The following is a 96,203-nucleotide window of genomic DNA, read 5'->3' on the forward strand; positions in this document are numbered from 1 at the left end:
AGGCGAGGAGGTCGCGTCGACCTTAATCAAGACGCTTCGGTGCGAGTGGATCCACGGCTTCATCGCCGACTTCTTCAACACTATCGACCCTTTGCCGTCATCCAGTTGGGAGCGTCGCATGACGCTCCGTGACCCAATCACGACGCTCACTCCGGTCAGTGGTAACGTCCGGATTTGGCGCGCGATTCCGACCTCAGCGAACGAAGTTATGACACGCCATTCCAGTGTATGCTTGCTTCGCCAAATTGGGTGTGCGCTGCAATAGCAGCCCGAGACAGTCGCGCTTGCCGAAGGGGCTGTCGGCTTTGACGGGATTGGCGTAAGCTACAGTTAAGGGGGTGCACACATGCACCGCATCATCGCCATAGTGATCTTGGTTCTCGCGGCCGTGTTCAGCTCCGCACGGGCGGAGGTGCTGATCGGCGTCTCGGCTGCGATGACGGGACGGCTCGCCTGGATCGGCGAGCAGGGACAGCGCGGCGCGGAGATGGCAGTGGCCGACGTCAACACGGCGGGCGGCGTGCTCGGCCAGAAGGTGAGGCTCATCTCGGTCGACGACTTCTGCGATCCCGAGCAAGCTGTGGCGGCCGCCAAGAAGCTGGTGGCTGACGGGGTCGTGCTCGTCGTCGGGCATTATTGCTCCGGGGCCTCGATCCCCGCATCAAAAGTGTACGAGGAGGCGGGCGTCGTTGAGATATCCCCAGGCTCGACCAATCCGCAGCTGACCGAACAGGGCCGTGCCAATGTCTTTCGCACCATTGGCCGCGACGACGCGCAAGGTTTCATCGCCGGCAACTACCTTGCCGATCGCTGGGGCAACAAGAAGATTGCGATCCTCCACGACAATTCGACCTATGGGAAGGGTCTCGCCGACGAGACCAGGAAGCAGCTGAACAAGCGGGGCGTGACTGAGGCCGTTTACGACGCATACATTCCCGGGAAGGACGACTATTCGGCCGAGGTCGCTACGTTGCAGACCGCCGGCGTCTCCGCCTTATATGTGGGTGGGTATCATGCCGAGGTTGCGCTGATTGCTCGCGCTGCACACGACAGTGGCTACACGGTTCAGCTCATATCCGGAGATGCTTTGGCGACCGAGGAATTTGCCCTGATCGCCGGCCCCGCGGCGGAGGGGACCCTCTTCACGTTCCCGGCGGACCCGAGGCGAAGCCCCGAAGCGGCCGCGGTCGTTGAGCAGTTCCGTGCGGAGAATTTCGAACCCGCGGGCTACACGCTGTTGAGCTACTGCGCGGTCCAGGTTTGGGCCCAGGCAGTCTCGAAGGCAGGTTCGCTGGAGCCGAAGGCCATCATTGCGGCACTGCACGAACAGGAATTCGACACGGTCATCGGCCGGGTCGATTTCGACGACAAGGGCGACCTCACGAAGCAGAGTTGGGTTTGGTACGTCTGGCGCGGCGGAGAGTACGTGCCGGTTGAATAGGGTTCGCTGATCGCCGGCGTGCCGGCTGAGATGTCTAGTCTGATGCAGACCAGTGTGGCCGGACTGTTCCGACTCGCCGAGCTTGAACGCCTCGGCATACGCGGCCGGCTGTTGCTCGCCTTTTTCGGGATCAGCGCCCTTGCGGTGCTGGCAACCGCTGCGGCGCTTTATGCCTTCCTCCAGGTTGGCGACGTCGTGGACCGAATTACCACGGATCGAGTGCCGTCGGCGCTTGCCTCCCTCCAGCTGTCGCGCCAGGCCGAACGGGTCGCTGCTGCCGCGCCATCGGTGCTGGCAGCGACAAGCAGGGCTCAGCACAGCGAGGTCTCGGCTGCCGTCGCGCTCGAGATGTCCCGCCTCGAGGCCCTGCGCACGGACCTCCGGGATGCCACGTTGGGCACAGTGCCTTTGGCCGAGATCGAGGAAGCCGCGATTGTTCTGAGGCGCAACCTGAAGGAGCTCGACTCTCTTGTTGTCGCCCGGCTCGACGTGGTCGCCCGCAAGGAGGAGCTCCTGAACCGCCTCGCCGCGACGACGACCGGAAGCCAGCGCCTTGTGGCCACCGGCATCCTAGTAATGGATTCCAGGCTCCCGCAATGGCGGGCGGTCGCGGCCGACACGTCGCTGTCGCCCGATCGACGCGCAGCGGCGATGGCCGACCTGGTCCAGGCGATTGCGGCCTACATCCCCCAGCAGAAGGCGCAGCTGGAGATCTCGGCAGTCAACGACGCGCTGGTGAAGGTCGCGAACGCGCCGACGCCGGGCGACCTGGCGTTGATCCTTTTTCCGCTACGCCGTTCGCTCACTGCTCTTGAAAAGGTTTCCACGGAGATCGACGAAAAGCTGCGGACCCGCTTTCGGCAGCGTGTCGATGAGTTCAAGGGCTTGACCGACGGCGAGGACAGCATCCCCAAGGCGCGGGAGGACGAGTTTGCTGTCCTGGCACAGGGCGAAAGGCTTCTGGCCGAGAACAATCGACTGTCGCGCAATCTCACCGCTGGCGTCGATCGCCTGGTCGCCACGGCAGACCAGGAGATCGCTGCGTCCGGTCGCGAAGCCGCGCTCGTCCAGCGCTACGGCACCGCGGTTGTGCTCGGCTCCGCCTTCCTCAGCCTCCTGAGTTCGGTTCTGGTTGTCTGGCTCTATGTCGACCGCAGCCTCCTCGCCCGACTGGGGGCCGTGAGCCAGGGCATGCTCGCGATTGCGGGGGGCAACCTTCGTGCGCCGCTGCCAGCCGCGGGCAGCGATGAAATCGGGCGCATGGCCGAAGCGCTGAGACTTTTCCGGGATACTGCTGTCGAGGTCGAGGAAAAGAACCTGCGCGACGTTGCGGAAGCTCGTCAGCGGCTCATCGATGCCATCGAAAGCATCTCCGAAGGATTCGCTCTGTACGACGGGGAGGACCGGCTCGTCCTCAGCAACAGCCGCTACCGCGAATTGCTCTACACCGGTCTGGAGACCGAACTGACGCCCGGCACGACATTCGAGCAAATCATTCGCCGATCCGCTGAGCGCGGCTACATCAGGGACGCCGAGGGGCGGGTCGAGGAGTGGGTCGCCGAGCGCCTCTCGCGGCACCGCAACCCTGGCGAACCTTGGGTGCAGCGGCGAGGCGACGGGCGATGGGTCATGATCAGCGAGCGGCGGATCAGCGCCGGCGGCACGGTCGCCGTCTATTCGGACATCACTGAGCTGAAGCAAAGGGAGGAGAACCTCGCCGAGAAATCCGTGGTTCTGGAGGCGCTTTCCAGCAAGCTGGCGAAGTATCTGGCGCCCCAAGTGTATCGCTCGATATTCACCGGCCGCCAGGAGGTCAGGATCGCCAGCCAGCGGAAGAAACTGACAATATGCTTCTCCGATATCGCGGGCTTTACCGAGACCACTGACAAAATGGAATCCGAGGATCTCACCCAACTCCTCAATCACTATTTGACGGAAATGTCGAAAATTGCTTCGGATCACGGCGCGACGATCGACAAATATGTCGGCGACGCGATCCTGATGTTTTTCGGCGATCCCGAGACTCGCGGCGTCAAGGAGGACGCGCTGGCTTGCGCGCAGATGGCACTTGCAATGCAAAAGCGGATTAGCGAGCTTGCCGAAGTCTGGCGGGACATGGGGATCGAAACACCGCTGCGCTGTCGCATCGGCATCCATACCGACTACTGCACCGTCGGTAACTTCGGCAGCGAGGACCGGATGGACTACACGATAATCGGCGGCGCCGTGAATCTCGCCTCGCGCCTGGAGCAGGAGGCGCCGCCGGGGGCAATCCTCATTTCCTACGAGACGTTTGCGCAAGTGAAGGACGCAATCGACTGTGAAGAACTGGGGCAAGTCCAGGTCAAGGGGATCGCCTATCCCGTCGCCACCTACCGCGTCATCGATCTGAAGGCCAATTTGGCGGCCGCTCGTCGTGCTGTTCGAACCGAGCTGCCGCACTTCAGGTTGGAACTTGAACCTGAGCTGATGTCCCCTGACGAGCGTGGCGATGCCGCCAATGCACTTCGAGACGCGCTGGATCGGCTTCGTCACAAGCCTGGGTAGTAGGGCTTGGTCCACAACGACCCCTCCCAATGGACACAAGGAGTGGGATGTGGGACGCCGCTCATTGGCGCTGTCGATGCGAAGGCCGCAGAACGGTCGCGGTCAGTCTTCGAACTCGGGCGGAACGTCCGCATCGGAGCCGAGACTTAACATTCACGGCATCACTGGCATGGGTCCGGATATGGCGCAACGTGCTCGTTCTCGCAGATGAGACGAACGGCAACTTCCCGCCCATCTCGGCCATGACGGCGGCCTGGGACGTGGCCGGTCTCGAAGCAGGTCAGGTACCGAGTTCTTCGACTTCCTCGACGAGTTGCGGACGCATGTGCAGATAACGCGTCGCCTTGCGTTTGGCGATGATATCGGCCCAGACGTGTTCCACTTGTGAGGCGGCCAACCCCGCCGCCTGCCCCACCACCTCAGCCGCCACGCCGTTGTTGAGACCGTAAAGGCAAAGATCCATACGGTCATAGGGAAGCGAGAAGTAGAACTCCTCCTGGGTCTGCGCCAGCGAGTAGGTATCGGTGGTCGGAGGCCGGTTGCGGATTTCTTCCGGAATACCGAGATGGGCCGCAAGCGCATAGACCTGTGTTTTATAGAGGTGGGCAATCGGCTTGACGTCCGCGGCGCCGTCACCGTTCTTCACGAAGAACCCCTGATCATATTCCAGCCGGTTCGGGGTTCCAAGAACGGCGAAGTTCAGACGATCGGCATGGTAGTATTCGATCTGCTTGCGGGTGCGCTGCTTCATATTGGTAGCGGCGACGACGCCGAGATAGACAGGCAACGGCATTCTCAGTTTCGTCTGCTTGCCTTCGGGATCCTGCACCACCAGGGACGAGATATTATAGCCTTGGCCCTCGAGCGCGTTCGCGATCACGATCTTCGAAGCCCAGCCTTCGCCGTATTCCGGGACCAATTCGCGGATGAAGGCGTCGCGACGCCTGTAGCAGCCCATTGCGTGCAGGGTCGCCCCGATATCCTCCGTCACAGCCTCGACACCGAAAGTTTCGGCGACGAGACGGCCGAGCCGCAGACTTTCGGGATCGGAATCGCTTTCCGGCATGAACAGGCAAAGCACATTCTTGGGGCCGACGGCTCGTGCCGCCAACGCGACCGACACGCTCGAATCGATCCCGCCCGAAAGACCGAGCACAAGGCCCCGCTTGCGAAGCCCGCGCAACTGCTGGCGCAAGGCCGTTACGATACGGTCCGTTTCGGTGATCAGGTCGATTGCCAGAGCCTGCGCCAGAAAGGTCCGCGCATCCTCGGTCGGGCGAACATTCATTGCGCGGCCTCCATGGTTTCTGCCGCAAGCCGACGGCTGACCTTGCCGGTATCGGTCTTCGGCAGCTCGCGGCGGAACTCGACGACCTTGGGGACCATGAAGTCCTCAAGGTGGCGTGCACAGTGACGTATGATATCCTTTTCGCTAAGCGCCGGGTCGGACCGTACTATAACTGCGCCGATCGCATGCCCGAGCACGGGATCCGGCACACCGACAACCACCGCTTCCGCGATGCCCGGATGAGCGTGAAGCACGGCTTCCACTTCCTTGGGCGCCACCTTCTCTCCCCGCGACTTTATGATGTCGTCCTTGCGGCCGACGAAATAAAGAAAGCCTTCCTCATCGGCCCTGAAAAGATCGCCGGTGTAGAGAACCTTCTCCCAAGGGTTCGGACCCGGGCGCAGGGCTCGTGCCGTCGCAGCTTCGTTTCGCCAATAACCCTGCATGACGTGCGGCCCGCGAATGACCAGCTCACCCGCTACGCCCGGCGGCACCCGTTGCCCCTCGTCGTCGACGACAAAGGCTTCGGTGTTCGGAATGGCTATTCCGACCGAGCCCGGCCGGCGGTCGAGCTCCTCGGGCGGCAGATAGGTGCAGCGCTTGCATTCCGTCAGGCCATACATCGAATAGAGCCTGACACCGGGGAAAAGGAACCGAAGGCGTTCTATGTGAGGCGGCGGCAAGGCAGCCGCCGTGTTGGAAATATAGCGAAGGCTGGGCAGGAAGCCCGGCGCCAGGTCCCTCATCTGCAGGATCATCGCTGCCATCGTGGGCACGAGCGGAAGCCCGGTGACGCCTTCCTGGCGGATGCGTTCAAAGACCGCCTGGGGAAAAGCGAAGGACTTCTCGAGCACGAGCGTGGCGCCGAGCCTGACGGCCATCAGCAATTGATAGAGGCCGTAGTCGAAAGCGAGGGGCAGGACATTCAAGATGATGTCGTCGGGCGAGTTGCGCAGGTAGTTGGTGATGGAGTCGGCCGCCGCCTCGCAATTGCGGTGCGTCATCATCACACCCTTGGGCCGGCCGGTCGAGCCCGACGTGTAGATCAACATCGCAAGATCGACGTCAACGCCGCGATGGTCAATCTCCCTGACTTGGACCGTCAAGCACTCCGCCAGGGATGTGGCCCCTGCCGGGCATTGGCTATCGGCAGCAACGGTGGAAGCCACGAAGATGCCGGTCTTGCCGGAGGACGTCTTGCCGGAGGATCCGGACGCCTCGGCAACCACGGGCATCAGTCTTGCTTGCGTGAGGATCGCGGCGGCATCGCAATCGGAGATGATGTAGGCCAGCTTTTCGGCCTTGGTGGATGCGTTGATCGGACTGAAAGTCGCGCCTGCTTTAAGAACTGCGAAAATCGAAACCGCAGCCTCCCAGCAATTGTCCATGAAGATCAGCACCCGGTCGTCGCGCCTGACGCCATTCAAAAAAAGGGCGGCGGCCAAGCGGCTCGAGAGATCGTCCAGCTCTTTGTAGCACAGCCTTTTGTGCTCGGTGATCAATGCCGTTTTGGCTGGATGGGCAGCGGCCTTCGCCGTCAGAAAATGTTCGATCCGCACGGACGCTCCTCACCGATGGCGCCTATGCTGCCAGCGCTTCTGCTTTTGCCTTGACGAAGGCTGAGATACGGTCAATCGAATCCAGATTGGCCGGTACGATGTCGGCATCGACCATGGCTATGCCAAAATCATCCTCTATGAATGCCACTAGCTCCAACACGGCCGTCGAGTCGATGATGCCGTTCTCGATCAGTGATGCGGTGTCTGCAAGCTCGTAGGACGTGTCGCCGAACAGGAAGTTGTCGACGATAAAGGTTTTGACCTTGTCCTTGATTGCTACCATGATTTTTCATTCCCTCGATTTCTCAGGCCGCTCGTGCTTCACCGACCTTTTCGCCGGTGAAAATCTTCTGCCACAGTTGCGCCGACAAAATGCCGACGAAAGCCGCATTGTCGCGGAATCCGGACGCTGGCTGCAAGCGGCATTTCTCGTGCAGGTTCGCCACCGCCTTGGCGTTGAATAGTCCTCCGGAGGCGATACTCGCCTCGCTCAGCGAGTCGCGTACGTAGTCCAGTTCTCCGGCTCCCACGAAGGAGCGGGCTTCCGGCGCCCGGTAAGGCTGTTTGGTGCGCTCGCGGATGGCCGTCGGAAGCAGGTGTCTGGCAGCTTTGCGCAATATGTGTTTTTCCACCAGTCCCTTCAGCTTCATCTCCGGCGGAAGTCTTGCCGCAAACTCCACCAAGCGATGGTCAAGGAAGGGGAACCGCCCTTCGATACCGTGCGCCATGGCCATGCGATCGCCCTGGCTGGAGAGGATGTAGCCCGGCAGGAGGAAGCGGGTTTCTAGATATTGCGCCTGATGCAGCGGATGCCACCGGGAAAACGCCTCAGGCAACCGGCTGGCCAGGTCCTCGGCTGCGTCATACCCCTTCAATGTCGCGCGCAGGTCACCGGAAAAGAACATCTTCGCCGCTGATGTGGTCTTGAAACGCGGCCGATGCGAGAATAGCGGATCGTCCAGGGCAGCGCTGCCGGTTCCGAAGAACGCAGCCAGGTACTCCACGGACTGCTGTTGCAGGCCCGGCAGATAGGGATAAAGCTTGCGGAACAGTTGTGGCCTTATGCGCGATGCCGGCTGTCGCGCGCAGAAACGGCGAACCCGCGCTTCCTTGAAGACATCATAGCCGGCAAAGACCTCGTCGGCGCCTTCGCCTGTCAGCACTACTTTCAAACCGGCCTGGCGAACGAGGCCGGACAGTTGATAGAGGGGGGCTGGGGCCGTGCGGATGATCGGCCGCTCGGTAAAGCGGATGACTTCGGGAAACACACCGGCGATATCGCCGGCACGACACGCAATGGTTCGATGGCGCGTGCCAAGTGCTGACGCCATTTCGGTCTGGAAGGCGCTTTCGTCATGCTCGGCGCTGTCGAACGTCACGGAAAATGTCTGCAGCTTATGAGGAGTCATGCCGGCCGCGAGTGCCGAAACGAGGGATGAATCGAGCCCGCCCGAAAGGTAAGAACCGACCGGCACGTCGGCGCGCATGCGAAGCCTCACCGCGTCGGTCAACAGGGCCTGCAGTTCCTCGGCCGCGTCGTCCTCATTGGTGATCTTCGATGGCCTATCCGGATACGGGTAGTCTAGGTGCCAATATGGTTTGACCGTGACTTGCCCCTGTGTCGCGATCATCACGCTTGCCGGCTCCAGCTCGTGGATGTTGCGGAAAGCCGTGCGGGGAGCGATCGGCGCCCACAGCGTAAAGATCTGGTCGAGTGCAATTGGATCGATTTCGGCCGAGACGCCGGGTACCGTCAGCAGGGCCTTTATCTCCGACGCAAAGTAGAGCACCCCGTCCTTGCTGGTGTAGAACAGCGGCCGAACACCCATGCGGTCTCTTGCAAGCACCATCCGCCGCCGCCGGTTATCCCAAATCGCGAAGGCGAAATCACCGTTCAGGAGCGACAGGCAGTCTTCGCCCATCTCTTCATACAGCTGCAGGAGAACTTCGGTATCGCTCGACGTGCGGAAGCGTCGGCCCTTGGCCAGCAGCCCTTCGCGCAATTCCACGTAGTTGAATATCTCGCCGTTGAACGCAATCGTCAAATTGCCGGTTTCGTCGGACATCGGCTGCTGGCCATCACCAATTCCAATCACCGACAGCCGCGCATGCCCAAGTCCAGCCTCGGGCGCTACGAATTTCCCTTGTTCATCCGGCCCGCGATGGGCGATCGCAGACGTCATGCGCGCAAGCAAAGCTTCCGCATCCCGGACTGAACCGAAATAGCCCCCGAATCCGCACATCCACACAGCTCATACTGAACAGCAAGCCACGAAACATAGCGGTCATAAGCGCCTCAAAGGTTAATCGGATACGTTTCAGCGAGCATGTGGTTAACAGGATGTTAGGACAAAATGATGCTTTTGCGGACCGACTTGCGCCCCACTTCAGATGTCAGCTTGAAGGCATCACGGCGAGCGGTGCAAATCACTGCTTCGAGTACGGCCGGTACCAGTCGACAAACTTCTTCAGCCCGTCCTCTATCGAAACGCTAGGCCTGAAGCCGAAATCCCGCTCCAGCGCGGTCATGTCGGCGTAAGTCTTCTCGACGTCGCTCGCCTGCATCGGCTCGTTGTGGCGGATTGCCTTGACCTTGAGCAGCCTTTCCAGAATGTCGATGAAGTCGCCCAGACGCACCGGCCGGTTGTTGCCGACATTGTAGAGCCTGTTCGGCGGAACGTCAGCCGCCGGCGGCTTGTCGAGCACGGCGACAACCGCCTTCACAACATCGTCTATGTAGGTGAAATCGCGCCACATTTCGCCATTGTTGAAGACCCGGATCGGCTTGCCCTTGAGCATCGCCTGGGTGAACATCCAATAGGCCATGTCGGGACGGCCCCAGGGACCGTAGACCGTGAAAAACCGCAGGCCGGTCTGCGGTATGCCGAACAGATGGGCGTAGGTGTGGCTCATCAACTCATCGGTTTTCTTGGTGGCGGCGTAAAGCGAAACGGGCTTGTCGACCTGATCGGCTTCGCTGAACGGCACGCTGCGGTTGCCGCCATACACCGAGCTCGACGAGGCATAGACCAGATGCTCGAATGCCGGTTCGGCGCGACAGAATTCGAGCACTTCGAGGTGGCCCATGACATTGGAGCGGATATAGAGCCGCGGATTGTCGAGTGAGTGGCGCACGCCCGCCTGCGCGGCAAGGTGCACGATCCTAACGATGCCTTGCCCGGCCAAAGCGGCTGCAAGCGCGCCCTGTTCGGCAATATCGATCTGGTGGAACGAAAAATCCTTATGGGGCAGAAGGCCGGCAAGCCGCCCCTTTTTGAGCGCCAGGTCGTAATAGTCGTTCATGTTGTCGACGCCGACGACCGCTTCTCCCCGGTCGAGCAGATGGTGGCAAACGTGGCTGCCAATGAACCCCGCGGCTCCGGTGACAAGTATAGGCAACAAGCTTCTCCACGCGCATAGCCGGGCCGGCATCTGGAGCGGCAGATCCGGCCCATTTTGTCGTGCTATAGTCGAAAGCCGAGGTGGAGACCACCATTAAGCTGATGCGTCAGCTTGCCTCGCGCATGGCTTCGGCCGCCTGCAGGTCAACCGACACCAGTTGGCTGACGCCTTGCTCGGCCATGGTCACCCCAAACAGCCGGTCCATGCGCGCCATGGTGATCGGGTTGTGTGTGATGATGACGAAGCGCGTTTCGGTGGTTGCGGCCATTTCGTCCATCAGATTGCAGAAACGCTCGACATTGTGGTCATCGAGCGGCGCGTCGACTTCGTCGAGCACGCAGATCGGCGCCGGGTTGGTCAGGAACACGGCGAAGATCAGCGACATCGCCGTCAACGCCTGCTCGCCGCCGGACAGCAGCGTCATCGTCTGCGGCTTCTTGCCGGGCGGACGCGCCAGGATCTCGAGCCCCGCTTCGAGCGGATCGTCGGACTCGATCAGTTGCAGCTCGGCGGTGCCGCCGCCGAACAGATGCGAAAACAGCCGTTGAAAATGGCCGTTGACCACCTCGAAGGCGGCGAGCAGCCGCTCGCGGCCTTCGCGGTTCAGGCTATGGATCGCCTGCCGCAGCTTGCGGATCGCCTCGATGATGTCGTCGCGCTCGGAGACGATGGTCTCCAGCCGGTCCGACAGTTCCTTCTGCTCCTCCTCGGCGCGCAGATTGACGGCACCGAGCCGTTCGCGTTCGACCTTCAGCCGGTCGAGCTGACGCTCGATCTCGGCCATTTCGGGCATCGGGCTGTCGGGTTCGAGGCCGGTGTGGCGGATCACCAGATGCGGCGGCGTGTTCAGCGTTTCCTGGATGCGCGCCTCGACTTCCAGCCGACGCTCGTCGGCGGCGGTCAGCCGCTCTTCGGCGCGAACGCGGGATTCGCGCGCCTCGGCCAGCGACTGGATGGCAGCAGTCGCAGCCTTGTCCAGCTCGGACTGGCGGTTCTCCGCTTCCTGCAAGCGGTCGCCCGCTGCCTTGCGCAGGCTTTCGGCCTCGGCGAGTTGCGACAGCAGGGCGCGCCGCTTGGCGTCGATCTCGTCGGGGGCGTCGGCCAGTTGCTCGCGCTCGGCCTCGGCCTCTGCCTTGCGTTCGCCGAGCGCCGCGATCTGTGTCGAGGCGTTTTCGGCGCGCTCCACCCAGTTGCGCCGTTCCGCGCCGATGGCATCGAGCCGACGCGCACGTGCCTCGGCCTCCCGCCTCAGGCCCTCGTGAACGGCACGCGCATCGGCAAGGGCGGCGCGGTCGCGGGCGACATTGGCCGCCGACTGCTCGAGCTGCAACTGCAGGTCGCCGAGATCGGGCGCGTCTTGCAGCAGCATTTCCGCCTCGACGAATGCCGCCGCCGTTTCCTCATGGCTGTCGACAATGCGTGCGCGCGCCTCGTCAAGTGCGGCACGCCGGCTCGACAGCTCGCCGCCGGCTTTTTCGGCCTCGGCCAGCGTATTGCGGGCAGCGTCGAGCCCGTGCTGGGCGTCGCGCCCGGCCTGTCGGGCGTTGCGTTCGGCCTCGCTCGCCTGGGCAAGCGCCTGTTCGGCCTGGGCAAGGGCTTGTTCAGCTTCGCGCAGGGCGCGCGTGGCATGGACTGCTTCGGCATCGAGCTCGGCCAGCCGGTTTTTCTGCGCCAGCCGCTGCGCGGCGGCGGTCGGGGCATCGGCGCTGGCGGTGAAGCCGTCCCAACGCCAGAGCGCGCCTTCGCGGCTGACCAGCCGTTGACCGGGAGCAAGCAGCGTCTGCAGCCGTCTTCCGTCGGCGGCTTCGACAATGCCGATCTGGGCCAGCCTGCGGGCCAGCTGTGCCGGCGCACGCACAACGCTGGCGAAGCTCCTTATGCCTTCGGGCAATGCGGCGTCGGCAGGCTGGATTTCGCTCTGGCCCCAATGCACCGGCGCACTGCGGTCGAGCGGCACGTCGAGATCTTCGCCAAGCGCGGCACCCAGCGCCGTCTCGTAGCCACGCTCGACGCTGATCTGCTCCAGCACCGAGGGAAATAGATCGCCGCTGGCGGCGTTGAGGATCTTGGCCAGCGTGCGGGCCTCGGTTTCGATCCGCGCCAGCTCGGCCTTTGTGTCCTGAACCGGTGGGCGGGCAGCACTTTCGTCTGCACGCGCCTCGGCGACCGCCTGTTCGGCGGCAATGGCGGCTGCCTCGGCCTTTTCGAGCAGCGCCAGCGCCTGATCGACCAGTAGCCGCTTCTCGGCGGGATCGGGCAGGCCGGCGACCCTGGAGACGATCTCCGACAGTTCGCGGTCGACATCGGCAAGCTGGCGGGCAAAGCGGTCGCGGCGCTCAGCGGTGTCGCGCAGCGTCCGTTCGATCTGGTTGCGCGAGGCGGCAGCCTCCGCCCGTTCGGCGGTCAGCGCGGCGAGCCTGGCCTCGCTCGAGGCAAGCGTCGATGCCGTCTGCTCGAAAGCCGCGCGGGTGCTGGCCTCGCGCTCGGCGGCGCCGGCGTTTTCGGCATTGAGCGCGGCTTCTTCGGCGGCGAGGCGTTCGAGGATATCCGCATTATCGCGGACCATGCGCTCCTCGCGGGCAAGGTCGCCATCGAGCTGTTGCAGTCGGCGGTCGAGCTCTGCCTGGCGGGCGCGGATGCGGCCCGCCTCTTCCTCGATCTGCGCCTTGGCGATCGACAGACGCTGGAAGGCGGCGGCGGCAGCGGCTTCCGCATCGCGCAAGTCCGGCAGCCGGTGGGCGTTGATACCTTGTTCCCTGGCGGCAGCCATCTGGGCGGCGGCACGGTCGCCGACCAGCGCGGTGGCAATCGCCAGCGCCGAACGCGCTTCGCCTTCCTGCGTCTTGGCCAGCGTCCAGCGCAGATGCAGCAGCGTCGCTTCGGCCTTGCGGATGTCGGCCGACAGGTTCTTGAAGCGCGAGGCCTGGCGGGCCTGGCGTTTCAGGCTTTCGATCTGGCTTTCCAGCTCGCCGACGACGTCGTCCAGCCTTTCGAGGTTCTGTTCCGCCGCCTTCAGCCGCAGCTCGGCTTCGTGGCGGCGCGTATGCAGGCCGGAAATTCCGGCCGCCTCTTCCAGCAGCGCGCGGCGCGCCTGCGGCTTTGCCTGGATCAGCTCGCCTATGCGGCCCTGGCCGACCATCGAGGGCGAGCGGGCGCCGGTCGACTGGTCGGCGAACAGCAGCTGAACGTCCTTGGCGCGAGCCTCCTTGCCGTTGATGCGGTAGAGCGAGCCGGCCTCGCGCTCGATGCGGCGCGAGACCTGCAACTCATCGGCGTCGTTGAAGGCGGACGGCGCGGTGCGGTCGCTATTGTCGAGGAACAGCGTGACTTCGGCGGTGTTGCGGGCCGGACGCGTTCCCGAGCCGGAAAAGATGACGTCGTCCATGCCGGACGCACGCATGTTCTTGTAGGAGCTTTCGCCCATAACCCAGCGCAGCGCCTCGACCAGGTTCGACTTGCCGCAGCCGTTCGGCCCGACTATGCCGGTCAGGCCGCGTTCGATGACGAACTCGCCGGGTTCGACGAAGGATTTGAAGCCGAGCAGGCGAAGGCGCGAGAACTTCATTCGCGCCGGCCCATAGCCAAGTTTCGCAACGCTGTTCCGCGGTTTTGCAAGGAGACCCCGCGGCAAGACAAAGAAGTGCGCACGCCGAAGCGACGCCGCTTCGGCGCTGCCGAAACGTCAGAGCAGAGGGTCGATGATGGCCGACATTTCCGCAATCGACATCGCCCCTTTGTAGGTCTTTCCGTTGATGAAAAAGGTCGGTGTGGAATCGACCTTGAATTCGTCGGCGCCGCGCTTCTGGACGGATCTCACATCGTCCAGAAGTTTCTGGTCCGTCAAGCAGGCCTCGAAGGACTCCTGTGTAAAACCGGCAAGCTTGGCGATTTGCAGCAGCGCGTCCTTGGTATTGTTCACACCAACCCAGTTCGCCTGCTGCTTGAACAGCACATCGACCATCGGGAAATAGTTGTCCTTGGAGCATCGCGCCAGCATGAAACCGGCCTCCGCGCTGGGATCGAACGGAAACTCGCGCAGTATGTAACGGGCCTTGCCGGTGTCGATATATTTCGTCTTCAGCTCCGGAAAAGTGGTCTCGGCGAAATGCGCGCAATGCGGGCAGGTCATCGATGCATATTCGACTATGGTGACCTTTGCATCGTCCTTGCCGAGTTGCATGTCGGGCAATGCGCCGGGCTTCAGCAGTGCTGCCATATCGACCGTGCCCTGAGCCTCCGGCGCCGCCGCGGCGGCCGGAGCGGCCGGAGCGGCCGGCTTCGCAGGTTCCGGAGCCGCAGGCTTCACATCCTGCGCCTCGGCTTTCTCGCCCGAGTCGCTGCAGGCGGCAAGCAGCGCCACCGCTGGTATTGCGACCAGCGAAGTCAAAAGGTTTCTGCGGGACAAGGAACGGATCATACGAATCACCTGGCAATAGTTGGATTTTGCAATGCAAAGTCTACAAAAAGCGAGAGTTGGCGCGAATTAAGGCATTACCGCCCCTATTCCAATCGCCAAATCCGGGCATACCATCACGATAGCGCGAGATCACGGTTTCTTTTGACCGAGAATGGTGGCGCCAAGCCGCTCTAGCGAGGCGCGCAGCCCGCCGTCCTCGATCAAACCAACTGTGCCCGACAGCTTCGCTTTCTCGGCCGCAGTCAATGGCCGCAAACTGGGTTTCGGCTTGTCCTTGCCCGCCATTACCGGCTTCTGCACGATCCTGATCCGGCCGATCGCATTGAAACCGAGGAAGGCATTGACCCGGTTGATGATCTCGCCGGTCTCGTGCTGCAGATGCAGCGCCGCCACACCCTCGCAGGCAATCACCAGCACCGCCGGTTCGAAAGGATCGTCCTCGTGCATGCGGCGCGGCCACTGGATCTTTTCCGGGCGCGAGCGGCCGGCAAGCCGCGGCCCGGCAATTTCTTCCCATGACTGGACCAGTCCGATCGACATACCGGCCCGTTTGCGCAGCACTGGGTCGAGGATCTCGGTTGCGAGATCGCTCACCGGAACGGGATTGCCGAAGGGCCTTTTCCCTGCCATGTGCGTTCTCCAGCTTCAGCACTAATGGATTAGGGCCGACCCTCGATCAATGGCACTGCACGACCAGACCCGCAAGGCCGTATCCGGAGACAATGTCGAGATCGCCTCCCGGCTGCTTGCCTGGTACGACGCGCATCACCGCGACTTGCCCTGGCGCGTTTCACCGCGCGCGCTGGCGGGCGGGGCGCGGCCCGATCCCTATCTGGTCTGGCTTTCCGAGGTGATGCTGCAGCAAACCACGGTCGAGGCGGTAAAATCCTATTTTCGGGCGTTCGTGCAGAAATGGCCAACGGTCCAGGCGCTGGCGGCGGCACCGACCGAAGACGTCATGAAGGCCTGGGCCGGGCTCGGCTATTATTCCCGCGCCCGTAACCTCAAAGCCTGTGCCGATCTCGTCGCGCGGCAAGGCGGCCGCTTTCCGGACAGCGAGTCCGCCTTGAAGGAACTGCCCGGCATCGGCGCCTATACGGCGGCGGCGATCGCAGCGATCGCCTTCGACCGACCAGTCGCGGTCGTCGACGGCAATGTCGAACGGGTCGTCTCACGGCTGTTTTCGATCGCCACGCCGCTGGGCGAGGCCAAGGGCGAGATACGCGGCCAGGTCGAGCACATGGTTCCCCCGACAAGGCCCGGCGACTTCGCGCAGGCGATGATGGACCTGGGCGCGACGATCTGCACGCCGCGACGGCCCCGCTGCATGCTCTGCCCCGTTCGCGAGAATTGCAGCGCCACGATCTCGGGCGACCCCGAACGCTTTCCGGTCCGCCTGCCCAAGGCCGAAAGACCCTTACGCCGCGGTGCCGCCTTCGTTGCCGTCAGGTGCGACGGCGCCATCCTTCTGCGCAAGCGCGCGGACAAAGGCCTGCTCGGCGGCATGACTGAGGTGCCGACGACCGGCTGGACGGCGCGCATAGACGGCGCCACCACGGAAGCGGCAGCCCCCTTCGCCGGCAACTGGCGGCAGGCCGGACGCATCGGCCATGTCTTCACCCATTTTGCGCTTGAACTCGACGTGTTCAAGGCGGACACCGACAGTGCCGCCCCGGTCGGGCATTTCTGGTCGCTGGCCCATGAAATTTCCGGGGAAGCGCTGCCGAGCGTCATGAAAAAGGTAATCGAAGCGGCGATACCGGGCGCGACGAAAAAGCAGCGGCCGCGTTGAAAGAGAGAAGAATGACTGAAATCCGCCACATCGTTTTCGACATCGGCAAAGTGCTGATCCACTATGATCCGAACCTGCCCTTCAGCCGCTTGATCCCCGATCCCGACGAACGGAAATGGTTCTTCGACAATGTCTGCACGCATGATTGGAACATCGAGCAGGACCGCGGCCGCAGCTGGGAAGAGGCCGAAGCGCTGGCGATCGCGCAATATCCCGAGCACGCCGAAAACATCCGCAATTTCCGCCGGCACTGGCACGAGATGGTGCCTCACGCCTATGAGGACAGCGTCGCCATCATGATCGGCCTGATCGACAGCGGCCATGACGTGACGATGCTCACCAATTTCGCTGCAGATACGCTCGCCGAGGCCCGCGAGCGCTTCGATTTCCTCAATCGGCCGCGCGGCGTCACCGTTTCCGGCGACATCCGCCAGATCAAGCCGGATCGCGCCATCTATGACCACCACGTCGCCGCGTTCAGCCTCGAACCGTCAGCGACGCTGTTCATCGACGACAGCCCGAAGAACGTCGATGGCGCCAAGGCGGCGGGCTGGCAGTCGGTGCTGTTCACCGATGCAAGGACGCTCAGGGCGGACCTTGAGCGTCTTGGGATCAAAGTGTGATTTGAATCGGCTCCAGGAGTTGGTTGAGCCTTCGCATTAACCGATCTGTCGCAACTCGGAAGCCGTCAGGCGCCCGCCCGCTCCATGCCTAGCCGAGCAATGCGGCGAAGCTCGTCGATCGGGGTCAGGCCGCCGCTGCGCTCATAATGCCAGAAGGTCCATCCGTTGCAGGCGTCCAGCCCCTGCACCTCGGCGCCGATCTTGTGGATCGACCCGGCACTGTCGCCGATGGCCAGCGTGCCGTCGGCGCGCACTTTTGCCGCCCAGCGCTTCTTGGCGTCGTAGAGCGTGGCGCCTGGCGCCACCAAGCCATTGTCGAGAAGCGTGACGAATGCGACGCGCGGCTCAGCCCGCTTGCCGGTCAGTACCGTCAAGTTGGCGCCTTCCAGCGGCCGGACCGCATCGATACGTTCCATGGCGGCATCGATATAGGTTTGTTCGCGCTCGATGCCGACGAAGTGGCGGCCAAGCCGCTTGGCCACAGCCCCGGTGGTGCCTGAACCGAAGAACGGGTCGAGCACGATGTCGCCCGGCCTGGTCGATGCCGTCATGATGCGGGCAAGCAACGCTTCCGGCTTCTGCGTCGGATGCAATTTGTCACCATTGTCGTTCTTCAGGCGCTCGCCGCCGGTGCAGATCGGAAACAGCCAGTCCGAGCGCATCTGGACGTCGTCGTTCGATGCCTTCAGCGCCTCGTAGTTGAAAGTGTAGCCCTTGCCCTTCTGGTCGCGCGATGCCCAGATCATCGTCTCATGCGCGTTCTGGAAACGGCGGCCACGGAAATTGGGCATTGGATTGGTCTTGCGCCAGACGACGTCGTTGAGGATCCAGAAGCCCAGGTCCTGCATCTTTGCCCCGACCCTGAAAATATTGTGGTAGGAGCCGATAACCCAGATCGTGCCGTTGGGCTTCAACACACGGCGCGCCGCCAGCAGCCAGGCGCGGGTGAAGGCGTCGTAGGCCTCAAAACTGTCGAACTGGTCCCAATGGTCGTCGACGGCATCGACCTTGGATTGGTCGGGCCGGTGCAGATCGCCATCGAGCTGCAAATTATAGGGCGGATCGGCGAAGATCACGTCGATCGACTTTTCCGGCAGCCGTTCGAGCGCGGCGACGCAGTCGCCCTTCAGGATCGTATCCAGCCACTCGGATTGCTGGGGAGCATCGGAAAGCTCGTCGAGAAGACGCACGGCAGACATTGTGACACCCAAGGCACGCGTTACTGTTTACTGTCCGTTATGGTTACCGATCAGCGTAAATATTCAGTGAAGCAGCCCGCCGAATTTGCGAAGCACGGCCTGTTGGTGTATGCCGCGCCGCCTGAGCCGTTTGGACCAAAGGGCCTCGGCATTCCCCTCATCCCGCTTTCCGGATCACCATGCCTCAGCCAGACCTTGTCATCTTCGATTGCGACGGCGTGCTCGTCGATTCCGAAATCATCGCCGCGCGGATCGATGCCGAGCTGTTGACCTCGGCCGGCTACGAGATATCGGCCGAGGAGATTTCCGAGGTCTATGCCGGGTTGACTTTCAAGGACATCATGATGCGGGTCGAGGAAAAGTCCCGGATCCCGTTCCAGGCCTCGCTGATCGACAAGGAGGAACAGCTGGTCGATCGTAGGCTGCGCAGCGACGTGCGTGCCATCGACGGGGCGCACGAGGCTGTCGCCGCGGTAGCAGTGCCGCGCTGCGTCTGTTCGAATTCGCGCTCGGAGCGGATCGAATTCATGCTGGAGAAGGTGCAGCTTTTGCCGTTCTTTGCCGGCCGTATCTTTTCCTCGCTGGAAACTCCGACCGGGAAAACCAAGCCGGCGCCGGACGTGTTTCGGTTCGCCGCGGAAAAGCTCAAGGCCGATCCTGCGAACACATTTGTCATCGAGGATTCGGTGCATGGCGTCACCGGCGCCAAGACGGCGGGAATGCGCGTCATCGGCTTCACCGGCGCGGCGCACAGCTATCCCGGCCACGCCGATGCGCTGACCGAGGCCGGCGCGGAAACGGTCATCCGCCGCTGGGCGGAGCTGAAAAGCGTGATCGCCGCGCTGTCGGAATGGTCGGCGGACGCCTGAGAGGCCGCCTCCAACCGCCGTGGCACGAATGCAGCGGCTTAGTTGGTCGCGGCGGCTTTCTTCTTCCTCGGCTTGTCTGTCGCTACTTTCGGAGCGCCCTCGTCATACCCGGCATATGCCTGGTAGTCCTTCGCCGTCGGCTCCGGAACGACGACGCTGGAATCGGTGAAGACGAACTGCGTGGCACTCGAAGGATCGGTAACCTGGACCTGATAGGAGTGAAGCTGCGAATAGAGAACTTCGGTGCCGTGCATCACCGCGATGCGGATCGGCATGGTGATGGTCCCGGGGGTGAACATCGGGCCAGGCACGACCTTGCCGGCGACGGCTATCTTCATCGACAAGGAGCCGTTGGCGCGGCTGCAGTCGCGGGTCACATCGGTGATCGAAGCCTGATAGATGATCTTGGCGGAATCGTCCGGCTGATCGACGCCTGCCGCGTCCACTGCCGGCTGGGCGGCTTCCTCGGCGGCAACATCGGGTTTTTTCTTCGGCTTCGGACCGCTCTTGGCGTAGGTATTGAAGAAGGCGGTGCCGTCACGCAACGTCACTTTCGGGCAATAGGCCTGCAACTGGCTGGAAAGCACCTTTGGATCGGGTGGCGGTGGCGGCGTCGCATCCTTTTTGCCGAAGCCGAGAATTCCATTGTCGCTCGATTGGCAACCTGCGGCGGCAAGCATAAAGCCGGTGAGCGCCACACCCGCGACAAAACGACCATTGAATGAATGAAACGCCATGAACTGCACTTCCCTCTCGCAAAGCCGGTAACGTATATCAACCGCGCGGCAAAAATGCGACTGATCCAGCGCAGAAATCCACCACCTCGCGGCGGGCGAAAATTCCCGGCAGCAATGGAAACGTGACGATGCAATATGTGAGTACCCGCGGGGAAGCGCCCGCGCTTGGATTTTCCGACGCGGTGCTGGCCGGACTGGCGCGCGACGGCGGGCTCTACCTGCCGAGCGCCTGGCCGCATTTTTCCGCAGCCGAGATCCGCGCCATGCGCGGCCTTGCCTATCCCGATCTTGCCATCCGCGTGCTGTCGCCGTTCCTCGGCGGCGAGATCGCGGCGCCGGTGTTCGAACGGCTGGTGCGCGAAGCCTATGCAACCTTCCGCCATGAGGCCGTCTGCCCGCTGGTGCAGACCGGGCCGAACAGCTTCGTGCTCGAGCTCTTCCACGGCCCGACGCTCGCTTTCAAGGACGTGGCGATGCAGCTTCTTGCACGGCTGATGGACCATGTGCTGGCCGAGCGTGACCAGCGCGCCACCATTGTCGGCGCCACCTCCGGCGACACCGGAGGGGCCGCCATCGATGCCTTTGCCGGGCGCAACCGCACCGACATCTTCGTGCTTTTCCCGCACGGCCGCGTCTCGCCGGTACAGCAGCGGCAGATGACGACCTCGACCGCCGCAAACGTCCATGCGTTGGCGATCGAAGGCAATTTCGACGACTGCCAGAGCCTGGTAAAGGACATGTTCAACGACCACGGTTTTCGTGACCGGGTATCGCTGTCCGGCGTCAACTCGATCAACTGGGCCCGCATCATGGCCCAGATCGTCTATTATTTCTCCTCCGCGCTGTCGCTCGGCGCGCCCGACAGGCCGGTTTCCTTCACCGTGCCGACCGGCAATTTCGGCGACATCTTCGCCGGCTATGCCGCCAAGAAGATGGGGCTGCCGATCGAACGGCTGATCATCGCCACCAACGACAACGATATTCTGGCGCGCACGCTGGCGACCGGCGAATACCGCATGAAGGGGGTCTTTTCGACCACGTCCCCCTCGATGGACATCCAGGTGTCTTCGAACTTCGAACGCTTGCTGTTCGAAGCGTCCGGCCGCGATGCCTCGACCGTGCGGCGCTACATGAACGGGCTCAAGCAGTCCGGCGCCTTCACCATCGAGGCCGGCGAAATCGCCAAGATCCGCTCCGAATTCGACGCCGGCCGCGCCACCATGGACGAGGTCGCCGCCACCATCCGCACCACACTTGCGGCGAGCGGCTATCTGCTCGACCCGCATACCGCCGCGGCCGTGCATGTGGCCGCCGGCAAGGGTGCGGGTGAGGTGCCGATGGTGGTGCTGGGCACTGCGCACCCGGCAAAGTTTCCCGCCGCCGTCGAAGCCGCCAGCGGCGTGTCGCCTGCCCTGCCTGCATGGCTAGGCGGGTTGATGAGCGCCGAGGAAAAATACACGGTACTTCCATCCGACCTGAAAATGGTGGAAGATTATCTCGGCCGCCACACGCGGGCCGCGCGTTAGGGAGTAATTGCCATATGGGTGTTGAGGTAAGCCGTCTGTCGAACGGCCTGACAGTCGCCACCGAAACCCTTCCAAGCCTCGAATCTGTTGCCCTTGGCGCCTGGGTTAAGTCGGGCGCACGCAACGAGCGTGACGAAGAGCACGGAATGGCGCACTTGCTCGAGCACATGGCTTTCAAGGGCACCAGTCGGCGAAGCGCCTTCGAGATCGCCTCGGAGATCGAGGACGTCGGCGGCGAGATCAATGCCGCCACCAGCGTCGAGACGACCTCCTATTATGCAAGGGTTCTGAGCGACGACGTGCCGCTGGCCGTCGATATCCTTTCCGACATCCTGCAGGAATCCGAATTCGATCCGCAGGAGTTGGAACGAGAGCAGCATGTGATTCTGCAGGAGATCGGCGCCGCGCACGATGCGCCCGACGACGTCGTTTTCGATCACTTTACCGAGACCGCCTTCCGCCACCAGACTATCGGCCGCTCGATTCTTGGCACGCCGGAGACCGTCAAATCCTTCACTTCGAAGCAGTTGCACGACTTCATCGAACGACAGTACGGCGCCGAGAACATGGTGATCGTGGCGGCCGGCGATATCAAGCACGACGATTTCGTGCGGGAGGTCGAAAAGCGTCTCGGCAGCTTCCGCGGCAAGGCCGACGGCACCATCCCGCAATATGCGCAGTACGTCGGCGGCGATTTTCGCGAGGACCGCGACCTGATGGACGCCCAGATCGTGCTGGGTTTCGAGGGCCGCGCCTATCACGTCCGCGATTTCTATGCCTCCCAGGTCCTGTCGATGATCCTGGGCGGCGGCATGTCGTCGCGACTTTTCCAGGAAGTCCGCGAAAAACGCGGCCTGTGCTATTCGGTCTATGCCTTCCATTGGGGTTTTTCCGACACGGGCGTCTTCGGGGTCCATGCGGCGACCGGACAAAGCGATATTGCCGAGCTGGTGCCTGTGATCATCGACGAGCTGCAAAAGGCCGGTGAAAACATCCTGCAGGAGGAGCTCGACCGGGCGCGTGCGCAGTACCGCGCCGGGCTGATCATGTCGGCCGAGAGCCCGGCCAGCCGCGCCTCGCAGATCGCCAGGCAGTTGCTTCTGTTCGGCAGGCCGATCGCCAAGGAAGAGTTGATGGAGCGGCTGTCGGCGCTGACGGTCGAGCGGCTGACGGACCTGTCGTCGCGGCTTTTTTCGACCAAGCCGACGCTTACAGCCGTCGGGCCGGTGGGTACGCTCGCGCCCTATGAGGCGATCCTCGATTCGCTTTCGGGCACGCAGACCACTGCCCGCAAGCTCGCCGTCTAAGCCTACTCGAGCGTCGTGTTCGCGCTCCCTTTCTTTCGCCGCGACCTGCCGGCACTGAAGGGCGAGCTTGTCACGCTGCGCGTACCGCTGACCAACGACTATCGCGAGTGGTCGGTGCTGCGCAGTGAAAGCCGCGCCTTCCTTGAGCCGTGGGAGCCGCGATGGACCCCTGACGAACTCGACCGCACGGCGTGGCGGCATCGTATCGGGCGCTACCGCGAGGACTACGCGCAGGGGACGGCGATCGCCTTCTTCATCTTCGAGAAAAGCAGCGGCAAGCTGGCCGGCGGTATCACCCTCGGCAATATCCGCCACGGGGTCGCCCAAAGCGGCCATATCGGCTACTGGATCGGCGAGCGCTTCAGCGGACGCGGCCTGATGACCGATGCCGTCAAAGTGGTGACGCGTTTCGCCTTCGAAACGCTGCGATTGCACCGGATCGAAGCTGCCTGTATCCCCGATAACGCCCGGTCGATCCGCGTGCTTGAAAAAGCCGGATTCCGGCGCGAAGGACTGCTACGATCCTATCTCAGGATCAACGGCATCTGGCAGGACCATTACCTATACGCCCGAATCGCGGACGATCCGCCGGGCGTTGGAACAAAGGGCTGATTTTGACGAATTTTCTGCGCAAGGGGTCGCTGCTTGCCTTTATGCTAGCGGCAATCGTCACGCTCTGCGCGGGATCCTCGGCGTTTGCCGTAGAACCGATCAAGATCGCCCGCGACGACGTTGCGCTCGATCTTTCGGGGGCCGTCTTGATCTACCGGAACCAGGGCGAGAATTTTCAGGTGTCGACCGCGCCAGGCCCGGACGGCATCGTGCGGCGCATCGAGGTCGAGGCAAATGATGCGCGCTCGAGCGGTGACTGGGCGGTGTTCGCGCTGGCCAATACCACCGACCAGCAGCTCGACAGGCTGATTGTCGCACCGCATTTCCGGCTGGTGAATTCCGGCCTGTTCTGGCCGGATCTCGGCTCGACCCGTATCGCCGCGATCACGCCCAGCGAAGGCTTTGCGCTCGACCGCCAGACCAGCCCCGACGCCGACGTCTTCCGGGTGACGTTGAACCCGGGAACGGTGATTACCTTCATCGCCGAGCTCGCCTCGCCCAAGCTGCCGCAGGTCTATCTGTGGGACCCTGAATCCTACAAGGACTCGGTCAATTCCTACACGCTGTTTCGTGGCATCGTCATCGGCATTGCCGGCCTGCTGGCGCTGTTCCTGACCATCCTTTTCGTCGTCAAGGGGACCTCGATGTTCCCGGCAACGGCGGCCCTAGCGTGGGCGGTGCTTGCCTATATCTGCGTCGATTTCGGCTTTCTCAACAAGATCATAGAGATCTCACCGGGCAATGAGCAGATGTGGCGCGCCGGAACGGAGGTGGCGCTCGCGGCGACCTTCGTGGTGTTCCTGTTTGCCTATCTCAACCTCAACCGGTGGCACGGCCATTTCAGCTACGGCGCGCTGGTCTGGATTCTCGGGCTGGTGCTGATCGCCGGTGTCGCCATCATCGATCCGGCGGTTGCCGCCGGCATTGCCAGGCTGTCCTTCGCCGCCACCGCGCTGACCGGGCTCGGCCTGATCATCTTCCTCGGTATCCGTGGTTACGACCGCGCCATCATGCTGGTGCCCAGTTGGGTGATGGTTCTGCTGTGGCTATGCGGATCGTGGATGGCGATCACCGGCATGCTGGACAACGATATCGCTCAGCCGGCGCTGGGCGGCGGGCTGATCCTCATCATCCTGCTGATCGGCTTCACGGTGATGCAGCACGCTTTTGCCGGCGGCGCCCTGCATCAGGGCCTGTTCTCCGATCTCGAGCGCCAGGCGCTGGCGGTTGCCGGATCGGGCGATACCGTGTGGGACTGGGACGTGCTGCGCGACCGCGTCGTCACTCGTCCCGACGTCAGCATTCAGCTCGGCCTTGCCCCCAACAGTCTCGGCGGGCCCGCCCGCAACTGGCTGCCGGTGCTGCATGCCGACGACCGCGACACGTTTCGCACGACGCTCGACGTGGTGCTCGAGCACCGGCGCGGCCGGGTGTCGCAAAACTTCCGCCTGCGCGGCGCCGACGGGCACTATCACTGGTTTTCGCTGCGCGCCCGGCCGGTGATCGGCTCGGACGGCGAGGTCATCCGCTGCGTCGGCACCATGGTCGACGTGACGGAGCAGAAGAAGTCCGAGGAACGGCTGCTGCATGACGCCGTGCACGACAATCTGACCGGCCTGCCCAACCGCGAGCTGTTCATGAACCGGCTGGAGGCGATCATTTCGATCGCCCGCACCGAAGAGAAGGTGCGCCCGACCGTCTTCGTCATCGACATCGACCGCTTCAAGCAGGTCAATGACGGGCTCGGCATCTCGGCCGGCGATACCATCCTTTTGACCATCGCGCGGCGGCTGCACCGACTGCTCAAGCCGAAGGATTCGCTGTCGCGCTTTGCCGGCGACCAGTTCGCGCTGATGCTTTTGTCGGAGCAAGATCCGGCTCGCATCGCGGGCATTGCCGATGCCATCAAGCACGCCATCAACAACCCGATCACCTTCGCCAAGCGCGAGATCGTGCTGACCGCCTCGATCGGGCTGATCACCTGGACCGCCACGCAGACCTCAGCCGAGGACATGGTCAAGGATGCCGAGCTTGCCATGCATCAGGCCAAGCGCTTCGGCGGCGACCGGATCGAGCCATTCCGTCCCGCCTTCCGCACCGTCGGCACCGACCGGCTGCAGTTCGAGTCCGATCTGCGCCGCGCCATCGAACGACGCGAATTCACGCTTGCCTACCAGCCGATCGTGCGGCTGGAGGACGGCAGCGTCGCAGGCTTCGAAGCGCTGCTGCGCTGGGACCATCCGCGTCGCGGCATGATCCCGCCGGCGGATTTCATTCCGGTCGCCGAAAACTGCGGCCTGATCGTGCAGCTTGGGCTGTTCGCCATGCAACAGGCTGCCGAAGACCTGGCGGGATGGCAAAAGCAGATCGGCGATGCGCCGCTGTCGGTCTCGGTCAATCTGTCCAGCCGTCAGCTCATCCGCCGCGACCTGGTCAGCGACGTCCGCTCGGTGATCGCGCGAGCCAACCTGAAACCGCGCTGCTTCCGGCTCGAACTCACCGAATCGCTGGTGATGGACAATCCCGAGCAGACCGCCCATGTGCTGACCAAGCTGAAGCAGCTTGGCATCGGCCTGTCGCTGGATGATTTCGGCACCGGCTATTCATCGCTGGCCTATCTGACGCGCTTTCCGTTCGACACCATCAAAATCGACAAGAGCTTCGTCGACGACGCGACGCCGAAACGTGCGGTGCTGCTCAAATCCATGGTCAATATGGCGCATGAACTCGGCCTGTCGGTTGTCGCCGAAGGCATTTCGGACGAGAGCGATGCGCTGGAGTTGCGGCAGATGGGCTGCGAGTACGTGCAGAGCTTCATGTTCGGCGCGCCGATGCCGGGCGACCAGGTGCTGAAGACGCTGAAGGAACAGTATCCGTTGACCCAAGCGTGACAAGTTTCAGGACGTAATGAGGTTCAGGCGTGACCGGCAGCCAGGCTGAGATGCGCGAGATCAATGCCGATCGAGGCGAGGATCCGGTCATATTTGCGATCGATGTCGGCGTCGAACAGAAGCTCGGCACTTGCCGGGCAAGTCAGCCAGCCATTCTCGACGATCTCGTTTTCAAGCTGGCCCGCACCCCAGCCGGCATAGCCGAGCGCCATCAGAGCCTGCCGGGGTCCGCGGCCGGAGGAGATGGCGCGCAATATGTCGACGGTCGCGGTCAGACAGACATCGTCGGACACGGCGAGCGAGGATTCCACCCGGTAGTCGCCCGAATGCAGAACGAAGCCGCGGCTACGATCCACCGGTCCGCCATTGCGCACGACGAAGTCGCGCGCCGGCGGCGGCAGGCGAATTGCCTCCAGCTCGTTCATGATGCCGAGTTGCACGAGCAGGTCCGGAAACAGCATCTGCTGCGTCTGGTTGATGATCAGCCCCATCGCGCCTTCGTCGCTGTGCGCGCAAATGTAGATGACGGAGCGCGTGAAGCGGTCGTCCTTCATGCCGGGCATGGCAATCAGGAACTGGTCGTCGAGAACGCCGGGTCCTGCGGCCGTCCTTTTATGGCGCAACAAATCCATGGCCACAGCGTAACGCGTTTCCGGGGCGTCGAAAAGATGGGCGGCGCCCGATTTGATCAGGCTCGTAAATCGAAGGTCACGCAAATATGATGCCGGCGGCGTCATGAAATCATTGTGCGGCCATCAACAGACGATCAAATCATTGCCATGCAAATCTTGAAAATCCTGCTGCTTGGCGTGGCCATTGGATCGGCGACCGGCCTCCCCGCCTCAGCCTCCTCATCGGCCTGGTACAATAGCGAAGGCGGCAGGGTGCGGCTGGTGACGAGCGGCAAGGCCGATGAGGCCGGGCGTCTCCAGGGCGTCCTCGACATTGCGCTGAAGCCCGGCTGGAAGACCTATTGGCGCGATCCGGGCGATGCGGGCGTGCCGCCACAGATCGACGTCTCGGCCAGCACCAACATTGCCGACGCGACGCTTTCGTTTCCGCCGCCGCAGCGCCATGACGACGGCTATGGCAAATGGGCCGGCTACGACCACCCGGTTTCGTTGCCGGTGACGTTTACGCTTGCCGCGCCCGGCCAGCCGGCCGTCATCGATGCGGACATTTTCCTCGGCATCTGCGAAACCATCTGCATCCCGGTGCAGACAAGGCTGACCGTCGATCCCGGCGCCGATCCGGACAACGCCGAGGACGCGGCACTGGTCAAGGCAGGCCTTGCCACCCTGCCCGCCACGGCAACGCCCGATTTCGGCATAAACGTACTGCCGGGCGACCACGAAACGCTGATTGTCGAAGCGAGCTTTCCGGGCAGCCCCGAGGGCGCCGACTTCTTCGTTGCCGGCGAACGCGACTACATGTTCGGTGCCCCGGCACGCACCGAAAAGGATGGCAAGCTCATCTTTACTGTGCCGATCCTCGACAGGCCGTCGACAACGCCAACCGATGGCGGCCTGCACTACACGCTGACAAGTGCCGCAGGCGCGGTCGAAGGCCTGTTGCCATTCCCGTGATGCCAACGTCTGGACGGTTGCCGGGCGCGCCTTAATTCGCTATCGCAAGGACACTCCCTTCCATTTCCAAGCGAGGACCATCATGACGATCTCCGTTGGCGACAAACTGCCCGATGCGACCTTCAAGACAATGACCGCCGACGGTGCAAAGCCGATAACGACGGGCGAGCTATTCTCAGGAAAGAAGGTCGTGCTGTTTGGCGTTCCAGGCGCCTTCACGCCGACCTGCAGCAACAATCATCTGCCCGGCTACCTGGACAATTACGACGCCATCCTGGCGCGCGGCGTCGACACTATCGCCGTTGTCTCGGTCAACGATGTTCACGTTATGGGGGCCTGGGCCCGCTTCAGCGGCGGTGAAGGCAAAATCCTTTATCTTGCCGATGGCAATGGCGATTTCGCCAAATCCGTCGGCCTCGACGCCGACCTCTCCAGCGGCGGCATGGGGCTACGCTCGAAGCGTTTTTCGATGATCGTCGATGACGGCAAGGTCACCGCACTCAATGTCGAGACAAAGCCCGGCGTCGACGAATCCGGTGCGGCTCACATTCTCGGACAGCTTTCCGTCCTGGCGACAGCCTAGGCCAGGCACGGCAAAGGGCGCCTTCGAGCGCTCAACGTCCAAAGGACGCTGACTTTTGCATCGGCGCATGATCCTTCCGAAAGCCGACCCGGTTTTTCGGGACCATGCGTCGGCCCTTCGGGACTGCTTGCTTCTGGGGACCTCGATTATGTCTGACATCGTCTGGCGCAGCGTCGCGATCGGCATCGGCGCAACCGCGCTTATGGATGTCTGGGCGATTTTCCTGAACAAGGCGTTTGCTCAGCCGCGGCCGAACTGGGGGCTGGTCGGCCGCTGGGTCTGGCATCTCAGGGAAGGCAAGGTCTTCCATGACGACATTGGCGAGGCCTCTCCCTACCCGCATGAATCAGTACTTGGCTGGGCCTTTCATTATGCTGTCGGCATCGTCTACGGCGTCATACTGGTCGTGCTGGCCGGAACGGCCTGGCTCACCGCGCCGACCTTCCTGCCGGCTTTTATGCTCGGCATCGTCACCGTCGGCGCCGGGTGGTTTCTGCTGGCGCCCGGCATGGGCGCCGGCTGGGCCGCTTCGAAGCGGCCCAATCCGATGCAGGTCCGCGCCCTCAATCTTGTGTCGCATACGGTGTTTGCCATCGGACTGTTCGGCACCGCTCTTCTGATCCGCTGACACGCCAGTTCAACCGGATCAATAACTCTGGGTCGAGCGCCGAACCTTCTTGGCCGCCGATTGCCTGGAGTGGGTGCCTTCCTCCGGCGGCACGGACGCGAGCACGGGCTTCGCCGACTTCGTCTTGAATGGCGCCATGCCGAGCCGCGCCAATTCGTCGGCGCGCTCGTTCTCGGGATGGCCGGCGTGGCCCTTGACCCAATGCCAGGTGACCTGGTGGCGGTTGCGCGCAGCGTCGAGCTGCTGCCACAGCTCGGCATTCTTCACCGGCTGCCTGGCGGCCGTCTTCCAGCCGTTGCGCTTCCAGCCGTCGATCCAGCCGAAAATGCCGTCCTTGACGTAGTTGCTGTCGGTATAAAGGTCGACGACGCAAGGCTCCTTGAGCGCATTGAGCGCCGAGATGGCCGCCAACAATTCCATGCGGTTGTTGGTGGTCAGAGCCTCGCCACCATGGAGCTCCTTGATTGCGCCGTTGAAGCGCAGGATTGCGCCCCAGCCGCCAGGCCCGGGATTGCCCGAACAGGCACCATCGGTGAAGATTTCAACGCGCTTGGTCATGTCAGTCCATATTCGGAAGGAGAGTTGATCGCCCGGTGGAAGCGCATCCGGCGGATATACTCGGTCGGGTCGCGTTTCATCACCAGGCCGCCGTCCGGGACCGTCAGCCAGTCGTAGAGCCGGGTCAGCATGAAGCGCAGCGCCGAACCGCGCGCCAGCATCGGCAGCGCAGCTTTCTCGTCACTGCTCAACGGCCGCACGCTTTGGTAGCCGGCAAGCAGCGCCGTGCCCTTGGTCAGATTGAAGGAAAAATCCTTCTCGAAGCACCAGGCGTTCAGGCACGTGGCAACGTCATAGGCATAGAGGTCGTTGCAGGCGAAATAGAAGTCGATCAGCCCGGACAGTTTCTCGCCGAGGAAAAACACATTGTCCGGGAAAAGATCAGCATGGATGATGCCTTGCGGCAGATCGTTCGGCCAGTTCCGCTCGAAATCGGCGAAATCGGCATCGACCTCGGCCGCCAGTCCCGGCTCGACCTCGTCGGCGCGGGCGCGGGCGGCATTCCACAGCTTGCGCCAGCCATCGATGGCAAGGGCGTTGGGGCGGGTCATCGGAAAATCCGCGCCGGCGAGATGCAGTGCCGCCAGCGCCTTGCCGACCTCGCCGCAATGTGCAGCCGTCGGCCGCCGCAGCGACAGGCCTTCGAGAAAGGTGATGATGACCGCCGGCCGGCCGGCAAGTGTTCCGATCACGCCGCCATCATGTGCGGTGACCGGGAGCGGACACGAAATGCCCTTTCTGGCGAGGTGGGCCATGAGGCCGAGAAAGAACGGCAGGTCAGCCTTGTCGACGCGCTTCTCGTAAAGCGTCAGGATGTAGGAGCCGCTGCTGGTGTGCAGCAGAAAATTCGAGTTTTCGGTGCCTTCGGCGATGCCCTTGTAGGACAAGAGGTCGCCGACCGGATAGTTCCTGAGGAATGCGCCGAGCTCGCCCTCGTTGACGTCGGTGTAAACCGCCATCGTTGCTACGCGGCCCCGTTGACGAAGGCCATGTCGGCAGCCGTCAGTTCGACATCGCGCAACACCCGCATCACCGGAAAGTCCTCCGTCTCCGTCGCCGTCACGGCCAGCTCGATGGTCACGTCGAAGCGCTGCCTGAACGCATCGACGATCTCGTCGACGATGATCTCCGGCGCCGAGGCGCCCGCCGACAGGCCGAGCGTCGAAATGCCGGCAATCTCATTCCACGGAATTTCGGAGGCGCGCTGCACGAGAAGCGACATCGAGGCGCCGGCGCGCTCGGCCACTTCGACCAGGCGCCGCGAGTTGGACGAGTTAGGTGCGCCGACAACCAGGAAGAGATCGGCGCCGGCCGCTGTTTCCTTGACCGCTTCCTGGCGATTGGTGGTGGCATAACAGATCGATTCCGCCGCCGGCGCGTGCAGCTCGGGAAAACGCTGCTGCAGGGCGCGGATGATACCGGCGGTATCCTCGACCGACAGCGTCGTCTGGGTGACGAAGCCGAGCGCTTGTGGGTCTGCGGGCACGAAGCTTGCGGCGTCGGCCTCGGTCTCGATCAGAGTTGCCGCGCCGTCCGGCAACTGGCCCATTGTGCCGATCACCTCCGGATGCCCGGCATGGCCGATCAAGAGCACGTGGCGGCCAAGCCGCTGATGGCGCATCGCCTGCTTGTGGACTTTCGAGACCAGCGGGCAAGTCGCGTCGAGATAGAACAGGTTGCGGGACTGGGCGTCGGCCGGCACCGATTTCGGCACGCCATGCGCCGAAAAGACGACCGGGCTCTGGCGATGCTCGGGCGGGATCTCGGAGAGCTCCTCGATGAACACCGCGCCGAGGCTTTGCAGCCCTTCGACGACGTAGCGGTTGTGCACGATCTCGTGGCGGACATAGACCGGCGCGCCGTATTTCTTCAGCGCCAGCACGACGATCTGGATGGCACGGTCAACGCCCGCACAGAAACCGCGGGGCTGGCAGAGCCGGATGGTCAGCGGCGGCTTTGTGTGAAGCATGATTGCATCTTACGCTGATTGTGGGCCGGTTGATCGGACTATGACTTCTGAGCTCAAGGCGCGAAATGAGGTGCGCGGCCCTGCCCTGTCAAGGGTAGTGGCGGCGATCATTGGTCTTTCGCCGGGCGGCGGAGCCAGGAGATCAGGACGCCGGCAAGGGCGGCGGCAAGGCCGTACCAGGTTATCGCATATTGCAGATGGCTGTTCGGCAGGTCGATGACGGTGACACCGCCAACCGGCAGCCCGCCGGGGTTGGGCGTGGCGTTCGCATCGATGAAGATCGGCACCAGCGCCGCACCTGTCGGCAGGCCGGCGCTCGAGGCCATCGCGTCACGGTCCTTCCAGTAGAAGATGTTCTTCTGCGGGTCATTGTCGGGAAGCATCATCGAGGGCTTGGCCGGCAGCGGGTTGCGGGCGAGCCCCGTCACCGTCACTTTGCCCATTACCTGCCCCTGCGGCCGCTTGGCTGGATCCTTGAAATCGTAGGGCACGAAGCCGCGGTTGATCAGCACGAAACGGCCATCGTCGAGCTGCAGCGGCGTGAAAACGTCGAAACCGGACTGGCCTTCCCAGGTGGCGAGGAAATGCCGCTCGTCTTGATGCAGGAAAGTGCCGGTCACTATCACCGGCGTGTAGTCCACGTCGCCGGCGGCAGCAAACCGCTTTTCGACCTCGGCCAATGGCACGGGCGCCGAATGCGTGCGCTGGTCGATCGTCTGGAGAAGGCCCTCTTTCCAGTGCAGGCGCTGAACCTGCCAGGTGCCGAGCGCCAGCAGGATCAAAAACACGACGATACCCAGGCCGAGCGCCAATGCGCGCTTGGGCCGCGACCGGCCGGCCACCGAACCTGATGCCTCGCTCATTCGCCGCGGTCCAGCCGGCCCTCGGCCGCCTTGTTGCGGTATTGCAGCGTCAGCAGCACGCCCTTGATCAGCCGGAGCGCCGCCAGGCAAAGCACCAGCGTCAGCGGAATCCACAGCAGCAGATGCAGCCAAAGCGGTGGATTGAGCGTCACCTCCATCCACAACGCCAGGCCGACGACGATGAAGCCGATGATCAGGATAACGAACACCGCCGGCCCGTCACCAGCATCGGCGAAAGAATAATCGAGGCCGCAATTGCTGCAGCGATTGCCGACCGTGAGGAACCCGGAGAACAGCTTGCCCTCGCCACAGCGGGGGCAGCGGCCATGCAAGCCGGCCGAGATCGGATCGATTGGTGGCCAGATCGCCTTGTCGTCGCTCATGGGATCATCCTAGGAGCATTTGCCGCAAAAGATAAGGCGGCCACGTCGCCGCAGCCGCCTTGTCGATTTCCTCAGTTCGATCTCAGTGCGGTTCGATCATCGCGCCGTTCGATGCCCAGACGTAGATCGAGGCAAACAGGAACAGCCACACCACGTCCACGAAGTGCCAGTACCAGGCGGCGGCCTCGAAGCCGAAATGCTGCTTGGGCGTGAAATCGCCCTTTATGGCGCGGATCAGGCAGACCAACAGGAAGATCGTGCCGATGATGACGTGGAAACCATGGAAGCCGGTCGCCATGAAGAAGGTGGCGCCGTAGATCGAATCCCTGAAGCCGAACGGCGCGTGCATGTACTCGTAGGCCTGCACCATCGTGAACAGCATGCCGAGGCCGACGGTCAGCACCAAGCCATTGATCAGGCCCTTGCGGTCGCCGTGGATGAGCGAGTGGTGCGCCCAGGTCACCGTGGTACCCGACAGAAGCAGGATGACGGTGTTGTAGAGCGGCAGATGGAAAGGGTCGAGAACTTCGAGGCCCTTGGGTGGCCAGACGCCGCCGGTGAAGGCAGTACGGGCGTATTGATGGACCTCGCCCGGAAACAGGCTGGCGTCGAAGAAGGCCCAGAACCAGGCGACGAAGAACATCACCTCGGAGGCGATGAACATGATCATGCCGTAGCGCAGATGCAGCGACACGACACGGGTGTGGTGTCCCTCATGCGCCTCCTTGATCGTATCCGACCACCAGGCGAACATCGTGTAGATGACGATCAGCAGGCCGATGAAGAACAGCCATGGATTGGCGACATTGAAACCGAAGATCGGGAAATCGCCGCCCTTGAGGTATTGCATGTAACAGACGCCGCCGAACGCGGTCACCAGCGCCCCGACGGAGCCCAGGAACGGCCACGGGCTCGGGTCGACGAGGTGGTAGTCATGTTGTGGTTTTGCGTGCGCGTCTGCCATATCAACCCCCGAGGCTTGCTTCGGTATCTGAAATCTTGTTGCGGCGGCCGTCGGCCGGCACCGATGATGCGACCGGCTTGGTCTTGTCGACCGGGAACATCGTGTAGGACAGGGTAATCGTCGTCAGATCCTTCAATTCCGGCGCGTTGACGATGTCGGGATCGACATAGAAGACGACCGGCATGTCCAGTGTCTCGCCCGGCTTCAGCGTCGTGTCGGTGAAGCAGAAACACTCGACCTTGTTGAAGTAAGGTCCGGCCAGTTCCGGCTGCACGTTGAAGGTGGCGCGTCCAGTGATGGGACGGCTGAATTTGTTGGTCGCGCTGAAATGCGCCTCGGCGGTTTCGCCGATCTTGATGGTGATCGAGCGAGCGACCGGCTGGAATTGCCAGGGAACGCCGGCGGTGTTGGCGTCGAAGCGGATGGTGATGTCGCGATCGAGCACCCGATCGGCATATTGCTGGGTCGCCCGTTTGACGGTGCCGCCGTAGCCTGTCGCCTGGCAGAACATCGCGTAGAGCGGCACCGCGGCGTAGGCCATGCCGATCATGCCGCCGAAGAACGCGATGCAGACGCCGGCGACGACGCGGTTCGTATTCTTCTTCTTAGGATCGGTGACTGTTTGCCTGGTCATGTTAAGCTCACATCGAGCCGGGGAAACTGTGACCAAATTTCACGATGGTCGCGACGTAGAATATGACGACCAGCGCCGCCAGCGCGAAACCGATTGCGGCCGAGCGATTGCGGCGGGCCTTCTGCTGACGTTCGGTCAACGTGACCAGTTCAAGCTTCTTTTCGGCCATGCTCATGCTCCACCAATGGTCAGCGCGCGCGCGACGACACAATCGCCAAGGTAGGCGGCGAAGATGGCGAAGAGATAGAGCAGCGAATAGCCGAACAAGGCCTTGGCCGGCTTCATCGCCCGGTCGTCATCGGCCATTTGCAGCACCCTCCACGCATACCAGACGAAGCCGGCGCCGAGCAGCAATGCAACGATGCCATAGACCGGCGTGGTGAACCCGAGAACCCAGGGCAGCACGCCAACCGGCGCGAGGACCAGCGCATAGGCAAAGATCTGGCGTCTGGTCGAGGCCTGGCCGGCGACATTCGGCATCATCGGAATGCCTGCCTTGGCGTAGTCCTCCGACTTGAACAGCGCGAGCGCCCAGAAATGTGGCGGCGTCCACAGGAAGATGACCAGGAACAGCACCAAGCTTTCGAGGCTGACCGATCCGGTTACCGCCGCCCAGCCTATGACCGGCGGAATGGCACCGGCAGCCCCGCCGATGACGATGTTCTGCGGCGTCCAGCGCTTCAGCCACATCGTATAGATGACGGCATAGAAAAAGATGGTGAAGGCCAGAAGCGATGCTGCCAACCAGTTGACCAGCACGCCGAGCGTCATCACCGACAGAACCGACAGCACCAGCCCGAAACTCAATGCCTCGCCTGGCCGGATACGGCCGGCCGGCACGGGACGGCCGGCGGTGCGCGTCATCACCGCATCGATGTCTGCGTCATACCACATGTTGAGCGCACCGGAGGCGCCGGCGCCGATGGCAATAGCTAGGATCGCGATCACCGCCAGCAGCGGATTGATGGTCACCGGAGCGGCGACCATGCCGACAAACGCAGTGAACACCACCAGCGACATGACGCGCGGCTTCAGCAGGGCGAAGAAATCGCCCGCCGTCGCTTCCGACATGCGGAAGCCCGGCTCGTCAATCAGTCTGTCTTCGGCAAGGGCCATGCGTACTTAAGTCCATCATTCCGTTGGCCAAAACCGCCGGTCGGCCGGCGGCTCCGTATTAAAGGAGGCAACCGCCTACTTGATCTTCGGCAACTGTTCCCACTGGTGGAACGGCGGCGGCGAAGGCAGCTGCCATTCCAGCGTGGTCGCACCCTCGCCCCAAGGATTGGCGCCGGCGACCCGCTTCTTCTGGAACGCCTCGAAGACGCCGAACAGGAAGATGACGACGCCGATAGCCGAGATGTACGAGCCGTAGGACGACACCATGTTCCAGCCGGCGAAGGCATCCGGATAGTCGATATAGCGACGCGGCATACCGGAAAGGCCGAGGAAGTGCTGCGGGAAAAAGACCAGGTTGACGCCGACAAAAGTGACCCAGAAGTGGGTGTTCGCGATCACCGGCGAATACATGTAGCCGGTCATTTTCGGGAACCAGTAGTACCAGCCGGCGAAGATCGCGAAGACCGCGCCCAGCGACAGCACGTAGTGGAAGTGCGCGACCACGAAATAGGTGTCGTGCAGCGGGCGGTCGAGGCCGGCATTGGCCAGCTGCACGCCGGTGACGCCGCCAACAGTGAACAGGAAGATGAAGCCGATCGCCCACAGCATCGGGGTCTTGAGCGAAATCGACCCGCCCCACATAGTGGCGATCCACGAGAAGATCTTCACACCCGTCGGCACCGCGATGACCATGGTGGCGAAGACGAAATAGCGCTGGGTGTCGAGCGATAGGCCCGTCGTGTACATGTGGTGGGCCCAGACGATGAAGCCCACCGCGCCGATGGCTACCATCGCATAGGCCATGCCGAGATAGCCGAACACCGGCTTCCTCGAAAAGGTCGAGATGATATGGCTGATGATACCGAAACCCGGCAGGATCAGAATGTAGACCTCCGGATGGCCGAAGAACCAGAACAGGTGCTGGAACAGGATCGGATCGCCGCCACCGTCCGGGGCGAAGAAGGTGGTGCCGAAATTGCGGTCGGTCAACAGCATGGTGATGCCGCCGGCCAGCACCGGAAGCGACAGAAGCAGCAGGAAGGCGGTAATCAGCACAGACCAGGCGAAAAGCGGCATCTTGTGCATGGTCATGCCGGGCGCGCGCATGTTGAAGATGGTGGTGATGAAGTTGATGGCGCCAAGAATCGAGGAGGCGCCGGCGATGTGGATTGACAGGATCGCCAGGTCCATGGCCGGTCCGGGCTGGCCCGATGTCGACAATGGCGGATAAAGCGTCCAGCCGCCGCCGACGCCGTAGGCGCCGGGCGCACTCGGGACGAAGGCCGAGAAAATCAGCAGGATGAAAGCCGGCGGCAGCAGCCAGAACGAGACGTTGTTCATGCGCGGGAAGGCCATATCCGGCGCGCCGATCATGATCGGCACCATCCAGTTGGCAAAGCCGCCGATCAGCGCCGGCATCACCATGAAGAAGATCATGATCAGCGCATGCGCGGTGGTGAAAGCATTGTACATGCTCTTGCCCCCGTCGATGGCGGCGTCGCCATTCATGCCGTAGACCATCTGCGCCAGGCCAGTGAATATCTGGATGCCCGGCTCCTGCAATTCCATGCGCATGACGACCGACAAGGCGCCACCGATGCAGCCCGCCATGATCGCGAAGATCAGATAAAGCGTACCGATGTCCTTGTGGTTGGTCGAATACACCCACCGGACCCAGCCATGATACGGCTTGTGGTCGTGGTCGTCGTGAGCTGCAGCGTGCGCCATGGTCGGCTCCGTTCCCTGAATCTTTTCTGGTCGCGGCATCAATTGCCGGCGGCCGCTACCTTGTTCGTGCCATCGACCTCGGCCATCAGCGCCTTGTTGGCGCCGGGAAGGTCGGTTTTGGCTGCCGCCAGCCAGGTCTTGTATTGTGCATCGGAGACGACGCGAATGGCGATCGGCATGAAGGCGTGGTCCTTGCCGCAGAGTTCCGAGCACTGGCCGTAATAGAGGCCTTCCTTGTCGGCCTTGAACCAGACCTCGTTGATGCGGCCCGGCACCGCGTCGGTCTTGATGCCGAAGGACGGCATGGCAAAGGCGTGAATGACGTCGGTCGCCGTCACCAGCACGCGGGTCATGGTGCTGACCGGCACCACCATCTCATTGTCGACGGCGAGCAGGCGCGGATACGCGGCGCGATCTTCCTTGCCGGCAGCAGCCCTGTCGGCATCCTGAAGGATCGCGGAATTAAAGGAAAGCGTGTTGTCGACCTGGTATTCGTAGTCCCAGTTCCACTGATTGCCGGTCGCCTTGACGGTCAGCTTGGCTTCTTCCGGCGGCGTGTATTGCGCGGTCAGCAGCTGGAACGAAGGAATGGCGAGACAGAGCAGGATGACGACGGGACCGACAGTCCAGATGACCTCGATCAGCGTGTTGTGGCTGGTGCGCGACGGCGTCGGGTTGACGCTCGCCCGGAACCGCAAAATGCAGTAGGCAATCAGGAAAAGCACCAAGGCGGTGATCACAATGATGAACGCGAACGAGTAGTTCCCGAACCACTCGATCTGCCGCATAATGTCGGTCGCCGGAGGCTGAAAACTGGTTTCCCAAGGTTGGGGCTGGGCTGCATGAGCGGATGCAGCGGCAAACAACGTGGCGGCGGCACTAGCTACGATTTTGGCGGTTGCCAGGAATTTTCTCATCGCCCTCGTCATCTCCCAGTTCCTCGCGATCGGACCGCAAGAATGTCGAACAATGCCGGGACGGGAATCCCGGACAATTCAAGGCTGGTTCAAACCATACTCTATTTGCCTCCGCAAGAAAGGAGCGCCGGAACCCGTGCGGCATTTTTGCGCGCAAGCGCGGCGCTGGCTTCGTGCGGTGACGGCTCGCCGCGAATCACCAGAGCGGCATCCGGGTAGAATGAGCTGCGCGGCGCGCGGAACCGTCGCAATTAGGGCGAAATTGGCACGGAAAAGCGCATTGTTGCCTGTGTCGGGGCAGATCGCCGGGGTCTCGTCCTTTACTTGGGTTTAGTGCGGCTTAAAGTGCCGTGATTCGCAATGGAGCCGTCATGAACCCTTGGCTTTCGAGAACCTTGGCGAAGGTCATCTTTGTTGCCGCCGCAATAGGCTTGTCCGGTGCCGGCCTGGCCAATGCCGCGCAGCCAAGCGGCACGGTGAAGTCAACGCATGGGGCGTGGTCGATCATCTGCGATACGCCCGCCGGTGCTACATCCGAACAATGCGTGATGATGCAGAACGTCGTCGCCGAGGACCGTCCGGAAATGGGTCTTTCCGTCGTCGTGCTGCGCACAGCCGACAACAAGGCCGAAATCCTGCGTGTGCTGGCGCCGCTCGGCGTGCTGTTGCCGAACGGCCTCGGCCTCAATGTCGACGGCAAGGATATCGGCCGCGCCTATTTCGTGCGCTGTTTCCAGGACGGCTGCTATGCCGAGGTCATCCTGGAAAAGCCGCTGCTCGACACGCTGAAGACTGGTACGTCCGCCACCTTCATCGTCTTCCAGACGCCGGAAGAGGGCATCGGCATTCCCGTCGACCTCAAGGGTTTCGCCGACGGCTTTGCCGCCCTGCCTTGAGACTGGGTCTTGTAAGACGATCCAGTGATGTTGACCGGCCGAGGTCACGGCAAATCTCATTTCAGATTGTCTGTGCGGGCCTTCGCGCCTACATCGTGGGAAACAATCCTCCTGCGAATGGACCTGCCATGAACAGCCTGATCGGCCAATTTGACATTTCCGACGATCGCATCAAGCAAATCGTTGCCGAGACTATTAACGGCGCCGACGACGGCGAACTGTTTCTCGAATATAGCGAAAGCGAATCGCTGATGTTCGACAATGGCAAGCTGAAGACCGCGAATTTCAACACCGACCAGGGTTTCGGCCTGCGCGCCGTCGCCGGCGAAGCCAGCGGCTACGCCCATTCCAGCGATCTCTCCGAAGCCTCGCTGCTGCGCGCCGCCGATGCCGTTTCGACGGTGAAGAGCGGCTATTCCGGCACGCTTGCCGCAGCGCCTGCCCGCACCAACCGCCACCTCTACGGCGACGGAAACCCTATCCCCTCGCCTTCCTTCGAGGCCAAGGCCAAGCTGCTTCAGGAAATCGATGCATGGCTGCGGGCCGAGGATCCGCGCGTCAGGCAGGTGACGGCGTCGCTCGCCGCCTCCTGGCAGCATGTCGAGATCATGCGCGCCGACGGCCAGATGGTGCGCGACATCCGTCCGCTGGTCAGGATCAACGTGTCGGTGGTGGTCGGCGACGGCGACCGCCAGGAGAGCGGCTCCTATGGCATGGGAGGCCGCAAGGATTTTGGTGAATTCCTGATCGAGGACAGCTGGCGGCACGCGGCCAAGGAGGCATTGCGGCAAGCGCTGGTCAATCTCGAAGCGGTTCCAGCACCTGCCGGCACTTTCGACATCGTGCTGTCGAGCGGCTGGCCGGGCGTCATGTTGCACGAGGCCGTCGGCCACGGGCTGGAAGGCGATTTCAACCGCAAGAAGACGTCGGCCTTTGCCGGCCTGCTTGGCCAGCAGGTGGCAGCGAAAGGCGTCACCGTCGTTGATGACGGCACCCTGCCCGAGCGGCGTGGCTCGCTTACCGTCGACGATGAGGGCACGCCATCGGCCCATAACGTGCTGATCGACGATGGCAAGCTGGTCGGCTACATGCAGGACCGCCAGAACGCCCGGCTGATGGGCATGAAAGCCACCGGCAACGGGCGACGCCAAGGTTACGCGCACGAGCCTATGCCGCGCATGACCAACACCTACATGACAGCGGGCGACATGGAGCCGGACGAGATCATCGCCTCGGTCAAGAACGGCATCTATGCCGTGTCGTTCGGTGGCGGCCAGGTCGACATCACTTCGGGCAAGTTCGTGTTCGGCTGCACCGAAGCCTACATGATCGAGAACGGCAAGGTGACGCAACCGATCAAGGGCGCCATGCTGATCGGCAACGGGCCGGATGCCATGCATCGTGTGGCGATGATCGGCAACGACATGAAGCTCGACACCGGCATCGGCATGTGCGGCAAGGCCGGACAGGGCGTGCCGGTCGGCGTCGGCCAGCCGCATCTCAGGATGAACCAGATGACAGTCGGCGGCACCAGGGTTTGATGGAGTTGACGCCGAATTATCGCCGCTCCGGAACAACCAATCCCCGCCGCCCACTGCATTGAAGTAGGAGTAGCTTGCGCCTTGAATTTGCGGAGAGCTTCGACTATCTTACATTCGTCTTACACCTAAGGACGTGCGCAGATGGCTGCCGCAAAGAAGCTCGTAACTACGGTCTCGACCAAGGGACAGGTCATCCTGCCCAGCGCGATCCGGAAACGGAGGGAATGGCATGCCGGCACACGCCTTCTGGTCGAGGATACCCCGGAGGGCGTGCTACTGAAGCCTGCGCCAGTCTTCGCCGAGACACGGCCAGAGGACGTGTTTGGATCGCTGCGCTATAGTGGCAGGCCGAAGACGTTGGAGGAAATGGACGCGGGCGTGCTCGCCGAAGCGCGGCGGCGCCATGCTCGCAATTGATACCAACCTGATCGTCCGCTACCTGACGGGCGATCACCCGTCGCAGTCTTCCCGCGCCCGGGCGCTGATCGATAGCCAGCCGGTCTTTGTCGCCGTCACGGTGATGCTGGAAGTCGAATGGGTGTTGCGCAGCGCCTACGGTTTTGCGCCGCTTGAAATCGCCCGTACGCTACGGGTGTTTGGCGGGCTTCCCACGGTAGAGGTGGAAGACGGGGCGGTCGTGTCGTCCGCGCTCGACCTCTCGGAACAGGGGTTGGATTTCGCTGATGCGCTGCATCTGGGCAAGTCCGCTCACTGCGTTGGCTTCGCGACTTTTGACCGCAAGTTCGTCAGGGCCGCGAAGGCGGCCGGATACGAACGCGTGCAAGAAGCATAGCAGCTCACAGCGGCCCAGCGCGGCACAAAAGCGCGCCACAGGGTCAGCCTGGTTTCAGGCATAGATGCCGGAGCGGACTGCCTCCAGATAGGCAAGCACCTTGTCCGTCTTGCCTTCGCGAACCAGATCGTAGGCGGTCTTTCCGGCCCAACCGGGGATCGGCTGATGCTTGAACCAGATCGCCGCACGATGTTCATCACCGGCCATCTCGCCGGCCATCGCCAGGATACGGACGATGGGACTCAATGCGGCGTCGACCTTGCGCGCACCGGACTCGGCGGCAAGCGTGTTGCGCGCGAGACCGGTCAGCCCCGCCAGTTCTGTCGTATTGACCCCTAGCAGTTCAGCGACCCGCCTTGGCGAGAGAAACGGCGCCCGCTCCTCGCCGAAGCACGATGGCGAAATTTCGAAGGCTGCGGTGCTCGTGGCAATTCCCTAGCACGGTCTGAACGACGTGCGCTAAAAATGTGCTTTTTTGGTGCGCGTTTCAGGCCCTGGCTGCTAGCGTCTTCGTCTCGGCTTCTCCAACAGCGCCACGGCCTCGACATGCGGCGACCACAGGAACTGGTCGATCGGCGTCACGCTCTTCAGGGTATAGCCGCCGTCCATGAGGATGCGTAGGTCCCGCGCCAGCGTTACCGGATTGCAAGACACCGCGGCGACGAGCGGCACGTCGGAGCGCGCGATCTGCTTCGACTGGTCCTCGGCGCCGGCGCGAGGCGGGTCGAAGACAACGCCGTCAAAGGCATTCAACTCCTTGAATGTGAGCGGCCTCCGGAACAGGTCGCGACGTTCGCCGGTCACCCGCTTCAGGCCGCTGGCGAAACGGAATGCCCGGTCGAGCGCCGCGAGTGCTGCCGCATCGCCTTCCACCGCGTGAACCTCCGATCTTGCGGCCAGGCGCAGCGCGAAGCTGCCGCAGCCGGCGAACAGATCGGCGACCTTTTTGGCGCGCGCGAAATGCTGGCCGACAATGTTGGCCATCGCCTGTTCGGCAGCCTCGGTCGCCTGCAGGAAAGCGTCCGGAGGCACTGCGACGGCGACGCCACCAAACAGGACGACCGGTTTGTTTGGTTCGATAATGATCTCGCCGTCGACCGACAGCCTGGCCAGCCCCTCGGCGATGACGAAGTTGGAAGCGACGCGGCGCTGGTTCTCGCCGAGTTTGCCGGAATCGTGAACCGCGACATCGAGGCCGGAACCGGTCACCGTCACCGCCATGTGGAACGATTTGGTCGTGGTGCAGATCAGTCCGGCAAGCATCCTCAAACGGTCGAGCGCAGCGACGATCTGCGGCGCCGAGATCGGGCATTCCTCGATCGAGATGATCTCGGATGACAGCGCGCGAACGAAGCCGAACTGCATTCGCGCCTCGCTCCGCCGGGCGGTGAAGACGACGCGGCGGCGCGTGTGCGGCGCGCACGGCACCAGCGCCCCGACGTCGCAAGCGATGCCCTTGCTCTTCAGCGCATGCACGACCTTTTCGCGCTTCCACCGGTGATAGGCTTCAGTCTCGAGATGCTGGACGGCGCAGCCGCCGCATGCGCCGAAATGCCGGCACGGCGGATCGACCCGCAACGGCGAAGCCTCAAGGACCGACATCAAGGTGGCGCGATCTTTCTCCCGCGCGGCGGTGACCACCTCTCCCGGCAGCGCGAACGGAATGAAAACCTCGCCGGTTTCCGTCTCGGCGATGCCGTCGCCCTGCGAGCCCAACCTTGCGATCGTGAAACGGGTGCTCATCGCTTCTGGATCTCGACGTCCTTGATGCCGCCGAGCAGGAACTCGCGGTTGCCGTCGCCGCCCTCTATCGGTGACAGATGAAGCCCCAGCGAGCGCCAGCCGGGAATGGCATCGAGCCAGTCCTGCATCAGGCCGGCAATGCGCGCCGCATCATAGGGGTCCTTAAGCAGGCCGCCCTTGCCGATCGCCTCGCGGCCGGCCTCGAATTGCGGCTTGACCAGAAACACAGCTGTTGCGCCGTTCCTGGCCAAGGCAAGCGCCGGCGGCAGCGCCAGTTTCAGCGATATGAAGCTGACATCCGAGACGATGAAATCCGGCACACGGCCGCCGAGATCGGCGGCCGATAGTTCGCGCGCATTCAGGCCTTCAACTACCGTCACGCGCGGATCGCCGGCAATGTCGGAGTGCATCTGGCCATGCCCGACATCGATCGCGGTGACATGCGCCGCGCCGCGTTCGAGCAGCACCTGCGTGAAGCCGCCGGTCGAGGCGCCGACATCGAGCGCTTCGTTGCCGGTGGGGTCGAGGGCGAAATGGTCGAGACCAGCCTTCAGCTTCAGTGCGGCGCGCGACACGTAACCTTGCGCCGGATCGTCAACGACAATGTTGCACTCAGGCAGAACGGCCTGGCCCGGCTTGAGGGCAACGATGCCATCGACCGTCACGGTGCCGCGCTCGACCGCGTCGCGGGCACGCGAGCGGCTGGCAAACAGACCGCGCTGGACGAGCAATTCGTCGAGCCGCTGGCGTATGCTGGCTGGCGGAAGGGAAGTCATCGGCCTTCATGGCGAATGCCAACGATGATGGCAAGGATATTGGCGATGAGACAATGCATAGTTGGAAACGGGTGAACGCATCAAGCCACTCCGCTGTTTGTCGAACCTCGCACGAGATCCGACGCAATGCTAAGAAAGAGATGCCGTTTAGCCGTCGAAACGTGGAGGAGGAACATGCTGACGGGAACCTGTCACTGCGGCGCAGCCCACTGGACCCTGGAGGGCGATCCCGGTTCGATCACTGCCTGCAATTGCACACTTTGCCGTCGCTACGGCACGCTCTGGGCTTATGACCATGTCGACGAACGCATCCGCCTTGCCGGGCCCGTAAGCGCCTATCGGCGCGTCGGAAAGGCTCATCCTTCGCTTGAGATTCTCTTCTGCCCAACCTGCGCTTGCGTCCTGGCCTGGCGCGGTTTGCATCCTGATGCGGCTGGGCGCTACCGCATCGCCGTCAATGTGAGGCTTGCGCCGCCCGAGGCCGTCGCCGATCTCCCGATCGACCATTTCGATGGTCTCGATGCATTCGAGGATTTGCCGAGAGATGGTCGCTGTGTGCGGGATATGTGGTTCTAGTTTCTAGAGTCTCTTCGGGATCGTGCTTTAGAATATGGTCCGCGAAACCCGCCGTTCGACGGCCGGCGTCAGACCGTCGCTGCTGTCGCCGGAGACCTGTATGCGCGGCCGGTCAGCGGAACTGGGCGCCTTCGGCAAGGTATCGGGCACGATGACGAATTGCGGCGCCTGCCTGTAGGAGAAGCCGCCGCGGATCTCGCCGATCTTGCCGGCGACGATGCCCATCACCGCCTCTTCGAGTTTGCGGTCGTAGCGCGTTTCGGCCCCGGCCGACGCGGCGAAGATGGCCGCAAGCGCGATGCTGCCCAGAAGCGATCTCATTGGTCTTCTTTCCCCTGCCTGGTTGCCTTGTAGCAGGGCAGCGTTGAAGAACGGCCAAAGGACACGGTAAGCAAATCGCCAAACGGCAGCGTAAACAGCATGTTACGACTGTTCGCCGGCAATTTGATTCAAGCAGTTGAGATATTGATTCAGGCTAGCATCTTGCAGCCAAGTTGAATCGCTTCGGCGTCGCCGGAATGCGTCTAACAGCTAGGCGCGCTGGGCCTGCGCGGTATGCCCCAGCGCCACGAACACGGTGCGCACGATGCCGGCGCTGTCCAGCCCGGCATCGGCATACATCTTTTCCGGCTTGGCATGGTCGACAAATGTATCGGGCAGCACCAGCGGGCGCACCTTCAAGCCGCTCTCCAGCAGCCCTTCATGGGCCAGGAACTGCAGCACATGGCTGGCGAAGCCGCCGACCGCGCCCTCTTCCACCGTCACCAGTATCTCGTGTGAACGGGCCAGCCGCCGGATCAGGTCCTCATCGAGCGGCTTGGCAAAACGGGCATCGGCGACCGTGGTCGAAAGCCCGGCCGCGCCAAGCTCCTCGGCCGCGGCCAGGCAATCCTGCAGCCTGGTGCCGAAGGAAAGCAGCGCAACCTTGGTGCCTTCCCTGACGATCCGGCCCTTGCCGATCTCCAATACCGAGCCGCGTTGCGGCATCTCGACACCAACGCCGTTGCCGCGCGGGTAGCGGAAGGCGATCGGGCCGTCATCGTAGCTTGCAGCGGTACGCACCATGTGGCGCAGCTCGGCCTCATCGGCCGCGGCCATGACGACGAAACCGGGCAGCGTCGCCAGGAAGGTCGTGTCGAAGGCGCCGCAATGGGTGGCACCATCGGCGCCGACGAAGCCGGCGCGGTCGATCGGAAAGCGCACCGGCAATTTCTGGATCGCCACGTCGTGGACGACCTGGTCGTAGGCGCGCTGGAGAAAGGTCGAGTAGATCGCCGCGAAAGGCTTGAAGCCTTCCGTGGCAAGGCCGGCGGCGAAGGTCACCGCATGCTGCTCGGCAATGCCGACATCGAAGGTCCTCGCCGGAAACGCTTCGCCGAACAGGTCAAGCCCGGTGCCGTTCGGCATGGCGGCGGTGATGGCGACGATGCGGTCGTCCTCTCGGGCCTCCTGGATCAGGCTTTCGGCAAACACCTTGGTGTAGCTCGGCGCATTGGCGGGCGCCTTGGCCTGGGCGCCGGTGATGACGTCGAATTTGTTGACGCCATGATATTTGTCGGCCGCTGCCTCGGCCGGGGCGTAGCCCTTGCCCTTCTGGGTCACGACATGGATCAGCACCGGGCCGTCGGCATTGTCGCGGACGTTCTTCAGTACCGGGATCAGGTGCTCGAGGTTGTGACCGTCGATCGGGCCGATGTGGTAGAACCCCATTTCCTCGAACAACGTGCCGCCGGTGACGTAACCGCGCGCATGCTCGACCGCTCGCTTGATGGCGCGATCGGCGCGCTCGCCGAGATACGACGTCAGCTTCTTGCCGAAATCGCGCAAGCCCAGATAGGTCTTGCCCGACGCCAGACGGGCCAGATAGGCGCTCATTGCGCCGGTCGGCGGAGCGATCGACATATCGTTGTCGTTCAAGATGACGATCAGCCGGGCATCGAGTGCGCCGGCATTGTTCATCGCCTCATAGGCCATGCCGGCCGACATGGCGCCGTCGCCGATGACGGCAATGACATTGTTGCGGCCATCGGACAGATCGCGCGCCATCGCCATGCCGAGGCCGGCTGAAATCGAGGTCGAGGAGTGGGCTGCGCCGAACGGATCGTATTCGCTCTCAACGCGACGCGTGAAACCGGACAGGCCGCCCTCCTGGCGCAGCGTGCGGATGCGGTCGCGGCGGCCGGTCAGGATCTTGTGCGGATAGGCCTGGTGGCCGACGTCCCAGATCAGCCGGTCGTCCGGCGTGTTGAAGACGTAGTGCAGCGCGACGGTCAACTCGACCACGCCAAGGCCGGCGCCGAGATGGCCGCCGGTGTGGGAAACGACGTCGATCAGTTCGGCGCGAAGCTCTGACGCAAGCTGCGGCAGGTCGCCTTCGGCAAGCGTGCGCAAATCGGCTGGGACGCGGACCTTGTCGAGAAGCGGCGTATCGGGCTTTGCGTTCACTGTTTGCGAGCCTGGTCAGATTTTCTGTTCATCGTGAAATATGCCGCTGGCCGGCGAATGTAAATGTGGCGGTAACGCGCATCAGCTTTCGGGCAGCGGGATGAACTCTTGCTCGTCTCCAGGAACGATATCGAAGCGGCCTGTCTTCCATTCTTCTTTCGCCTGCTCGATGCGTTCCTTTGAGGACGATACGAAATTCCACCAGATATAGCGTTTCGAACCGAGCGAGGCGCCGCCAAACAGCATGAAATGGGCGCCGCGTTCCGATGAGACAACGATTTCGTCGCCGGGCCGGAAGACCAGCAGCCGCTCGGCCGGGAAGCGGTCACCGGATATCGAAACCTCGCCTTCCAGCGTATAGATGGCGCGCTCCTCGGCATCGGCCGGGATTTTCACGCCGGCACCCGGCGCCAGCCTGAGATCGGCATAAAGTGTGTCCGAAGCGGTGGCGACCGGGGAGCGCAGTCCGGAAAACGCACCGATGATCACACGGCCGCTGACCCCCTCGGCCTCGACTTCGGGCAGGCGCAGGGCTGCGGTGTTCTCGAAAACCGGCGCGACCTCCTCCTTGCCGTCCGGCAGCGCCAGCCATGTCTGCAGGCCGGAAACCGACATCGGCGCGCCGCGCAATTCTTCCGGCGTGCGCTCCGAATGGACGATGCCACGGCCGGCGGTCATCAAATTCACATCGCCGGGCTGGATTACCATCTCGGTGCCGAGCGAATCGCGGTGCCTGATCTTGCCGTCGAACAGGTAAGTCACCGTAGACAGGCCGATATGTGGGTGCGGACGCACGTCGAGCGCCTGGCCCGCTCGCAGAACGGCTGGACCCATGCGGTCGAAGAAGATGAAAGGTCCGACCAGCCGGCGCCTGGCCGTCGGCAAGGCGCGGCGAACCTGAAATCCGCCAATATCCTTGGCATTCGGAATGACCATCAGCTCGATCTGATCGCTGGCGAAGGCATCGCCTATCTGCGGATCGTTTCCGGGAAAGAAGCTCACGCGGTCCCCTCAGGCGAAGCGAAGTGCGGATTTGGCCTTCGCCTTGGCCGTCACCTCTTCGCGATTGCGCGGATGCTGCGTCGTCTCGAGGCTGTCGAGCAATTCGCGCGCCGAGGCGGCAATGGCCTCGACGGCATGGTCGAACGCATGCTGGTTCTGTTTCGACGGCCGCGTCGTTCCGCTCAGCTTGCGGACAAACTGAAGTGCGGCATCGCGGACCTCGTCATTGGTTGCCGGCGGATCGAAATTGAACAGGGTCTTGATGTTTCTGCACATCCTTCGCAATCTCCTCTCGTCCTGGAGCCGTTTCAAACGGGATGAGTTTTACCCTCAATCGTGATGATGTCCAAAGCCGGTAAGCAAAATTGTCGTTCGACGCCGCGCCTCAATCCGCGTCCAACGGCTCTGTCCCCACCGGCTTGCCGTCACGCGACAGCCTGATTTTCTCGACCTTGTCCTCGGCCGCCTTCAGCAGCCGATCGCAATGCGCCTTCAGCGCCTCGCCGCGCTCGTAGATGCGGATCGACTGGTCGAGCGGAACGTCGCCGCGCTCCAGATCGTCGACGATCCTCTCCAGCGCCTCGAGCGCCTGCTCGAAGCTCATCGCCTTGACGTCCTCGTTGGTCTCACCAGCCATCATCTATCCCTTCATCAGCCGCCCGACATGGGCGGCGACTGAAAATGCCAATCCCTGCAGATCGTAGCCGCCCTCGAGCACGCTGACGAGCCGGTTGCGGCTATGGCGCCCGGCTCGTTCGAGCAACTGGCCGGTCGCCCAGTCGAAATCATCCTCAGTCAGGTTGATCTCGGCCAGCGGATCGCGGTGGTGGGCATCGAAACCGGCGGAGATGATGATGAGATCGGGCGCAAAATTGTCGAGCGCCGGCAGGATGCGTGACAGAAAGGCGTCGCGAAAACTATCGCTGCCGCTCTGCGGCGCCAGCGGCGCGTTGACGATGTTGCCGGCGCCGGTTTCGCTCACAGCCCCGGTTCCCGGGTAAAGCGGCATCTGGTGTGTCGAGCAATAGAGCACCGATGGATCGTCCCAGAAAATGTCCTGCGTGCCGTTGCCGTGATGTACATCCCAGTCGACGACGGCGACACGGTCGGCGCCATGGTTCTTCTGCGCGTAGCGTGCCGCGATCGCGGCGGTGTTGAACAGGCAAAAACCCATGGAGGTGGTCTTTTCGGCATGATGGCCGGGCGGCCGTGCGGCGACGAAGACGTTTTCGGCACGGCCGGTGAAGACGTCGTCGACCGCGGCGTTGGCTGCGCCGATCGCGGTCACGGCCGCCTGCCAGCTCTTCGGGCTGGCGGTGGTGTCGGCGTCGATACGGGCGATGCCGGTGTCCGGAATCGCTGCGCGGACACGTTCGACGAATTCGGGCGGATGCGCGTAGAGGATGGTTGCCTCGTCGCCTTCGGGCGCCTGGACGCGATCGAGCGCCGCGAAGGCCTCGTCGTCAAGCACACGCTCTATGGCGCGCAGACGGTCCGGTCGCTCCGGATGACCGGGCGGGGTTATGTGCTCGAGAAAAACCGGGTGGGTGTAAAGTCTCGTGACCATGCCCCGATATAGGCGCGCCTCGCCGCTTTGGCCATGTTTTCGCGCGCTGGTGACGCGATGTTCAACAGGGTTTAGGCAACCGGCGTCGGCTGAGCCCACCGCGAGCCGCTTTGGGATCGGCGAAAAGATGCCCTCAGGCCGGTGATCGGTCAACCTCGGGCTGCATCGCCGACGGTCGGTCAGGCTGAGGCAGCTTGCCGGTGCGATTGAGCAGCCCTTCCAGAAGAACCTTGAACGCCTTCACTGCCTTCTTCGACGTCGCTTCGGGATGGTTCGAATTTGCGATCCACTGCGCCGCATGCAACGAGGCGCCGCTGACCAGCCTTGCCGCGGCTTCGGGATCGACGGCGAGAATTGTCCCCTCGTCGCTCAGTCTTTGCAGGCTCTCTGTCATCGAGCGGATGCATGTGCTCTGGCTTGGCCATTGCGATGGATCGCCGAGCACCGCCGGCCCGTCACGAAGCACGATACGCTGGATCTCCGGCTCCAGTGCCATCTCGATATAGGCGGTGCATTCGTCGACAAAGCCCTGCCAGAGATTGTCCGGCTTGGCCGAAACGACCTTCAGCCGGGCTGCCATTTCGGCGTCGATCTCGGCGATAACCGCCTGGAGTAGGCCCTTCTTGTCGCCGAAGTGATGATAGAGCGCACCGCGCGTCAGCCCGGCCGATGCCGTGAAATCGTCCATCGAGGCTTCGGCATAGCCGAGCGTGCCGAAGGCCTGGCGCGCCGCTCCGATCAGCTTGGCGCGGGTTTCGGCAATCATCTCCTTGCGTGGTCTATGCATGCTCTGGCCCTATTAACATACGTCTCGTATGCCAATTGACATACGCCGCGTATGATCTATTTAAACTCATACGCCACGTATGTAATCGCCGAACCGGCCATTGTCGAGGAACCAGACCATGCAAAATCCCTATTCCCAGATCTTTCGCGCGCCGGGCGCCAAGGGCTTTGCCGCCGCCGGCTTCGTTGCCCGGCTGCCGATGGCCATGGCTCCGATCGGGATCGTCGCGATGCTGTCGCAGACCGATGGCGAATACTGGCTGGCCGGTGCCGTCTCCGCGACATATGCGCTGGCCAACGCTTTCGTCGCCCCGCAGGTATCGCGACTCGTGGACCGCCTGGGCCAGACGCGGATTGTGGTGCCGACCACCATGATTTCCACGCTCGCTTTTGCGATCCTGATTGCAGCGGCCAATCAGCATTGGCCCATATGGACGCTATTCGTCTCGGCGCTGCTCGCCGCCGTCATGCCCAGCATACCGGCAATGGTGCGCGCACGCTGGACCGAGATTTTTCGCAACCGCCCCGAGTTGAACACGGCGTTCGCCTTCGAGTCGGCGGCGGACGAACTGGTGTACATCGCCGGCGCATCGCTGTCGGTCGGACTGAGCGTCGCGCTTTTCCCGGAAGCAGGAGTGCTCGCGAGCACATTGTTCCTCGCCTTCGGTTCGACGGCTTTCATCCTGCAGCGCTCGACCGAACCGCGAGCCCGACCGGTGGAACACGGTTCGGGCGGCTCGGCAATCCGCCTGCGGCCGGTCCAGATCATCACCTTGGCCCTGATCTTCATCGGCGCGACCTTCGCCACCACGGAGGTGAGCACCGTGGCGATCACCAAGGAGCTTGGCCAGCCGGGCGCCGCCAGCTTCGTCATCGGCGTCTACGCGCTCGGATCGTTCGTCGTCGGCATCATCATCGGCGCCCTGAACCTGAAAGTGCCGCTGCAGATTCAGCTTGCCATCGCAATCGCCATCATTGCGCTTACCACGCTGCCGCTGCTCGTCGCCGACACCGTGCCGCTGCTGGCACTGGCCGTCTTCGTCAGCGGCGTGGCAATCTCGCCGACCTTCATCACAGCATTCGGCCTGATCGAGCGGCGCGTGCCCGAGGCGGTGCTGACCGAAGGCGTGACCTGGGTGATGACCGGCATCGGCATCGGCATGGCGCTCGGCTCGTTCGCCGCCGGCTGGGTGGTGGACGCTTTCGGCGCGCAGAACGGGTTCTGGGTATCGGTGGCATCGGGCACAATCGCGCTGGTCATCGTGCTCGCCGGCCAGCGCAGCCTTGCCGCGCCGGACTGCGACATGGCTGCATGCGACGCAGCCGCGGTCGCTGCGGAATAGTTTCCGGTGCGTCCGGCCCGAGCCGGGGCCGGACGCATACCAGCACCGTGAGAATGGCCTAAAGAATCTCGGTCTTGGCGATGTGGATGCCAAAACCTTCGAGGCCGACATAATGGCGCTCGCGCGAGGCGATCAGATTGATCGAGGAAATGCCGAGATCCTTGAGGATTTGCGCGCCGAGGCCGATCTCGCGCCATTCGTTTTCGCGGCGACGAGCCTCTTCATGGTCCTCGCGGTCGCCGGCAGCCGGCCGCTTGCGCTCCTGATGGGCGACGCCGACCGAGCCTTCGCGCAGATAGACGATGACGCCGCGTTGGCGCTCGCCCATTGCCTTCATGATGGCGTCCAGCCTGTGGCTGGTGCCGAAGACGTCGCTGACCACGTCCTCGGAATGAAGGCGCACCGGCACCTCGACGCCGTCGCGGATATCGCCGAAGACGACCGCCACGTGATGCATGGAGTCCCAGGGCAGCGTGTAGGTGAAGACCTGCGCCTTGCCGCCCGGCGTCTCGATGTCGGAACAGGCGACGCGCTCGACCAGCGTTTCCTTGCGTTGCCGGTAGCCGATAAGGTCGGCAACCGAGATCTGCTTCAACCCGTGCTTTTCGGCGAAGGCCTGCACCTGCGGGCCACGCATAACGGTGCCGTCATCATTGACCAGCTCGGAAATGACGCCGACCGGCGGCAGGCCGGCGAGCTTGCAGAGGTCGACAGCGGCTTCGGTATGGCCCGAACGCATCAGCACGCCGCCTTCGCGCGCGATCAGCGGAAAGATGTGGCCGGGGCGCACGAAATCGGACGCGCCGACATTGCCATTGGCGAGATTGCGCACCGTCAGCGTGCGGTCGTCCGCCGAAATGCCGGTCGTGGTGCCGTGCTTGAAGTCGACGCTGACGGTAAAGGCGGTGGTGTGGGCGGAATCATTGTCAGCCACCATCGGCGACAGGTTGAGCCGCTTTGCTTCCTCGCGCGGCATCGGCGTGCAGACGATGCCTGACGTGTTGCGGACGATGAACGCCATCTTTTCCGGCGTGCAATGGACGGCGGCTACGATCAGGTCGCCCTCGTTCTCGCGCCCGTCATCGTCCATGACGACGACGATCTCGCCGCGCTCGAAGGCGCGCAGGGCTTCGACGATTTTCTTCTGGTCGTAAGGCATAAGTGCTCGCTTCGCTCGCGGGAACAGGGGAGTAAGGGAGTAGGGCAGTACGGGAGTAGGGAAAAGGAAAAAATGCAGTCGTGGGAGCTGCGTAACCTACTCCCCTACTCCCCTACTCCCCTACTCCCCTACTCCCTTACCTGTCTGTCCCCGATGACGCAGATAATGATCCGCAATGGCGCAGGCAACCATCGCCTCGCCGATCGGTACGGCGCGGATGCCGACGCATGGATCGTGCCGGCCCTTGGTCATGATCTCGACGTCGTTACCGTCCTTGTCGATCGACTTTCGCGGCGTCAGGATCGACGAGGTCGGCTTGACGGCGAAACGCGCGACGATCGCCTGGCCGGTCGAGATGCCGCCGAGGATGCCGCCGGCATTGTTGGACAGGAAGACCGGCTTGCCGTCATTGCCCATGCGCATCTCATCGGCATTCTCCTCGCCGGTGATGCGGGCGGCCTCGAAACCGTTGCCGATCTCGACGCCCTTGACGGCGTTGATCGACATCAGGCCGGCGGCGATGTCCTGGTCGAGCTTGGCATAGATCGGCGCGCCAAGCCCCGCCGGAACGCCGTCGGCGACGATCTCGATGACCGCACCGACCGAGGAGCCCGCCTTGCGGATGCCGTCCAGATATTTGGTGAAGACGGCGACGGACGCCGGATCAGGCGTGAAGAACGGGTTTTCGGCGTCGCCGATGAAATTCCAGTTCCAATTGGCGCGATCGATCGATTTATCGCCCATCGACACCAGCGCGCCGCGCACCACCATGCCGGGCACGACCTTGCGGGCAAGCGCCCCGGCCGCCACCCGCGCCGCCGTCTCACGCGCCGAGGAGCGGCCGCCGCCGCGGTCATCGCGCAGGCCGTATTTGACCTCGTAAGTGTAGTCGGCATGGCCCGGCCGGAACTGGCGGGCGATGTCGCCATAATCCTTGGAGCGCTGGTCGACATTGTCGATCAGCATCGACACCGGCGTGCCGGTGGTGATCATCGTCTCACCGTCCTCATCGAGGATGAAGCCGGACAGGACCTTCACCTCATCCGGTTCGCGACGTTGCGTCACAAAACGTGACTGGCCCGGGCGGCGCTTGTCGAGTTCGGCCTGGATCTCGTCGCGAGTGAAGCGGATGCCTGGCGGACAGCCGTCGACGACGCAGCCCAGCGCCGGCCCGTGGCTTTCGCCCCAGGTGGTGACGCGGAAAAGATGGCCGAACGTGTTGTGCGACATGGAACCAGCCCTGCCGGCGTCGGAGCCGGCTCAGCGCATGACCCCGAAAATCGGAGCGATTTTCGGAAAGGATCATGCACAAAATCAAAAGTGCTACAGCGTCCCTTGCGCGTCCAGGAGGACGCGCGACACTGTCGCCTGCCTTCTATTGGCGTTTTCCACAGTGGTCAAACTGTGATCCCGCGGATTTAGTTTTGACACATTCGATTGGTTTCTGCTCAGTTCCGTTCCGTTGGACCGAGCCGCTGTACCGGCAATGATTAAAGAGGACGATGATGCGTATCCTGATTGGCGCTGTTGCCGCCACGCTGTTGATTTCCACCGCCGCCTTCGCCGGCCAGACCGAAGGCCTGATCAAGAAGGTCGACAAGGATGCGCTGACGCTGACGCTGGACGACGGCAAGTCCTACAAGCTGAACGCCGAAACCGACCTCGATGCGCTGAAGCCAGGCATGGACATCGTCCTCGCCTACGACGTGACCAATGGCGAGAACGTCGTCACCGACATGGAATTGCCGGACACCGGATCGACCGAGTAGGACGCGTCGATATTCAGCTGATGCCGGCCCGACCTGATCTCAACATACGCTAGGTCATCGGTCTCAGAGCCACTCCAGGCGCCGGCCGTCCAGTCTGAGCACGCGATCCTGCGGCACTTCCATGCTGACCGCATCTTGTTCGGACATCCCCAGTACCAAGCGGAACATTACGCGCATGATGCCACCATGGGTCACGCAGACCGTCTGGCGATCGAGCGCGTCGAACCACGGCTTCACCCGTTCGAGCAGCATCTGGTAGCTTTCGGCGCCCTCGCCGGGCGGCTGGAAATTCCATTTATCGAGGCGGCGGCGCCTGGTCGAACCGGGATTGTTCGCCTCGAGTTCGGCAAAGGTGAAACCCTGCCAGTCGCCAAAGCTCAATTCCACGAGCAGCGGCTCGGTACGATAGGCGTGCGGATCGAGCTTCATCGCCGCGCGCAGGCGCTCCATCGTCTCGCGCGTGCGCCGCATCGGGCTGGCGACAAAATCGAAATCTTCGGGCTTGTCGATGAGTTCGGCCAGCCTGCGCCCGTTGCGGCTAGCCTGCTCGCGGCCGAGCTCGTTGAGGTCGGTATCGGCCTGCCCCTGCAGCCGGGCCTCGGCGTTCCACGCCGTCTGGCCGTGGCGCACGATATAGACGAGCGGGTACATCAGGTCTTCCGGAAGAGGTCAGGCGGTGGCGTCAGTCCTTGACCGTCGAAATATCCGGCGCGTCGACCGCCTTCATGCCGACGACATGATAGCCGGAATCGACATGATGGATCTCGCCGGTGACGCCGCGCGAAAGGTCGGACAGGAAATAGACGCCGGAATCGCCAACCTCTTCCTGCGTGACCGTCTGCTTCAACGGCGAATTGTATTCGTTCCACTTCAGGATGTAGCGGAAATCGCCGATGCCGGATGCGGCAAGCGTCTTGATCGGGCCGGCGGAGATCGCGTTGACGCGGATCTTCTTGGCGCCGAGATCGACGGCCAGATAGCGCACGCTGGCCTCGAGTGCCGCCTTGGCGATACCCATGACGTTGTAGTGCGGCATCACCTTTTCCGCGCCGTAATAGGTCAGCGTCAGCAGCGAGCCGCCGTCGGCCATCAGCGCCTCGGCACGTTTGGCGATGGTGGTGAAGGAATAGACCGAAATATCCATGGTGCGCAGGAAATTGTCGCGCGTCGTCTCGACATAGCGGCCGGTCAGTTCGTCCTTGTCGGAAAAGGCGATGGCGTGGACGAGGAAATCGAGCTTGCCACCCCAGTGCTTGCTGACATTTTCGAACACCGCATCGAGGCTGGCCGGGTCGGTCACATCACAATGGCCGGCGACATGCGCGCCCAGTTCCGCCGCGAGCGGCTCGACGCGTTTCTTGAACGCCTCGCCCTGATAGGTCAGCGCGATCTCGGCGCCATGGTCGACACAGGCCTTGGCGATGCCGTAAGCGATCGAGCGATTGTTGGCGATGCCAAGGATAAGGCCGCGCTTGCCGGCCATAAGGCCCCGTCCACCCGCCATGTCAGCGCTCTCCGCAAGGTTCTCTACTTTGTGGAGTGCCTATCGCACAGCCACAGTGCCCCTTCAAGCGTTCAAAGCGGACAGTTCGGGGGACAAAGCCGCTGGTCTACAGAGCCGCGCGTCCTTTGGGCGGCGCAAAGGACGCTGTAGCGCCTTGACCTTGCAGTCGTGGGCCAGTGGAAAAATCCGACACCTAGTGTCCGTGTGGCACGGCGGAAGATGATCCTTTGGCGGAAAGTTCGTTGGCCCGTGGCCGAAGCACGCTCATGACCCCGAGCCGACAATGGGACCGCTTACATCGAACGACCGCTTGATGTCGCTACCGAGTCCTTCCGTCACAGCAGAAATCCCGTCTCGAATCCTTTGCCACGTGTAGGTTTGACCTCACGGAAGCCGAGAATTACAGATAGACTTATATTAGTGGATGCTATATTAGGGTGCGGGGACGCGAGGGGCCGCTAGTGTACTCGGATTGCCGTCCTTTCCTTAGATTGATTGGGCCATTCGCGATTGAGAGCGCGGATGGCGCGGACGTCACGCCGCATGGCAGACGGTCTAAAGCGCTCTTGGCCATGCTCGCCCTGGCACCCAACGGTACGCGGAGCCGAAAATGGCTGCAAAGCAAGCTCTGGAGCACTCGCGGCGAGGAGCAGGGTGCAGCGAGCTTGCGGCAGGAGCTGTCCGAGGTTCGGAAGTCGCTCCGCCGCGCCGGCATTGATCTAATCTCGACCGATCGTGATGTGGTTCGACTCGACGTCGCTTCGATCGGCATCGATTTGAACGATCCACCCGAAGGCTCTGCCACGCGTGATCTGCTTGAGGGCCTCGATATTCGCGATCCAGAGTTCGAGGATTGGCTTCGTGAGCAAAGAAGCCAATGGCCCCGGCCTCGCACAGTGCCAGCAAACGTCTCTCCTGTTGCCGCGGCAGATCAGTTGTCCGGACAGCGAAGCGCCTCACTTCTGAATTCGTCGCGGCTATGCTTGGGCCTGGTTCGCGATGCCAGGTGGACGGAGGGCTCCGCTAACAGGGCCGTCAGCGACCTTGTCCTGGATCTGGTGGTTCGATCGATCCTGAATTTCGAAGTGGTCGACGTCGTGGATTTTCAAGCGCAGGGACCGCTGACCCAAGCGCCTGACACAGCGCTACCAGACTGGCTGTTGCAAACCAGGGCAACGGTGGTGGGCGACAGAGTGGGCCTGACATTTGCATTAATTGCGCCCGGTGACAGCCGGCTCTTGTGGTCGCATACGGATTTTCTCGAGCCGGCCGACCTGACTGGCCCGGCGAGCCTGAAGCTGATGTCGTTGGTCAATCAGATCGTGTTTTCGATCCTCGAATTCGTTCTCGATCCTAAGTCCATCCGCGACGAGCCCCGACACCGGGCGTCTCGGCTTGCATTGACAGCGCTGCGACAGGTATTCCGCATGCGCGATACGGACCTGGATTCGGCGGAGCGCATGCTCGCCGAAGCATATGAGCTCGACCCGCGTAGCACGTATCTGGCGTGGCAGCTGTTTGTGTTTGTCACCCGCTTTGGCGAGAGACGGGTCGGCCGCTCGGGCACCTTTCACGATCAGGTTCGGGAATGCGCCAGTCGCGCCGTCGAAGTGGCCCCCTTCAATCCTATCACCCTGGCGTTGGCCGCTCATGCCCATTCGTTCGTCTTTCGTGAATACGCACAGGCACTGGAACTCGCCGATCGAGCGATAGCCGCTAACCCGCTACAAGCCATTTGCTGGGACATGCGCGCCTTGACGCTCGGCTATCTCGGCGAAGTGAAGCGTGGCTATGAGGATGCGATGCGCGCACGTGCACTGGGCGGGCCTCCCCTGTATCGTTACTGCATCGATACCACGTGCTGCATCTTGGCAACTCTGAACGGGCGCTTCGAGGAGGGGATACGTCACGGCGAGCGTGTCCTTGCGCAGCAACCCACATACCTACCCGCTTTGAGATACTCGGCTGCCTGCCACGGGCATTTGGGGCAGACTGTGGAGGCAGTTCGAACTATCGAACGCTTGCGCGCCTGGGAGCCGGATTTCTCGCTCGAGCTGCTTTCGGAGGAGAATTATCCAATTGCAGGCGTACTCGGAGTTTCGGTTATCAAGAGCGGGTTGTCGCGGATAACGCTGCCAAGGTACGCACCCTAGCGCTGCGCACCGCAGGCGTTACGTCGAGGCTCCGACCACCAGTTGGCGCGGATCAAATTTAGAAGCTTTAGTTGAGGGGTGGACATGATGTCGACAATTGATCTTAATAACAAGTTGTTTAGCGCCCGATTCTTAGTAAGTGGATCGGCCATAAGGCAATATCCGCTGATATTGGGTGACGCAAGTCCTGAAAAATCTCTTGAGGAATACATCAAAAATAGAGGCGGCGAAAAACTGCATCCTTTCGCGTCTATGATGACCAAGAGCAGCGTTCTGTCGATTCAAGAAGAGCAGATCGTGATAACGATTTCTGATGACCCTGTGGAGGGTGCCATGCGCCTTTCGCCAGCCTTCCTGGCGGGGCCGAGCGCAGGTCGAGGTCGAGGCAGGGGCAGAGGGCGCGGACGAGGACGGGGACGCGGCAGGGGGCAAACGGCTTTCGAAACTGGCGAGGAGGCTTTGCCGGCGTGGCACGACAAGCGTGCCTTGCACAGGATCGGACTAAGCGTCGCCAACAAATATCTCGGTGCGATCTGGGAGGACATTCTTATCGATCCCCCGCCCGGACCTTCAGAGAGCCTCAGGGAGACAGAAGCGCTTATCGATCTGCAGAAGAGGAGGGAAGGTGACCCGCTGCGGCGCGAGGAGATCGTCCGCCAGGCATCGTTCGGGATTTTGGACTACACGGCGCCGCTCGGAATAGACACTCTCGCGGGCTTCGAGGGGACATGCGCATTGATCGTTGCGATCCTCGAACTCACGGAGGAGATCGGGCTCAACTACAAAGATCGATTCAATCGGCCACGGCCCAACATCATTGAGCCGAGGCTGTGGCCGGCGCTTCCGGTTCCCTCGCACGCTTCCTACCCGTCCAACCATTCATTTCAGTCATTTGCAGTGGCGAACGTTCTGCAACGGATGCTGCCTGAGCACGCCGGCGTAACCGCGGTTTATGAGCGCGCCCGCCGGGTGGCCGAGAACAGGGAATGGGCCGGGCTGCACTACGCCAGCGACACCGATGCCGGCGAGGAACTGGCTGCGCGCATTTCTCCGTACTTGGTGGACGCGATGGATGAAACGATCCGACGCGCCCAGAGCGAATGGTAGGTGGGTGCCATGATGGACGACATCAAGAAGGGCGAAGGCCATCTTTGTTATGACTGGTACCACTACCTGTGGCACCTGATCGCAATCGGCGCCTTACGCGATCGTCCGCGCATCCCTGAAGCGCGGTTGCCGCACGAGGCCGCATACCTGCTGGAGGCCGACGCCTGGGATTTGTTGGGTACTGACAAGCCCGGTTACGGCGAGGTCATTGCCCAGATCGATACGGGAGTGAACTCAAGCCATCCCAATCTCGAGCCTCGTATCCTTTCTGCGGTCAGCTTCGCCGCTCACCCTTTCGGGTTGAGTTACGTCACACCCAAGCAGCAACCGCTGGTCTTGCGAGGGCCGGAAAAAAAGCAGAGCAAGAGCTTTGTGGGCGACGATACCTGGGCGTGGGCGGCAAGCCTGATCAAATCGAGGAACAATGCGCAGGAAGTCGAGGTTCAGAAATCGCTGCTTCGAGCACTGAAAGATGGGCGCGGCGTAATTCAGGAGACTGCTGAGACCTCGCGTATGCGCTACTCAGCGCACGGGACCGCCTGCGCTGGGCTGATGGTCGGCGCCCCTGCGGCCCCGCCCACGAAGTTGAGGCAATTTAGCAACGGTGAAGGCGCAATACCTTATTGGGGGGTCGCCCCAGGCGCTGAACTCCTGCCGATCGAGATTTCAGCACGGCCCGACGCAGCGCAGCTCATTCTGGCGTTCCTCTATGCCCGCGACCAGAAGGTTTCAGTCATACACTTTCCCCGGGAAGTACCCGATCCATGGCGAGCGCACCGTTCCTATCCTGGATATGGCGACAGCAGATATACTTCGGTCGAACAGGCAAAGCCAATTTGGGATTATTTCGAGACGCTTTTCGAGGCGATCAGCGAGGAAATCCCCATCATCTGCGCAGCCGGCAACGATGGCTACGACCATCTGATTTACCCGGCGAGCAAGGCCGGCGAAAGCAATGGCGTGGTTGCGGTGGCGGCCGCCACTTATCGGGCGAGACGTTCAGCATATTCCAACTACAGCGGCGATCCGACCGACAATTCCGTCACCATTTCCGCGCCGTCCGACGACCAGGAGGTGTGTACACGCTGCCAAATACGACTGGACCGTGAGTCGCTGCGTTCACGTGACCACAATTTCGAGATCTACGAGAAGCTCCCCCAGGTTGAATACGCGCCGCAGGGCGTGCTCACCACGGACATCCCGGGCCACCACGGCTATTCCGGCGGACAGCTGGAAGGAATCCAGCCACCGGGCGTCGAAAGCAGAGACCGCGCCGGGCTCTACACAGTATTTGGCGGAACATCTGCAGCCTCGGCCATCGTCGCGGGAGCAGCCGCTTTGTTGCAGTCGAAACATCGCTCCACCGGTAGGCCGCTCAACGGCATAGAGGTTAAGGCGAAGATGACCCAGTCAGGCGCAAAGGAGGTTTCATGGCCTTGGCTTAAAAAAGCTGACGTTCCGATTCTACCGGACAGCCCTAATTGCGAGAGAAGGGTGCCTTCGTTCGATCAGCAGTTTGGAGCGGGGCTGCTTGACCTCCGTAAGTTGCTGAGCTGAGGGTCCCGCCGAATTTTGACTAAAAGGTCGGCTGCAAGCCGCCAAAGCCGGGCCCGAATGGATTTCTGACGTAATTCTGACGTGCCCGCCACGGCGGGCTTACGATCCGCCTACGCCGTCCAGTCATATTCGAGCGACATTTGAAACCGCTCGGGGGCCGGACTCCAATGCATCCGATCACTGCCTATACGAATCCACAGACTGACCGCGTGCTCCCGTCATTCGGCATGGGTGAAACGAAATTCCAGCGCGCCATCGCCACGATCATGTTTACCGACGTGGAGGACTCGACCGGCTTGGCGAGCGCACTTGGCCTGATCGAAACCACGCGGTTCATGATCGAGCACTTCACGTTGACCCGCCAGGTCGTGGTGGCCAATGGGGGGATCGTTCAAAACTTTACAGGCGACGGCGTGCTAGCTCTCTGGCTGGGGAGCGAAATGACGCCCAGCGAAACGGCGCTAAAGGCGCTGGCCGCCGTCGCGGAACTGGTACCGGAAATCTCGCTCGGCAACGCTTGGAAGCGTTCAATGGGCTCCCTGTCGCGCCGCATCAGGATCGGCTTACACTCCGGCGAGGTGATGTTCGTCAACGATCGCCAGCGGGATTTCTCTTTTCTGGTCGGCTCGGAGGTAAATTTCGCCCGCCACGTCGAGCAGGCTGGCAAGAGGGAGAATGGCGCAGGCGTCGATGCGCTGGTGATGGTCAGCGGTGCGACCCTCCACCTTGCTGGCCTGGCGACTGCATCGATCGACCCCTACAAGCTTGTGCGGCTAACCCCCGCCGAACTGGCTCATCGCCAGTCGGTCGACTGGCCTCGACCGTGTTCGCGAAGCGGAACTATGGCGCGTGCAAATGTCGGCCTTTGAGGCGTTAGCTGACGTTGAACCTACTTCGGCCAAATGGCGGCTCCTGGCGCTGGTTGCTCGTTTCCTGTCAATAACCGACGCGGCATGAAACCACTCACGCCCGCTTACGACGTCAAGCGCCAGCCTTTTCGACCGTCAGCGCTTTCGCCGGCGCATCAGCGCCTCTAGCTCGGCGTCGCCGCCTTCCGGCAGCATCAGCCGCACGTGCGCGTAGAGGTCGCCGTGACCGCCGGCCTTTTCCGGCAGGCCCCTGCCCTTCAGCCGCAGAACCTTGTCCGAGCTCGACCAAGGGGGGACGTTGACCGCAATCCTGCCGGTCGGGGTTTCGACTGCCACCTTGGCGCCATGCACCGCATCGGCCAGTTCCACCGGCAGGTCGACATGCAGGTCGCGGCCCTCGACGCGGTAGCGCGGGTGCCGGCGGAAACGGATCTTGACCAGCGCATCGCCCGGCTGCCCCGGTCCTTGCTCACCCTGGCCTTTCAACCGGATGGTCTGGCCGTCCTCGACATAGGCCGGCAACTTGACCGCCATCTTGCGGCCGTCGGGGAACATCGCCGTCACTTTCTCGGCGGTGGCGGCTTCCTCGATGGTGACGTCCAGCGTCACGTTGAGATCTGCGGCCGTCGGCGCCTGACGGCGGCCGCCCGTGCCGGCGCCGCGCTGCTGGCTGAAAGCATCGCCGAAGATCTGGCTGAAGATGTCGCTGTTGCCGTCGAACGGATCGCCGCCGGGACGGCCCGTGCGGAATTCGAAATGCGCGCCGCCCGGCCCTTGCTGCCGGCGGAAACCGGCGAAAGGATCGGCGCCGCCGGCCGCACTCTCGAAACCCTGAAACCGCGGTTTGCCTTCGGCGTCGATCTCACCGCGATCGAAAGCCGCCCGGTTCTTCTCGTCGCCGACGATCTCGTAAGCCTGGTTGGCGGCGGCAAAACGCTCCTTTGCCTTGGGATCCGGATTCTGGTCCGGATGATACTTCTTGGCGAGCTTCCGGTACGCCGATTTTATGTCCTTGGCCGATGCGTTCTTGGCAACGCCCAGCACCTCATAGGGGTCGCGCATGCTTACTGCCCTGGAGAAGGAGTGGTTCCATGATCGCCTCCTATATGCGCTTGCATAGGAAGAAATTCCAGTGGCTTACCGCTATATAGCCGGCGGAAAATCAGAGCGCCTTGAAGTCCTGCATTCGCCAGGCGCTGCCGCCGGCCAGGCATACTTCGCCTTTGAACAGCGCGACGCCGTCGAAGCTCTCGCGCGACGCGGTGAAGCGACGGCATGTCTCACCGTTAGCCCTGAATTCTGCGAGCTCGGTGATGGAGCCGCGCGAGCCGGTGTCGGCATTCGCCCAGGGAATGGCCTGCCCGGCCAGTTGCTCGACGTCGGCGGAGGACACGGCGTTGCGGATCGTAGCCTGGTCGGAAGCGCGGTCCTGATCGAGCGGCGTGACTGAGGCCGGCGTGCTCGAGGTCAGTATCGAGCGGTCCACCTCCGCCTGCTCCAGGCTGAAGCCGCCCCCGCCACAGGCGGCAAGCGGCAGGATGATTGTCACGATCATGGCTTTGGCGCTGGCCGAAGCGATAACGCTCCATTGCCCACTGTCAAAAGCTTGCGCGATACGCGACAATCGGCAATCTCCCCAGCCGGCGACAAATTTGGGAAAACTATGAGCGAAACCGGGTTAACAAGCGGTGACTTTACCGAGGCGGCGGAGCCGTTCCGGCTTTTTGCGGCGTGGCTCGACGACGCTACGAAGAGCGAGATCAACGACCCCAACAGCGTCGCACTGGCGACGGTCGATGCCGAGGGCATGCCGAATGTGCGAATGGTGCTGCTCAAGGGGTTCGATGAGGGTGGTTTTGTCTTCTACACGAATTTCGAGAGCGCCAAGGGCCGTGAGATTCTTGGCAGCATGAAAGCGGCGATGTGCTTCCACTGGAAATCGCTGCGCCGGCAGGTGCGAGCGCGCGGCCCGGTGGAGATCGTCACCGACGCCGAAGCCGACGCCTATTACGCGACGCGTCCGCGCGGCAGCCGCATCGGCGCCTGGGCCTCCAAACAGTCGCGGCCGCTGGAGAGCCGCTTCGCGCTGGAAAAGGCGGTCGCCGAATACACGGCGCGCCATGCGATCGGCGACATCCCGCGGCCAAAACACTGGTCAGGTTTCCGCATCGTGCCGCAGACCATCGAGTTCTGGCACGACCGTCCGTTCCGGCTGCACGACCGTGTGGTGTTTTCGCGCAATGCCGAGGGCGGCTGGGACAAGGTGAGGCTTTATCCGTAGGGCACGACGGTGGAGCGCCGGCGCCCATTTTTTCAGCCCTTCTTCCTGGTCATGAAGGCGGCCAAGGCCGGGCCGCTTCTGGCGGATTTCCAATTCCCACGATCACGATCTCGTGTGCGTGAAACGTTCCAGCTTGCCGGAACGAACCAGGAAAGGGCTCAACGCGCCGCTGGCGCAAATTCAGGAGGAAGCAATGCATTCACTCAGGTTGGTCACGATGGCCGGTCTTGCCTGCCTTTTCGCTTCGCAAGCCTTTGCGGAGGACGCGATGGGGACAATGACGGTGATGAAGGGTGGGGAGGTTATGGCGATCATGCCCGATGGGCATATGGGCACCATGATGCCCGACGCGAAGATGAGCGCCGAAATGATGAAAATGGCGAAACCGATCAAGCATTGCATGATGTTGATGACCGACGCCAAAGGCAAGACGTTCATGATCGACACGTCTTCGGCAAAGGCCCAGGCCGAATGTAAAAAAATGGCGATGTGACAAAGAGATCATGGCAAGAAAACCCGCCGGTTGCTGCCGGCGGGTCCACGATGCGAGACAAGGCCAGAAGGTCTAGGCCTTCTTCCTGGTCATGAAGGCCGTCAAGGCTGCGCGGGCCTCGTCGGATTTGAGCCGCTCGCGGAAATGCTGGCTTTCCTGGCCGATGCGCTCGACAAGGGCGTCGCGCGAGCCGCGCATCAGGTCGCGCGCGATCTTCAGCGCTTGCGGCGGTTTGGCAGCGATCTGGCCCGCCGCCGCCAATACCGATGCTTCGAGTGCCTCCTCCTCGACCACCTCATAGATCAGCCCGGCGGCTTTCGCGCGCTCGGCCGAAAAGCCCTCGCCGAGGCCAAGCAGCGCGAAGGCGCCTTGGCGGCCGAGGATCTGCGGCGCGAGCAGGCTCGATCCTGCCTCCGGCACAAGGCCGAGATCGACGAAGGGCGTTCGGAATAGTGTGCGCCGCGTGGCGAACGTCAGGTCGCAATGCAGGTTGAGCGTGGTGCCGATACCGACGGCAATGCCGTCGACGCCGGAAACCATCGGCTTTTCCACCTTGGCCAGCGCCATCAGGAAATCCCAGACCTCGGAACCGCCTTCGCCGCCCGAGGCGACGACCATGAAATCGGCAAGGTCGTTGCCGGACGAGAAGGCACCGGGGACGCCGAGAAAGACATGGACGCGGATCGCCGGATCGGCGTCGCCGCCGGCAAGAGCCGCCGACATCGTCGCGTACATGGCGCGGGTCAGGGCGTTCTTCTTGTCCGGACGATTCATGCGGATGATCTGGATGGCGCCCTGGCGCTCGACGAGGATGTGCTCTGTCACGGATTGGTCCTTTGTGAATTTCGGGCCTTTGTGAATTTCGGCGCGTGCGAACGTCAGGCTGAAATCAGCGCCTTGCCGGCAACGGCAAGGCTGTCGGCGCCGCCGACGACGCGCTCTTTGAGCGCGGCCAGTTCGCCAAGCAGGTTCTCGGCGAAGAACCGGCAAAGCGCGATGCGGTTTTGGTCGGCAAGCGCGCCGCGCGCCAGATAGGCCCCGCCCGCGGCAAGCGAGATCAGCCTGAGATAGGGTGTGGCGCCGGCCAGCGCCTCGTCCGATCGGCCTTCGGCTTGCAGGTCTTGCAGGAAACGGGTTGCCTGGGAGAGCTCGTCGAGCGCCTGGTCGAGGCGATCGGCGGTGCGGCCGAAGCCTTCAAGGTTCGACGCTCGCACCGCATCGGCGACGGCCTTGAGTTCGGCGATGTAGCCATGCACATGCCGGCCGCCGCCGAGCGGCAGCTTGCGTGTCACCAGATCGATCGCCTGGATGCCATTGGTGCCTTCGTAAATGGGCGCGATGCGCGCGTCGCGATAAAGTGCTGCGGCCCCTGTCTCCTCGATGAACCCCATGCCGCCATGCACCTGCAGCCCAAGCGAGGCGACCTCGACGCCGACGTCGGTCGAAAAGGCCTTGGCCAGCGGCGTCAACAGATTGGCGCGCTCCTGCCAGTGCTTTGCATCTTCGCTCTGCGACGCAAGATCGATGGCGTGGGCGCAGGAATAGCAGATGGCACGGGCAATCTGGGTCAGCGCCTTCATGGTCAGAAGAGTGCGCTGGATGTCGGGGTGATGCACGATCGGCGCCATGCCGGCACCGCCATAGCTTGCCGCCTTGCCTTGGCGGCGATCATTTGCATAGGCGAGCGCCTTCTGCGTCGCCGCCTCGGCGACCGCGACGCCCTGAATGCCGACGGCAAGGCGCGCATTGTTCATCATGGTGAACATGCAGGCGAGGCCCTTGTTCTCCCCGCCGACCAGCCAGCCGATCGCGCCGGGCGCGGTGCCTTCGAAGCCATCACCATAAATCATCGTGCAGGTCGGCGAAGCGTGGATGCCCAGTTTGTGCTCCAGCCCGGAGCAGAAGACGTCGTTGCGTGCGCCCAGCGCGCCATCGTCGCCGACCAGGAATTTCGGCACCAGGAACAACGACAGGCCGCGCGTGCCGGCCGGCGCGTCCGGCAGCCGCGCCAGCACCAGATGGATGATATTGTGGGTGAAATCGTGCTCGCCATAGGTGATGAATATCTTTTGCCCGAAGATGCGGTAGGTGCCGTCGCCGGCCGGCTCGGCGCGGGTTCGCAAGGCATTCAGGTCCGAGCCTGCCTGTGGCTCGGTCAGGTTCATGGTGCCCATCCATTCGCCGGAGACCAGCTTTTCCAGGTATCTGGCCCTGAGCGCCTGCGAGCCGTGCTTGTCGAGTGCTTCGACCGCGCCCATGGTCAGCGTCGGGGCGATGCCGAACGCCATCGAGGCGGAGTTCCACATTTCGAGCGCGGCGACGCCGAGCATGGCCGGCAGCGCCTGGCCGCCATACGCTTCCGGCGCGGACAGCGCATTCCAGCCGCCGCCGATCCAGCGGCGATAAAGTTCCTTCCAGCCGGGCGGGGTAGTGACGGCAGCGCCGTTGAGCACCGCGCCGTGCTGGTCGCCGACCGTGTAGAGCGGCGCCACCTCCTCGCTGGCGAAGCGGCCGGCCTCGGCCAGAATGGCGTCGACGAGGTCCTCACCGAGATCGGCAAAAGTGCCGGCATCGAGCGCCGGCTTCAAGCCGGCGACATGCTTCAGGGTGAAGGCGATTTCCTCGACCGGTGCCCGATACATGGCGCTCGCTCCTCCTCAGCCCGGCCCTCCCCAGTCTGGCCCTCCCCAGTCTGGCAGGTCTACTTAAGACCTGTGCCGATGCAAAATCATCTGCTTTCGGAGTTCCCTGTCCATCTTCTTTTTACGTAAACGTCAAACTTTGTCACGCGGATTTTGCAATTGCCACGACGCAGGCTAAATTCGGCAAGAGAGAGCAGAACACCGAAATAGGATTGCCTCGTGCTCGCACGACCTCACACCTATCGCTGTAGCGAATGCGCCTGCTCTGGCGGACGGGCGGTTTTGCTATCATGAAGGTAAGGTCGAGAACGGTGCAGCCTATTGGTCGGATCGCGGCATATTGTGCTCACCACCATGTTCGCTGACCCCTCATCGCAAACGCGAGGCCGTGGGAACGCTGTTGCAAGTGCCGGCGCTCGACCCGTTTCATAACCCCTCTCGCCAGTGACAACCATCAAGACCATCGACGGAGAAGCTGACCGAGCCGTGGCATGCGCGGGCCGCGATCGAAAGCATTTCCTTAACCAGGGCGGTTCAGGATTTGGCTTTGGCCAGCAAGGATCTGCTGTTTGAAAACGCCGGCGCGCCCCCTTGTCCGCTCAGCGCTTCTCGTTGTCGCGGCCGCGATGACCCTGGCACTGACGCCGGCAAAGGCCTCGGATTTCTCCGAACCTTGGAAGGATGCCGACCGGGCGCTGGTCGTCGACGCCTACGAATACAATTCCATCGACTGGACCCGGCTAGCCGCCGACAAGCGTCTTGTCGGCTTCATCAACAAGGCATCCGACGGAATGCCGCCACCCTATTTCTGTTTCGGCGACGAGACCGAGACGCGGCTGTGCAAGACGCTCTGGAAACGCCATGCGATGGCACAGGAACTGTTCCAGACGCGCAAGGTGGTGGCCAAGGCGCTGGGCCTGAAATGGGGTGCCTATCATCTCGCCCGCCCCGGCAACCCCGTGGGACAGGCCAATAATTTCATCAATTTCGTGAAACCCGGGCCGGATGACCTGCTTGCCCTCGACATCGAGGACGATGATCCCACCCAATGGATGTCGCTCGATGATGCCGAGGAATTCGTGCGCCATGTGCATCGTCGGGTTGGCCGCTTTCCAGTGCTCTACACCAACGGCACGACAGCCCGGCATATCGCCGACAACAAGTATAAATACCCGCTCCTGTCCCGGCTGCCGCTGTGGTATGCGCGCTACAAGCCAGACATCGGCGTGCATTTTCCGATGGGCAACTGGCAGGGTTATGCGCTCTGGCAGTTTTCGGCGCGAGCAAATTGCGGCCGGTTCCGCTGCCCTTACAGGGTCGTGGGCACACCCAACGATATCGACGTCAGCGTCGCGCCGATGAACGCCACGGAATTGCGCGCGCAGTGGCCGTTCGGCGGCCTGATTGACGTGCAGCCGGATTATCTCGCCTCGATACCGGTGCCGCTCTCACGCGAAGCCGGGCTCGCCGGCGGTACCATCACTTACGCAAGCGTGACGCCAGCAAGCTTCGAGGAGATAGTCGCGGTATTCAGGGCGCGCCTGGCCAGGTTCAGCAGCGGCTTTCAAATGCCTGCGGCGAAGGCGGCGCCGGGCCTTCTGCGCGGGATTGCCGAATATGTCGCCTGGACGCGAAACGAAAAGCGTGCGGCATCGGTGCCAGGATTTGTCTCCACCGCCGATGCGGTCAGCAGCGTCTCGACCGAATTCGACCACGGCTTGCGCTGAGGCCGAAGGCAGCCCGAAGCATCAGTTCGCCTGCTCGCGCGCCACCGCCAGCCAGCCAATGTCGCGGCGGCAAAAGCCTTGCGGCCAGTCGATCCGGTCGAGCGCGGCGTAAGCCTTCTTCTGCGCCTCGCCGACGGTGCGGCCGGTCGCCGTGATGTTGAGCACGCGACCGCCATTGGCGACGAGTGCGCCGCCGTTGATGGCGGTGCCGGCATGAAATATCTCGACGCCCTCACCCGCCGCCGCCTCGACGCCGCGGATGACCGAGCCCCTTTCCGGCGTGCCGGGATAACCCCTGGCTGCCATCACCACGGTGAGCGCCGCCTCGTCGCGCCAGCGCACCGAGGTGTGCGCCAGCTGGCCGTCGGCGGCTGCGTTGAGCAGGACGAGCAGATCGTCCTTCAGCCGCATCATCAGCACCTGGCATTCCGGGTCGCCGAAACGGGTGTTGTATTCGATCAGCTTCGGCCCCTTGTCAGTAATCATCAGCCCGGCAAACAGCACGCCGGAAAACGGAGCGCCTGTTTCAGCCATGCCGCGCATGGTCGGCTCGACGATCTCGCGCATGGTTCGGTCGATCATTTCCGGCGTCATCACCGGCGCCGGCGAATAGGCGCCCATGCCGCCGGTGTTCGGGCCGGTGTCGCCGTCACCGAGGCGCTTGTGGTCCTGCGCGGTGCCGAAGGGCAGCGCGGTGGTGCCGTCGCACAGGCAGAAGAAACTTGCTTCTTCGCCGACGAGAAACTCCTCGACCACCACTTCCGCGCCGGCCTGGCCGAAGGAGCCGTCAAAACAGGCGTCGAGCGCGGCCAGCGCCTCGTCAAGCGTCATGGCGACGGTGACGCCCTTGCCGGCAGCGAGGCCGTCGGCCTTGATGACGATCGGCGCACCCGTCTTCTCGACATAGGTCCTGGCCGAAGCCAGATCGTCGAAGCGGCCATAGGCGGCGGTCGGGATGCCGTATCTGGCGCAGAGGTCCTTGGTGAAACCTTTCGAGCCTTCCAGCCGTGCCGCTGCCTTTGACGGTCCGAAGACACGGATGCCCTCGGCGCGCAGGTCGTCGGCAATGCCGGCGACCAGCGGCCCTTCCGGCCCGACCACGACTAGGCCTATTTCATTCTCGAGGCAAAACCGGGCAACCGCCGTGTGATCCGCAATATCGAGCCTCACCAGCTCGGCTTCGCGGCCGATGCCCGGATTGCCGGGCACCGCGTAGAGTTTGGTCAGCAGCGGCGACGCCGCGATCTTCCAGGCAAGCGCATGCTCTCGTCCGCCGGAGCCGATCAGCAAAACACGCATGCCCAGATTCCTTGCCATTTCACGACCAGGACTGCGCTATTGCGCCGCGCGCGACGGGTCAAGACATTTGGCTGCCGAAGCGCCGATTGCGCGTGGCCAGCGTGCGGGGGCTGCTTGACGCTTGACGGCATTCGCCTCTGCTGCCACTCCAGCAAAATGGAAACCGTCCAGTCGAAAGCGGCCCAGGGCCGCGTCGCAGATGCGCCGAGCGGCCACTGGGTCTATCGCGTGCTGCCGCGGCGGTTGTGGCCCTATGCGCAGCTTGCCCGGTGGGACCGGCCGATCGGCTGGCAATTGCTGCTGTGGCCATGCTGGTGGTCGGCTGCGCTTGCCGCGAGCGCCTATCCGCGTCCGACGGACCCGCTTTTCTCTCTGCTGCCGTCGCCGTGGTATCTGCTGCTGTTTTTTCTTGGCGCGTTCGCCATGCGCGGCGCCGGCTGCACCTACAATGATTTGGTCGACGAGGACATCGACAACCAGGTGGAACGCACGCGCTCGCGGCCGCTGCCGGCCGGCAAGGTCACGCGCCGGCAGGCCTGGATGTTTGTTGTCGTGCAGGCACTGGTCGGCCTTGCCGTGCTTTTGCAGTTCAACAGCTTCGCCATCTTGCTCGGCATCGGCTCGCTGGTCATCGTCGCCGTCTACCCGTTCATGAAGCGGTACACCAATTGGCCGCAACTCGTTCTCGGCCTTGCCTTTTCCTGGGGAGCGCTGATGGGATGGGCGGTCGAGTTCGGCGATCTCGATGGGCCGGCAATCATGCTCTATATCGGCTCGATCCTGTGGGTGATCGGCTATGACACGATCTATGCGCATCAGGACAAGGAAGACGACGCCATCGTCGGCGTGCGCTCGACGGCGCGCCTGTTCGGCGACAATACCAAGGTCTGGCTGGCCGGGCTTTATGGCGGAGCGCTGGTCTGCTTCGCCATCGCCTTTGCCTCGGCACAGGCACCGGTGCCTGCACTTGCCGGGCTGATCGCCGCCGGCGCGAATCTGGCGCGGCAGATCGGCGTGCTCGACATCGACGATCCGGACCAGTGCCTGAGGCTGTTCAGATCGAACAACCAGGTCGGCTGGCTGATCTTCCTCGGCCTGATCGGCGGCGCGGTCTGGGTGGCGCTGAAGCCGCTGGTTTAGCTATTCCCGCGAAATAAGCTCTTCGCCGCCGATGACCAGCCTGAGGCCGAGGTCGCCGGCGCGGCGGCGGGCGAGGAAGCGCGGGCGGCGCATGGTCGAGACGCGACCCTTGCGGCGGTCCTGCGCCGGCAGCGCCTTGATGGCGGCGCCGAGCGATTCTTCCAGCGTGCGGGCGATGCCGTCGGCCTCGATCAGCAGCATCGGCAGGCGGTAGGCGTCGGCCCAGGCGCGCCAGTCGGCGGCGACGTCGTCGAGATCGTCGGCGACCAGCAGCGGCACCGACAGCATCGGGTCATTGTGCAGAAGCTCAAGCGTCACTGTGACATTGCCATCCGGATCCTCCATTGCGCGGGCGGCGACGCCGCGAAACGCGTTGGCGGGCAGAGTGATGATCGCCGGCACGCCGCTCATCTCCAGCGTGCGGCGGATAACCGCGCCGCGCTGGTCGATGGTGAAGGTAACGTCGCCATAGTCGTCGCGGGTGGCGTAGCTCACCACCTGCGGCAGGCGGAATGGGTCGAGGCGCATATTGCGCCCGGCCCAGACTGGCTTCAGTCCAGTGTTCATATCGTGCCTTTCCTGTTTCTCCTGAGAGCCGGTGTTTCCGGTTCTCCGGGCCGGTTTTCCCAGCCTCGTTTGTGGAGAAACATTAGCGCGGGCTTCTTATCCTCGCGCTTAAGAAAGTCGGTTAAATTTTGCTGATCCGGGGCGGATGGTTATCGGAATGCCAACCGGCGCAGGCCGGCGAAAGGATCAGATAACCTTACCCGGATTCATGATGCCGGCCGGATCGAAGGCGGCCTTCACCCTGCGCATCAGCTCGATCGCCATCGGCGGCGCCGTCGCGATCAATTCGTCCCGCTTCAACTGGCCGATGCCGTGCTCGGCCGAGATCGAGCCATGAAACGCGCGCACGACGTCGTGCACGGCCTTGTTCATGACGTGGTAAAGGCCGAGAAACGCCTCGTCATCGCCGTCGGCCGGCCGGGAGATGTTATAGTGCAGGTTCCCGTCGCCCATGTGGCCGAAGCAGACGACGCGCGCGCCGGGACTGACCGATTGCACGGCGCCGGCGGCCTTTTCAATGAAGGGCGGGATTGACGCCACCGGCACCGAGATGTCGTGCTTGATCGAGGCACCTTCCGGTTTCTGCGCCTCGGGCAGCACCTCGCGGAAATTCCAGAACGCATCGCCCTGGGCCATGCTTGCCGCGATCACCGCATCGCCGACGATCGCTTGCTCGAGGCCTGCCTCCAGCACCTCCTCGATCAGCGCCCTCGCATCGTCGGCCGAACGGCCCGACGAGATCTGCATCAGCACATACCACGGCCAATCGCCGGCAAGCGGCCGCACCACGCCTTGTGCGTGGGCAAGCGTGAAGTCGTAAGGCCTCTGGCCGATCAGCTCGAAGGCGGTGAGCGCTGCCCCTGCACGGTCCATCGCCAGGCTGAACAGCGACAATGCCGCCTCCGGCGATGACAGGCCGGCAAACGCCACCTCGCGCCCCTTGGGCTTGGGGAATAGCTTGAGCACGGCGGCGGTAATGATGCCGAGCGTACCCTCGGCGCCGACGAACAGGTTCTTCAGATCGTAGCCGGTATTGTCTTTTTTCAGCTTGCGCAGATCGTCGAACACTTCACCGGTCGGCAGCACCACTTCGACGCCGAGGCACAGCTCGCGCGCATTGCCGTAGGCAAGCACGCCGGTGCCGCCGGCGTTGGACGAGAGATTGCCGCCGATCTGGCAGGAGCCTTGCGCGGCAAGCGACAGCGGAAACAGCCGGTCGGCGGCATCGGCCGCTTCCTGCAGCGTCTGCAGGATGACGCCGGTTTCGACCGTCACCGTGTTGGACAGCGTATCGATCTCGCGGATGCGGTTCAGCCGCGACAGCGACAGCACGATCTCGCGGCCGGATGCGTCCGGCACCTGGGCGCCGACCAGGCCGGTGTTGCCGCTTTGCGGCACGATGGGCGTGCCGGTTTCGGTTGCCAGCCGCAGGATGCGGCTGACCTCCTCGACGCTCCCCGGCCTCAGCACCAAAGCCGTCCTGCCGTGCCAAAGTCCGCGCCGCTCGGTGAGGTACGGTGCGATGTCCCGCTGATCGCGCAGCGCATATTTGTCGCCGACGATTGCCGCAAAGCGCGCGACGACGGCGGGGTCGAGATCGGGGGAAATGTCGTTCATGGGTGGAAACTATGGTGCTCAATCCATCTTGTCACGCGGGGCGATCTTGTCACGCGGGGCGGCGGCGCGCGAAAGCCGGTCATTGATCGCCTCGCCCAGCCCGTCGAACGGGATCGGCTCGACGGCGATGGTTTTGGCGCGACTGCTATCGAGATCCTGCAGATGGGCGAAGAGATTGCTTGCCGCCTCGCGCAGGTCGCCGGTCTCCGACAAGTTGCGCAGGGCGGCTGCATCGCGCCAGCCTTCGGCACGGCGGCGGCCGAAGGCCAGCAAGGCTTCGCCCGGTGCGACCTCCGCAGCATTGAGCCGCACTGCCGCACCTGGCGCATAGTGCGAGGCGAGCATGCCGGGCGCCTCGATGCCCGAAGCGCCGCGCAGCAACTTTGTCCCGGCCACTGCTTCGATCTCTTCGGCGGCAATGCCGCCCGGCCGCAGCAGCCGCAGCTTTCCAGCTTCGACCTTGACGATGGTCGATTCCAGCCCGACCGGCGTCGCGCCGCCGTCGACCACAAGCTTGATCCGGGGACCGAGATCGGCGGCCACGGCTTCGGCCGTCGTGGCGCTGATCCTGCCCGAGGAATTGGCGCTTGGCGCCGCCAGCGCGCGGCCGAACCTGGCAATCAGCTCGCCGCCAAAGCCTTTCGGCATGCGCAGCGCGATCGTTTCCAGGCCGGCGGTGACCAGCGGATGAATGCCGTTGCCGGGCCGTTGCGGCAGCACCAACGTCAGCGGCCCCGGCCAGAATGCCTGCGCCAATCTTTCCGACAGCGGGTCGAACAGCGCGATGCGCTCGGCCATCGCCGGATCGGCTATATGGGCGATCAGCGGGTTGAAGCGAGGTCGGCCCTTGGCTTCGAAGATACGAGCCACGGCAACGCCATTGGTCGCGTCGCCGGCCAGCCCATAAACGGTCTCGGTCGGGATGGCGACGACATCGCCGCTCTCGAGCAGCGCCAACGCCCTTTCCATCGCCTCGCCGACGGCACGAATTTCAGCCACTGTCGTCACCTCACGGATGCGGGTGCCTAATACGCTGACGCCGGGCGAGCAAGCCCAGGCATTGGCGAATCGCAAATCGCTAAAATGCTATGTTTCCCCGCAAGCCGGCATCAACTGCCCTTGGCTAGGGTGCCGTCTTGTTGGGCAAGGGGAATTATCATGCTTTCGATGCGTATCCTTGGAGCGCTTGGTTTGGCGTTTATGGCCGGCACGGCACAGGCCTCGTCGCTGGTTTTTCTCGGGCAAACGACGGCGACGCCTTCGGTGGTAAGTGCCGGCGCGCTCGAGCGGGTGAAAACACCGTCGATCGTCGCGCTCGGCGAGAAGTTGCCTGACGTCAATGAAAACGTCACCGATGAAAAGGTCGCGGCAATCCCGAGCCAGCCGAACCATGGCTTCGACGGAACCCCGATGATCATCCGCGGCGGTATTGTCGGCGATGCCTTTGCAACGCCAGCGCCCAAAGCCGCGCCGGCCACCGCTGCCGCGCCCGCCGCGGACAGCAAGGCCGACCCAAAGGTCGCCAGCAAAACCCCTGAACCAGCTGCGCAGCAGCCTGCGCCGCTAGCAGCTCCCGACCAGCCGAAATAGCGCCACAAGCGATGATTTTTCCCGGACGTCAGCCGGCTATCTTGGAGAAATCCGCGACCCGGTCGGTCGCCGCGCGGATGCGGGCGAGCAATGCCAGGCGATTGGCACGCACGGCCTGGTCCTCATCGTTTACCAGGACTTTCTCAAAGAATGAATCAACCGGCTCGCGCAACACGCTAAGCGCCAGCATGGCGGCGGAAAAGTCTTCGTTTTGAATTGCTTCGCCGGCTTGCTTCTCGGCCTGATTGACCGCGGCGTACAAGGTTTTTTCGGCGCCCTCCCGGAACAGCGCCGGCTCAACACGGTCGGCGATCGTCGTGTTCTTCTTCTCCTCGGCAGCCACGATGTTGGCAGCGCGCTTGGTGCCGGCAAGCAGGTTCCTGCCGTCCTCGCTGTCGAGGAAGGAGCCAAGCGCTTCGACGCGGCGGACGATTTGCAGGAGGTCGTCGTTGGACGATTGGCCGATCTCCCCCCCAGAGGGGGAGATGCCCGGCAGGGCAGAGGGGGGCGCGACAGAATGAGACGCTGGCGGGACAGCGCCCCCCTCTGTCGGCTGCGCCGACATCTCCCCCTCCAGGGGGGAGATCGGGCGCGAACCTGCCGCCAGAACCGCGTCGATCAGATCATGCCGCGCGCCCTGATCGCGGAGATAGACCTTCAGGCGGTCGTGGAAGAAGGCGAGGAGGTCAGCACCAACAGAATCAATGGAAGGGAGTTCTCCGAGCGTAGACTTTCGGTCCAAGCCTCCTGAAAAGATAACAACGCTTCGGACATCCTGATCGCGCTGGTCATGGCTAACTTTGGTAATCGGATAAGAGCGATCCAAGGGGCGGAGCGGATATCGCTCCCACATACGATCGGCAAACTGGAACGTTATCGTAGCAAAGGCATAGCGCCCGTCTTCGGGTAATAGTTCGCGATAATAAATTAGAACACCGTCCTTCTGGAACGCCAAAAGCGTCAACCGATACGCACTTTCGATGACGTTCAAAAGCCCGAGCGTCACCTCATTCTCTAGGATCAATCTCACAACGCCCAATGCGGCTCTCCGCAGCGCATAGGGATCTTTCGATCCGGTCGGCTTTTCATCAATGGCCCAAAACCCGACCAGCGTGTCGAGCTTGTCGGCAAGCGCCACGGCCACCGAAACCGGATCAGTTGGCACGCGATCGGACGGTCCCTGCGGCTTGTAGTGTTCCTCGATCGCCGCGGCAACGGAAGGATGCTCGCCCTGCAGCAGTGCGTATTTGCGGCCCATGGCGCCTTGCAGTTCCGGGAACTCGCCAACCACTTCGGTGGTGAGGTCGGCCTTGGCGAGCGCGGCGGCGCGGCGCGCCAGCGCGGTAATCTCCCCCCTCGAGGGGGAGATGTCGCCGAAGGCGACAGAGGGGGTCGGCTCGCGTGGAGCGCCAACTTCCTCTTGCTTCGAAAGGCCAGATCGCGTCGCGCCAGCCGAGGCGACCCCCTCTGGCCTGCCGGCCATCTCCCCCTCAAGGGGGGAGATCGACTGCGCCACGATTGGTGCCAGTTCTTCGGCCAACCTGGCAATCCGCTCCACCCGCTCGCCTTGTGTGCCGAGCTTGGCATGAAACGTTACACCGAGATGGTCGAGGCGGGCCATGCGCTGGTCGAGCGGCTTTTTGAGATCAAGCCCGAACTTTTCCGCCGATGCCTGCAGCTGGTCGAGATCCGGCAGGTCGCCCTGGTCGGTCTTCCAGAAATAGAGCGCGTCGGACAGGCGCGCGCGCACCACCTTGCCATTGCCATGGGCGATCTCCTTGCCGCCATCCTTGGCCTCGATATTGGCGGTCAGGATAAAGCGGTTGGAAAGCTCTTCGCCCGCGTCGTGTGGCCGCGTCACGAAACACTTCTGGTTGGCGCGGATGGTGAGCCTGATCACCTCGGCCGGAATGGCCAAGAAATCCTGCTCGAATTCGCCCATCAGCACGACAGGCCATTCGACCAGGCCCGACACTTCCTCCAGCAGCCCCTCGTCTTCGACGAGGTCGAGCCCGCTGGCGAAGGCGAGGTTCCTGGCATCGGCAAGGATGATCTCTTTGCGCCTGTCGGCATCGAGCACGACCTTGGCCGCCTTAAGCCTGGCGACATAATCGTCGAAGCGGCGCACCGTGATGGCGCCAGGCGCATGGAAACGGTGGCCGTAAGTGATATTGCCTGAGCGGATGCCGTCGATCTCGAAATCGACGACCACCGGCTCCTCGGTTTCGGGGCCGAAGGTGCACAGGATCGATTGCAGCGGCCGCACCCAGCGCAGCGAGCCGGGCTTGGCCGAAGCCGGCCCCCAGCGCATCGATTTCGGCCAGGGGAAGTTGCGGATGATGCCCGGCACCAGCTCGGCGATGATCTGCTCCGCCGGCCTGCCCGGCCTGGAAATATGGGCGACGTAGAAGTCGCCCTTCTTCGGATCGGAATGAACATGCGCCTCGGCAATCGAGGCAAGGCCAGCCTTGCGCAGAAAACCCTGCACCGCCGGCTCGGGCGCCTTGGTCGAGGGCCCCTTGATCTCCTCGCTGATGTCCTTCGAGCGGGCGGTCAGGCCGCGAATGTCGAGCGTCAGCCGGCGCGGCGTCCAATATTCGCGCGCCGCCTCATAGGTCAGCCCGGCCTCGACCAGCCCGTCGGTCAAAAGCTTCCTGAGATCGCCGGCAGCCTTGCGCTGCATGCGGGCGGGAATCTCTTCCGAACGGAGTTCTAAAAGCAGGTCGGGCATCGAAGGAACTCATGGACAACAATAGCCGCCGCTTCGCGGCGACCTCCCCCATCGAGGGGGAGGTAAGCGGGGGCATAGCAACTCGGCTGGCCGCTGTCACCCTTCCCCGCTCGATCGGGACATCTAACGGCGATTTCCGAAAAAATTCAGCCGCCTGTCGGACACGCGCCGGTCCGCCCGTCCTTGGATCAAAGATTTCCCTGAACCGAACGCAGCGCTGAAGCGACCAACGCTCAGGCAGAGAGCTATTGGCTGACCGACCATGAGAACGGCATCGACATTCCTGCAGATCCTCACGCTCAGCGCCTGTTTTACAGCGCAGGTGCACGGCACGTTCTCGATGCCCGGCGTCAGGCAAGCGCTGCGGACAATAGCCGGTGCAAGCGGCCAAGGCACGTTGCCAATCAGCACTCCTGCCGAATTCGCCTGGAGCTAAGCCGCCAAGCCGCCCGCCTGCGTCAGCAGAAACGCCTCGCCGCAGGCTTTGGCCAGATTGCGCACCCGCAAAATATAACTCTGGCGCTCGGTGACCGAAATGACGCCGCGGGCATCGAGCAGGTTGAAGATGTGGCTGGCCTTGATGCACTGGTCGTAGGCGGGGAATACAAGGCGGTGGTATCCCTCCCCCTTGAGCGGAAGGTGGCCAGACAAGGTCTGGCCGGGAGGGGTCGCCCGTGCGGTGCTCGACGTTTTACTTGTGGTGCCTTCTGAGGTGACCCCCTCTGCCCGCTTCGCGGGCATCTCCCCCTCAAGGGGGGAGACAGGCGCGCCGGCTTCGAGCAGCGCCTTGCACTCGGCTTCGGCGTCCTCGAAATGCCTGAGCAGCATTGCGGTGTTGGCGAATTCGAAATTGTGGCGCGAATATTCCTGCTCGGCCTGCAGGAAGACGTCGCCATAGGTCACCTTGTCGGCGCCTTCGCGGCCGTTGAAGTTGAGGTCGTAGACATTGTCGACGCCCTGCACATACATGGCCAGCCGTTCCAGCCCGTAAGTGAGCTCGCCCGCCACCGGTGCGCATTCGATGCCGCAGACCTGCTGGAAATAGGTGAACTGCGACACCTCCATGCCGTCGCACCAGCACTCCCAGCCGAGCCCCCAGGCGCCCAGCGTCGGGCTTTCCCAGTCGTCCTCGACGAAGCGGATGTCATGCAGCAGCGGATCGATGCCGATCGCGGCCAGCGAGCCGAGGTAAAGCTCCTGCAGATTGGGCGGATTGGGCTTCAGGATCACCTGGTATTGGTAATAGTGCTGCAGCCGGTTCGGGTTCTCGCCATAGCGGCCGTCCTTGGGGCGGCGCGAGGGCTGGACATAGGCGGCATTCCAGCGTTTTGGACCGAGCGCGCGCAACGTCGTTGCCGGATGGAATGTGCCGGCGCCGACTTCCATGTCGTAAGGCTGGAGGACGACGCAGCCATAGTCCGCCCAGTAATTATGCAACGTCAGGATCAGCCCCTGGAACGAGCGGCTGGGGTGCATGTGGGCAGGGATATCAACGGTCACGGCGGCCTCCGGCGGGAAAGGCGGGATGCCGGCACGTCCTAGATGCCTGGCCAGCAAGCGTCAAGGCAGAGGGGGTCAGGCCTTTGAAGGTGTTCCCTTCTCCCTTTGTGGGAGAAGGTGGCCGAGCGAAGCTCGGTCGGATGAGGGGTGTTCCAGCTTGGCACCGACGGCAATCCGTCCGACACCCCTCAACCGTCTCGGCGCTGCGCGCCGATCCACCTTCTCCCACAAGGGGAGAAGGAAAGAAGGGTCACCCCTTAGGGGCGGGCGCCGGCAAGGGCTTTACGTTCGGGGTTTCCTGCGCCGTGTTGGATTCGATCGGCGGCAGGCCTTTCATCAGCTTTTGCTGCAAGGCGGCAAGCACATCCGGGTCCGGCTTCAGGTCGCGGGCCTGGTTCCACTGGAAGGTGGCTTCCAGCTTGCGGCCGACGCGCCAGTAGGCGTCGCCGAGGTGATCGTTGAGCACCGGATCCTCCGGCTTCAACGAAACGGCGCGTTCCATTTCGCGCACCGCGTCGTCGAACTGGCCAAGGCGGTAATAGGCCCAGCCCAGCGAATCGACGATGTAGCCGTCGCTCGGCCTCAGGTCGACGGCCTTCTGGATCATCGCGAGGCCTTCCTTGAGGTTCATGTTCTTGTCGACCCAGGAATAGCCGAGATAGTTCAGGACCTGCGGCTGGTCGGGGTAGAGCTCCAGCGCCTTGCGGAAATTCGGCTCGGCCTTCGGCCATTCCTTCAGCCGCTCATAGGCGATGCCGCGCTGGTAGAAGATGTTCCAGTTGGCGGCGGTCGGCGTCTTCAGCACCTCGACTGCCTTGTCGTAAAGATTGGCGGCGGAGCGGAAATCCTCCTTCGAGGAATAGACGCCGCCGAGCGCCAGATAGGCGCGCATGTCGTCTGGATGCGCATCGACGATGGCCTTGAGGTGAGTGATCGCCTCGTCGTTGCGGTCGAGATCGGCAAGGTTGAGGCCAAGCTGCAGGTCCGAAAGCTGCTTCAGCGGCGAGCCGGCGGGAATGCGGCGATAGAGCGCGATGGCGCCCTCGCCGTCTTTCAACTGCTCGGCAACGGCGGCAAGCTGAACGAGCGCCGCGTCGTTGTCGGGCCGCAGCGCCAGGGCATATTGCAGATAAAGCCGCACGAACGGCTCGCCGCCGCCGCGGTTGAGCGCGGTGGCGAGATCGAGCAGGATTTCCGAGGCGCCGTCCGACGGACCGGCAACGAAGGGCTCGATCTTTTCGCCCTTGTTGATCTTGTCGCGAAGGGCTGCAATCTCGACCTTGCCGGGCGCAAACGCCTCGGCCTTGTCGAGCACCGACAGCGCCTTGGCCTTGTCGCCTTTGCGGGCGAGGAAAGAGGCGTAGGCCTGCGCGTTGCGCATCCATGTTTCGGGGGCCGCACCGCCGGCGGCGGTGTCCTGCACGGTGGCGGTGTAGAGCGCATCCGCCCTGTCGGGCAGGCCGGAGGCGTCGGCAATCAAGGCGCGGTGGAAGGACTTGAACAGGCTGAACCAGTCGGGGCCTTGCAGCTTGTCGATGGAAGCCATGGCCTCGCCGGCGTCACCCGCACCCTGCTTGGCCCAGCCGGTCATGACGCCGGAGATCAGCCGGTCGAGATCGGACTCGAGCGACAGCTTGAGCCAGTATTCGGCCTTGGAGAAATCCTTCTTGTGGAAGGAATCGATGGCCAGCGCCAGGCGCGAGAAGCGCTCGACATCGGGAACCGCCTTGAGCTTGTCGGCATAGACCAGGGATTCGTCGAAGCGCCCCTGCGCGATCAGCGACAGCATCAGGCTCTGCTGCAGTCCCGTATCGTTCGGATCGAACGCAAGCGCCTGCTTGTAATAGGAAATGGCGCTGTCGAGGTCGTTGTCGCCGTCGGCAATCCTGGCGGCGAGATAGGCCCCCGAGAAGGATGTGATCCTGACCGGCTCGGTGGTCTGTTTGGCATGCGCCGGCAAAGCCGAGATCGCCATGCCCGTCGCGATTGCCAGCCCCGTCAGCCAGCGCGCATATCCTTGCCGCATCATATCCCTTTCAGCCAAACGCCATCTCCGCGTCAGCGGGATCGCCGTAGACTCGATTTTTACAGGTAAAGCATGGCCTTTTTGGGGTCGTGCTTCAACCCGGCCCGAATTCACAATCGGGTCAAGCAATTAATAAACCATGCCGAAAGGGCCTGAACTGCGACTCTTGACCGCGTGGCGTCCGCTTTGGCGGTGCCTGCGCGGCGCTATTTCCCGACGCCGTAAGCGATCCATAAGCGCCAGCGGTTGAAAGCTTCCGCCATGCAACCTTGCGTGGCAGGATGAGATTTCAATTCTTGCTTCGCCAGCCATGGGGGCGCCGATGCTGGAAATGCCGCGAAACGAAGAAGCCTTCGCCATCGTCGACCGTATCTACGAAGCCGCATTCGCAGCCGAGCTGTGGCCGGATGCCTTGGAGGCGACCAGCGCGGTCTCGCGCTCGGCAAGCGGCGCGATCTTCATGATCAGCGATCATTCGCCGCTTCGCGCCATCGGCGAGGCGCGGGCCGAACCCTTGATCGACGCTTTCATGGCCGATTGGAAATTTTCCGAAAGCGTGCAGCGCATGTGCAGCACCCAGCCGGCAAGCTTTGTGCGGGTCGACGACTTCATGACCGGCGATGAGATCGAGCGGGACCCGATCTATGCGTGGGCAAGAGATTTCGGCGTCGGATCGCCCGTCTGCACGTCGATTCCCATGCCGAGCGGAGAGCTGGTGCTGTTCGTCTTCCAGCGCTGGCTAAAGGACGGCAAGTACGATCAAGCGGCGATCGACCTGCTGAACGGACTGCGTCCGCATCTGGCGCGGGCCGGCCTTGTCGCCGGGCGGCTCGGTCTGGAGCGGGCCAGGACCGCCGTGTCCATTCTGAGCGAGATCGAGCTGCCGGCGGCAGTCATGAGCGGATCGGGCCGCGTGCTGACGGTCAACCGCCTGCTGGAAGATACGAAGGACGTGTTCATCCCCCAGGCCGGCGGCGGCATGGTGCTTGCGGACCTGTCTGCAAACGCGCTTTTCCAGCAAGCCATCATGCACAACGACGACCATCGCGTTGTGCGGTCCATCCCTGTCCCAGCCGTCGAGGGGCGGCCTGCGCTGATCGTACACCTTTTGCCGTTGCGCCGTGCCGCACATGACATCTTTTCGGGCGCGGATATCCTTGTCGCGGCAACTGCCGTCAGCATCAGCGCGACGGTGCCGTCGCCCGATATCCTTTCGGGCCTGTTCGACTTGACGCCGGCGGAAGCCCGGCTCGCCGTCGTGCTTGCCTCAGGCCGTTCCGTACAGGAAGCCGCCCTCGAAATCGGCATCGCCGTCAAATCGGCCCGTACTTATCTCGAGCGAATTTTTCGGAAAACCGGAACCAGTCGCCAAAGCCAGCTCGTGGCGCTGCTGACGAGCGCGCGGCCGTTTTCGTGATCTCGGAAGCCACCTCGTGCCGGTGTTGCACTATGACAACAGCAGGCGTCGGAAACGCTGCGAAAACAGGGAATTTTCGGCGCATTGTAGGCATTTGCCGACTGTCCGGCGGCATCCGGCTTCACGCATGATCCGCACATCCTGGAGCTTGCGGCCGCACCGCCTTAGGCATCGCTGATACCGACGTTCAAAGCTCCTGACGAACAAGGACTGGGCTTGCCGCCCGCATGGCGGCTTCGAAGAAGGGGGTCTGTAATGACAGGTCGCAGTGGAAACAATTTTTCCTTGAGAGCGGGCGGGCCGGAGAGATCTCCGCCCCCGAGGCGCTCTTGGAAAACATACCTCTCAGGCGGAGCGATTTTCGCAGGCCTGTTCCTGGGTTCGATGCCATCACCGGCCTCTGCTTTCGTATGCGAAGAGGTTGGGGGTGGTGGCGGCTTCGCCGGCGCGTCACCCACAGGCATGGCGTGTGGCGGTTACTCGATTGCCCCGGGGGATATTGCGACAGCAATCGGACTTTCTTCTCAGGCGGCAGGATCCGACAGCGTAGCTCTCGGCTACCATGCAAGGGCCAATTTCAACAACACGATAGCCATCGGGACCAACGTGAACGCGACCCGCGCCGGTCAGGTCGTCATCGGCTGGGAAGTCAACACCTATACGCTGGCAGGAATCAACAGCTATGACAGCAAGACCGCCCAGGGAGGCATGAAATATCTGGTGACATCGGACGCTGCGGGCAATTTGGCGACGGCTTCCGTCAATATCGACGAAATCGAAGGGCTGGCCGACGACGTGGCAGCCCACACCGCCCAGATTGCCTCGCTCAACACCACAGTCGGCAATCATACCATGCAGCTTGCCGATCACGAGACGCGCATTGTCAACAACACCAACCAGATCAACGCGCTCAACACGACGGTCGGCGATCATACGATCCAGCTTGCCGATCACGAGGCGCGTATCACCAACAATACCAACACGCTCAACCTGCACACCGCACAGATTTTCAGCCTCGACAGTCGCACCACGATCAACGAGGCTAACATCGCCCTGCTCGACGGCCGCGTCAGCGCGCTGGAGGGCGGGTTGCAGAACCTTGGCGAGCAGGTCAGCGAAAACCGCTCGGAAGCCCGCGCCGGAACGGCGCTTGCGCTGGCGACAGCGGGATTGCGTTACGACGACAGGCCCGGCAAATTGTCGTTGGCCGGCGGCTTTGGCCATTTCAAGGGCCAGTCGGGCCTGGCGCTCGGCCTCGGCTATAGCACGAGCCTGGATTTGCGCCTCAACGCCGCCGTGTCGGCCTCGACAAGCCGTGGCGATGTCGGCGTCAGCGTTGGCGCATCGTGGACGCTGAACTGATGCAGCGGGCATGACCTCAATCTTGCCGGGATCGGTGCGGCCGACGGGCAGAATGTTGCTGGCCGCCTTGGTGCTGACGGCAGCCGTTCCGGAGCTTGTCCAGCCTGCCCTGGCGCAAACGTCGAAAACCCAGAAATCGGCCAAGCCCCAGGCGCCGAAGCCGGCCAATATCGACCGCAACGGCGTGCTGATCCTGGTGCGCGGCTCGCTGCTGGCGCTCGACCATGCCAACAAGACGGGGAATTACACGGTGCTGCGCGATCTCGGCGCGCCGGGCTTCCAGACCAACAATGCGGCCAAGCTTGCCGAGATCTTCGCCAGCCACCGCAATGACGGCATCGACCTCGGCGGCGTCGCGGTGCTGGAGCCGCAATTGACGCTGCTGCCGCAGATCGAGTCCAACGGCATGTTGCATATGGCCGGTTTCTTTCCCTCGGTGCCGATGCAGGTCAATTTCGAGCTGTTGTTTGCGCCGGTCGAACGGCAATGGAAGGTGTTCGGCATCTCGGTCGCGCTCAGCAAGGCCGGCCCCGAAGCGCCGGCGACGGAGCCGCAACCGCCAAAGCCTGTGGCCACCGAAATACCCGACCCGCCGACGCCGGCGGTCAATCCCAGAAGGGCCGCCGAACAAGCCGGCAAGTGAGGCATCACGGCCCTGAAACTCAGGACGTTTGCGAAAGGCTTGCGTCAAGCGCCTGCATGGCGACGGTGACAAGATCGTGCAGCCGCTTTTTCGGCACGCCGTCGCGTGCCTGCACCGAAAGGCCGTGCAGCAGCGTGGCGTAATAATCCCCCAACGTCTCGGCGTCGGTGTCCGGCTTCAATTCGCCATCGCGCACCGCCTGCTTCAACCGCTCGACGATCGATGCGGTACGCGCCAGCCGATGCTCCGCCAGCCATTGCAGCACGGCGTCATTTTCGACGGCGCAATTGGTCGCGGCCGTCACCACCATGCAGCCCTGCGGCTGCCCCGGCCGCGTATAGATTTCGACGGCGTCGCGAAGCATGCGCTCGATGACGCGCCGGACATTTGGTTCTTCCTGCAGTGCGCGTGTGGCGAAGCCGCCCTCATTGGCCTCGTAAAGTGCCACCGCTTCGCGAAACAGATCCTCCTTCGAGCCGAAGGCGGCATAGATGCGCGCCGATGCGAGACCAAGCGCCGATACGAGATCGGCCATCGAGGTGCCCTCGTAGCCGCGTCTCCAGAAAGCGTCGCGGGCTTTCTCCAGCGCCTGGTCGCGGTCGAACTCCCTTGGCCTTCCCGCCATGGCGGTCTCCAATTTTTGTCGATCAACAAATAATCCGCTTGACTTCGGATTGCAAATCTCAATTCTTTGTCGATCATTAAATAATTGTCGACAAGGAGACCGGCATGAGTTCACTGGATCAAGGCGCGCCGCTCGGGGCGATAACGCAGGGAGCAAGCAGGGCGAAACATGGCGCAACGCTGGCGCTGCTCGCCTTCGCGCAGCTCATCATCTCGCTCGACCTCAACATAGTCTTCGTGGCGTTGCCGGAGATCGGCGCCGGCCTCGGATTTTCAGGCCAGACCCTGCAGTGGGTGGTCAGCGCCTACACCGTCTTCACCGGCGGCTTCCTGCTGTTCGGCGGCCGGGCCGCCGACCTGATCGGCCAGCGCCGCGTCTTCATCTTCGCGCTCTGGCTCTACGCGCTCTCATCTCTGGTCGGCGGCCTCGCCTGGTCGCCGGAAATCATCATCGCGGCCCGCGCCGTGCAAGGCATCGGCGCCGCGTTCCTGTTTCCTGCGACGTTGTCGCTGATCAACCGCCTGTTCGCCGAGGGACCGGAACGCAACCGGGCGCTCGCCGTCTGGGGCGGCGCGGGCGCCAGCGGCCTGACGCTCGGTTCGCTTGCCGGCGGGTTTCTGACCAGCGCCTTCGGCTGGCCGTCGGTCTTCTACGTCAACGTGCTGTTGGCCGGGATCGCCATCATCGCGGCTTTCGCCATCATCCCGCGCGATCGCAAGCGGCACGAGCAGTGCAGCTTCGATCTGCCGGGCGCGCTGACCGTCACCGCCGGCGCGACGCTGCTTGTCTTCACCCTGGTTCAGGGGCCCGAATATGGCTGGGGCTCTGGCGCAATCATCGTCAGCGCAGCACTGGCGGCATTTTTCCTGATCGCCTTCACCGTGATCGAGGCCAACAGCGCCGACCCGCTGATGCCGCTGCGCCTGTTCCACAACCGCAGCCTCGTCGCCGGCATGACGATAACCTTCCTCTACATGGGCACTTTCGGCGCGCTGCCCTACTTCCTCACCGTGCTGCTGCAGAACGTGCACGGCTTCACTGCCTTGCAGACGGGCCTCGCCTTTCTCGTGCCGTCGGTCGCCATCGCCACCGGCACGCAACTCGGCGAGCGTCTGGCAACGCGCTTTTCGACGCGCAGCACCCTGGTCGGCGGCATGATCGTCGGCGCGGTCGGCACAGCATTGATGGTATCAGGCGCGACTGCCGACAGCAGCTATCTGCCCCTCGTACCCGGCCTGATCGTCTCCGGCGTCGGACAAGGCATCGTCTGGACCGCAATGTGGATTGCCGCCGCTTCCGGCGTTGCCCATGACCAGCAAGGCGTCGCCTCGGGGATGGCTTCGACGACGCTCAATGTCGGCAACGCCATCGGCATGGCCGTGCTGATTGCGATTGCGAACAGCCAAATCGGCGAATTGTCCGGCGATGCGTTGAAAATTGCCGTCGCCGACGGCATCCAGGTTGCCTTCCGGCTCGCGGCGGCGGGCATCGTCGTCAGTTTGCTGGCAGCAATAGTGCTTCCGGCAAAGGGTCGATGAGAACAGGCGGCGTCCCGGCCTCGCGCCGCGACGCCTGTCAATTCACCCGGCTGATGCAGAAATCGATGACGTCGATCAGTGCAGACTTCTGCGGCGTCGCCTCGAGCGGCGCCAGCGCGTCGCGGGCTATCTCGCCGAAATGGCGGGCGCGCCCGATGGTGTCGGCAATCGCCCCGTGGCGGAGCATCAGGCCGATTGCCTTTTCCAGCCCGGCATCGTCGGCGGCATTGTCCTCGATGGCGCGTTTCCAGAAGCTGCGCTCGGCCTTGGTGCCGCGCCGATAGGCGAGGATCACCGGCAGCGTCACCTTGCCCTCGCGGAAATCGTCGCCGACATTCTTGCCGAGATCCTTGCTGGTGCCGCCGTAATCCAGCGCGTCATCGATCAGCTGGAAGGCAAGGCCGAGATTCATGCCGTAGGAGCGAAGTGCTGCGCGATCATTGCGCGTCGCCTGGGCGATGACCGGGCCGACCTCGGCGGCAGCGGAGAACAGCGCCGCGGTCTTGGCCTTGATCACCGCGAAATGCTCGTCCTCGGTGGTCTCGAGGTTTTTTGCGGCGGCGAGCTGCATCACCTCGCCTTCGGCGATGACCGAAGCGGCGCTGGATAGGATGTCGAGCGCTTCGAGCGAGCCGACGTCGACCATCATGCGAAAGGCTTGGCCGAGCAGGAAATCACCGACCAGAACACTGGCCTGGTTGCCCCAGATCATACGCGCCGTCTTCTTGCCGCGCCGCATGCCGCTTTCGTCGACGACGTCGTCGTGGAGAAGTGTCGCGGTATGCATGAATTCGACCGATGTGGCGAGCTTGACATGGCCGTCGCCGGAATAGCCGAACATCTGGGCCGCGGCGAGCGTCAGCATCGGCCGCAGCCGTTTGCCGCCCGACGAGATCAGATGGTTGGCTATCTCCGGAATCATCTCAACATCGGAGCCGGCCTTCGACAGGATCAATTTGTTGACGCGCCCCATGTCGGCCACGGTCAGGTCGATGAGGTCCTTTATCGAGGCGGCTTCGCGCTTCCCGTTTTCAATGTTGAGAACGACACCCACGGCAAAACTCCCAACCTCGATATGCACGACGGCAACATGGTCCCTGGACAGACTCTAGGGTGTCACCCACCGGCGCGGCAAGAGGCGAATTGGCGCGCCGGCTCTGGTACATGATCACGCCTACGTTTACATCAACGCCGCAAACTGCGAGTTTAGGGCCATGATCTATCGATATGATCGAAATGGTGTGAGGCCATCTGTCCGGATACGCGGAGCGAAGGCGCAGGAAGCCATTCGGCTTTCAAGTCCTTCGCGACAAAGTAGCCGGGCAGATGGACCACATCCTCCGGACGCCGAAACGGCTGCAAGCTGCGTCGTCGAACCGCTCGGCCGGGGGAAAGACCCCGACCTTCACGCTTCTCCTCGCATCTTCTTGCCGTTTCAGGCGCCATTTCGACCATATCGATAGATCATGGCCCTAATCCGATGATAGAGCTCATCCGCACCAACGACGCCGTCATCATTTCGTTTGTCGAATCGCTGATGCGCGATGCCGGCATCGGCTGTTTCGTCGCCGACCAGAACATGAGCGTCCTCGACGGCTCGATCGGCATCCTGCCCCGCCGTGTCATGGTGGACGCCGACAAGGCCGATGCGGCGCGGCGCATCCTGACGGATGCCGGCATCGCCAACGAGATCCGCCAAAAATAATGTCCGCGTCGCCCGCTGCCCTTGTCCCGGACATGCCGGCTCATACGGTCGATGCCTTTCATCGCGGTCGCTTCTGGCTGGTGCAGCCGAGAAAGGCGGGCCACCGCGCCGGCATGGATGCGATGATGCTGGCGGCTGCCGTGCCGTCCTCCTTCGCCGGGCGGCTTGCCGATTTTGGCGCGGGCGCTGGTGCGGCCGGCCTGGCGGTCCTGTCGCGCTGCCCCGGTGCCGCGGCCGTGCTCATCGAGCGTTCCCCGGAAATGGCGGCCTTCGCCACCACCACGCTTGCCCACCCCGGCAATGCGCATCTCAGCGACCGCGCCTCGGTGCTCGTCGCCGATGTCGCGCTGTCGGGCCGGGCGCGAACGGCCGCCGGACTTGAGGACAACAGCTTCGATTTCGTCATCATGAACCCGCCGTTCAATGCCGCCGAGGATCGCGCGACGCCCGATCCGCTGAGAAAGGCCGCGCATGTCTCGGAGGATGGGCTGTTCGACAGCTGGATCCGCAGCGCGGCCGCGGTGGTCAGACCGGGCGGCGGGCTGGCCGTCATCGCCCGGCCGGAACAACTCGGCGCCATCCTCGATGCCATCGCCGGCCGCTTCGGCGATGCCGAGATGCTGGCCGTCCATCCTCGCCCCGAAGCGGCGGCGATCCGCATCGTCGTCCGGGCAGCACTCGGCGCACGCGGCAAACTGTCGATCCAACCACCGCTGATGCTGCATGCCTATTCAGGCAATGGCCCTTCGGAGCGGGCAGAGCTGATCAATAACGGGCTGGCGTCGCTGTTCGGAGACTGATCCATTCTGATTGCCGGGGTGACGGCATTGCCGTTGGCCGGCGAATTCCTACATGCCTCAAGCAAATCGACCGGAGACCGCCCCCTCGTGAAACGCCTTTTCAACCGCCTGCTGCCGAAATCCTGGCGCTCCGCCGTCGTCACCATTCCGGTCATCCGGCTGCACGGCACGATCATGCCCGGCGGCGGCCAGTTCCGGCCGAGCCTGTCGCTCGCTTCCACCGCCGGCCTTCTCGAAAAGCTGTTTTCCTTCGACGCGCCGGCGGTCGCCATCTCGATCAACTCGCCAGGCGGCTCGCCGGTGCAGTCGCGGCTGATCTTCAGGCGCATCCGCGACCTGGCGAGCGAGAAGAACAAGAAGGTCCTGGTTTTCGTCGAGGACGTGGCGGCGTCGGGCGGCTACATGATTGCGGTCGCCGGCGACGAGATCTTTGCCGACCCGTCCTCCATCGTCGGCTCGATCGGCGTGGTGTCGGCCTCGTTCGGCTTTCCGGAGCTGTTGAAGAAGATCGGTATCGAGCGCCGCGTCCACACCGCCGGCCAGAACAAGGCGGTGCTCGACCCGTTCAAGCCGGAAAAGAAGGAGGACGTCGAGCGCCTGAAGGCGCTGCAACTGGAGGTCCACGAGACCTTCATCGACCTCGTCAAGGACAGGCGCGGCAGCAAGCTCAAGGACGATCCCGACCTGTTCACCGGCCTGTTCTGGACGGCCAAGAAGGGGCTTGAACTCGGGCTGGTCGATGCGCTCGGCGACATGCGCAGCGTGCTGAAGAGCCGTTTCGGGCCGAAAACCCAGCTCAAGCTGATCACCGCGCCGCGCGGCCTGTTCGGCCGCTTCGGCCTGTTCAGCTCGAGCTTTTCGGCGCCCGATATCGCCGCCGCCGCGGCAAGCGGCGTCATCGATGCGGCGGAAGAGCGCGCGCTGTGGGCGCGCTTCGGGCTTTGAAAAGCCGGTGAAAGCGTCTAGCATAAATCATCAACCGACCCGACCGGCGGCCTTGCCGGCCTTGCGAGGGAGGAGTTTGACATGCCGCAGATCATTTTCTTCGCCGTCGTCGGCATTGCCGCCTATTTCGGCTACCGCTCCTTCGTCAGGGAAGCCGAGCGTGTGACCGCCAAGGTGCGGCGTACCGAAAAGCAGGCCGCCAACGGTACAATGGGAACATTGGTCAAGGACCCGAAGACCGGCGAATACCGTCTGGCCAAGGATTGACCGTCGTCCCCCTCGCGGCCGAGCCAGTGAACGCCGAGGCCAGCATCCGGGTGTCGCATGCGCACGCCAAGATAAATCTCGCGCTGCACGTCACCGGCCAGCGCGCCGACGGCTATCACACGATCGAAAGCCTGGCTGTGTTCACGCGCTTCGGCGACCTCATCGAAACGGAGCTTGCCGACAGCGATGGGTTTTCCGTGTCCGGCAAATACGCCTCCGCGGTGCCCGTCGACGACAATAATCTGGTGGTGAGAGCGCGCGATGCACTGCGGCGCGAGGCCGGTCCCCAGCACGCACCGGCTGTCGCCATCAGACTCGAAAAGAACCTGCCGGTCGCGTCCGGTGTCGGCGGCGGGTCGAGCGATGCGGCGGCTGTGCTGCGCGCCCTGGTCCAGACCTGGAGGCTCGACATCGGCGATGCCGAACTGGCGCGGATCGGCCTGTCGCTCGGCGCCGACGTGCCGATGTGCCTCGCAGCCAGACCGCTGATAGCCCGCGGCATCGGCGACGAGCTGACGCTCGTGCCGGGTTTCCCGGCGCTGGGTCTGGTGCTCGTCAATCCCGGCACTGCCGTCTCGACGGCCGACGTGTTCGAGGCGCTTGGCCGCCGCGACAATGCGGGGCTGCCGCCGCTGCCGCGCAACCTCGACTTCCACAGCATCCGCAACTGGCTGGAGATCACCCGCAACGACCTCGAGCCTGCGGCGCGCGCAATCCAGCCCGCCATCGGCAAGGCGCTTTCCGTGCTCAACAAGGCCGGAGCCGGTTTTGCCAGGATGTCCGGTTCAGGCGCCACCTGCTTCGGGCTGTTCGAGACCGGCAATGTGGCCAAGCGCGCGGCCATCGATATCCGCGGCCGCCATCCCGACTGGTTTGTCGCGGCGACGCGAAGCGTGACATCGGAGGCTGACGCCCATGGCCAGGATTGACGAGAGCCGCCCCTTCGTTCCCGTGCGCATCGCGGTACTGACCGTTTCCGATACGCGCAGCCTCGCCGACGACAAATCCGGGCAGACGCTGGCCGACCGCATTGCCGAGGCCGGCCATGTCCTGGCCGCCCGCGACATCGTTACCGACGACCGCGACAAGATCCGCGACAGGGTCCTGGGCTGGTCGAAGGACGATGCGATCGATGTCGTCATCACCACCGGCGGCACCGGCTTCACCGGCCGCGACGTGACGCCGGAAGCGCTGGAGCCGATCTTCGAAAAGCGCATGGACGGCTTTTCCGAAGTGTTCCACCGCATCTCCTACGACAAGATCGGCACTTCGACGATCCAGAGCCGGGCAACCGGCGGCGTCGTCAATGCCACCTTCGTCTTCGTGCTGCCGGGCTCGCCCGGCGCCTGCAAGGACGCCTGGGACGGCATCTTGAAGCCGCAGCTCGACTATCGGCACATGCCCTGCAACTTCGTCGAGATCATGCCGCGGCTGGACGAGCATTTGCGGCGCGGCTGAGAACCGAGGTATCAGCCAAGCGACGTCGGTTTAGCGAATGACCGGCTCGCCGTGAAAACGCCGGCGCGACGGCGGCGAGACGCCGAAGCCGACTTCCATCATCAGCCGCGGCGTGCGCGTCGGCACGGTGCCCATATGGAAGCCGAACGGATCCTCGACAAAGCCGAGGCCGGCCGGCCCGGTCAGCATGACCGGGCTCTGCTCGCCGTAGACGCCCAGCACCTCTTCCGCCGAATGGCCTACCAGCAGCGTCAGCTGATGCTTCAGGATGCGGCGGTTGTGGGAGCCGCGGACATAGACATGCGGCCCAGTGTCGGCGTCGACCGGCACCAGGTAGAAAAAGAATTTCAGCATGCGCCAGTCGTCGAGGTCGAAATGGTATTTGCCGAGCGAGGCCATGTTCTTGTCGGCGTCCGAGACGCCACCGGTCGGAAAGCTCCACCAGACGCGGGTGGTGATCAGCTTGGCCTGGCTGCCGAGATAGTGCGCTGCGATATCGAGAAGCAGCGGATCCCGCTGCACGGCGACCGCAGCGTTGCAGTCGAGGACCCGTTCGAAATAGTGACCGCTGAGCAGCGGGCGGCCGAAATGCTTTTCGGCATCGGCGTGTTTTTCGGGCAGGAATTCCAGCCGGCGGTCGAAATTGCCGAAGCATGGCGTGCGCTCGGCGAAGCGGGCGATCTCGTCATGGATGGCGGCCGGCAGCATCAGGCCCGAATAGAGCCCCTCCGTCCGCAGCGCGCCGACGACGGCATCGCGATCGACGCCGGCGAACATCGTTTCACCGACATTGCGCGCCGGCGGAACCGGCTTCGCACCGCGCCAGTGCAGGCGCCGCGCCGGCATGGTGCGGGCCAGCATGAACATCGGCAGCCATGCCGGATTCTCGCGAAGGTCGGAAAGATAGGTCGGGATGCGGGCGGCGATGCGGCGCAGCGTGCCGCCGTTTCGTGCGATCGCCTCGAGGCTTGCAGCGCCGGACTTGTCAGGGCTTGAAAGGGTCATCGGGGTCCTCAAAATGTCGAGGGAACAGCATCGACGAAAGTCGTCGTCACCGCTCCGGTACACCCCAAACCCATTCGCCCGTATCGCTGGGAATGGTAACCCCCGGCCAGATTTTGTGCAATGCACAATAAACGACGACCCGCCAGAAAATGTGCTTGGGCGGAGTTCCCATAACCGGGACGGTAAGCCGTCACTTCCGCGGCGCGACCCAGATCTCGGCGTGGAGCCTCCTGGTCGCCAGGCCGCGGGCGATCGCTTCGGCGCTGCGGGCGTTTTTCGACAGCGCCGCGGCCTGACGCTTGCTGATCACCAAGCCTTCGGCGAGAGCGCGATTTCCGGCAAAGACGCGCGACAGGAACGGCGCGCGGCTGCCGCGTGCCCGCGAGAACCGCGCCGCCATGGTTTGCCTGGCGGTATGGGCGACGACCTCGTCGATCCAGCCCTCTCCCAGCCGCGCGCCCGGTTCCAGCAAGAGCAGCCAGTCGCCCTTGGCCTGCCTGATGCCGGCGGCGATGCCGCCGCTGACATAGTGGCAGCCGGCATGTTCGGCGACGCGGTGCGTCTGATCGGTCGAGCCGGTGTCGCAGACGAGAACGTCGCGCACCACGCCTTCGACCGCGCCGCCGATCAGCGAGGCGAGCGTGCGGGCAAGGCCCTCCTCGTCATTCAGGGTTTCGATCAGGACGCTGAGCATGTTTAGCCGAATAGCGGAAAGCGGTGGGCAGCGCCAGTTTTTGCGGCGCGCCGCCAGAAAGTTCTTGCTTTGTTCTCATCAATGCGATAGGAATACATTCATGAGCAGAGCGATTCGACAGCGGGCGGACAGTCCCTGGGAAAGGGCCAAAATGGAACAGATCGTGCGTGCCGATATTGCAGCCTTCGGCGCTGGCAGGGCCGAGATGGCGAATGCGATGATCGAGCAGAGCGGCATGCGCGTTCGTCCCGACCGCAATCGCGGCAGGTCGGCGGGCATCAATCCGGCCGGCCGTTTCGAGCCGGTCAGCCGACACGTGTTTGACGATGGCTGGAATTCGCTGGAGGAGCTGCCGCCGTTCAGGACCGAGGTACAGGTCGAGAAGCCGCGCACCATCATCACGCGCAACGAATCGCCCGACATCTCCTTCGACCGCTCGATCAATCCCTATCGCGGCTGCGAACATGGCTGCGTCTATTGTTTCGCGCGGCCGACGCACAGCTTCATGGGCCTGTCGCCGGGGCTGGATTTCGAATCGAAGCTGTTTGCCAAGCCGGATGCGGCGCGGCTGCTCGACAAGGAATTGTCCAGGGATAATTACCAGCCGCGCACCATCGCCATCGGCACCAATACCGATCCTTATCAGCCGATCGAGAAGCAATACCGGATCATGCGCGAGATCCTCGAAGTGCTGGAGGCGCGCGGGCATCCGGTCGGCATCGTCACCAAATCGGCGCTGGTGACCCGCGATATCGACATTCTGTCACGCATGGCCGAACGCGGGCTGGCCAAGGTGGCATTGTCGGTGACGACATTGGACAGGATGCTGGCCAGAACGATGGAGCCGCGCGCGTCGACGCCGACCAAGCGGCTGGAGGCGATCAGGCAGCTTTCGGATGCCGGCATTCCGGCCTCGGTGATGGTCGCGCCGATCATCCCCGGACTGACCGACCCGGAAATGGAGCGCATCCTCGATTCGGCACAGGCAGCGGGGGCACGCGAGGCCGGCTATGTGCTGCTGCGCCTGCCGCTGGAGGTCGCGCCGATCTTCAAGGACTGGCTGCTGCGCCATTATCCCGACCGCTATCGCCACGTCATGTCGCTGATCCGTTCGATGCGCGACGGCAAGGACTACGATTCGGAATGGGGCAAGCGCATGAAGGGCTCCGGCCCCTATGCCTGGCAGATCGGCCGGCGGTTCGAGATAGCTGCCAAACGGCTCGGCCTCAACGCCGAGCGGCGCTCGCTGAGGACGGACCAGTTCGTCCCCGCCGCCAAGGCTACCGAGCAGCTGATGCTGCTGTGACAAAGCGTCTCGCGCCAGCCGCTTGAAGCGGCCGCAGCAGGCGAAAAATCCCGTCCGGCCTGTCCTGTCCCCGGGCTTGCAGACGGTAGCCCCCTCCTGGTCCGGTGCCCCGCCCGACCCGGAGGGGACTTGCGGAGAATCGGAGCCGATGCGAACCTCGCCGCACCATGGCTCGCCCGCGTTCCGATTCTCCGCTTCTCTTCGAAATCGTCGAGAAACCCGACTTCTCGTTCGAGACGAGGGCGATGGCCGAAGGCCTTTGGCCGGTGGCGGGGATGGACGAGGCCGGCCGCGGCCCGCTCGCCGGGCCGGTGGTGGCGGCAGCGGTGGTGCTCGATCCCGCCAACATCCCCGACGGCCTCGACGATTCCAAGCGGCTGACGCATTTGCAGCGTGAGGCGCTGTTCCTGAAAATCCTCGGCTCCGCGCTCGCCGTATCGATGGCCTCGGTCAGCGCCGAAGGCATCGATGCCTCCAACATCCTCAAGGCCAGCCTGGAGGCGATGCGCCGTGCCGTGGCCGGCCTGTCAATCCGGCCGAAGCTGGCACTGGCCGACGGCCGCGACGTGCCGCCCGGCCTGCCCTGCGAGGGCAAAGCACTGATCAAGGGCGACCAGCGCTCGCAATCGATCGCCGCAGCCTCGATCGTCGCCAAGGTGATGCGCGACCGCATGATGTGCGGCTGCGGCAGCCATCATGCGCGTTACGGCTTCGAACTGCATATGGGCTACGCCACTGTGCGCCATCGCACGGCGATCGATCTGCACGGGCCAGTGGCACGGCTGCACCGCGCCTCCTTCGCACCGTTCCGGTTCGGCGGCACCGAGGTGCTGGAGGAAGAGGGTTTTTCGGGTTTGGATTGAGCGATTCGGCAAGGTGTGATCTCCCGCCTCGAGGGGGAGATGGCCGGCAGGCCAGAGGGGGGGTGCTGTCCCTCCAGCGTTTGAAGGATTTTGTACCTGAAGCGCACGCGAGTTGTGTGCGTCAAGTTCTGCAAAATGGCGTGGCATCGCGGTGACGTCGGCGTGTCCGCCGCGCAGCCCCCGTGTTTAGCGGAGCGGCGGACACATGACGGTGCTCAGGCGGCCAAGGCCCTCAGG

General features: G+C 63.2%; 92 protein-coding genes and 1 pseudogene. 42 read left to right on the top strand and 51 right to left on the bottom strand.

Translation table 11 applies throughout. The annotated features are described in order from the left end of the window. Positions 1–346: 346 nt before the first annotated feature. Entirely contained in the window at positions 347–1,441 is a 1,095-nt protein-coding gene (locus tag NKH90_RS23065) for a branched-chain amino acid ABC transporter substrate-binding protein (RefSeq protein WP_352821104.1), read from the top strand. Between the two features lie 42 nt (positions 1,442–1,483). Further along, positions 1,484–3,988, top strand: coding sequence for an adenylate/guanylate cyclase domain-containing protein (locus NKH90_RS23070; protein WP_352821107.1), 2,505 nt, complete (start codon positions 1,484–1,486; stop codon positions 3,986–3,988). A gap of 280 nt (positions 3,989–4,268) precedes the next feature. Here the strand turns inward: NKH90_RS23070 and nadE are convergent, their stop codons facing one another. The 8 genes from nadE to NKH90_RS23110 form a co-directional block, all read right to left on the bottom strand. After that, complete coding sequence (nadE, locus tag NKH90_RS23075) at positions 4,269–5,276, bottom strand: NAD(+) synthase (RefSeq protein WP_352821110.1); 1,008 nt, start codon at positions 5,274–5,276, stop codon at positions 4,269–4,271. Further along, positions 5,273–6,835 carry a class I adenylate-forming enzyme family protein gene (locus tag NKH90_RS23080; protein ID WP_352821112.1) on the bottom strand — a complete coding sequence of 521 codons (1,563 nt, stop codon included), beginning with the start codon at positions 6,833–6,835 and terminating at the stop codon, positions 5,273–5,275. Before NKH90_RS23080 ends, nadE begins: the two co-directional genes overlap by 4 nt. Positions 6,836–6,857: 22 nt before the next feature. Continuing rightward, on the bottom strand, positions 6,858–7,121 hold the full coding sequence (locus tag NKH90_RS23085; RefSeq protein WP_352470706.1) for an acyl carrier protein: 264 nt from the start codon (positions 7,119–7,121) through the stop codon (positions 6,858–6,860). A gap of 19 nt (positions 7,122–7,140) precedes the next feature. Next, positions 7,141–9,078: an asparagine synthase (glutamine-hydrolyzing) gene (gene asnB / locus NKH90_RS23090; protein WP_352821114.1), complete on the bottom strand. Its 1,938-nt coding sequence runs from the start codon at positions 9,076–9,078 to the stop codon at positions 7,141–7,143. Positions 9,079–9,262: 184 nt separating this feature from the next. Then, positions 9,263–10,234: an NAD-dependent epimerase/dehydratase family protein gene (locus NKH90_RS23095; protein ID WP_352470637.1), complete on the bottom strand. Its 972-nt coding sequence runs from the start codon at positions 10,232–10,234 to the stop codon at positions 9,263–9,265. A gap of 109 nt (positions 10,235–10,343) precedes the next feature. Further along, entirely contained in the window at positions 10,344–13,802 is a 3,459-nt protein-coding gene (gene smc, locus NKH90_RS23100) for a chromosome segregation protein SMC (protein WP_352821118.1), read from the bottom strand. Positions 13,803–13,919: 117 nt separating this feature from the next. Beyond that, positions 13,920–14,654, bottom strand: coding sequence for a DsbA family protein (locus NKH90_RS23105; RefSeq protein ID WP_352821121.1), 735 nt, complete (start codon positions 14,652–14,654; stop codon positions 13,920–13,922). Between the two features lie 129 nt (positions 14,655–14,783). Then, positions 14,784–15,284: a DUF721 domain-containing protein gene (locus tag NKH90_RS23110; RefSeq protein ID WP_023674157.1), complete on the bottom strand. Its 501-nt coding sequence runs from the start codon at positions 15,282–15,284 to the stop codon at positions 14,784–14,786. Positions 15,285–15,333: 49 nt separating this feature from the next. Between NKH90_RS23110 and mutY the strand changes: the two genes are divergently transcribed. Both mutY and NKH90_RS23120 read left to right on the top strand, forming a co-directional pair. After that, the gene (mutY, locus tag NKH90_RS23115) at positions 15,334–16,446 is read left to right on the top strand and encodes an A/G-specific adenine glycosylase (RefSeq protein WP_352821124.1); all 1,113 of its coding nucleotides are present in this window, start codon (positions 15,334–15,336) and stop codon (positions 16,444–16,446) included. A gap of 11 nt (positions 16,447–16,457) precedes the next feature. Then, entirely contained in the window at positions 16,458–17,069 is a 612-nt protein-coding gene (locus NKH90_RS23120) for an HAD family hydrolase (RefSeq protein ID WP_352821127.1), read from the top strand. A 65-nt stretch (positions 17,070–17,134) separates the two neighbouring features. Here the strand turns inward: NKH90_RS23120 and NKH90_RS23125 are convergent, their stop codons facing one another. Beyond that, positions 17,135–18,268, bottom strand: coding sequence for a site-specific DNA-methyltransferase (locus NKH90_RS23125; protein WP_352621675.1), 1,134 nt, complete (start codon positions 18,266–18,268; stop codon positions 17,135–17,137). 179 nt (positions 18,269–18,447) lie between these two features. Between NKH90_RS23125 and NKH90_RS23130 the strand changes: the two genes are divergently transcribed. Continuing rightward, a complete protein-coding gene (locus NKH90_RS23130) occupies positions 18,448–19,137 on the top strand; it encodes an HAD family hydrolase (RefSeq protein ID WP_254818468.1) in 690 nt (229 codons plus the stop codon). Positions 19,138–19,175: 38 nt separating this feature from the next. Here NKH90_RS23130 and NKH90_RS23135 read toward each other — a convergent pair whose 3' ends face one another. Then, the gene (locus tag NKH90_RS23135) at positions 19,176–19,874 is read right to left on the bottom strand and encodes a hypothetical protein (RefSeq protein WP_352821130.1); all 699 of its coding nucleotides are present in this window, start codon (positions 19,872–19,874) and stop codon (positions 19,176–19,178) included. Positions 19,875–20,002: 128 nt separating this feature from the next. On the opposite strand from NKH90_RS23135, the gene thrC reads away from it, so the two are divergent. The 4 genes from thrC to NKH90_RS23155 are packed head-to-tail and all read left to right on the top strand — an operon-like array spanning position 20,003 to position 26,210. Then, the gene (thrC, locus tag NKH90_RS23140; protein ID WP_352821133.1) at positions 20,003–21,400 is read left to right on the top strand and encodes a threonine synthase; all 1,398 of its coding nucleotides are present in this window, start codon (positions 20,003–20,005) and stop codon (positions 21,398–21,400) included. A gap of 14 nt (positions 21,401–21,414) precedes the next feature. Continuing rightward, positions 21,415–22,707, top strand: a complete 1,293-nt coding sequence (locus tag NKH90_RS23145; RefSeq protein WP_352821136.1) for a M16 family metallopeptidase — start codon at positions 21,415–21,417, stop codon at positions 22,705–22,707. A 15-nt stretch (positions 22,708–22,722) separates the two neighbouring features. Then, entirely contained in the window at positions 22,723–23,319 is a 597-nt protein-coding gene (locus tag NKH90_RS23150) for a GNAT family N-acetyltransferase (RefSeq protein WP_352449873.1), read from the top strand. 2 nt (positions 23,320–23,321) lie between these two features. Further along, positions 23,322–26,210, top strand: a complete 2,889-nt coding sequence (locus tag NKH90_RS23155) for an EAL domain-containing protein (RefSeq protein ID WP_352821138.1) — start codon at positions 23,322–23,324, stop codon at positions 26,208–26,210. Positions 26,211–26,233: 23 nt separating this feature from the next. Here NKH90_RS23155 and NKH90_RS23160 read toward each other — a convergent pair whose 3' ends face one another. Next, entirely contained in the window at positions 26,234–26,842 is a 609-nt protein-coding gene (locus NKH90_RS23160; protein ID WP_352821222.1) for a YqgE/AlgH family protein, read from the bottom strand. A gap of 147 nt (positions 26,843–26,989) precedes the next feature. On the opposite strand from NKH90_RS23160, the gene NKH90_RS23165 reads away from it, so the two are divergent. The 3 genes from NKH90_RS23165 (at position 26,990) to NKH90_RS23175 (ending at position 29,007) form a co-directional block, all read left to right on the top strand. Continuing rightward, positions 26,990–27,796, top strand: a complete 807-nt coding sequence (locus NKH90_RS23165; protein WP_352821140.1) for a protein-disulfide reductase DsbD domain-containing protein — start codon at positions 26,990–26,992, stop codon at positions 27,794–27,796. An 82-nt stretch (positions 27,797–27,878) separates the two neighbouring features. Continuing rightward, a complete protein-coding gene (locus NKH90_RS23170; protein WP_352470649.1) occupies positions 27,879–28,379 on the top strand; it encodes a peroxiredoxin in 501 nt (166 codons plus the stop codon). Between the two features lie 148 nt (positions 28,380–28,527). After that, positions 28,528–29,007, top strand: coding sequence for a DUF2938 domain-containing protein (locus tag NKH90_RS23175; RefSeq protein WP_352470650.1), 480 nt, complete (start codon positions 28,528–28,530; stop codon positions 29,005–29,007). Between the two features lie 18 nt (positions 29,008–29,025). Here the strand turns inward: NKH90_RS23175 and rnhA are convergent, their stop codons facing one another. The 11 genes from rnhA to coxB all read right to left on the bottom strand — a co-directional run bounded on the left by rnhA (position 29,026) and on the right by coxB (position 38,139). Beyond that, positions 29,026–29,565, bottom strand: coding sequence for a ribonuclease HI (gene rnhA / locus NKH90_RS23180; RefSeq protein WP_352470651.1), 540 nt, complete (start codon positions 29,563–29,565; stop codon positions 29,026–29,028). Next, positions 29,562–30,524: a homoserine kinase gene (locus tag NKH90_RS23185; RefSeq protein ID WP_352821143.1), complete on the bottom strand. Its 963-nt coding sequence runs from the start codon at positions 30,522–30,524 to the stop codon at positions 29,562–29,564. Before NKH90_RS23185 ends, rnhA begins: the two co-directional genes overlap by 4 nt. Before the next feature lie 5 nt (positions 30,525–30,529). Beyond that, positions 30,530–31,534, bottom strand: coding sequence for a 4-hydroxy-3-methylbut-2-enyl diphosphate reductase (gene ispH / locus NKH90_RS23190; protein ID WP_352821145.1), 1,005 nt, complete (start codon positions 31,532–31,534; stop codon positions 30,530–30,532). Between the two features lie 107 nt (positions 31,535–31,641). Beyond that, a complete protein-coding gene (locus NKH90_RS23195; protein WP_352821147.1) occupies positions 31,642–32,397 on the bottom strand; it encodes an SURF1 family protein in 756 nt (251 codons plus the stop codon). Then, a complete protein-coding gene (locus NKH90_RS23200; RefSeq protein ID WP_352449882.1) occupies positions 32,394–32,780 on the bottom strand; it encodes a DUF983 domain-containing protein in 387 nt (128 codons plus the stop codon). Before NKH90_RS23200 ends, NKH90_RS23195 begins: the two co-directional genes overlap by 4 nt. An 82-nt stretch (positions 32,781–32,862) precedes the next feature. Beyond that, positions 32,863–33,744 carry a cytochrome c oxidase subunit 3 gene (locus tag NKH90_RS23205; RefSeq protein WP_352449883.1) on the bottom strand — a complete coding sequence of 294 codons (882 nt, stop codon included), beginning with the start codon at positions 33,742–33,744 and terminating at the stop codon, positions 32,863–32,865. Between the two features lies 1 nt (position 33,745). After that, entirely contained in the window at positions 33,746–34,378 is a 633-nt protein-coding gene (locus NKH90_RS23210; RefSeq protein WP_352593359.1) for a cytochrome c oxidase assembly protein, read from the bottom strand. Positions 34,379–34,385: 7 nt separating this feature from the next. Next, positions 34,386–34,553: a cytochrome c oxidase system small membrane protein gene (locus NKH90_RS23215; RefSeq protein ID WP_023674135.1), complete on the bottom strand. Its 168-nt coding sequence runs from the start codon at positions 34,551–34,553 to the stop codon at positions 34,386–34,388. Beyond that, positions 34,550–35,494 (bottom strand): heme o synthase, encoded by a 945-nt coding sequence (locus tag NKH90_RS23220; RefSeq protein ID WP_352470654.1) that lies wholly within the window; start codon positions 35,492–35,494, stop codon positions 34,550–34,552. Before NKH90_RS23220 ends, NKH90_RS23215 begins: the two co-directional genes overlap by 4 nt. 75 nt (positions 35,495–35,569) lie before the next feature. After that, positions 35,570–37,222 carry a cytochrome c oxidase subunit I gene (ctaD, locus tag NKH90_RS23225; RefSeq protein WP_352470655.1) on the bottom strand — a complete coding sequence of 551 codons (1,653 nt, stop codon included), beginning with the start codon at positions 37,220–37,222 and terminating at the stop codon, positions 35,570–35,572. Between the two features lie 38 nt (positions 37,223–37,260). Then, positions 37,261–38,139: a cytochrome c oxidase subunit II gene (coxB, locus tag NKH90_RS23230; RefSeq protein ID WP_031211057.1), complete on the bottom strand. Its 879-nt coding sequence runs from the start codon at positions 38,137–38,139 to the stop codon at positions 37,261–37,263. A 371-nt stretch (positions 38,140–38,510) separates the two neighbouring features. On the opposite strand from coxB, the gene NKH90_RS23235 reads away from it, so the two are divergent. From NKH90_RS23235 to NKH90_RS23250, 4 genes are all read left to right on the top strand, one after another. Beyond that, entirely contained in the window at positions 38,511–39,035 is a 525-nt protein-coding gene (locus NKH90_RS23235) for an invasion associated locus B family protein (protein ID WP_352449887.1), read from the top strand. Positions 39,036–39,163: 128 nt separating this feature from the next. Then, positions 39,164–40,576, top strand: coding sequence for a metalloprotease TldD (gene tldD, locus NKH90_RS23240; RefSeq protein ID WP_352501957.1), 1,413 nt, complete (start codon positions 39,164–39,166; stop codon positions 40,574–40,576). Between the two features lie 141 nt (positions 40,577–40,717). Continuing rightward, a complete protein-coding gene (locus NKH90_RS23245) occupies positions 40,718–40,993 on the top strand; it encodes an AbrB/MazE/SpoVT family DNA-binding domain-containing protein (RefSeq protein WP_352449889.1) in 276 nt (91 codons plus the stop codon). After that, entirely contained in the window at positions 40,980–41,369 is a 390-nt protein-coding gene (locus NKH90_RS23250) for a type II toxin-antitoxin system VapC family toxin (RefSeq protein WP_352501958.1), read from the top strand. Before NKH90_RS23245 ends, NKH90_RS23250 begins: the two co-directional genes overlap by 14 nt. Before the next feature lie 54 nt (positions 41,370–41,423). Here NKH90_RS23250 and NKH90_RS23255 read toward each other — a convergent pair whose 3' ends face one another. From NKH90_RS23255 to NKH90_RS23265, 3 genes are all read right to left on the bottom strand, one after another. After that, a complete protein-coding gene (locus NKH90_RS23255; RefSeq protein ID WP_502898868.1) occupies positions 41,424–41,774 on the bottom strand; it encodes an antitoxin Xre/MbcA/ParS toxin-binding domain-containing protein in 351 nt (116 codons plus the stop codon). A gap of 96 nt (positions 41,775–41,870) precedes the next feature. Further along, complete coding sequence (locus tag NKH90_RS23260) at positions 41,871–43,112, bottom strand: class I SAM-dependent RNA methyltransferase (protein WP_352821149.1); 1,242 nt, start codon at positions 43,110–43,112, stop codon at positions 41,871–41,873. Further along, entirely contained in the window at positions 43,109–43,888 is a 780-nt protein-coding gene (locus tag NKH90_RS23265; RefSeq protein WP_352821151.1) for a TlyA family RNA methyltransferase, read from the bottom strand. The genes NKH90_RS23260 and NKH90_RS23265 overlap by 4 nt, the downstream gene beginning before the upstream one ends. A gap of 174 nt (positions 43,889–44,062) precedes the next feature. Between NKH90_RS23265 and NKH90_RS23270 the strand changes: the two genes are divergently transcribed. Beyond that, a complete protein-coding gene (locus tag NKH90_RS23270) occupies positions 44,063–44,464 on the top strand; it encodes a GFA family protein (protein WP_352449893.1) in 402 nt (133 codons plus the stop codon). A gap of 27 nt (positions 44,465–44,491) precedes the next feature. Here the strand turns inward: NKH90_RS23270 and NKH90_RS23275 are convergent, their stop codons facing one another. The 7 genes from NKH90_RS23275 to NKH90_RS23305 form a co-directional block, all read right to left on the bottom strand. Further along, positions 44,492–44,785, bottom strand: a complete 294-nt coding sequence (locus NKH90_RS23275; protein ID WP_352821154.1) for a hypothetical protein — start codon at positions 44,783–44,785, stop codon at positions 44,492–44,494. A gap of 210 nt (positions 44,786–44,995) precedes the next feature. Next, positions 44,996–46,909, bottom strand: a complete 1,914-nt coding sequence (dxs, locus tag NKH90_RS23280; protein ID WP_023674120.1) for a 1-deoxy-D-xylulose-5-phosphate synthase — start codon at positions 46,907–46,909, stop codon at positions 44,996–44,998. 81 nt (positions 46,910–46,990) lie between these two features. Further along, positions 46,991–47,911, bottom strand: coding sequence for a pirin family protein (locus NKH90_RS23285; protein ID WP_352821156.1), 921 nt, complete (start codon positions 47,909–47,911; stop codon positions 46,991–46,993). Between the two features lie 9 nt (positions 47,912–47,920). Beyond that, a complete protein-coding gene (locus tag NKH90_RS23290; protein ID WP_352768737.1) occupies positions 47,921–48,187 on the bottom strand; it encodes a DUF2277 domain-containing protein in 267 nt (88 codons plus the stop codon). A 109-nt stretch (positions 48,188–48,296) separates the two neighbouring features. Then, positions 48,297–48,548: an exodeoxyribonuclease VII small subunit gene (locus NKH90_RS23295; RefSeq protein ID WP_031211056.1), complete on the bottom strand. Its 252-nt coding sequence runs from the start codon at positions 48,546–48,548 to the stop codon at positions 48,297–48,299. Positions 48,549–48,551: 3 nt separating this feature from the next. Continuing rightward, positions 48,552–49,478 (bottom strand): histone deacetylase family protein, encoded by a 927-nt coding sequence (locus NKH90_RS23300; RefSeq protein ID WP_352821159.1) that lies wholly within the window; start codon positions 49,476–49,478, stop codon positions 48,552–48,554. 133 nt (positions 49,479–49,611) lie between these two features. Then, on the bottom strand, positions 49,612–50,265 hold the full coding sequence (locus NKH90_RS23305) for a TetR/AcrR family transcriptional regulator (protein ID WP_352821161.1): 654 nt from the start codon (positions 50,263–50,265) through the stop codon (positions 49,612–49,614). 118 nt (positions 50,266–50,383) lie between these two features. Between NKH90_RS23305 and NKH90_RS23310 the strand changes: the two genes are divergently transcribed. Further along, positions 50,384–51,607, top strand: coding sequence for an MFS transporter (locus tag NKH90_RS23310; RefSeq protein WP_352821164.1), 1,224 nt, complete (start codon positions 50,384–50,386; stop codon positions 51,605–51,607). A gap of 58 nt (positions 51,608–51,665) precedes the next feature. Here NKH90_RS23310 and ribB read toward each other — a convergent pair whose 3' ends face one another. Together ribB and aroC are read right to left on the bottom strand one after the other, a co-directional pair. After that, entirely contained in the window at positions 51,666–52,766 is a 1,101-nt protein-coding gene (ribB, locus tag NKH90_RS23315; protein WP_352449900.1) for a 3,4-dihydroxy-2-butanone-4-phosphate synthase, read from the bottom strand. Between the two features lie 120 nt (positions 52,767–52,886). Then, positions 52,887–53,996: a chorismate synthase gene (gene aroC / locus NKH90_RS23320; protein ID WP_352821166.1), complete on the bottom strand. Its 1,110-nt coding sequence runs from the start codon at positions 53,994–53,996 to the stop codon at positions 52,887–52,889. A 275-nt stretch (positions 53,997–54,271) separates the two neighbouring features. Between aroC and NKH90_RS23325 the strand changes: the two genes are divergently transcribed. After that, positions 54,272–54,535, top strand: a complete 264-nt coding sequence (locus tag NKH90_RS23325; RefSeq protein ID WP_023716902.1) for a DUF1344 domain-containing protein — start codon at positions 54,272–54,274, stop codon at positions 54,533–54,535. 63 nt (positions 54,536–54,598) lie between these two features. On the opposite strand, the gene NKH90_RS23330 is transcribed toward NKH90_RS23325, so the two are convergent. Both NKH90_RS23330 and fabI read right to left on the bottom strand, forming a co-directional pair. Continuing rightward, a complete protein-coding gene (locus NKH90_RS23330) occupies positions 54,599–55,186 on the bottom strand; it encodes a histidine phosphatase family protein (RefSeq protein ID WP_352456876.1) in 588 nt (195 codons plus the stop codon). Positions 55,187–55,217: 31 nt separating this feature from the next. Continuing rightward, positions 55,218–56,039 (bottom strand): enoyl-ACP reductase FabI, encoded by an 822-nt coding sequence (gene fabI, locus NKH90_RS23335; RefSeq protein ID WP_352821169.1) that lies wholly within the window; start codon positions 56,037–56,039, stop codon positions 55,218–55,220. A 572-nt stretch (positions 56,040–56,611) separates the two neighbouring features. Here fabI and NKH90_RS23340 point away from each other — a divergent pair. The 4 genes from NKH90_RS23340 (at position 56,612) to NKH90_RS23355 (ending at position 61,725) form a co-directional block, all read left to right on the top strand. Then, entirely contained in the window at positions 56,612–58,192 is a 1,581-nt protein-coding gene (locus NKH90_RS23340) for a hypothetical protein (protein WP_352821172.1), read from the top strand. 84 nt (positions 58,193–58,276) lie between these two features. Then, positions 58,277–59,299: a phosphatase PAP2 family protein gene (locus NKH90_RS23345; protein WP_352821174.1), complete on the top strand. Its 1,023-nt coding sequence runs from the start codon at positions 58,277–58,279 to the stop codon at positions 59,297–59,299. A gap of 9 nt (positions 59,300–59,308) precedes the next feature. Beyond that, complete coding sequence (locus NKH90_RS23350) at positions 59,309–60,856, top strand: S8 family peptidase (protein WP_352821176.1); 1,548 nt, start codon at positions 59,309–59,311, stop codon at positions 60,854–60,856. 167 nt (positions 60,857–61,023) lie between these two features. Next, a complete protein-coding gene (locus NKH90_RS23355) occupies positions 61,024–61,725 on the top strand; it encodes an adenylate/guanylate cyclase domain-containing protein (RefSeq protein WP_352501968.1) in 702 nt (233 codons plus the stop codon). 135 nt (positions 61,726–61,860) lie between these two features. On the opposite strand, the gene NKH90_RS23360 is transcribed toward NKH90_RS23355, so the two are convergent. Together NKH90_RS23360 and NKH90_RS23365 are read right to left on the bottom strand one after the other, a co-directional pair. Continuing rightward, positions 61,861–62,787, bottom strand: a complete 927-nt coding sequence (locus NKH90_RS23360; protein WP_352501969.1) for a DnaJ C-terminal domain-containing protein — start codon at positions 62,785–62,787, stop codon at positions 61,861–61,863. 100 nt (positions 62,788–62,887) lie between these two features. After that, the gene (locus NKH90_RS23365) at positions 62,888–63,349 is read right to left on the bottom strand and encodes an RT0821/Lpp0805 family surface protein (protein ID WP_352470671.1); all 462 of its coding nucleotides are present in this window, start codon (positions 63,347–63,349) and stop codon (positions 62,888–62,890) included. 39 nt (positions 63,350–63,388) lie between these two features. Here NKH90_RS23365 and pdxH point away from each other — a divergent pair, with 39 nt between their 5' ends. Continuing rightward, positions 63,389–64,006, top strand: a complete 618-nt coding sequence (gene pdxH / locus NKH90_RS23370) for a pyridoxamine 5'-phosphate oxidase (protein WP_292663882.1) — start codon at positions 63,389–63,391, stop codon at positions 64,004–64,006. 217 nt (positions 64,007–64,223) lie between these two features. Further along, on the top strand, positions 64,224–64,499 hold the full coding sequence (locus tag NKH90_RS23375; protein ID WP_023674100.1) for a hypothetical protein: 276 nt from the start codon (positions 64,224–64,226) through the stop codon (positions 64,497–64,499). A 72-nt stretch (positions 64,500–64,571) separates the two neighbouring features. Here NKH90_RS23375 and NKH90_RS23380 read toward each other — a convergent pair whose 3' ends face one another. Together NKH90_RS23380 and NKH90_RS23385 are read right to left on the bottom strand one after the other, a co-directional pair. Further along, the gene (locus tag NKH90_RS23380) at positions 64,572–65,324 is read right to left on the bottom strand and encodes a crotonase/enoyl-CoA hydratase family protein (RefSeq protein ID WP_352821179.1); all 753 of its coding nucleotides are present in this window, start codon (positions 65,322–65,324) and stop codon (positions 64,572–64,574) included. A gap of 53 nt (positions 65,325–65,377) precedes the next feature. Then, entirely contained in the window at positions 65,378–67,141 is a 1,764-nt protein-coding gene (locus NKH90_RS23385) for an acyl-CoA dehydrogenase family protein (protein WP_352821181.1), read from the bottom strand. 569 nt (positions 67,142–67,710) lie between these two features. Here NKH90_RS23385 and NKH90_RS23395 point away from each other — a divergent pair. Then, a complete protein-coding gene (locus tag NKH90_RS23395) occupies positions 67,711–68,868 on the top strand; it encodes a glycoside hydrolase family 25 protein (RefSeq protein ID WP_502898867.1) in 1,158 nt (385 codons plus the stop codon). A gap of 21 nt (positions 68,869–68,889) precedes the next feature. Here the strand turns inward: NKH90_RS23395 and purD are convergent, their stop codons facing one another. Then, on the bottom strand, positions 68,890–70,167 hold the full coding sequence (purD, locus tag NKH90_RS23400) for a phosphoribosylamine--glycine ligase (RefSeq protein WP_352821183.1): 1,278 nt from the start codon (positions 70,165–70,167) through the stop codon (positions 68,890–68,892). Between the two features lie 156 nt (positions 70,168–70,323). Between purD and ubiA the strand changes: the two genes are divergently transcribed. Next, positions 70,324–71,307 (top strand): 4-hydroxybenzoate octaprenyltransferase, encoded by a 984-nt coding sequence (gene ubiA, locus NKH90_RS23405; protein WP_352821227.1) that lies wholly within the window; start codon positions 70,324–70,326, stop codon positions 71,305–71,307. Here ubiA and NKH90_RS23410 read toward each other — a convergent pair whose 3' ends face one another. The 3 genes from NKH90_RS23410 to NKH90_RS23420 all read right to left on the bottom strand — a co-directional run bounded on the left by NKH90_RS23410 (position 71,308) and on the right by NKH90_RS23420 (position 74,490). Next, positions 71,308–71,874, bottom strand: a complete 567-nt coding sequence (locus NKH90_RS23410; RefSeq protein ID WP_352821186.1) for a DUF6101 family protein — start codon at positions 71,872–71,874, stop codon at positions 71,308–71,310. 186 nt (positions 71,875–72,060) lie between these two features. Next, the gene (locus NKH90_RS23415; protein WP_352821189.1) at positions 72,061–73,491 is read right to left on the bottom strand and encodes an FAD-binding oxidoreductase; all 1,431 of its coding nucleotides are present in this window, start codon (positions 73,489–73,491) and stop codon (positions 72,061–72,063) included. 18 nt (positions 73,492–73,509) lie between these two features. Next, complete coding sequence (locus NKH90_RS23420; RefSeq protein WP_352821191.1) at positions 73,510–74,490, bottom strand: L-threonylcarbamoyladenylate synthase; 981 nt, start codon at positions 74,488–74,490, stop codon at positions 73,510–73,512. Between the two features lie 159 nt (positions 74,491–74,649). On the opposite strand from NKH90_RS23420, the gene NKH90_RS23425 reads away from it, so the two are divergent. Next, positions 74,650–75,081 (top strand): hypothetical protein, encoded by a 432-nt coding sequence (locus tag NKH90_RS23425; protein ID WP_352821194.1) that lies wholly within the window; start codon positions 74,650–74,652, stop codon positions 75,079–75,081. Positions 75,082–75,109: 28 nt separating this feature from the next. Here NKH90_RS23425 and glyS read toward each other — a convergent pair whose 3' ends face one another. Then, positions 75,110–77,812, bottom strand: coding sequence for a glycine--tRNA ligase subunit beta (glyS, locus tag NKH90_RS23430; protein WP_352821196.1), 2,703 nt, complete (start codon positions 77,810–77,812; stop codon positions 75,110–75,112). A gap of 262 nt (positions 77,813–78,074) precedes the next feature. Here glyS and NKH90_RS23435 point away from each other — a divergent pair, with 262 nt between their 5' ends. After that, a complete protein-coding gene (locus NKH90_RS23435; RefSeq protein ID WP_352470684.1) occupies positions 78,075–78,248 on the top strand; it encodes a hypothetical protein in 174 nt (57 codons plus the stop codon). On the opposite strand, the gene NKH90_RS23440 is transcribed toward NKH90_RS23435, so the two are convergent. After that, on the bottom strand, positions 78,245–79,312 hold the full coding sequence (locus tag NKH90_RS23440) for a glycine--tRNA ligase subunit alpha (protein ID WP_352821199.1): 1,068 nt from the start codon (positions 79,310–79,312) through the stop codon (positions 78,245–78,247). The two genes, NKH90_RS23435 and NKH90_RS23440, sit on opposite strands and share 4 nt — an antisense overlap. A gap of 250 nt (positions 79,313–79,562) precedes the next feature. After that, complete coding sequence (locus NKH90_RS23445) at positions 79,563–81,338, bottom strand: tetratricopeptide repeat protein (RefSeq protein ID WP_352821230.1); 1,776 nt, start codon at positions 81,336–81,338, stop codon at positions 79,563–79,565. A 331-nt stretch (positions 81,339–81,669) separates the two neighbouring features. On the opposite strand from NKH90_RS23445, the gene NKH90_RS23450 reads away from it, so the two are divergent. The 4 genes and pseudogenes from NKH90_RS23450 (at position 81,670) to NKH90_RS23465 (ending at position 84,760) form a co-directional block, all read left to right on the top strand. Beyond that, positions 81,670–82,755 (top strand): helix-turn-helix transcriptional regulator, encoded by a 1,086-nt coding sequence (locus NKH90_RS23450; RefSeq protein WP_352821202.1) that lies wholly within the window; start codon positions 81,670–81,672, stop codon positions 82,753–82,755. A 462-nt stretch (positions 82,756–83,217) separates the two neighbouring features. Beyond that, positions 83,218–83,349, top strand: a pseudogene (locus tag NKH90_RS23455) (hypothetical protein); the annotation flags it as partial. Positions 83,350–83,361: 12 nt separating this feature from the next. Next, on the top strand, positions 83,362–84,117 hold the full coding sequence (locus NKH90_RS23460; protein ID WP_352821232.1) for a YadA C-terminal domain-containing protein: 756 nt from the start codon (positions 83,362–83,364) through the stop codon (positions 84,115–84,117). 10 nt (positions 84,118–84,127) lie between these two features. Continuing rightward, positions 84,128–84,760, top strand: a complete 633-nt coding sequence (locus tag NKH90_RS23465; protein WP_352821205.1) for a hypothetical protein — start codon at positions 84,128–84,130, stop codon at positions 84,758–84,760. A gap of 19 nt (positions 84,761–84,779) precedes the next feature. On the opposite strand, the gene NKH90_RS23470 is transcribed toward NKH90_RS23465, so the two are convergent. Then, positions 84,780–85,385 (bottom strand): TetR/AcrR family transcriptional regulator, encoded by a 606-nt coding sequence (locus NKH90_RS23470; protein WP_352768798.1) that lies wholly within the window; start codon positions 85,383–85,385, stop codon positions 84,780–84,782. A gap of 104 nt (positions 85,386–85,489) precedes the next feature. Here NKH90_RS23470 and NKH90_RS23475 point away from each other — a divergent pair, with 104 nt between their 5' ends. Beyond that, positions 85,490–86,923: an MFS transporter gene (locus tag NKH90_RS23475; RefSeq protein WP_352821207.1), complete on the top strand. Its 1,434-nt coding sequence runs from the start codon at positions 85,490–85,492 to the stop codon at positions 86,921–86,923. Between the two features lie 37 nt (positions 86,924–86,960). Here the strand turns inward: NKH90_RS23475 and NKH90_RS23480 are convergent, their stop codons facing one another. After that, positions 86,961–87,977, bottom strand: a complete 1,017-nt coding sequence (locus NKH90_RS23480) for a polyprenyl synthetase family protein (protein WP_352593256.1) — start codon at positions 87,975–87,977, stop codon at positions 86,961–86,963. 426 nt (positions 87,978–88,403) lie between these two features. Between NKH90_RS23480 and NKH90_RS23485 the strand changes: the two genes are divergently transcribed. From NKH90_RS23485 to moaB, 6 genes are all read left to right on the top strand, one after another. Next, positions 88,404–88,628 carry a putative signal transducing protein gene (locus tag NKH90_RS23485; protein ID WP_023674082.1) on the top strand — a complete coding sequence of 75 codons (225 nt, stop codon included), beginning with the start codon at positions 88,404–88,406 and terminating at the stop codon, positions 88,626–88,628. Beyond that, positions 88,628–89,428 carry a tRNA1(Val) (adenine(37)-N6)-methyltransferase gene (locus tag NKH90_RS23490; protein ID WP_352821210.1) on the top strand — a complete coding sequence of 267 codons (801 nt, stop codon included), beginning with the start codon at positions 88,628–88,630 and terminating at the stop codon, positions 89,426–89,428. Before NKH90_RS23485 ends, NKH90_RS23490 begins: the two co-directional genes overlap by 1 nt. 87 nt (positions 89,429–89,515) lie before the next feature. After that, positions 89,516–90,373, top strand: coding sequence for a S49 family peptidase (locus NKH90_RS23495; RefSeq protein WP_352821213.1), 858 nt, complete (start codon positions 89,516–89,518; stop codon positions 90,371–90,373). 81 nt (positions 90,374–90,454) lie between these two features. Beyond that, positions 90,455–90,640 carry a membrane protein gene (locus tag NKH90_RS23500; RefSeq protein WP_023674078.1) on the top strand — a complete coding sequence of 62 codons (186 nt, stop codon included), beginning with the start codon at positions 90,455–90,457 and terminating at the stop codon, positions 90,638–90,640. Positions 90,641–90,666: 26 nt separating this feature from the next. Further along, positions 90,667–91,569, top strand: a complete 903-nt coding sequence (locus NKH90_RS23505; protein ID WP_352821235.1) for a 4-(cytidine 5'-diphospho)-2-C-methyl-D-erythritol kinase — start codon at positions 90,667–90,669, stop codon at positions 91,567–91,569. Beyond that, positions 91,556–92,098, top strand: a complete 543-nt coding sequence (gene moaB, locus NKH90_RS23510) for a molybdenum cofactor biosynthesis protein B (protein WP_352681118.1) — start codon at positions 91,556–91,558, stop codon at positions 92,096–92,098. The genes NKH90_RS23505 and moaB overlap by 14 nt, the downstream gene beginning before the upstream one ends. A gap of 30 nt (positions 92,099–92,128) precedes the next feature. Here moaB and NKH90_RS23515 read toward each other — a convergent pair whose 3' ends face one another. Together NKH90_RS23515 and NKH90_RS23520 are read right to left on the bottom strand one after the other, a co-directional pair. Further along, positions 92,129–93,103 (bottom strand): phytanoyl-CoA dioxygenase family protein, encoded by a 975-nt coding sequence (locus NKH90_RS23515; RefSeq protein ID WP_352821216.1) that lies wholly within the window; start codon positions 93,101–93,103, stop codon positions 92,129–92,131. Positions 93,104–93,293: 190 nt separating this feature from the next. Next, positions 93,294–93,797 (bottom strand): glycosyltransferase, encoded by a 504-nt coding sequence (locus NKH90_RS23520; protein WP_292664385.1) that lies wholly within the window; start codon positions 93,795–93,797, stop codon positions 93,294–93,296. Between the two features lie 151 nt (positions 93,798–93,948). Here NKH90_RS23520 and NKH90_RS23525 point away from each other — a divergent pair, with 151 nt between their 5' ends. Beyond that, positions 93,949–95,103 carry a PA0069 family radical SAM protein gene (locus NKH90_RS23525; protein ID WP_352821218.1) on the top strand — a complete coding sequence of 385 codons (1,155 nt, stop codon included), beginning with the start codon at positions 93,949–93,951 and terminating at the stop codon, positions 95,101–95,103. A 167-nt stretch (positions 95,104–95,270) separates the two neighbouring features. Further along, entirely contained in the window at positions 95,271–95,966 is a 696-nt protein-coding gene (rnhB, locus tag NKH90_RS23530) for a ribonuclease HII (protein ID WP_352501990.1), read from the top strand. Positions 95,967–96,203 lie beyond the last annotated feature (237 nt).

It is taken from the genome of Mesorhizobium sp. M0898 (genome assembly GCF_040319695.1).
Classification (GTDB): Bacteria; Pseudomonadota; Alphaproteobacteria; order Rhizobiales; family Rhizobiaceae; genus Mesorhizobium.

Coding starts and splice junctions, on each gene's coding strand:
- NKH90_RS23350 (WP_352821176.1), top strand. CDS start 59,309: ATGATGGACGACATCAAGAAGGGCGAAGGCCATCTTTGTTATGACTGG.
- NKH90_RS23470 (WP_352768798.1), bottom strand. CDS start 85,385: ATGGCGGGAAGGCCAAGGGAGTTCGACCGCGACCAGGCGCTGGAGAAA.
- NKH90_RS23520 (WP_292664385.1), bottom strand. CDS start 93,797: ATGCTCAGCGTCCTGATCGAAACCCTGAATGACGAGGAGGGCCTTGCC.
- NKH90_RS23065 (WP_352821104.1), top strand. CDS start 347: ATGCACCGCATCATCGCCATAGTGATCTTGGTTCTCGCGGCCGTGTTC.
- NKH90_RS23410 (WP_352821186.1), bottom strand. CDS start 71,874: ATGAACACTGGACTGAAGCCAGTCTGGGCCGGGCGCAATATGCGCCTC.
- NKH90_RS23195 (WP_352821147.1), bottom strand. CDS start 32,397: ATGAGCGAGGCATCAGGTTCGGTGGCCGGCCGGTCGCGGCCCAAGCGC.
- NKH90_RS23300 (WP_352821159.1), bottom strand. CDS start 49,478: ATGGTCACGAGACTTTACACCCACCCGGTTTTTCTCGAGCACATAACC.
- NKH90_RS23450 (WP_352821202.1), top strand. CDS start 81,670: ATGCCGCGAAACGAAGAAGCCTTCGCCATCGTCGACCGTATCTACGAA.
- NKH90_RS23290 (WP_352768737.1), bottom strand. CDS start 48,187: ATGTGCAGAAACATCAAGACCCTGTTCAATTTCGATCCGCCGGCAACC.
- NKH90_RS23070 (WP_352821107.1), top strand. CDS start 1,484: ATGCAGACCAGTGTGGCCGGACTGTTCCGACTCGCCGAGCTTGAACGC.
- NKH90_RS23445 (WP_352821230.1), bottom strand. CDS start 81,338: ATGCGGCAAGGATATGCGCGCTGGCTGACGGGGCTGGCAATCGCGACG.
- rnhB (WP_352501990.1), top strand. CDS start 95,271: ATGGCTCGCCCGCGTTCCGATTCTCCGCTTCTCTTCGAAATCGTCGAG.
- NKH90_RS23500 (WP_023674078.1), top strand. CDS start 90,455: ATGCCGCAGATCATTTTCTTCGCCGTCGTCGGCATTGCCGCCTATTTC.
- ribB (WP_352449900.1), bottom strand. CDS start 52,766: ATGCCTTACGACCAGAAGAAAATCGTCGAAGCCCTGCGCGCCTTCGAG.
- NKH90_RS23200 (WP_352449882.1), bottom strand. CDS start 32,780: ATGAGCGACGACAAGGCGATCTGGCCACCAATCGATCCGATCTCGGCC.
- rnhA (WP_352470651.1), bottom strand. CDS start 29,565: ATGACCAAGCGCGTTGAAATCTTCACCGATGGTGCCTGTTCGGGCAAT.
- NKH90_RS23145 (WP_352821136.1), top strand. CDS start 21,415: ATGGGTGTTGAGGTAAGCCGTCTGTCGAACGGCCTGACAGTCGCCACC.
- ctaD (WP_352470655.1), bottom strand. CDS start 37,222: ATGGCGCACGCTGCAGCTCACGACGACCACGACCACAAGCCGTATCAT.
- NKH90_RS23270 (WP_352449893.1), top strand. CDS start 44,063: ATGCTGACGGGAACCTGTCACTGCGGCGCAGCCCACTGGACCCTGGAG.
- NKH90_RS23485 (WP_023674082.1), top strand. CDS start 88,404: ATGATAGAGCTCATCCGCACCAACGACGCCGTCATCATTTCGTTTGTC.
- NKH90_RS23130 (WP_254818468.1), top strand. CDS start 18,448: ATGCCTCAGCCAGACCTTGTCATCTTCGATTGCGACGGCGTGCTCGTC.
- NKH90_RS23185 (WP_352821143.1), bottom strand. CDS start 30,524: ATGGCGGTTTACACCGACGTCAACGAGGGCGAGCTCGGCGCATTCCTC.
- fabI (WP_352821169.1), bottom strand. CDS start 56,039: ATGGCGGGTGGACGGGGCCTTATGGCCGGCAAGCGCGGCCTTATCCTT.
- ubiA (WP_352821227.1), top strand. CDS start 70,324: ATGGAAACCGTCCAGTCGAAAGCGGCCCAGGGCCGCGTCGCAGATGCG.
- coxB (WP_031211057.1), bottom strand. CDS start 38,139: ATGAGAAAATTCCTGGCAACCGCCAAAATCGTAGCTAGTGCCGCCGCC.
- NKH90_RS23375 (WP_023674100.1), top strand. CDS start 64,224: ATGGCCGGTCTTGCCTGCCTTTTCGCTTCGCAAGCCTTTGCGGAGGAC.
- NKH90_RS23295 (WP_031211056.1), bottom strand. CDS start 48,548: ATGGCTGGTGAGACCAACGAGGACGTCAAGGCGATGAGCTTCGAGCAG.
- NKH90_RS23490 (WP_352821210.1), top strand. CDS start 88,628: ATGTCCGCGTCGCCCGCTGCCCTTGTCCCGGACATGCCGGCTCATACG.
- smc (WP_352821118.1), bottom strand. CDS start 13,802: ATGAAGTTCTCGCGCCTTCGCCTGCTCGGCTTCAAATCCTTCGTCGAA.
- NKH90_RS23435 (WP_352470684.1), top strand. CDS start 78,075: ATGAGAACGGCATCGACATTCCTGCAGATCCTCACGCTCAGCGCCTGT.
- NKH90_RS23475 (WP_352821207.1), top strand. CDS start 85,490: ATGAGTTCACTGGATCAAGGCGCGCCGCTCGGGGCGATAACGCAGGGA.
- asnB (WP_352821114.1), bottom strand. CDS start 9,078: ATGTGCGGATTCGGGGGCTATTTCGGTTCAGTCCGGGATGCGGAAGCT.
- NKH90_RS23465 (WP_352821205.1), top strand. CDS start 84,128: ATGACCTCAATCTTGCCGGGATCGGTGCGGCCGACGGGCAGAATGTTG.
- NKH90_RS23425 (WP_352821194.1), top strand. CDS start 74,650: ATGCTTTCGATGCGTATCCTTGGAGCGCTTGGTTTGGCGTTTATGGCC.
- NKH90_RS23135 (WP_352821130.1), bottom strand. CDS start 19,874: ATGGCGTTTCATTCATTCAATGGTCGTTTTGTCGCGGGTGTGGCGCTC.
- NKH90_RS23260 (WP_352821149.1), bottom strand. CDS start 43,112: ATGAGCACCCGTTTCACGATCGCAAGGTTGGGCTCGCAGGGCGACGGC.
- aroC (WP_352821166.1), bottom strand. CDS start 53,996: ATGTCGCACAACACGTTCGGCCATCTTTTCCGCGTCACCACCTGGGGC.
- NKH90_RS23305 (WP_352821161.1), bottom strand. CDS start 50,265: ATGCATAGACCACGCAAGGAGATGATTGCCGAAACCCGCGCCAAGCTG.
- pdxH (WP_292663882.1), top strand. CDS start 63,389: ATGAGCGAAACCGGGTTAACAAGCGGTGACTTTACCGAGGCGGCGGAG.
- purD (WP_352821183.1), bottom strand. CDS start 70,167: ATGCGTGTTTTGCTGATCGGCTCCGGCGGACGAGAGCATGCGCTTGCC.
- NKH90_RS23265 (WP_352821151.1), bottom strand. CDS start 43,888: ATGACTTCCCTTCCGCCAGCCAGCATACGCCAGCGGCTCGACGAATTG.
- nadE (WP_352821110.1), bottom strand. CDS start 5,276: ATGAATGTTCGCCCGACCGAGGATGCGCGGACCTTTCTGGCGCAGGCT.
- NKH90_RS23385 (WP_352821181.1), bottom strand. CDS start 67,141: ATGTATCGGGCACCGGTCGAGGAAATCGCCTTCACCCTGAAGCATGTC.
- NKH90_RS23310 (WP_352821164.1), top strand. CDS start 50,384: ATGCAAAATCCCTATTCCCAGATCTTTCGCGCGCCGGGCGCCAAGGGC.
- NKH90_RS23245 (WP_352449889.1), top strand. CDS start 40,718: ATGGCTGCCGCAAAGAAGCTCGTAACTACGGTCTCGACCAAGGGACAG.
- NKH90_RS23360 (WP_352501969.1), bottom strand. CDS start 62,787: ATGCGCGACCCCTATGAGGTGCTGGGCGTTGCCAAGAACGCATCGGCC.
- NKH90_RS23110 (WP_023674157.1), bottom strand. CDS start 15,284: ATGGCAGGGAAAAGGCCCTTCGGCAATCCCGTTCCGGTGAGCGATCTC.
- NKH90_RS23235 (WP_352449887.1), top strand. CDS start 38,511: ATGAACCCTTGGCTTTCGAGAACCTTGGCGAAGGTCATCTTTGTTGCC.
- NKH90_RS23515 (WP_352821216.1), bottom strand. CDS start 93,103: ATGACCCTTTCAAGCCCTGACAAGTCCGGCGCTGCAAGCCTCGAGGCG.
- glyS (WP_352821196.1), bottom strand. CDS start 77,812: ATGCCCGACCTGCTTTTAGAACTCCGTTCGGAAGAGATTCCCGCCCGC.
- NKH90_RS23165 (WP_352821140.1), top strand. CDS start 26,990: ATGCAAATCTTGAAAATCCTGCTGCTTGGCGTGGCCATTGGATCGGCG.
- NKH90_RS23345 (WP_352821174.1), top strand. CDS start 58,277: ATGATGTCGACAATTGATCTTAATAACAAGTTGTTTAGCGCCCGATTC.
- NKH90_RS23415 (WP_352821189.1), bottom strand. CDS start 73,491: ATGAACGACATTTCCCCCGATCTCGACCCCGCCGTCGTCGCGCGCTTT.
- mutY (WP_352821124.1), top strand. CDS start 15,334: ATGGCACTGCACGACCAGACCCGCAAGGCCGTATCCGGAGACAATGTC.
- ispH (WP_352821145.1), bottom strand. CDS start 31,534: ATGCTTCACACAAAGCCGCCGCTGACCATCCGGCTCTGCCAGCCCCGC.
- NKH90_RS23275 (WP_352821154.1), bottom strand. CDS start 44,785: ATGAGATCGCTTCTGGGCAGCATCGCGCTTGCGGCCATCTTCGCCGCG.
- thrC (WP_352821133.1), top strand. CDS start 20,003: ATGCAATATGTGAGTACCCGCGGGGAAGCGCCCGCGCTTGGATTTTCC.
- NKH90_RS23205 (WP_352449883.1), bottom strand. CDS start 33,744: ATGGCAGACGCGCACGCAAAACCACAACATGACTACCACCTCGTCGAC.
- NKH90_RS23325 (WP_023716902.1), top strand. CDS start 54,272: ATGCGTATCCTGATTGGCGCTGTTGCCGCCACGCTGTTGATTTCCACC.
- NKH90_RS23215 (WP_023674135.1), bottom strand. CDS start 34,553: ATGAGCATGGCCGAAAAGAAGCTTGAACTGGTCACGTTGACCGAACGT.
- NKH90_RS23330 (WP_352456876.1), bottom strand. CDS start 55,186: ATGTACCCGCTCGTCTATATCGTGCGCCACGGCCAGACGGCGTGGAAC.
- NKH90_RS23220 (WP_352470654.1), bottom strand. CDS start 35,494: ATGGCCCTTGCCGAAGACAGACTGATTGACGAGCCGGGCTTCCGCATG.
- moaB (WP_352681118.1), top strand. CDS start 91,556: ATGGCCAGGATTGACGAGAGCCGCCCCTTCGTTCCCGTGCGCATCGCG.
- NKH90_RS23340 (WP_352821172.1), top strand. CDS start 56,612: ATGCTCGCCCTGGCACCCAACGGTACGCGGAGCCGAAAATGGCTGCAA.
- NKH90_RS23170 (WP_352470649.1), top strand. CDS start 27,879: ATGACGATCTCCGTTGGCGACAAACTGCCCGATGCGACCTTCAAGACA.
- NKH90_RS23210 (WP_352593359.1), bottom strand. CDS start 34,378: ATGACCAGGCAAACAGTCACCGATCCTAAGAAGAAGAATACGAACCGC.
- NKH90_RS23125 (WP_352621675.1), bottom strand. CDS start 18,268: ATGTCTGCCGTGCGTCTTCTCGACGAGCTTTCCGATGCTCCCCAGCAA.
- NKH90_RS23120 (WP_352821127.1), top strand. CDS start 16,458: ATGACTGAAATCCGCCACATCGTTTTCGACATCGGCAAAGTGCTGATC.
- NKH90_RS23160 (WP_352821222.1), bottom strand. CDS start 26,842: ATGGATTTGTTGCGCCATAAAAGGACGGCCGCAGGACCCGGCGTTCTC.
- tldD (WP_352501957.1), top strand. CDS start 39,164: ATGAACAGCCTGATCGGCCAATTTGACATTTCCGACGATCGCATCAAG.
- NKH90_RS23525 (WP_352821218.1), top strand. CDS start 93,949: ATGGAACAGATCGTGCGTGCCGATATTGCAGCCTTCGGCGCTGGCAGG.
- NKH90_RS23355 (WP_352501968.1), top strand. CDS start 61,024: ATGCATCCGATCACTGCCTATACGAATCCACAGACTGACCGCGTGCTC.
- NKH90_RS23105 (WP_352821121.1), bottom strand. CDS start 14,654: ATGATCCGTTCCTTGTCCCGCAGAAACCTTTTGACTTCGCTGGTCGCA.
- NKH90_RS23250 (WP_352501958.1), top strand. CDS start 40,980: ATGCTCGCAATTGATACCAACCTGATCGTCCGCTACCTGACGGGCGAT.
- NKH90_RS23175 (WP_352470650.1), top strand. CDS start 28,528: ATGTCTGACATCGTCTGGCGCAGCGTCGCGATCGGCATCGGCGCAACC.